The following is a 110,734-nucleotide window of genomic DNA, read 5'->3' as shown; positions in this document are numbered from 1 at the left end:
GTGTCGACGACGAACCTCTGGGCACCGAGATCGACATCGGCACGGTGATGGTCGAGGCGCTGGCGCTCGCCCTGCCCGCCTTTCCCCGCGCCGAGGGGGCGGAGCTGGACGAGACGGTGTTCACCGAACCGGGCAAGGCGGCGATGACCGATGAGGATGCGCGCCCCTTCGCGGGCCTGGCCGCCCTGCGCGACAAGCTCGCCGGCGAGGGCGAGGACTGAGCCCGCCGCGCAGGGGATTACCCCTTGCAAAACTCAAGAATCGCCGTATGTTCCGCCCCTCTTTCGAAAGATGGGTTGGACAGCGGGCGCGTTTGCGCATATGAGGCGGTCAGACTCAGGAAACACCGGGCTCCGGCAGCGGCCGTCGCCCCCGAATATCGAGGTTTGGACATGGCTGTCCCTCAGAATAAAGTCACGCGGTCGCGCCGCAACATGCGCCGCAGCCACGACTCGCTGGTCGGTGCGAACCCGAACGAATGCCCGTCCTGCGGCGAGTTGAAGCGCCCGCACCACGTCTGCCCCTCCTGTGGCTCGTATAACGACCGCGAAGTGGTGGCGATGGTCGACGAAGCGGTGTTCGACGACGAGGACGCGGCGTAAGCCGCGCCTTCGTGCCCTTGGCCAACAGATGGCGTCACTGACGGAACATCCGCAGGGCACCGCTGAGGCGGCGGGCCAGAAAAAAATTGTGATTTCGGTCGATGCCATGGGCGGAGACCGTGGGCCGGCGACCGTTGTTGCCGGCCTTGCCAAATCCGCCAAGCGCAATCCCGATATCGCCTTTATCCTGCATGGCGACAAGCCGAAGCTGGAGCCGCTCGTCGCCAAGCGCGACGTGCTCAGGGGGCGCTGTGAAATCCGCCACGCCGATGACGTTGTGTCGATGGAAGACAAGCCCGCGCAGGTGCTGCGCAACGGCAAGAATTCGTCGATGTGGTCAACCATCGAGGCGGTGCGCGAGCACGAGGCCGAGGTGGCCGTGTCCTGCGGCAATACCGGCGCGCTGATGGTGCTGTCGACGATGCGGCTGCGCAAGATGGAGGGCGTGAACCGCCCCGCCATCGCCTGCTACTGGCCCTCGCGCAACAAGCACGGCTTCAACGTGATGCTCGATGTGGGCGCCGATGTGCGCGCCGATGAGAGCGACCTGCTGCAATACGCGCTGATGGGCACCTCCTACGCGCGCAACTCGCTGGGCCTCGCCCGCCCCCGTGTCGGGCTGCTGAACGTGGGCACCGAAGAGCACAAGGGCCGGCCCGAGATCAAGGCCGCCGCCGAACTCATCGCCGCCGCGGCGCCGGTGGGCGAATTCGAATTCGTCGGCAATGTCGAAGGCTCCGATATCCCGTCCGACAAGGTCGATGTGATCGTCACCGACGGCTTTACCGGCAATGTGGCGCTGAAAACCGCCGAGGGCACTGTCGGGCTGGTCAAGCGGATCTTCAAGGAAGCCTTCGTCGCCACCCTGCCCGCCCGCATCGGCGCGCTGTTCGCCTCGCGCCAGATCAAGATCATGACCCAGCGCACCGATCCGCGCCAGGTGAATGGCGGCGTGTTTCTCGGCCTCAACGGCACCGTGGTCAAAAGCCATGGCGCCGCCGACGCCACCGGCATCGCCGCCGCCGTCGATCTGGCCTATGCGCTGGCGGAACACGATTTCAATCACAAGCTCGCGGCGCGGGTTGCATCCGTCCCGGCGCCCGGTCACGATGGGCAACCAGACGCAAGCGAGCAGAACGGCAGCAACACATGACCATACGCGCGGTTGTCCGGGGGGTGGGCCACTACCTGCCCGAGCGCATCATCCCCAATTCATGGTTCGAATCCCGGATCGACACGTCGGATGAGTGGATTCGCACCCGCTCCGGCATCGAACGGCGCCATTTTGCCGCCGAGGGCGAGACCACCTCGCAGATGGCCACCGCCGCCGCCCGCGCCGCGCTGGCCGATGCCGGGATGAAGCCCGACGATATCGACACGGTGATCGTGGCCACCACCACGCCCGATCTCACCTTTCCCTCCACCGCGACGATGGTGCAGGCGGCGCTGGGGATGACCGGGGGATTCGCCTTTGACGTGCAGGCGGTCTGTGCCGGCTTCGTCTATGCGCTGACCAATGCCAATGCGCTGATCGTCTCCGGGCAGGCCAGCCGGGTGCTGGTGATCGGCGCCGAGACCTTCAGCCGGATCCTCGACATGGAAGACCGCGCCACCTGCGTTCTGTTCGGCGACGGCGCCGGCGCTCTGGTGCTGGAAGCCGCCGAGGGCGCGGGCACCTCCGCCGACCGCGGCATCCTCGCCTCCGACCTCAACTCCGACGGCACGATGCGGGATATGCTCTATGTCGATGGCGGCGTTTCCTCGACGGGCACGGCCGGCGTGGTGAAGATGCAGGGCAATGCGCTGTTCCGGCAAGCCGTTGAAAAACTGGCGCAAACCGCCGATGCGGCGCTGAAAAAGGCCGGCCTTGGCCATGACGATCTGGACTGGATCGTGCCGCATCAGGCCAATATCCGGATCATCGCGGGCACGGCGAAGAAGCTCGGTGTGCCGATGGACAAGGTCGTCGTCACCGTCCAGGATCACGGCAACACCTCCGCCGCCTCGATCCCGCTGGCGCTGTCGGTCGGCAAGCAGCGTGGCCAGATCAGGGAAGGCGACCTGATCGTCACCGAGGCGATCGGCGGCGGCCTCGCCTGGGGTGCGGTGGTGCTGCGCTGGTAGCACCGCAGGCGGCGGGCCGCCGCATCAACCGGCTGGCCCAAACCATTGATCTTGACTTGAAAACCATGTGCGCTCATGCTGCCGGCAAACCATAACCGGGGGGACGACGCATGACTGGAAAGACCTTGACCCGTATGGACCTGAGCGAATCCGTGTTCCGCGAGGTCGGGCTGTCGCGCAACGAAAGCGCGCAGCTGGTCGAAACCGTGCTCGGGCATATCTCCGATGCGCTGGTCGGGGGCGAGACGGTAAAGATCTCGTCCTTCGGCACCTTCTCGGTGCGCGACAAGGCCGCGCGGGTCGGCCGCAACCCGAAAACCGGCGAAGAGGTGCCGATCCTGCCGCGGCGGGTGCTCACCTTCCGCCCCTCGCATCTGATGAAAGACCGGGTCGCAGCGGGGAACAAAGGCTGACACCCGCCCGGGCAGCACAGCAACGATAAACAGGCAAACACATGGATCAGAAATCCCCTGAGGCCTTCCGCACCATCAGCGAAGTCGCCGACTGGCTGGGGGTGCCGACCCATGTTCTGCGGTTCTGGGAAAGCCGTTTTGCTCAGGTGAAGCCGGTCAAACGCGCCGGCGGGCGGCGCTATTACCGCCCCGCCGACATGGAGCTGCTCGGCGGCATCCGCAAACTCCTTCATGAAGACGGGATGACCATTCGCGGGGTGCAGAAGCTCCTGCGCGAACAGGGCGTGAAGCATGTCGCCGCGATGTCGCCCGCGCTCGATACCAGCGCCGATACGCGCGATGTCACCCCCGACAATGTGGTCGATCTGTCCGACCGGCGCGGCGACCGGGCGCCGGAGGATCTGAGCGCGGTGGAAGACGCGGAGATCGTGCAAGATTCCGCCGCAGAACCCGCCGCCGCGAGCGATGACAGCGACGAGCGCCGCTTCCCCTTCGACGACGAGCCGCAGCCCGTGGCCGAGGCGCCGGAGGCCGAACCCGCCGCCCCGGCAGACGAACCGGACGCCGAAACCACGCTTGCCACGCCCGAACCCGATACCGGGGAGCCTGTGCAGGCCGCCACAGATGAACCCGAACCCGCCGGGGAGCCGCAGGCGGCGGAAGACGCCGACGCCGACACGACCCCGGATATCGCCGATCCGCTGCCCGAGCCGGAGACGATGGAGTTTTTCGCCCACGACGCGGCACCGGATATGGCCGAAGAGACCGCTGCGGAACCGCAGCACGAACCGGCCCCGGCTGAGCCGGTGGAAACCGACGCGGCCGACCCGATGTCGAGCCCCGATGCGCTCGATTTCGCCGCCCATGACGCCACCCCGGAACTGGCCGAAGAACCGGCGGCCCCGGCCCTCGTGATGCCGGGGATCGGGCCGGACCCGGAGGACGATGCCATCGAGGTGCCGGAGCCCCTCACCCTCGCCCTGCGCGCGGCGCGGCAGGCCCGCACCCGGCTGCCCGCCGCCCATCTGCAGGCGCTGGCGGACCGGCTTGACGAGCTTGCCCGGCACAATCGGGGCGGGAGCGATCAGCGCGGCGGCCTGTGAGGCAAAACATGCGCATTCCTGCTTGCCCCTGCCGGCAAAACCGGTATGTAGAGCGTCACGTCGGGCTATGGCGCAGTCTGGTAGCGCGTCCGTCTGGGGGACGGAAGGTCGCAGGTTCAAGTCCTGCTAGCCCGACCAACTTCACCTCCGCTCTCAGCCAATACGCGCACCCCAGCGGAGTGTATGCATGACCAGCGGTATCGGCGTTCTGCCCTCACAACGGATCGAACAGATGATCGGGGCGGGCACGCTCGCGGGCACGCCTGCGATTCTGACCGATCAGATCCAGCCCGCCTCGCTCGATCTGCGCCTGGGCGACACCGCCTACCGCGTGCGCGCCTCCTTCCTCGCGGGCGAGGGCCGCACCGTGGCCGGGCGGCTGGACGAATTCGAGATGCACCGCATCCGGCTCGATGGCGGCGCGGTGCTGGAAAAGGGCGCGGTCTATGTCGTGCCGCTGATGGAGCGGCTGGCCCTGCCCGAAGGCATCCAGGCGGTGGCGAATGCAAAAAGCTCGACCGGGCGGCTCGATCTGCTCACCCGGCTGATCACCGACGAGGGCGTGGAATTCGACCGGATCGCGCCGGGCTATACCGGGCCGCTCTATGCCGAGATCTGCCCGCAAAGCTTTTCGGTGCTGGTCCGTCCCGGCATGAGGCTCAACCAGATCCGCTTTCGCGACGGTCAGGCGGTGCTCACCGATGACGAATTGCAGGAGCGCCACGCCCGCCACAAGCTGGTGGACGGGGTGGCGCAGATCGACCACGGCCTTGCCTTCTCGGTCGACCTGAAGCCGCGCGCGGGCGATCTCGTCGGCTACCGCGCCAAGCCCCATACCGGGGTGATCGACCTCGACAGGATCGGCCATTACGACCCGGCGGAATACTGGGAGCCGATCCACACCGATGAGGGCCGCATCATCCTCGATCCTGGCGCGTTCTATATTCTGGTGAGTCGCGAGGCGGTGCATATCCCGCCCGATTGCGCCGCCGAGATGGCCCCCTATCTGGCGATGGCGGGCGAGTTCCGGGTGCATTACGCGGGCTTTTTCGATCCCGGCTTCGGCCATGACGCGGCGGGCGGCGCGGGCTCGCGCGGGGTGCTCGAAGTGCGCTGCCACGAAGCGCCCTTCGTGCTCGAACACGGCCAGGTGGTGGGCAGGCTCGTCTACGAGCGCATGGCGGCGGTGCCCGACACGCTCTACGGCGCCGGAATCAAGTCCAACTATCAGGGTCAGGGCCTGAAACTATCCAAGCATTTCAAGGCTGTGAGCGGCTGACCGCCCAGGGCTTCTAGCGCAGACGGCGGGCCACTTTCGCCGCCTGCCTGGCCCGGCGTGCGGCCTGTTTCGCGGCCTGAGCGCGCTTGCGCTCCTCCGGGCTCATCGCCTCGCCCTCAGCCACCTCACCCGCGCCCTTGCCGCCACGGCGCGCGGCCATGTCGATCCCGGCATCCACGCCCTTGTTCACCAGCTTACGGGTCACCTGGCGGACGATCATGTTGATGATACGGTCGATGTTCATGCCTGCCTCGCTTGTTTTCACACAATCTAACACGGGCGGCCCCACTTCCCAAGACGCACCCCGGATGCCGCTCCTATAGCGTGCGAAAATGGCACGAATAAGCCGGCTATTCCTCGAACATCTCCGATTGCCCGTCTTCGCCCGCCTCGTCCTCGTCGTCGGGCAGGCCGATACCGGGCGGCGGGCGGTTGTCGAGCAGCCCGGCCGCGCGCAGCTCCTTCAGGCCCGGCAGATCGCGCGCGCTTTCCAGCCCGAAATGATCGAGGAAGCTCTGGGTGACGACAAAGGTCACCGGCCGCCCCGGCGTCATCTTGCGCCGCCCGAAGCGGATCCATTCAAGTTCCAGAAGCTGATCGACCGTCCCGCGCGACACGCTGACGCCACGGATCTCCTCGATCTCGGCGCGGGTCACCGGCTGGTGATAGGAGATGATCGCCAGCGTCTCGATCGCGGCGCGGCTGAGCTTGCGGGTCTCCACCACTTCCTTGTGCATCAGAAAGCCAAGGTCATGCGCCGTGCGCATCGCCCAGCTGTCGCCGACCCTGACAAGGTTCACCCCGCGCCCCTCGTAGCGCTTGCGCAGATGCACCAGCGCCTCGGCGGGGTCGGAGCCATGCGGCATCCGCGCCGCCAGTTCGGCCACCGTCACCGGCGCCGCGGAGGCGAAGAGCACGGCTTCCACCATGCGCTCCTGCTCGCCCATCGGCGGCGCTTCGAACAGGCTTTCCTCTTGTTCAAACTCGGTATCGTCAGACATTGGGTTTCTTCCGTATCTGGATCGGGGCGAAAACCTCGCCCTGCCGGATTTCAACTTGCCCTTCCTTGGCGAGCTGGAGCGAAGCCGCGAAATTGGCGGCGGTGGCCGAGCGGCGGCGGCCCGGATCCATCTCCCAGCCCTCGGGGATATAGCTCATGATATCGGTCCAGTCGCCGGCGAAGCCGATCAGGCCGCGCATCCGGTCGAGCGCCTCTTCCATCGTCATCACCGCATCGCGGTCCATCACGAAGGGGCGGAATTCGTCCTTGGTGCGGATGCGGGCATAGGCCTGCATCAGATCGAGCAGCGTCGCCGTATAGGTCACGCGCCGCACCCGGCTTACCTCTTCGGGGATGCCGCGCGCGAAAAAGTCGCGCCCCATCTGGTCGCGCGCCATCAGCTTGGCGGCGGCATCGCGCATCGCCTGCAGCCGTTCGAGCTGGAAGGCCAGATGCGCGGCCAGATCTTCGCCCGACGGCCCCTGTTCGCCGGGTTCCGGCGGCAGCAGCAGCCGCGATTTGAGAAAGGCGAGCCAGGCGGCCATGACGAGGTAATCGGCGGCCAGCTCGATGCGCAGATGCCGGGCCTGCTCGACAAAGGCCAGGTATTGCTCGGCCAGTTGCAGCACCGAGACCTTGCGCAGATCGACCTTCTGGGTGCGCGCCATCGTCAGCAGCAGATCGAGCGGCCCTTCATAGCCGTCGACATCAATGATCAGCGCCTCGGCGGCCATCCGCTCCGAAACGCTCAGCACGTCTTCCTGGAAGTCATCGTCAGCCAAAGGGCCCGCCTCACACCTGGCCGGTCATCAGGCTCCGAAACTCGTCTTCGAGCGCGGCGATGTCAATGGCGTCGGGCGTGCGGCGCCAGCCAAGCGCGGCCTCCGCCCGCCGCGCGGCCTCTTCGCCCATCCGGCCCGCGGCGGTGGCCAGCGCTTCCATTTCGGCCAGATCGCCATTGCAGTGCAAAACCACATCGCAGCCCGCCGCGAGCGCCGCGCTGGCCCGGTCCGGCACCGGGCCGGAAAGCGCCTGCATCGAGATATCGTCGGTCACCAGCAGCCCGCCAAAGCCGATGCGCTCGCGGATCAGCGCGATCACGTCGGGCGAGAGCGTGGCGGGCCGGTCGGGATCAATCGCGTCATAGACCACATGCGCCGTCATCGCGATCGGCAGGCCCGACACCGCCTCGAAGGCAAGAAAGTCCGACACCCGCAGCACCTTGGCCCGGGCATCGACATGCGGCAGATCGAGGTGGCTGTCGGCGGTGGCGCGGCCATGGCCGGGGATATGCTTGATCACCGGCAGCACGCCGCCCTTCACCAGCCCCTCGGCGGCGGAGCCTGCGATATCGGCCACATGCACCACATCCTCGCCAAAGCAGCGATTGCGCAGGATCGGGTGCGTGTCGGGCTGGGCAATGTCCACCACCGGGGCGCAATTGCCGTCGATCCCGACCGCGCTGAGCTCATGCGCGATGATGCGGTAACGCAGATACATCGCCCGCGCGGCGTGCCGGCGGTTCTGCGCCACCTGTTCGAGCGGTGGCAGCCAGCTGCGCCAATGCGGCGGCCCCAGCCGCGCCACCCGGCCACCCTCCTGGTCGATGAAAACCGGCGCGTGCCAGCCCACCGCCTCGCGCAGTTCGGTGGTCAGCCACAAAAGCTGCTCGGGGTCTTCGACATTGCGCGCAAACAGGATGAAGCCGAACGGATCGGATTCGGCGAAAAAATCGCGTTCCCGGGCGGTGAGGCGTGGACCTGCGAGGCCGAAAATATAGGCCCCGGTTCCCCTCACCTGGTGACGACCGGAATACAGGCCGCCTGCCCCGCCATCAGCGCGGCGCAGAAACGGCGGGCATCCGACAGATCGTCAAAGCCCATCGCGCGCAGCCGGTAGAACGTCTTGCCACCCGATTGCGCCTGCTGGATCACGCGGTCTTTGCCTTCCAGCATCTCGGGAAAGCGCAGCGCGAGCTTGTCCCACTCGCCGCGCGCGATCTCTTCGCTGTCGAACGCGCCAAGCTGCACGAGCCGGGTGCCGGTGGCAATCGCGCTGGCGGCCACGTCGCGCACCGAGGCGGGCGCGGCGGCGGCTGCCGAAGCAATCGCGAGGTCAACCGGTGAGGCGGCGGCGCGCGTCACCAGCGCGGCCGGACGCGGCTGCGGGCGCGGCGAGCGCGCCACACCGGGCACCGAGGCCGCCACACGGACGCTGGCCAGCACGGGCTCCACCTCTTCCGGGATCGACAGATCGGCCTCTTCGCCGCTCAGTGGTTCGGCGGCGGCGGCCACCGCATTGGCGATGGCCAGCCCGGCGGCGGTTTCGCCGGTTTCGTCATCCACCAGCGCCACGGTTTCCGGCTCGGCCTCGACCCTGGCAACCGGATCGGCAAGCGGCGCATCGCCGGCCTCCACCATCGACACCGCCGAAACCTCTTCGTCCGGCATCGCCGGCATATCGTCTTCGCTGAGGCCCATCGCAGCCGGGGCAAGCGCCACCTGCTCGGCGGGGCCCTCGGCCTGCCCCTCGGCGGCCACGCTGTTCACCGCAAGGCCCTGATGCGCGGCGGCGACGCCGCCCGGATCTTCCGGCTGAATGCGCATCGGCCCTTCCAGCGCCCGCACCACCGGCACGCCGGTGACATCGCGCATGGCGAGCTTGTAGCCCCAGACGGCAAGACCGGCGATCAGCGCCACCGACAGCAGCGCCCCGGCGCCATGCAGCGCCCGGCTGAACGCCCCCGGGCCGCGCGGCGCGGGCGGAAGATCCGGCTCGCCCGGTTCCGGGGCGGGGTCAGCGTAGCCATAGGGCTGGGCCTGGCCTGCATATCCGCCCTGCGCCGGGTACTGGCCGCCATAGGGCTGCGCCGGATCGTATTGCGAATAGCGGATCGCCGGATTGGCAGCGTAGGGGCTGCCCCAGTTTGCGTCTGACATGTACCTGCTCCGTCCGACGTTCGGGCAGATGCCCTCGCCGGTTCTTCTGTTTGCCTCGCACCCCGGAGCGCATGGTGCGCGTTTTGTCAGCGCATCTCTTCCGCCGGAGTCACGCCAAGAATACCCAAACCGGCTGAAATCACAATGGAAACGGCCCAGGCCAGAGGGATTTTCGCCGATGTTGCATCCCGGTCACCCTCCTGCACGAAGCGCAGGCCGGAGTTCTCATTGCCCTTGTTCCACAACGTGTGGAAGGCGCTGGCGAGATCGTAGAGATAGAAGGCGATGCGGTGCGGCTCATGGGTGCGCGCGGCGATCTCGACGAGGCGCGGCCATTCGGCGAGCTTCTTCGCCACGTCGAATTCGGCCTCGTCGTCGAGGCGCGGCGCCCCCACGGGCGTCACCCCCGCATCGGCGGCCTTGCGCAGCACCGAATGCACCCGGGCATTGGCGTATTGCACGTAGAAAACCGGGTTTTCGCGGCTCTGCTCCAGCACCTTGTCGAAATCGAAATCGAGGGGTGCGTCGTTCTTGCGGGTGAGCATGTGGAAGCGGGTCACGTCCTTGCCCACGGCATCCACCACGTCGCGGAGCGTGACGAAATTGCCCGCCCGTTTCGACATCTTGAACGGCTCGCCGTTCTTGTAGAGCTTCACCAGCTGGGTGAGCTTGATATCGAGCGGCACCTTGCCATCGCTGAGCGCGGCGACAGCGGCCTTCATCCGCTTCACATAGCCGCCATGGTCGGCGCCGAACACGTCGATCAGCGCGTCGAAGCCACGGGAAACCTTATCATAATGATAGGCGATATCGGGGGCGAAATAGGTCCAGCTCCCGTCCGACTTCATGATCGGGCGGTCCACATCGTCGCCATGCGCGGTGGAGCGGAACAGGGTCTGCTCGCGCGGCTCCCAATCCTCGGGCATCTTGCCCTTCGGCGGCTCCAGAACGCCCTTGTAGATCAGCCCCTTGGCGCGCAGATCCTCGATCGCCGCCTCGATCCGGCCGGTGCCATAGAGCGACTTCTCGGAGAAGAACACATCCATCTCCACCCCGAGCGCGGCCAGATCTTCGCGGATCATCTGCAGCATCTTCGCCACGGCGAAATCGCGCACCTCCGCCAGCCAGACCGCCTCGGGCTGGTCGAGCCACTTGTCGCCGACTTCCGCCGCCAGCGCTTCGCCCACCGGAACGAGGTAATCGCCGGGATAGAGCCCTTCTTCGATCTGCGGCATATGGCCGAGCGCCTCGCGGTAGCGCTCATAGGCCGAGCGGGCCAGCACATCCACCTGCGCACCGCCATCGTTGATGTAATATTCCCGCGTCACCTCGTGGCCGGAAAATTCGAGCAGCGCCGCCAGCGCATCGCCGAACACCGCACCACGGGTATGGCCCACATGGAGCGGCCCGGTCGGGTTGGCCGACACGTATTCGACATTGACCTTCTGCCCCCGCCCCATACCGGAGCGGCCATAGCCCTCGGCGCTCAGGATCGCCTCGACCAGCCCGGCCCAGACGCCCGGATCGAGCCGCAGGTTGAGAAAGCCCGGCCCCGCCACCTCGGCAGAGGCGATCCGGTCGTCGGCGGCGAGCTTGCCGGCCAGCGCCTCGGCGATGTCGCGCGGCTTCAGCCCGGCGGGCTTGGCCAGCACCATCGCGGCATTGGTCGCCATATCGCCATGGCCCGCATCGCGCGGCGGCTCGACCGTCACGTTATCGTAACTCAGCCCCGCCGGCAGCGCGCCCTCGGCCACCATCTCGCCAAGGGCGGCGATCACCAATGCCCGGATATCGGAAAACAGGTTCATCTCGTGTCCTTTCGGATTTGGCGCGGGTCTAGCATATGGCGGTGGAAGGTCAACGGTCGCGCGCGGGCCGCGGGCCCGGCGCTTTCCGCCCAGCCCCGGCGATGCGACCGCAAAGACCTTGCCACCCGGCGCGCGCCGTCCTAGGACTTGGTCCAAGCCACAGAGAGAGGGAGCACCCCATGTCCGACGGCGCGCATCAGCACGACATCATCATCATCGGCGCAGGCCCGGCGGGCCTGAGCTTCGCGCGGACGCTGTCCGATACCGGGCTGCGCATGGTGCTGGTCGAGCGACAGCCGCTCAAGGTGCTCAAGAACCCGCCCGAAGACGGGCGCGACATCGCCCTCACCCACACCTCCGAGACGCTGATGAAGAACCTCGGCATCTGGGCGCATATCCCGCAGGACAAGATCGGCACGATCCGCGACGCCAAGGTGGTCGACGGCACCGATCCCTATGCGCTGCACTTCGCCGCCGGCGAGAGCGGCGCCGATTACCTCGGGCGCATCGTGCCCAACCATCTGATCCGCAAGGCCGCCTATGACGCGGTGAAAAGTTCCGACACCATCACCATCCTCACCGAAAAATCGGTGACCGGGGTGGAGACCGACGCGAAGGAAGGCCGCGTCTCGCTCAGTGACGGCACCGTGCTCACCGCGCCGCTGGTGGTCGCCGCCGACAGCCGGATGAGCGAAAACCGCCGCCGCATGGGCATTTCGGCGCAGATGACCGATTTCGGCCGGGTGGTGATCGTCTGCGAACTCACCCACGAGCTGCCGCATGACAATATCGCCACCGAATGCTTCCATTACGACCGGACGCTGGCGATCCTGCCGATGGCGGGCAACAAATCCTCCGCCGTGGTCACCCTGCCCGCCGATCAGGCCGAGGCGGTGCTGGCGATGAGCCCGGAAGAGTTCGCCGACGACATCGCCGCGCGTTTCGATCACCGGCTGGGCAGGATGGAGCTGGCAACGGCGCTGCACCCCTATCCGCTGATGGGCGTGATCGCCAACCGCTTCGTGGCCAACCGCTTCGCGCTGGTCGGCGACGCGGCGGTGGGGATGCACCCGGTGACGGCGCATGGCTACAACCTTGGCCTGTCCGGCGCGGCGATCCTCGCGGGCGAAATCCGGGGCGCGAAGATGCGCGGCGAGGATATCGGCTCGATGGCCGGGCTTCTGGCCTATGAGCGCCAGCACCGCCGCAAGGTGCTGCCGCTCTACCACGGCACCAACGCCATCGTGCGGCTGTTCACCGACACCTCCGCCCCCGCGAAGTTCCTGCGCTCGGCGGCGCTGAGGCTCGGCAACGTGCTGACGCCGGCGAAAAAGCTGATCGAGAAACAGTTGACCGAGATCGAGGCATAGACAGCGGCTTTGTGACGTGGCGCGGAGAGCGACCGCCGCGCCTCCTTCGAACGACACGCTCGCGGCCGCGCAGCGGCCCGGGCATCGCACGGTCGACCCTATGGCCGCGCGATTTGGTGTCACAACTGCTCCGATCTGGGACAACCGCGCGCCCAACCGCTGCTCAGATTCCAATCCCGACCCCTCGCACTGCCGCCCATTTGGTCACTTCGGGCGGAGACCGGACGTTCGCCGCAGGTGCGAACCGCTGTTTCTACACTTTGATTCCGGCCGTTCGCTTCGGTGCAATATCTTGACCAGTTACGACAATAGCCTGAGTTCGTGCATGTCGCGTAGCGGAGATTCTTCAAGCTCTCTTTCGGTGAGTATCAGCGGATCAAGCGTGATACCTAATTTTCTAGATGTGTCGAATATCAGGGACCGAATTTCCTTAGAGGCGACCAATAGCGACACGTTATCGCCGCGGAGTACAAAAAGAAGATCAATGTCGTTGAACGACTGGTTTCTAAAAAAGGATCCAAAGCCATAAACTTCTTGGATTTCAGGACGCTTTTGTAGGATAGACCGGATTTCCACTTTCACCTTTCCGAGAATAAAGCCAATAGTCGTCATGACAGAGTGCCCCATTTATTTCGCTCGCGTTGAAAAGACCAAGCTGTGCTTCAATGCAGTATTCCTTGGCTTGCATGGTATAACCATTCCAAGCTCCACCTACGTAGATGATATTTGTCCCGGGAAAGTCTTCTAAGACCTCTAGAACCTTTGCAAGTCCACAGGTGTACTCGTTTACACAGATGAGCCGTAAGTCCACCCCCCGAGAAGTCATTAAGTCAAACTGAATGTCGTTTGTCCTAGTAACCTGCTCAACATTTCTGTGCGCGTGAAGCAGCTTCGAAATGAAGCGGATCTGAGGTAAAGTCACGCCGTAACCATTTGAGCCGTTAGTCACTCCAAAATTTCCTCTATCGCCTCAGCAAACTCGCTTGGAAACAAAGGGTATTTTTCAACCCTTTCGTACTGATTTCCCTCAAATGCCTCGGCATGCATTTTGAATTTTGGAAAACTAGAAATTGCGGCGTCTGGCATCATTTTGGAATATTTTTCCATCAGCGATACGATCCTTCGGTTGTTCGGCAGAAGAGTGTCCAACTTTCGCGCGGCCCAAATCGCTTGAGCAGTGGAAGCGGGGTTTTCCGCAGCCGCATCAGACTTTGGGCCATATTCCTCAAAGTGTGTGCGGTTTTCAATCAAGAGGCGCTGAATCTCCTTCGCCACCTCGGCCGATGTTTTGTATGTCCCCTCCGTTGCCCAACTATCAACCCAATCTTCGTGTATCTTCTTCCATTCCTTCAGTAGCTCTACAGGAAATGTGCCTTCAGGCGCCTTGTCGATAGTTCGATGGCAAGTTGGGCAAAGAAGGATCAGGTTATCATAAGTATCATCTCCTCCGCCGTCCGCCCCACGTGGTCCGTCAGGACTTTGCGCGATTTGGTGTGCCATCTCCCCAGTCAGAAAACTCTTTCCATCAGCGCCCGTCGCGGTGAGTTTCTTGCGACATTCTGGGTTGCTACAAATACCCGCGGCCCGTCCCCATAGAAGCTTTGTATCTTTAGGTGCAAACGCCATTTGATCCCCTAAGTTTTGCCCGTCGTCGCCGCACAACGGACCTTTGCTTCCCTGCGCAACTTTGACTGCATAACAAAAACAAATCGGTAGCGAGCGAAATTCCTCAAGCAAATGCCATAAATGACTGCTTCGGGAAAGCCAGGTTGCATCGGTTCCTGAATGGTGAAAGTCAACTATGGGCCGGTTTTGCCGGTCCGGGCTTGCCAATTAATAGTCCGCAAAGGCTTTGCCCCCTACCCAATCAGCCGCTTATGCGTCTCCAGCGCGAAGCGGTCCGTCATCCCGGCGATGTAATCGCCCACGATCCGCGCCAGTTCCGTCTCGCTCTGCGCCCGCGCCACATCCTCGCGCCAATCCTCCGGCAGCAGCGCGGTGTCGTTCATGAACAGCGGAAACAGCTCCTCGACCACCCGCGTCACCTGTTCGCGCATCGCCACCACCGAGGGGGCGCGATACATCCGTTTGAACAGGAAGGCGCGGATCTCTTTCAGATCGTTGAACAAATGGTCCGAGAAGCGGATCACCGGGCGGCCCGCCATGCGGATATCGCCCGCCGAGCCGGGATTGACCTCCTGCAACAGACGGCGCGAGGTGATCAGCACGTCTTCCACCATCACCCCGAACACCCGGCGCAGCGCCTCGTGGCGGCGGCGTTCGGCGCCGAGGCCGGGATATTTCCGGTCCACCTCGGCAAAGGCCCGCCCGACAATGGGCAGATCGCAGATCTCGGCGACGGTGAACAGCCCGGCGCGCAGCCCGTCATGCAGATCGTGGTTGTTATAGGCGATATCGTCGGAGATTGCCGCCACCTGCGCCTCGCCGCTGGCATGGGTGTGCAATTCAAGGTCGTGCCTTGCGTTGTAATCGGCCAGCGCGAAGGGCAGATCGCCGGTGACGGGGCCGTCGCCCCGCAGCAGCGTCACCGGGCCATTGTGTTTGGCAATGCCTTCAAGGCTTTCCCAGGTCAGGTTGAGCCCGTCCCACTCGGCGTAATGGCGCTCCAGCGAGGTGACGATCTTCAGCGCCTGGGCGTTGTGGTCGAAGCCGCCATAGGGCTTCATCAGCGCGTTCAGCGCATCCTCGCCGGTATGGCCGAAGGGGGTGTGGCCCAGATCATGCGCCAGCGCCACGCCCTCGGTGAGATATTCGTTGAACCCCAGCGCCCCGGCGATGGTGCGCGCCACCTGCGCCACCTCGATCGAATGGGTCAGCCGGGTGCGGTAATAATCGCCCTCATGCTCGACGAAGACCTGCGTCTTGTGCTTGAGCCGGCGGAAGGCCGAGGAATGGATGATCCGGTCGCGGTCGCGCTGGAACGGCGAGCGGAAGGCGCTCTCGTTTTCATCGTAGAGCCGCCCGCGCGTTTCGGCGGGGGTGCAGGCATAACTGGCGAGCATGGTGCCTCTGTGATCGCGGCGGTCCTTGCCGCCCTGTCCCGCCGCCCATATATTCACAAAACGCGAACAGACGAAACCCGAGGTTGTCATGGAACTGACCCTGCCCCCGAAAGTGACCGAACGCGCCTATAGCCGTCTGCACGAGATCGGCGCGGGCGAAAGCGGCAAGGCGCTGCGCATCGCCGTTGAAGGTGGCGGCTGCTCCGGCTTTCAGTACGATATCAGCCTCGACGATCCCGCCGAGGGCGATCTGGTGCTTGACGGGCCCGATGGCGTCGAGCGGGTGGTGATCGACGAAGTGTCGCTGCCCTTCCTTGCCAATGCGGTGATCGACTTCACCGAAGAGCTGATCGGCGCACGCTTCGTGATCGACAACCCCAACGCCACCTCGTCCTGCGGCTGCGGCACCTCGTTCTCGATGTAACCCGCTGGCCTCACAGGAGGCCAAGAACATGCCACCAGACCAGGTCGAGCGGCGTGAGCACCAGCAGCGTGAGCGCGAAAAGCGAGAGCGTCATCCGCAGCAGGGCGCCCGAGGGCAGCTTTGCCACCTGCGTCGCCATCACCAGCGGCGGCGCCTGATGCGGCAGGAGCACGTTGGAGAAGGCCAGCACCTGCGTCATCAGCACCGTGGCGAGCGGCAGGCCGGTGGCCACGGCCAGCTCGCCCGCCAGCGGCGTCATGATCGCGGGCACGCTGGGCAGGTTGGTGACCGTGGCGACCAGCGTCGAAATCAGGGCGAGCCCCACCACATTGCCCACCGGACGGTCGGTCGCAAAGCCCGCCTGCTCGCTCATCATCGCCACCAGCGTTTCGCCCAGCCCGGTGGCCGAACTGACCGCGCCCAGCCCCATGATCGCGGCGATGAAAAAGAGCGGGCCATAGCTGATATCTTCGTTCAGCACCGTCTTCGAGGTCAGCCCCGATCCGGGCCAGAGCGCATAAAGCGCGGCGCCGAGCCCGACCCAGGCGGGCGACATGCCGTGCAGCGCGTCGGTGAACCACAACAGCAGCGCCAGCGCCAGCAGTGCGATCAGCCGCCGCTCGCTGGCATTCATCGGCGTCGCGGCGCGGTCGTCCGCCGGAACCGGGGCCGGATCGCGGTCGGGAAAGAGCCACAGGATCAGCCCGACCACCACGCCCGCCTTCAGCGCCCCGAGCACCGGAAAATGCAGCAGCATATAGGTGAAGTATGAAAGATGCTGGCCATATTGCGCCTCGGCCATGCCGGTGAGGATCATGTTGGGCACATTGGCGGGCAGGATGGTGAAGGCGGGCGCGAAGGTGCCGAAGGCGCCGGCCATCAGCATGCCGATGCGCCCCTTGTCGTCGGGGCCATAGCCCATGTGATCGGCCAGCGCGATGATGATCGGCACCAGCATCACCACCCGCCCCATCGACGAGGGCATGATGAAGGCCAGCCCCACCCCGAACAGGACGATGCCCGCAATCACCTGCCAGTAGCGCCGCCCCAGCATCCGCGCCAGCAGCGCCGCCGAGCGCTTGCCGAGCCCGGTATGCTTGATCGCCGCACCGAGGACGAGGCCCGAGAACAGCAGCCAGAAGGTCGAGGAATGGAAGCCGGAAAACACCACCTCGGCGGGGGCGAGATGCAGCAGCATCGCGGCGAGGAAAAAGGCGAAGCCGGTCCAGTATTCCGGCACCAGCGCGGTGGCCCAGAGGCCGATACAGACCACCGTGAGCACCGCCGTGGCCGCCATGCGCGGCTCCATCGCGGTGAAGGCGGCGAGCGCCGTGGCCCCGGTTACCAGCGCCAGCCCCGCGATCTTTGCGAGGCGGCGGCGGTCGTGGCTGCGGGTGGCGGGGCTGGATGGCGCGGTCATGTCGGTGTTGTGGCCGAACCCGGCGCAAATGGCCAGATGCCACCGCCCCGCCCCTGCTCTGCTGAGCGCGAGCGCTTGCACCGCCCCGCCCGCACGCTACAAAGGCCCAATCGGAGACCCGCATGGCAGACCAAGACCCCCTCGTGATCTTCACCCCCTCGGGCAAGCGCGGCCGCGTGGCGCCGGGCACCAGGGTGCTGGACGCCGCCCGCGCGCTCGGCGTCGATCTCGATTCGGTCTGCGGCCGGCGCGGGGTCTGCTCCAAATGCCAGGTCGCGCCCAGCTTCGGCCAGCACGCCAAGCATGGCATCACCGTGGGCGAGGATGCGCTCTCGCCCGTCAACGCCGTCGAAGAGCGCTATGACCGGGTGCGCGGGCTGAAACCGGGCCGCCGGCTTGGCTGCCAGGCCGAGATTCTCGCCGATGTGGTGATCGACGTGCCGCCCGAAAGCCAGGTGCATAAGCAGGTGGTGCGCAAGCGCGCCGAAGTGCGCGACATCGTGCTCGATCCGGCGGTACGGCTGCATTACGTCGAGGTCGCCGAGCCCGACATGCACAAGCCCGAGGGCGATCTGGAGCGGCTGCTGTCGGCGCTCAAGGCCGAAATGGGGCTCGACGCGCTCGATTTCGATTTCGCCCTGCTTCCCGATCTGCAGAAGACGCTGCGCAAGGAAAAATGGGCCGTGACCGCCGCGATCCATACCGATGGGCCAGCCACGGTGATCGCGCTCTGGCCCGGGTTTCACGAGGGGGCCTATGGCCTTGCCGTCGATATCGGCTCCACCACCATCGCGGGCCATCTCACCAACCTCACCACCGGCGAGGTGGTCGCCTCTTCCGGGCTGATGAACCCGCAGATCCGCTATGGCGAAGACGTGATGAGCCGCGTCTCCCACGCGATGATGAACGAGGGCGGCGCGGCGGAGCTCACCGGAGCCGTGCGCGAGGGGCTGAACGGGCTGATCGCCACGCTGGTGGCGGAAGCCGGGATCTCGGCGGGCGAGATCCTCGACAGCGCCTTCGTGATGAACCCGGTGATGCATCACCTGTTCCTCGGGCTCGACCCCTACGAGCTTGGTCAGGCCCCCTTCGCGCTGGCCACCGGCGCGGCGCAGCGGCTCAGCGCCGCCGATCTCGGGCTGACCGCCCTCGCCCCGGCCAGCCGCGCCTATGTGCTGCCGCTGATCGCGGGCCATGTCGGGGCCGATGCCGCCGCTGTGGCGCTCTCGGAAGCGCCGCACAAATCCGACGATCTGGTTCTGGTGGTCGATGTCGGCACCAATGCCGAGATCCTGCTGGGCGACAAGTCGGGCGTGCTGGCCTGTTCCTCGCCCACCGGCCCCGCCTTCGAGGGGGCGCAGATCAGCGCCGGCCAGCGCGCCGCGCCCGGCGCCATCGAGCGGGTCGAGATCGACCCGGCGACGAAAGAGCCGCGCTTTCGGGTGATCGGCTCCGATCTGTGGTCCGACGCGCCGGGCTTTGCCGCCGCCATCGCGGGCACCGGCCTTACCGGCATCTGCGGATCGGGCATCATCGAGGTCATGGCCGAGATGCGCATGGCCGGGATCGTCGACGCCAAGGGCCTGATCGGCACGGCGGAAGAAACCGGCACGCCCCGCTGCATCGCCGACGGGCGCACCCAGTCTTACGTGCTCTGGCAGGGCGACGAGACCACCCCGCGCATCACCGTCACCAATGCCGATATCCGCGCGATCCAGATGGCCAAGGCCGCGCTCTACGCGGGCGCGCGGCTGCTGATGGACAAGCGCGGCGTCGATCATGTGGACCGGGTGGTGCTGGCCGGGGCGTTCGGCGCGCATATCAGCGCCAAACACGCGATGGTGCTGGGGATGATCCCGGATGTGCCGCTCGACAAGGTGGCCTCCGCGGGCAATGCGGCGGGCACCGGTGCGCGGATCGCGCTGCTCAACACCGGCGCGCGCGCCGAGATCGAGCGCGTGGTCCACGAGGTCGAGAAGGTCGAAACCGCCATCGAGCCGCGCTTTCAGGAGCATTTCGTCGCCGCTACCGCGCTGCCCAACGCCGCCGATCCGTTCACCGGCCTGCGCGCCGTGGTGCCGCTGCCCGAGCCGGTCTTCACCGGGGCCGGCGGCGAGGACGGGGCGCGGCGGCGCAGGCGGCGGCGCTGAGCCTCGGGCGGGCTTGAGTTTCACGCCCCCCGCGCTACCCTCGGTTGCATCAGGGAGGCGCGTTCATGGCCCGCAAGATCATCGTCTGCATCGACGGCACCAATAACGAGATCGGCGACCGCGACACGAATATCCTCAAGCTCTACAAGGGGCTGGACAAGAACACCCAGGCCGTGCGCTACATCATGGGTGTGGGCACCAATGACAGCTCGCAGCTTCTCGGCCCGACCCGGCAGGCGATCCTCGGGCTGATCGGGCAGGCTTTCGGCTATGGGCTGGAAGACGATGTGCTCGACGCCTACCGCTATATCTGCCGCGAATACGGCCATGCGGGCGAACGCGACACCAGGCAGGATTACGAGAAAGACCGGATCTATATCGCCGGTTTCTCGCGCGGGGCCTATGGCGCGCGCATCCTTGCCGGATTCATCCACAATTTCGGCCTGCTCACGCCCGACAAGCTGCACCTCGTGGCGCCGGTGTTCCGCGCCTACCGGCGGATCACCGATTCCGATCCCGGCGACGATCCCGCCACGGTCTTCCGTGCCATGCGCGCCTATGCGCAGGCGCTGCGGCCCCAGCCTGCACCGATCCGCGCGCTCCTGCTCTTCGATACGGTCAATTCGATGATCCGCTTCCGCCGGATCGGGCGCAATCTGCTCCGGCACGGCTCGCTGGCCGAGTTCGGCACCCATGCCAGCGTGAACGCCAATGTCTCGGTGCGGATCGTGCTCCATGCGCTGGCCATCGACGAGCGCCGCTCGCTGTTTCGCGCCCAGCTCTGGGACGAGACCGGGCCGGACGCCCACGCCTATTACGGCAACAATTACCGCCACGCGAGCCGGCGGCGCAGCCAGTTCGTCCGCCAGCGCTGGTTTCCCGGCTACCATTCCGATATCGGCGGCAGCGCCCGCGAGGACGAGAGCGGCATTGGCAAGATCACCCTGGTGTGGATGCTCGACGAGCTGGAACGGATGGAGGCGCTGGCCGATGCCGAGGACGAGGCCCATCATGCCCGGCTGATCGCCGGGATCGACGCGCGCGAGGCCAAACGCGCCGCCGAGGGCAAGACAACGCCCCTGCCCCGGCCCGGCTGGATCACCCATGCGCCGGGGCTGAAGATCAAGCAGGGCCACCGGCGCGGCTACTGGGAGGGCCATACCAGCCACCGCACCCCCGGCGGCCATGCCTATGCCGGGCCGGACCCGCTCGCACCGATCCACGATTCGCACTGGCCGCGCGGGCTGCTTGCGCCGCTGCTGTGGCACCTGCTGGAGATCTTCCCGAAATCGCGCGCGCGGCGCGAGCCGGGGCGGCCACGCTGGTATCGCCGCAGCCTTGCCTGGTGGTATCTGCCCCTCAAGGAGCCGCGCCGGATTCCGCGAAACCCCGACAGGCCGGAGTTTCACCGGGTGGATGAGAGCGCCCGCACGCGGTGGGAATATATGCCGCGCTATTGCCCGCCCAACCTGCCGCCCCGGCGCTGAGGCTCAGCCGCGGGCGTAAACGTCTTCGTACCGGACGATATCGTCTTCCCCGAGATAGGCGCCGGTCTGCACCTCGATCAGCACCATCGGCACCTTGCCGGGGTTCTCCATCCGGTGACGCGCGCCGAGCGGGATGAATACGGATTCGTTCTCGCTCACCAGTTTCACATTCTCGTCGATCGTCACCTGCGCCGTGCCCTGCACCACGATCCAGTGCTCCGCCCGGTGGTGGTGCGATTGCAGGCTCAGCGCCGCGCCGGGATGCACGACGATACGCTTGACCTGAAAGCGGTCGCCGAGCGCGAGGCAATCGAACCAGCCCCAGGGCCGGTGATCGCGCGGGAAGGTCTCGGCCTGACCCGCGCCCTTGGCCTTGAGCGCACTCACCACCTGTTTGACATCCTGCGCCCGCGAGGCATCGGCCACCAGCACCGCGTCGGGCATCGCCACGGCGATGATGTTCTCAAGCCCGAGGCCGACGAGTTGCAGCCCCTCGTCTTCCGAGCGCAACAGCGTGTTGGTGCAGTCGATGGCGGTGGTCGGGCCAGAGGTGGCCACGCCGTTTTCGTCCGGCCCCGAAGCGCGCCAGACCGCGTCCCAGCCGCCGAGGTCCGACCAGCCGGCGCCATAGGGCACCACGGCGAGGTTGCCGGCCCGTTCCATCACCGCATAGTCGATAGAGATGCTCTCGGCCCCGGCCCAGGCGCCCGGATCGAGCCGCAGGAAGCCAAGGTCGGGCCTGCCCGCCTCCACCGCCGCGCTGACCGGGGCGATGAGGTCGGGGGCATGGGCGCGGAAGGCATCGAGGATCGCCCGCACCGAGAACAGGAAGATGCCCGCATTCCACAGATGCCGGCCAGAGGCGACGTAATCCTCCGCCGTCGCCGCATCGGGCTTTTCGACGAAGCGCAACAGGTCCATCGCTGCCGGAGCGCTCATGTCGGGCGCCTCGGCCAGTTCGAGATAGCCATAGCCCGTTTCGGCATGGTCGGGGGTGATCCCGAAGGTCACCAGCTTGCCGGCCCGCGCCGCCTCTGCTCCGGTTTCCACTGCCGCACGGAAGGCGGGCGCATCGGGCACCACGTGATCGGAGGGCGCGACGAGCATCAGCCCGTCGGGATCGGTCTTCTCCACCCAGAGGGCGGCGGCGAGCACGGCGGGCGCGGTGTTGCGCCCCTCCGGCTCGATCAGGATCGCACCCGGATCAATGCCGATTCCGGCCAGTTGTTCGGTGACGATGAAACGAAAATCGGAATTGGTCAGCACCAGCGGCGCGGCGTAATCCGGCGCGACGACCCGGCGGGCCGAGGCCTGAAACAGCGTCTCCTCACCCACCAGCGGCACGAATTGCTTCGGGTAGGACTTGCGCGACAAGGGCCATAGCCGGGTGCCGGAGCCGCCGCACAACAAGACAGGGGTAATCATCGGGTGTCTCCCATTCCTTTTGCCCGGGCTATCTCCGGGCCAATTCGTCAAACCAATCCCGGCGCCGTCACGCGCCCCGGAGCCAGCCGCAAACGCACCGGCGCCATCCCTTGCCCCGATTGTGGCCTTCCTGCCCATGCGGTCAAGCCGGCTCACATGGCTCAACTGGCCTGCTACCCCACCTCGCATTGAAATATAAGGAAAATTTCGACCAACAGAACCAATCGCACCGAATTGTTTCCGCCTGCGCGCGGATCGCGGTGCTCCATCTAGGGCGCAAGGCGATAGATACGCAGTCCATTCCCGTCCGAAACCGGGATCTGCCGGTCGAGCGTATAGCCGTTCGGCAGCAGGCAGGCCGCCCAGTCGCAATAGCGCTCCACGCCGGCGAAAACCTGTTCGACGATGACCGGGCGGTGCTGGCTCAGCAACAGGCGGCAATACTCCGGCTCGGTCGGCGGCAGCGGGAAAGAGGCGACGGGGTCGACATGCTGCCACCAGCCAATGCAGATATGTTCGGTATTGGCCACATGGGGCAGCACGCCGATCGGGCTGTGCAACCGCCACTGGAAATACATGCTGGTTGGGGCGAGCACGTCTTCATTGCGCAGGCCGGTCTCGTCCAGGTAGGTCCGCAGCGCGGCAAGCGCCGCTTCCTCCTCGTGCGGGTGACCGAAATCGAGCGCCAGGATGACCGCCGACCAGATCGCGCCGATGGCAGCGAACCCCACAAGAACGGCGCCCGTGGCCCGCGCCCCGCGCTCGGAGGATGGCGCGATCATCCAGCCGGCCACGGCAAGCGTGGCCGCCAGGGCAAGGTAGCCACTGAAAAAATGGAAGTAATGCGCCCAGAACCTGTTGACCGACAGGAAGGCGAACAGCGCGATCACCTGAGCCACCAGCAGGATCAGCAGAAGGCCCGCGCGCCGGTCGGAGCGGAAATAGCGCGGCTGCAACAGCACCAGCGCCAGCACCGCCGCCCAGGCCAGCAGAGTGATGACAGCGCGCGGTTTCAGCGCCGCAATGGCAAGGCTTTTCACGAAGGAGCGCGAACTGAGATCGCTCGCGAGGGTCGCAAGCCCGTCACGAAACGCCTGCACCTGCCCCGTCAGGACGTAACCCAGCAGATTCATCCCAAAGCCGAATGCCGCAATCGCCAGCACCCACAGGAGCGGCACCGCAATCGCCCGGCGGGGCCGGTCACGAAACGGCCCGCCGGCAGCGGCGAAGAGAAAGCCCACCGCCAGCGGCGCGATAAAATAGGGCCGCAGCGATATGCTCGCCGCTGCAAACACGCTGCCGGCAAGCAGCGCCAGCGCCAGAGCAGGCCCCGACAGGCCCGGCCGCCACATCGTCCACAGCATCAACAGCGTCGCGATCAGCGCGAAACTCGCCGCGTCGGGGTTGACCGAAGTAAGGCCCGAGATCTGCAGCACGCCAAGGCAGGCAAAGAGCAAGGCTCCGAAGGCCAATGCCCATCCGCGCCGTGCGACCGGGAGCGCCGACAGATCGGCGATCTTCGGCAGGATCACCACAATCGACAGCGCGCCCAGCACAACGCTCACGAGCGACAGCAGCCGAACCACGGTAATGCTGTCGTCAAACCGGGCCGGGATGGAAAAGGCGATCTGCGCGAAGGGCAGCTTGTCGTGAAAGCCCTGTGTCCAGATCAGCTCACCCGCGAGGAAGCGTTGGCCGAAATAGATCTCGTGGTCGATATCCCAGTCATAGCTGCCATCGCCAAAGGTCACGGCCATGCCGAACACGAAAGCCAGCGCGAGCAGCAGAACCGCGAGACGAAGAGGCAACGGCGCGCGCGCGCCGGGAGGATCGGCCTTCATGCCCCACCCCGCGCTCGCGCCATCCATACGAACCGCGCCGCGATTGCCGCGACGATACAACAGCCGTCCGGACGCATGATCCGCGCCTGCGCGGCGATCGGAGTGGTGGTCAGAAACACGCTTCGTCTGCCGTCCCGTCGCGCCCGGGCACTCGCTCTCACCGCACTCGCTACGTCGTGAAAATGGGCCTTTGCGAGAGTATTCCGCAATAAACCGCGATTGTCACCCACCGTGCGCACCCGGCCCCCGGCAGGCCCCGATATCCGCCTTGACGCAGGCCACGGCCTGACTTATCTGAGGGCCTGCTTCGGCGGGTATGATGTAATGGTAGCCTGTCAGCTTCCCAAGCTGAACGCGCGGGTTCGATTCCCGCTACCCGCTCCAGGTCTTTTCACGACATGAATGGCACGAAAATTGCGCGAAGATCGTGCGGCACCATTCTGTTTCCACGCGATAATTTCGACTAGCCGCCATTCTCGCGAATGAAGGCGACCAGTGCCGCCGTCGAGCCGTCCTTGCCCTCGGTGCCCTCATCACCGGCCACGATCGGCTCGAGCGCGCGGGCCAGCGCCTTGCCCAGCTCCACCCCCCATTGATCGAAGGAGTTGATGCCAAGCACCACCCCCTCGACGAAGACCCGGTGTTCGTAGAGCGCGACGATCTGGCCGAGCACAAAGGGGGTGAGCCGGGGATAGACCAGCGTGGTCGAAGGCCGGTTGCCCGGGAAAACGCGGTGGCGGGCCTGGCGTTCCAGCTCGTCGCCCGCCAGCCCCGTCGCCGCCATCATCTCGCGCGCGGCATCGAGCGGGCGGCCTTTCATCAGCGCCTCGGACTGGGCCAGGCAATTGGCCACCAGCAGGCGGTGCTGATGCGCCAGGTCCGGCTCCTGCCCCTCGGCGCCGACCATGAATTCGCAAGGGACCACCATCGTGCCCTGGTGGATAAGCTGGTAGAAGGCGTGCTGGCCATTGGTGCCCGGCTCGCCCCAGACCACCGGACCGGAGGCGATTTCCAGCGGTGCGCCGTCCATCGCCACGCGCTTGCCGTTGCTCTCCATTTCAAGCTGCTGGAGATAGGCGGGCAGCCGCGCCAGACGCTGCTCGTAAGGCAGCACGGCGCGGGTCGGGTAGCCGCAGATCTGGTGATGCCAGATGCCGGTGAGCGCCAGCATCAGCGGCATGTTCGCCGCACCCTCGGCAGTGCGGAAATGCCGGTCCATCGCATAGCCGCCGGCCAGGAAATCGCGGAAGTTCTTCACCCCGACGGCAATCATCACCCCCAGCCCGATCGGCCCCCAGATCGAGTAGCGTCCGCCCACCCAATCCTCGAAGCCAAACACCCGGCTCGGGTCGATGCCCCAGGCGGCGGTCTTGTCGAGCGCCGAAGAGAGCGCGGCGAAATGGCGCCCCACATTGTCGGTGCCGACGCGGCCCGCCAGCCAGTCGCGGGCGGTGGCGGCGTTGGTCATCGTCTCGATGGTGGTGAAGGTCTTGGAGGCGACGATCACCAGCGTGGTGGCCGGGTCGAGCCCGTCCAGCGTGTCGTGGATATGGGCGCCGTCGACGTTGGAGACGTAATGCAGCCGCGGCCCGTCATGGTAGGGCGCGAGCGCCAGCGTCGCCATCGCCGGGCCGAGATCGGAGCCGCCGATACCGATATTCACCACATCGGTGAAACGCCCGCCGCCGGGCGGACGAATCCGGCCCGAGCGCAGACCCTCGGCAAAATCCTCCATCCGCTTCAGCGTGGCATGGACCTCGGGCAGCACGTCCTGCCCGTCCACCTCCACCGGGTCCGGCCCGGGATTGCGCAAGGCGGTGTGCAGCACCGCCCGGCCCTCGGTTTCGTTGATCTTCTGGCCGGTGAACATCGCCTCGCGCCGCGCCGTCACGCCCGCCTCATCGGCCAGCGCCAGCAGCAGATCGCGCGCGGTGGCGTCGATGCAGGTCTTGGAATAGTCGAACAGCAGCCCGTCGGCACGCAGCGAAAACGCCGCCGCCCGCCCCGGATCGTCGAACAGCGTCTCGATCCTCAGGCCACCCTGCTCATCGCGGTGGTCCTTCAATGCATCCCAGGACATACCCCTACCCCGTCAATCGCCTTCGTTGGTCAGATCAGTCTTTCGCCCAATGCACCGTCAGCCCGTCGAGCACCGCCGCCACCGGGGCGCGCATCGGATCGCCGATATTCTCCGCCTCCAGCAGCGCCGCGCGCTTCTCGTCGCCAAGGATGACGAGGTGCTTGTTCATCGCCCCGTTGATCACCTCGGCCGACAGCGTGACGCGCGGCTCGTCCACCCCCGGCGCGCGCATCGCCACCAGCGCCGGGGCGGTGTCGGAGAGCGCCCTGGCGAGATTGTCGGCGCCGGGAAACAGGCTCGCCGTGTGCATGTCGGCCCCCATGCCGAGCAAAACCATGGTGAGCGGGGTCAGGTTCTGCACCTCGCCGGCGACATCCATCATATCAATCTTCGAGGCGTCGCCGCCGGTGTAATATGGGATGAAATGCGCCGCCGCGGCCTTGTCGACCAGCAGCCGCTCGCGCAGCAGCCGGGCATTGGAGCGCGGATCGTCTTCCGGCACCCAGCGTTCGTCGGTCAGGATCACGTCGACCCGGCTCCAGTCGAGATCGACCGCCGAGAGCACATCGTAGATCGGGCCGGGCGTGGTGCCGCCGGGCACGGCGAGCGAGGCCCGCTCGTGTTGCATCAGCGCCCGGTTCAGCTCGCCCGCGATCAGATCGGTGAGCCGCAGCCACATGATATCGCTGTCTGTGTATTCCTTGAGCTTCATGACGAGAGTTCCCTCCAGCGCCGGCCATCCCTGTGCATCAGGATAAGCGCCTCCTCCGGCCCCGTCGAGCCGGCATCGTAGCGCAGCGGACGGTCTTCGCGCTCCGTCCATTCGCCGATGATCGGATCGGTCCAGGCCCAGGCGGCCTCGACCTCGTCGCCGCGCATGAACAGGGTCTGGTTGCCGCGGATCACGTCCATGATCAGCCGTTCATAGGCGTCGGGCACGTCGCTCGCCTCTTCGCCGAGCGCATCGGCGAAGGTCATGTCAAGCGGCACGTCGATCAGGCGCATCCCGCCCGGCCCCGGCTCCTTGATCGTCACCGTCAGGTCCATCCCCTCGTTCGGCTGCAGGCGGATGCGCAGCTCGTTGGCGCTCTGGCCGGTATCCTCCTCGAAGATCGAATGCGGCGGCTCCTTGAAGCGCACGACGATCTCGGAATGGCGCGCCTTCATCCGCTTGCCGGTGCGCAGGTAGAAGGGCGTGCCGTTCCAGCGCCAGTTGGCCAGGTGCACCTTCATCGCGATGAAGCTCTCGGTGAGGCTGTCGGGGTTTTCCGCATCCTCGACATAAGACGGCGTGCCGTCGCCGGCGCGATACTGGCCGCGCACGATATGCTCGTGCTCCACCGGCTTCAGCGCGCGGATCACCTTGAGCTTTTCGTCGCGCACCGCGTCGGGGTCGAATTTCGAGGGCGGCTCCATCGCGATCAGGCACAGAAGCTGCATCAGATGGTTCTGCACCATATCGCGCATCGCGCCGGACTTGTCGTAATAGGCGCCGCGCCCGCCCACGCCCACCGTTTCGGCCACGGTGATCTGGACATGGTCGATATACTGGTTCTTCCACAAGGGCTCGAACAGCATGTTGCCGAAGCGCACGGCCATGAGGTTCTGCACCGTTTCCTTGCCGAGATAATGGTCGATCCGGTAAATCTGGGTTTCGTGGAAATGCTTCGCCAGCGTCGCGTTCAGCGCCTTCGCGCTTTCGAGATCGTGGCCGAAGGGCTTTTCCACCACGATCCGCGCATCCGCCCCGGCGATCTTGTGCTTGTGCAGCCGCTCGGCCAGCGCGCCGAACAGACTCGGCCCGACCGAGAAGTAGAACGCCTGCACCACGCCCTTGCGCATCCGCCCGGCAAGTTCCGCCCAGCCATCCTTGCCGGTCGCGTCCACCGCGATATAGCCCAGAAGATCGAGGAACCCCTTCACCGCCTTCGGCTCAAGCTTGGCTTTCGGCAGAAATTCCGCCAGCGCCTCGGCCACGAAGGCGCGGTAGCCGTCATCGTCGAATTCGCTGCGCGCCGCGCCGACGATGCTCACGCCCTCGGGCATCTGGCCATCGCGGAAGCGGCGGTAGAGGCCGGGCAGGATCTTGCGCCGGGCAAGGTCTCCGGTGCCTCCGAAAATCACCAGATCGAAGGGATCAACCGGGATGACGCGCGAAACCATATTGGACCTCCATGCCGTGACATTTAGCGCTAACACAACCGTTCGCGCCCGCCTGTTACGCCACGCAACCGGGCAAGTCTAGCATCCACTGGCATCATCACAACCACGCGCGCCTCCACTTGCCCTGTTTTTCTTTGCGCCCGGATGGGTTAGCTCGTTTGTGTAACACATTCATGGATCGCGCGACGATGGACAGGATGATCGAACAGGCCAATGCGGGCAAATTCATCGACCCCGCACGCACCGCCGATGGCGCGCCGCGCGCCACCGTGGCGCTCACCCATCCGAAAACCCTGTGGTTCAACACCGGCACGCTGTGCAACATCACCTGCCTCGGCTGCTATATCGAAAGCTCGCCCAGCAACGACCGGCTCGAATATATCACACTGGACGACATCGCGCCCTATCTCGACGAACTCGCCGCGCTCGGCTGGCCGGTGGACGAGATCGGCTTCACCGGCGGCGAGCCGTTCATGAACCCGCAGATCATCGCGATGATGGAAGCGGCACTCGACCGCGGCTACCGGGTGCTGGTGCTCACCAACGCGATGAAGCTGATGATGCGCCCCCGGCTGCAACAGGGGCTGAAACGGCTGGTGGCGCGATATGGCGACCGGCTGACGCTGCGTGTCTCGCTCGATCATTGGCAGCCGGAGCCGCATGACGAGATTCGCGGGGCCGGCAGCTATGCCGAAACGATCAGGGGCCTGCACTGGCTGCGCGATGAGGGGCTGCGCATCACCATAGCGGGCCGGGCGCTCTGGGGCCTGTCCGATGCCGAGGCGCGGGCGGGCTACGGCGCGTTCTTCGCCCGTCACGGCCTCGCCATCGACGCGAACGACCCCGCCGCCACGGTGATCTTTCCCGAGATGGACGAAAACGCCGAAGTGCCCGAGATCACCACCGCCTGCTGGGGCATCCTCGGCAAGCACCCCGACAGCGTGATGTGCGCCTCCTCGCGCATGGTGGTGAAGCGCAAGGGCCAGCCGGCCTCGGTGCTCGCCTGCACTCTCCTGCCCTATGACGATCAGTTCGAGCTGGGCCGCACGCTGGCCGAAGCCGACCGCCCCGTCGCCCTCAACCACCCCCATTGCGCCAAATTCTGCGTGCTTGGCGGGGCCTCCTGTTCGATCTGAGCCGATGCATCATCACCGCACCATCATTCTCGGCGCCGGAGCCGCCGGGCTGTTCTGCGCCGCCCATGCCGGGCCGGATACGCTGGTCATCGACCATGCCAGGCGGCCGGCCGAAAAGGTGCGCATTTCCGGCGGCGGGCGGTGCAATTTCACCAATCTCGACGTGAGCGCGGAGAATTACCTCAGCGAGAACCCGCATTTCGCCAAATCGGCGCTGGCGCGCTATACGCAATGGGATTTCATCGAACTTGTCTCGCGCCACGGCATCGCCTGGCATGAGAAAACGCTGGGCCAGCTCTTCTGCGACGGCAAGTCCGGCGAGATCATCGACATGCTGCTCGCCGGCATGCGCGCCGCCGGGGCCGGGCTGCGGCTTGAGACCAGCGTTGCCGCCGTCAGCCATGATGGCGCGCGGTTCCGGCTCGACAGCAACCGCGGCCCGCTCTCCTGCGAGCATCTGGTGCTTGCCACCGGCGGCAAGTCGATCCCGAAGATGGGGGCGACCGGCCTGACCTACGATATCGCCCGCCAGTTCGGCCACCGGATCACCGAAACGCGCCCCGCCCTCGTGCCGCTCACCTTCGGCGACCGCTTCGCGCCGCTCGCGGGCGTCTCGCTGCCGGTAATGGCCTCGACCGCGCGGGCGCGCTTTGCCGAGCAGATGCTGTTCACCCATCGCGGCCTCTCCGGCCCGGCGATCCTGCAAATCTCGTCCTACTGGCGCGAGGGCGAGACGATCGGGATCGACCTGCTGCCCGGCTGCGACCTTGCCGCCGAGCTGCGCGCCCGCCGCCAGATCAGCGGCAGGCGGGCGCTCACCACCGAACTGGCCGAGTTGCTCCCGGCCCGGCTGGTGGAGTTTCTCGCCCCCGATCTCGGCCTTGCGGGCAACCTCGCCGACCAGTCCGATGCCCGGCTCGCAGAGATTGCCGGGGCGCTGGCAAACTGGCAGCTTACCCCCACCGGCTCCGAGGGCTACCGCACGGCGGAGGTCACCCTGGGCGGCGTGGCCACGGAGGGGCTTTCGTCGCAGACGATGGAATCGCGCCACCGCCCCGGCCTTTACGTGATCGGCGAGGCGGTGGACGTGACGGGCTGGCTGGGCGGCTACAATTTCCAATGGGCCTGGGCCTCGGCCCATGCCGCCGGGCTGGCCATTGCCGCCCGCAGCGCCGCCCGCTAGTGTCGGCCCGATACAGCGCGGGGGTCGGCCATGAAAATCGCCAGTTTTAACATCAACGGAATCAAGGCCCGCCTGCCGGTGGTGCTCGACTGGCTGAAAGAGGCCGAGCCGGATGTGGCGATCCTGCAGGAGATCAAGACGGTCGACGAAGGCTTCCCCCGCGAGCCCTTTGAAGACCTCGGCTACAACGTTGAAACGCATGGGCAAAAGTCGTTCAACGGGGTGGCGCTGCTGTCGAGGCTGCCGCTGGAAGACGTGGTGCGCGGCCTGCCCGGCGCCGAGGGCGCGGGGCGCGAGGGCGTGGACGATGAAGAGGCGCGCTATATCGAGGCCACGGTGGTGGGCGAGAAGGCCGTGCGGATCTGCGGCCTCTATCTGCCCAACGGCAACCCGGCCCCGGGCGAGAAATACGACTACAAGCTCAAATGGATCGAGCGCCTGAGCGCCCGCGCCGAGGAATTGCTGCGCCTCGAAGAGCCGTTTCTGATGGCCGGCGACTACAACGTGATTCCCCAGGCCGAAGACGCCGCCCGGCCGCAGGACTGGGTGACAGACGCGCTGTTCCTGCCCGAAACCCGCGCCGCCTTCCGCCGCCTCGTCCATCTCGGCCTCACCGAAGCCCTGCGCGCCCGCACCCGGGCGCATGAGCTCTACACCTTCTGGGATTTCCAGCGCGGCGCCTGGCAGCGCAATGACGGCATCCGGATCGACCATTTCCTGCTCTCGCCGCAATGCGCCGATCTGCTGGAAGATTGCCAGATCGACAAGGATCTGCGCGCCCGCGACAAGCCTTCGGACCATGTGCCGATCTGGGTCAAACTCGCAGCGTAGGGCATTCATATGGCGCGTAAAATCATCATAGACACCGACCCCGGACAGGATGATGCCGTGGCGATCCTGCTGGCGCTGGCCAGCCCCGAGATCGAGGTGCTGGGCCTTACCGCCGTGGCCGGCAACGTGCCGCTTGCCCGCACCCAGACCAATGCCCGCATCGTCTGCGAACTGGCGGGGCGGGCGGATATGCGCGTGTTTGCCGGCTGCGATGCGCCGATGCAGCGCCCCCTCGTCACCGCCGAACATGTCCACGGCAAGACCGGCCTCGACGGGCCGGATCTGTGGGAGCCGACCATGCCGCTCCAGCCGCAGCACGGCGTCGATTTCATCATCGACACGCTGCGCGCCGAGCCGCCAGGCACCGTCACCCTCACGCCTCTGGGGCCGCTCACCAATATCGGCACCGCCTTCGCCCGCGCGCCCGACATCGTGGACCGGGTGCAGGAGATCGTGCTGATGGGCGGGGCCTATTTCGAGGTGGGCAACTACACACCCGCCGCCGAGTTCAACATCTATGTCGACCCGGAAGCCGCTGATATCGTGTTCAGATCCGGTGCACCGCTTACCGTGATGCCGCTCGACGTGACGCATAAGGCGCTCGTCACCCGGCCCCGGCTCGATGCCTTCGCCGCGCTCGGCACCCGCACCGGGCGCTTCACCGCCGAGATGCTGGATTTCTTCGAGCGCTTCGACATCGCCAAATACGGCTCCAAGGGCGGGCCACTGCATGACCCGACCACCATCGCCTATCTGCTGCGGCCCGATCTGTTCTCGGGCCGGCATGTAAACGTTGAAATCGAAACCGGCTCCGACCTCACGCGCGGCATGACGGTCGCCGATTGGTGGGGCGTGACGGACCGCGCGCCCAACGCCACCTTCATGGGCGATATCGACGCCGACGGGTTCTTCGCCCTGCTCACCGAGCGGCTCGGGCGGTTGCCGTGACCGCGCTGCATCTCGCCCGGCCCGACGATCTCGAAAAGCTGCTGCCGCTGGTCGCCGCCTATCACGCGACCGAGGGCATCGTGCAGGACGAGGCCAGCCGCCGCGCCGCGCTCATGCCCCTGCTCGACGGCGTGCCGCAGGGCGCGGTCTGGCTCATCGGCCCGCGCGCCGCGCCGCTGGGCTATATCGCCATCGGCACCGGCTGGTCGATCGAGCTGGGCGGGATGGATGCATTCATCGACGAATTCTTCATCCGTGAAAACCTGCGCGGGCGCGGCATCGGCACCGAGGCGCTGAGCGCGCTGGCCCAGGCGCTGAAGGCGCAGGGCGTGGTGGCACTCCACCTCGAAGTGGGCCGCGACAACGCCGCCGCGCGCAGCATCTACCAGCGCCTTGGATTTGCCCCGCGCGACGGGTTCAGCCTGATGACCTGCCGGCTTTGAGGGCCGCGCTCTCTTAACCCGCCCCCGGCTGGACAAACGCCCACGCGATCCCCACCTGTGCTTCATGCGCGCAGATTTCGACAATTCCTATGCCCGGCTGCCTGAGCATTTCTATGCCCGGCTCGATCCCACCCCTGTGGCCAGCCCGGCGCTCGTGGCGCTGAACGAGCCGCTGGCGCGCGAGCTGCGGATCGACCCCGGCAGCCTGAGCGCCGAAGTGATCGCGGGCAATGTGGTGCCCGAGGGCGCCGAGCCGCTGGCGCAGCTTTATGCCGGGCACCAGTTCGGCAATTGGGCGGGCCAGCTTGGCGATGGCCGCGCGATCCTTCTCGGCGAGGTGATCGACGCGCAAGGCAACCGGCGCGATATCCAGCTCAAGGGCGCGGGCCGCACGCCGTTTTCGCGCGGCGGCGACGGGCGGGCCTGGCTCGGCCCGGTGCTGCGCGAATACGTGGTTTCGGAAGCGATGCACGCGCTCGGCCTGCCCACCACACGGGCGCTGGCCGCCGCCGCCACCGGCGAGACGGTGATGCGCGAACGCCCCCTGCCCGGCGCTGTTCTCGCCCGCGTCGCCGCCAGCCATATCCGCGTGGGCACCTTCCAGGCTTTCGTGGCGCGCGACGATATCGAGGCGCTGCAGACCCTGACCGCCCACGCTCTTGCCCGCCATTACCCCGAGGCCCAGGGCGCGCTCGGGCTGCTCACCTCGGTGATCGCGGCGCAGGCGCGGCTCGTTGCCGGCTGGATGAGCGTGGGCTTCATCCACGGCGTGATGAACACCGACAATATGACGATCTCGGGCGAGACCATTGATTACGGCCCCTGCGCCTTCATGGATGCCTATCACGGCGCCACGGTGTTTTCGTCGATCGACCGGATGGGCCGCTACGCCTACCAGAACCAGCCCGATATGGCGATCTGGAACCTTGCCCAGCTCGCCTCGGCGCTGGTGCCGCTGATCGACCCGGATCAGGACCGCGCGGTCGAGATCGCCACCGAGGCGCTGAACGGCTTCGGCGATGCGTTCCGCGCCGAATGGCTGCGCCGCTTCCGCGCCAAGATCGGGCTTGTGCGCGAAGAAGAGGGCGACGAAGCGCTGATCGTCGGGCTGTTGCAGCGGATGTCGACCAGCCGGGCCGATTTTACCAACACCTTCCGGGCGCTGGCCAATACCGGCTATGCCGGACATCTGGTCGACGATGCCGGCGCCTGGGAAAGCTGGACGCCGGACTGGCAGGCGCGGCTCGCCCGCGAACCGGGCGATACCGGGGCGACGATGCGCGCCGCCAACCCCGCCATCATCCCGCGCAACCACCGGGTGGAAGAGATGATCGAGGCCGCCGTAGCCGGCGATTACGCACCGTTCCACCGGCTGCTGGCGGCGCTGGCAACGCCCTACGACGATGGCCCCGACACCGCCGATTATGCCCGCGCGCCGCGCCCCGAAGAGCGGGTGCAGCAAACATTTTGCGGGACATGACCCTGCAATCGGGGCTTAACCTTGCGCCGATGCGGCCCCATATTCGGGGCGGAGCAGGCGGAAACAGATGAAACTGGCAAGCTACAATATCCGCAAGGCCGTGGGCCTCGACCGCCGCCGCGATCCGGCGCGTATCCTCGATGTGGTCAACCATATCGGGGCCGATGTGATCGTGCTGCAGGAGGCCGACCGGCGGCTCGGCCCCCGCCACGCCGCCCTGCCGCGCCAGCTTATCGCCGACCATACCGATTACGAGCCGGTGGCGCTCGCGGTGAATGAGGTGTCGATCGGCTGGCATGGCAATGCGATCCTGGTGAAAAAGGGCACCGAGGTGAGCGATCCGCAGCGGATCACCCTGCCCGGGCTTGAGCCGCGCGGCGCGGTCTCGGCGGTGATCGAGGGGCGGCTCAGGGTTGTCGGCGTGCATCTTGGGCTGCTGCGCCGCAACCGCCACGGCCAGATGCGCTCGATCCGCAAGGCGCTGGAGAGCTGCACCCGGCCCACGGCGGTGCTCGGCGATTTCAACGAATGGTCGCCGCGGGTGGGGTTCGAGGAGTTTCAGGACCATTTCTCGATCCTCGCGCCGGGCAAGAGCTTTCACGCCTCGCGGCCGATGGCGGCGCTCGACCGGGTCGGGCTCAGCCCCGGCCTCGAAGCCCGCACCGGCGGCGTGATCGAAACCCGGCTGTCGCGGGTGGCCTCCGATCACCTGCCCGTCTGGGTGGAACTGGACCTGCCGAAAACGCCGGGCTGAACGCGGGGCCCGCCAGCTAGGCCCGCCGGTTGATCAGCACGATCCCCAGCGTCACCAGCGCCAGTTTGGCGATCAGCGCCGGCGTCACCGTTTCGCCGAGCCAGAGCCAGCCCATGACCACGCCGAAAACCGGCGACAGAAAGGCGAAAGCGGCGATCTGGCTCGCCTTGTAGCGGCTGAGCAGCCAGAACCAGGCAAGAAACGTTCCCGAGGCCACCACCACGATCTGAAACAGCATCATCCATGCCGTCACCGGCACGAAATCGCGCAGAAACGGCCCGAAAGCGAAGGAAACGGCGATCAGCAGCGGCGCCGAGACCAGCAATTGCCAGAACATCTGCATTTCCGGCGTCACCTCGCGGATCCGGGTCAGACGGGGCACGAGCGAGACGCCCATCCAGCCCAGGGCCCCCACCAGCGCCGCAAGATCGCCCAGCAGCGAGGCATCGCCGCCCAGCCCGGTGCGGTCGACGATGGCCCAGACCACGCCGGCAAAGGCGAGCGCCAGGCCGAGGCTGCGCAGCGGGGTCAGCCGTTCGCCGGGCAGCAGAAAATGCGCCGCCACCGCCATCCAGACCGGCATCGAATAGAAGATCACGCTCACCCGCGTCACCGTGGTGAGATCGAGCGCGATGAACAGCGCCAGGAACTCGACCGCAAAGATCAGCCCGATCAGCAGCCCCGCCGGCAGCGTGCCGGGGCGGAAATCGAGCCGCTGGCCGCGCAACCGCATCCAGCCCCAGATCACCACGACCGCGCCCGCCGAACGCAGCCCGGCGGCGAAGACCGGCTGCAACCCGTCATTGGTGAGCTTGATCACCACCTGATTCAGCGCCAGCACCACCATGATGGCGATGAGCGCGGCGGTGCCGAAACGGTCCATGTCGTCGCGGTGGTTCATGCTGCGACAGGAGAGGCGCGGGCACCGCGTGTCAAGCCATTCCCCGATTTCCCCGCCCATGCTACCACTTCGGCAAAACATGGAGACCGGGACAGTGAACATCCTCCAGATCGCCTCGCTCATGATCGTGCTCGCCGCCACCTTCGGCGCGATCAACTACCTTTTTCTGCGCCTGCCCTCGGCCATCGGCATCCTCGTGGTCGCCTTCGTGGTCTCGCTCGCCATCCTCGGGCTCGACGCGATGATTCCCACGCTCACCATCGCCGAAGAGGTGCGCGCGGTCGTCCAGAGCCTCGATTTTTCCGATGCGCTGCTCGAAGGGATGCTGGGCCTTCTGCTCTTCGCCGGTGCCCTGCATGTCAAAACCTCCGATCTGCGGGCGCAATGGATGCCGGTGCTGCTGATGGCCACGCTGGGCGTGGCGCTGTCGACCACAATCGTCGGGGTCGGGTTCAGCTGGATCACCGGCATGCCGCTGCTCGTGGCGCTCGTCTTCGGCGCGCTGATCTCGCCCACCGACCCGGTGGCGGTGCTGGGCGTGCTGCGCGAGGCGAAGCTGCCGAAAGCGCTGGAAACCAAGATCGCGGGCGAATCCCTGTTCAACGACGGGGTCGGCTACGTGGTCTACCTGATCCTGGTGGGCCTCGCCTTTTCCGCCGGCGCCGGACATGGCGAGGCGGAGGCTCACGGCGCGGGCGGCGGGTTGGCCGATGCGGCGCAGCTCTTCTTTCAGGAGGCCGTGGGCGGCGCGGTGCTGGGCCTCGCCCTCGGCTGGCTGGTGTTCCGGGTGATGCGGCGGATCGACGATTACCCGCTGGAAGTGCTGATCACGCTGGCGCTGGCCTTTGGCGGCTACGAATTGGCGGTGGCGCTGCATGTGTCGGCGCCGATCATGGCGGTGACCGCCGGGCTGCTGATCGGCGATGTCGGCACCAAGCACGGCATGAGCGAGGAAACCCGCAAATACGTCGAAGCCTTCTGGAAGCTGGTCGACGAGATCCTGAACGCGGTGCTCTTCCTGATGATCGGCATCGAGGTTTTCGCCGTCGCCTTCACGATGGACACCTTCACCTCCGGCGTGCTCGCCATCGGGCTGGCGCTCGTCGCGCGCCTCGCCGCCGTGGCGATCCCGGTGCTGATGCTGAAACCCTTCACCGGGTTTTCACGCGGCACGATCCCGATCATGACATGGGGCGGCCTCAAGGGCGGGATCTCGGTCGCGCTGGCGCTGAGCCTGCCCGAGAGCGAGTGGAAGGCCACGATCCTCGCCGCGACCTATGTGGTGGTGCTGTTCTCGATCATCGTCCAGGGCCTCACCGTGGCGAAACTCGCCGCCAGGGTGGGCCGCGAGCCGGAACTTATGTGATGGGCTGCAAACGGGCTTGATCGGGGCGGCAAGCTGACCAAAACTGGCCGCGCGACAGGAGCGGACCGGCACGGCCGGCATCGGAGGATCAATGACCGGCTACCTCGTCTATGACGTGTTCACCGACCGCCGCTATGGCGGCAACCAGCTTGCCATCCTGCCCGACGCCCGCGATCTGCCGGAAGCCGAACTTCAGCTCATCGCGCAGGAATTCAACTTTTCCGAAACGGTCTTTCTCTACCCGCCCGACAAGCCCGGCCACGATGCGCGGATACGCATCTTCACGCCGACGATGGAGCTGCCCTTCGCCGGGCATCCGACCATCGGCACGGCGGTGATGCTGGGCGATGCCGGGCTTGGCCCCGACCTCGTGCTCGAACTCGGCATCGGCCCGCTCAACGCCCGGGTCGAGGGATCGCGCGCCTCCTTCACCACCGGGATGGCGCTGAAGCGGCTGGCCGCGCCGGAGACGGCGCTGGTGGCCGATGCGCTGGGGATCGCGGCGGGCGAGATCGCCGCCCGCCCGGTGATGGCCACGCTCGGCCTCGGCTTCACCTTCACGCCGCTGGTCAGCCGCGCGGCGCTGGCCGCCTGCAGCCCCGACATCGCCGCCTTCCGCCGTGGCGCCGAGGCCCATCCCGAGGGGATGGACTTCGCGCAATACGCCTATGTCGAGGACGGCAATACGATCCATGCCCGGATGTTCGCCCCGCTCGACAACATCCCCGAAGACCCGGCCACCGGCTCGGCCGCGGCGACACTCGCCGCCCTCCTCGCCGAGATGCGCGGCGCCCCGGTCGCGCTGACCATCCGCCAGGGCGAGGATATGGGCCGCCCGAGCCTGATCGAGGCCAGCGCCACCCCCGGCGGGCCGGTCACCGTTTCGGGCGAGGCGGTGCCGGTGACGCGCGGGGAACTCCTGCGATGAATGCCTGGGTTCTGCTGCTCAGGGGGATCAATGTGGGCGGCAATCACGCGCTGCGGATGAGCGATCTGCGCGCCCTGCTCGCCACCCTCGGCGTGCGCAACGTGGCCAGCTACATCCAGTCGGGCAACCTGGTGTTCACCGGGGTGATCGACGCCCGGAATTTCGGCGAGATCGTCGAGGACGAGATCGAGGCGCAGCGCGGCTTTCGCCCGCGCGCGATGGTCTTTTCCCGCGAGAATTTCGGCGAGATCGTCGCCGCCTATCCCTGGCCCGACGCTTTCGGCGATCCCACCTCGGGCCATATCTGGTTTCTTGCCGCCCGCCCCACGGCCCCGGATATGGACGAGCTGGGCAAGCTTGCCGCATCCAGCGAGCGGTTTCGGCTTACCGACTCTGCCTTCTATCTGCACGCGCCCGACGGGATCGGCCGTTCGAAGCTCGCCGAAAAGGTCGAGCGCCATGTCGGCGTGGCCGCCACCGCCCGCAACCTCAACACATCGCTGAAGCTGCGCGAGATGCTGGAGGGGCTGGGCGAGGTGTGACGCCGCCCGTTGCGCCCGGCGGCGGCGCGTCCTATCCAGTCGGAACCAGACAGGAGGCACAGCATGGACGTTCGGGTAAAATGGGTCGAGGACCGCACTTTCGTGGGCGAGGCCGAAAGCGGCCACAAGATCGTGTTCGGCGCGGCCAGCGAGAACGGGCCGAAACCGGGGCCGAGCCCGATGGAACTGGTGCTGATCGGCACGGGCGGCTGTTCGGCCTATGACGTGGTGTCGATCCTCGAAAAAAGCCGCGAGCCGGTGGAGGACGTCACCGTGGAACTCGACGCCGACCGCGCCGAAACCGACCCGAAGGTGTTCACCCGCGTGCATATGCATTTCATCGTCACCGGCCGCGGGCTGAACCCGGCGCGGGTGGAGCGGGCGATTGCGCTCTCGGTGGAAAAATATTGCTCGGCCTCGGCGATGATCCAGAAAACCGCCGATCTCAGCCACGATTACGAAATCGTCGATCCCTCGGCCTGAGCGCTCAGCCCTGCGCCCCGCCCTCGCCCGCGCGCAGCTCGGCGGCGAGCCGGTCGAACGGGTCGTGCTTCATCTTTTCGGGCATCTCGGCGGCGGGTTCGAAATCCGGCAGGTAGAGCCCCGAGGTCCAGCGTTCCGGCAAGCGGTCGGCCAGCGCCATCGCGGCACGGCTGACCCGGGCGGCCCGCAAGCGGATCGCCTCGGCGCGCTGCGGGTCACGTTGGGCAAGCCGGTCGTGCCAGTCGGCGATCAGTTCGTGCACCCGGTCCGGCCCGAGCGAGACATACCCCACCCCCGCCATCAGGACGGCAAGGATGGCGAGGAAGGCCAGCTTGCCCGGCGCGAAGATCGCCGCGAGCACAAGCAAGGCCAGGGCCAGCCGGCGCGGCGCATCGGGCCGTTTGAGGAAACGGCGGACATGCCCGCTGGCGTGCGCGGTGAACGCCCGCCAGCGGCTGGCCTGCGGCGTCTGCAGCGGCTCGGGTGAGCTGACCGGGGCAGCCGCGACGGGCCGTTCCACCGGCACGGTGCGCGGCGACGCCGACACGGGTTGCACAGGCACAGGGCGTGGCGCCGGGGCGGACACAGGGCGTGGCGCAGGGGCGGGCACGGGGCGTGGCTCCGGCGCAGGCGCGGGCTCGGGCGCGCGCGCCGGCGCAACCGCCGCCTCTTCAATCAGCCGGCGGACAACATCGAGGGTCTCATCGCCCCCGGATGCCGGCGGCGCAGGTCTGGGGCGCTCCCCGGATGTCGCCATCGCTCACCTCTCAGCACGATTACCCCGCCTGGCGCGGGGCCGGCCGCAAGGATGCCCGGAGATTCGGGCGACAACATGGCACGCCCGCCCAACGCCCCTTCCCTCTCCCCCGGCAAGGGCGTATCGGGGGCCGGCCACTTCCCCCGGAGCACCCAGATGGACAACCTGCGCGGCGCGCTTCTGATGATCCTCGCCATGGCCGGCTTCGCCGCCGAGGACGCCTTTGTGAAAACCGTCACCCAGACGGTGCCGATGGGCCAGGTGCTGATCTATATCGGCGCGGGCGGCGGGCTGGCCTTTGCCGCGCTCGCCACCCGCTCGGGCTATTGCGCGCTGTCGCGCAGCTTCTGGCACCCGATGGTGCTGATGCGCAACGCGGGCGAGATCGTCGGCACCGCCGCCTTCGTCACCGCGCTCACGCTGATCCCGCTCTCACTCGCCTCGGCGCTGCTGCAGGCCAACCCGCTCTTCGTGACGCTGGGCGCGATCCTGTTCTTCGGCGAACGGGTCGGCTGGCGGCGCTGGCTCGCCATCGGCATCGGGCTGGCGGGCGTGCTGGTGATCCTGCGCCCGGGGATGGAGGGGTTCCGCCCCGAAGCGCTGTTTGGCCTCGTCGCCGCGCTGGCGCTGGCGCTGCGCGATCTCGTCACCCGCCATGCGCCCGGCCATGTGCATCCGCTGCAAACCTCGTCCTGGGGCTTTTTCATGCTGGTGCCGGTGGGTGCGGCAATGCTGTGGGCCTCGGGCGGGCCGGTGCGGCTGGGGGCCGGCGATGGCGGGATGATCCTCGCCGCCATCGCGCTGGGGATGGGCGCCTATTATGCCCTGACGCTGGCAGTGCGGCTGGGCGAGATCGGCTTCGTCACCCCGTTTCGCTACACCCGGCTGCTGTTCGGCATGGGCATCGGCTGGGCGGTTTTCAACGAACGGCTCGACGCGCTCACCCTGATCGGCGCGGCCATCGTGGTCGGGTCCGGCCTCTACACGCTGCTGCGCGAACGCGCGCTCATGCGCCGGCACGCGGCCTGATCTGTCGCAAGGCGGCTGCGGCAGAAAACACTTATCATGCACTCACGTTTTGCTCTTGCGTGAGGTCTCCCATGAAACTGCAAAAACTGTTGAGCGCCGCCCTGATCGCGGCGCTGCCGCTTGCCGCTCTTGCCCAGGGCGAAACGCCCGTCGACCGGCTGTGGTCGGTCCGGATCATGCAGCAGATGGTGAAACAGGTGGTCAAAAACACCCATCCCAGCATCCTGGGGGCCGGCGCCACCGGCCAGTTGCTCGCACGCGACGTGCCGGTGATGACCGCCCGCCTGCGCGAAACCCGCGCCGCCATCGAGGCGATCGGCCAGCCAGATGTGCCGGAACCGGAAGACCCCAATGCCCTGCGCCCACAGGATGCGCGGGTGATCGCCCGCGAGATGGGCGATATCGAATACCTGCTGGGGCTGATGGCCGAGACCGGCGATCCCGACCAGTTGGCCGGGATCCGTGCCGCGCTCGAAGCCAAACAGGCGCGGATCGACGCGGTGCTGGCCTATTACCCCGCCCCGCGCCGCCCGGCGCAGATGCGCGCCTATGCCATCGAAGTGCCCGCCACCTTCGCCACCGGCGTGGGCCGCTGGCTCGACACTGGCATCGCGCTGGCGGCGGGCGATTACGTGACTCTCACCGCCAGCGGCCAGTGGCGCCTCGGCCCCGGCCCGCGGCTGTGTGACGGCAGCGGGCTGACCAACTTCCCGGATTATCAAGGCCATCTCTACGGCACCCTGCTGGCCCGGGTCGGCGATGGCGAGGTGATTGCCGTGGGCACCGCCACCTCCTTCGTCGCCACCGCGCCGGGGCATCTGTTTCTCGGCAATAACGACGCCAATACCGAGGACAATTCGCTCGCCCTGTCGGTGGCGATCGACGTCGACTGACCGCGCTGCACCGCAGCGGGGCCTTTTCATGCCGCACGGCAGGCGGTATGACCGGGCCACGCGATTTTTGACCCCAATCCAGAGGGACCAGCCATGAGCATCATCATCGACATTTTCGCCCGCGAGATCCTCGACAGCCGGGGCAACCCGACCGTCGAGGTCGACGTGATCCTGGAAGACGGCACGATGGGCCGCGCGGCGGTGCCCTCGGGGGCCTCGACCGGGGCGCATGAAGCCCATGAAAAGCGTGACGGCGACAAGAGCCGCTATGGCGGCAAGGGCGTGCTGGAGGCGGTGGCCGCGGTGAACGGCGAGATCGCCGAAGCGCTGGTGGGCTTCGACGCGACCGAGCAGGAAGCCATCGACGCAGCGATGATCGAGCTTGACGGCACCCCCAACAAGGCCCGCCTCGGCGCCAACGCCATTCTCGGCGTGTCGCTCGCCGTGGCCAAGGCGGCGGCGGATTATTCCTCGCTGCCGCTCTACCGCTACGTGGGCGGCTCGGCGGCGCGGGTGCTGCCGGTGCCGATGATGAACATCATCAATGGCGGCGAACATGCCGACAACCCGATCGACATCCAGGAATTCATGATCATGCCGGTCGCCGCCACCTCGGTGCGCGACGCGATCCGGATGGGTGCCGAGACCTTCCACGCGCTGAAGAAGGAACTGGCGGAAGCGGGCTACAATACCGGCATCGGCGATGAGGGCGGCTTTGCCCCGAACCTGTCCTCGACCCGCGAGGCGCTCGATTTCATCCTGCGGTCGATCGAAAAGGCGGGCTACAAGCCGGGCGAAGACATCTACCTCGCCATGGATGCCGCCTCGACCGAGTATTACAAGGGCGGCAAATACGAGATGAAGGGCGAGGGCCTGTCGCTCAGCTCCGCCGAGAACGTGGACTATCTCGCCGGTCTGGTGGACGACTATCCGATCATCTCGATCGAGGATGGCTGCGCCGAGGACGACTGGGAGGGCTGGAAGCTGCTCACCGAAAAGCTGGGCGACAAGATCCAGCTCGTCGGCGACGACCTCTTCGTGACCAACCCCGACCGCCTCGCGCGCGGCATCGCCGATGGCGTGGCCAACTCGATGCTGGTCAAGGTCAACCAGATCGGCTCGCTGTCGGAAACGCTGAAAGCCGTCGATATGGCCCACCGCGCCCGCTATACCAACGTGATGAGCCACCGCTCGGGCGAAACCGAAGACGCCACCATCGCCGATCTGGCGGTGGCGACGAATTGCGGCCAGATCAAAACCGGCTCGCTCTCGCGCTCCGACCGGCTGGCGAAATACAACCAGCTCATCCGCATCGAGGAGCAACTCGGCGAGACGGCGGTTTACGCCGGGCGGTCGATTTTGAAGTGAATATCGCGCGGTGCATGCCACCGAAGGGTTGAACATGGCGGTTTACGTGATTGGCGGGTCCAACTCGCTCAAGAGCGACGGGTGGACCAGCCGATTTCGAGCGGTTGAGCCCGATTTCGTGAACCTTTCGGTTGGCGCCACCACGTCGATCACCGGACTATACCGCATCCTGACCCATCCCGGCATTACGCGAGGCGACGTGCTGATCTGGGAATATGCGCTGAACGAAGCCAATCGTGTCAGCAATGGGCAATCAATGCGCACCTACCTGGCGCATTTGGAGCATCTGCTTCGCCTGGCACGGGACCGGGGTCTGCTTGTTGCACCTTTGATATTCACGCCGCGTCATCTGGAAAAGCGCGCTCAACGCTCGCGCTACTATGATCGCTTGTTCGCGCTTCTTGCGCATTACGCGCTAGTGCCGTTCGATGTTTCGGCCGAACTACGCCGTTCCCTCGGCGTGCCCCGACTGCCTGAGTCCAGTTTCAGGGACAAACTCCATTACGCTCATGATGACGAGATGCTGGACTTCATTTGCCAGGGCGCCCAACGCGCGGTGCGACAAGCCAGTGTCCCGGCGCCAGCCAAACCAAGATACGTGCGCGGAGAGCGGCTTCGTCTGATCACCGATTTCGCCAATGACAGCTTTGCAAACAGCATCATGCAACTGCCCGTCGCACGCCCGCCATTCACCTTCACCTACCCCGCGCGCGGCGAAATAACGGCAATCACCTATGTGTCAGAAACTCGTCCCATGACCTTCCAGGTGGGCATTCACGGCCGCCGTGAGAGAAGTCCGATTTCCGTGGCCGCCAGCCACAAAAGCAAGAAAAATAAAAAGCCCCTCCTACGGACGGCGGTCCTCCCACTTGGCGCTGCACGAAGGCTGTCGGGTGAAACGGGAACCGTCGGGTCGGTCCGAATGCGGCTCAGAAAGGGTCGCTCGCACCAGGCGGCGCCCCTTCACGATGCCGACGCAGCCACGCAGATTGCAGGTATTTTTGTCACCAGCCGGGCCTGGTGGCATCTTGCCGGGTTACGCAACCTTGCCGCGCGGGCCAGGCGGCGAATATCAACACGGAAGTGGACAAATCCAGCGCGCCAGAAGTAGCGCGCCCGCCGATCGAGTGCTCTGCTTGGCGGCTCAAGTCCTTCCCGCCACGCAGAAAACCTGCCATCTTCGCCGCAACGCATCAAAAACAGCAGGCGCCCATGTCATTCCTTGCCAGTATCAAACCCGCCGAAAAACTCGTTGCGGGATTCGTCATCCTCTATCTCGCCCTGTTCTCCGCCTGGTTCTTCTCCATCGGCAATAACGAGTTCATCATCTACATCGTCACCATGCTGGTTCTGATGGCCCTGATCGGGGCCACGCTGCGGGTGGGCGAATATCCCGCGCCGATGCTCTGGGCGCTGGCGCTCTGGGGGCTGCTGCATTGCGCCGGCGGCGGCGTGCCGGTGGGCGATCAGGTGCTTTATGCGGTTCAGATCCTGCCCATTCTCGGCAATGGCGACAGCGAGATGACGCTGCTGAAATACGACCAGATCGTTCACGCGCTTGGCTTCGGCATCACCGCCTGGGTGCTCTGGCACGTGCTCACCCGCCATTATCCCGAAACCCGCCGGAGCTGGACGGCCTATGCCTTCCCCGCCCTCGCCTCGATGGGGCTCGGCGCGGTGAACGAGATCATCGAGTTTTCCGCCGTGGTGATCGTGCAGGATACCGGCGTGGGCGGCTACCTCAACACCGCGCTCGATCTGTGCTTCAACGGCGCCGGCGCGCTGATCGCGGTGATGATCATCGCACGGACGGAGCGAATAAGAGGATGAACTGGAAACGACCCTGGTCGCGGCGGCCCGCGCACAGCGATGCGCAAAGGCCAGAGCGCCCGACATCGACATCGCGGTCCGACCATCCCGCGCTCTTCCCCGCCGGTTACGGGCCGATGCCTGCCGAACATATGACAATTCAGCGCTCGCAGCCCCTATTCGGCCCTGATATTCCGGGCGCCGCCATTCGGAGCTTTCTGCAACTCACGATTCTGCCGCCATCGCAGCGCTGGATGTTTTTCTCGGCGGGCAAAGCCGCTTCATCTTCCACCCTGAACCTCTTGTTCGAGATGGAATTCGGCCGGCCGCTCTCGGTGCATTTCGACGCGCCGCACGATATCAACCCCTCGGCGGTGGTGCATCAGCTCGCCAATCACGGGGTATTCTCGCGCGCGCTGAAACTCGGGCTTGGCATGCCGGATCTTCTGGCGCTGCCGGCGGAGCGTCTTCTGGTGGTGCGCAATCCCTATGCCCGCGCCGTCTCCGCCTTCCGCTATCTGTGCCGGTCCGACGAGCTGCGCGCCTCATGATTTCTGGAAACCCGGCTGCGCATGAATGCCCGCGTCGGGTTTGACTGGAGCGCGATGCCCCATACCGTGGAGGGGTTTCGCCGCTTCCTGCATTTCATCGAGGCGGAAATCGCCGATTTCGGCCCCTATTGCCTCGATCCGCACTGGGGCATCCAGGCCCGGATCAGCCATCCGACGGTTTTTCGCCCGACGCTCACGGGCCGGGTCGAAGCGATGGGCGATTTCTACCGGGATCTCGCCGACCGGCTCGATCGGCCCCTTCCCGCCGATATCTCACTCGAAAACCGCCAACCAGACCCGGCGCAGAACCTGGCCGGCGATCCCGAGGCACGCGCTCTGGTTGAGCGGATCTATGCCGAGGATTTTGAATCCTTCAGCTATTGACCCTGTTCCCGTCCGCTATGGGCAATCCTGCATTGCCCGACCGCCGCCGCCCGCGTAAACCCATGCCATGACAAACGTTCTCGACAAGATCAAAGCCTACAAGCTGGAAGACGTGGCCGCATGCAAGGCCGCGCGGCCGATGGGCGAGGTGGAGCTGGCCGCGCGCGCCGCCCTGCCGGTGCGCGGCTTTGGCGAGCGGCTCGCCGCCGCCACGCAGACGGGCTATGGCCTGATCGCCGAGGTGAAGAAGGCCTCGCCCTCCAAGGGGCTGATCCGGCCCGATTTCGATCCGCCCGCGATTGCCCGCGCCTATGAGGCCGGCGGCGCCACCTGCCTCTCGGTGCTGACCGATACGCCCAGCTTTCAGGGGGCCGACGAGTTCCTCGTCGCCGCCCGCGCCGCCACCACGCTGCCGGCGCTGCGCAAGGATTTCATCTACGATCCCTATCAGGTGGCGGAAGCGCGCGCGCTCGGGGCCGATTGCATCCTGATCATCATGGCGAGCGTGGAAGACGGGCAGGCGGCGGAGCTTGAAGATGCCGCCTTCGGCTGGGGCATGGATGTGCTGGTGGAGGTGCATGACGCGGACGAACTGGAGCGCGCCACCTTGCTGAAATCGCCCCTGCTCGGCATCAACAACCGCAACCTGAAAACCTTCGAAACCAGCCTCGACACCACGCGGGAGCTGTCGAAGCTGGCGCCGGACGACAGGCTGCTGGTCTGCGAGAGCGGCCTTGTCACGCCCGCCGATCTGGCCGACATGGCCGCCGTGGGCGCGCGCGCCTTCCTGATCGGCGAGAGCCTGATGCGGCAGGGCGATGTGGAAGCCGCCACCCGCGCCCTGCTTGCCGATCCGGTGATGCCATGAGCGGCAAGCTCACCCATTTCGACGGCGCCGGGCAGGCCCATATGGTCGACGTTTCCGGCAAGGCAGTGACCGACCGCACGGCGCAGGCCGAGGCGCTGGTGCTGATGGCGCCCGAAACGCTGGCGCTGGTCGAGGCGGGCGACGCGAAGAAGGGCGACGTGCTCGGCGTGGCGCGGCTCGCGGGCATCATGGGGGCCAAGAAAACCGCCGAGCTTATCCCGCTCTGCCACCCGCTGCCGATCACAAAGGTGGCGCTCGATCTCGTGGCCGAACCCGCCCTGCCCGGCGTTCGGATCACGGCGACCGTCAGGACCTCCGGCCAGACCGGGGTGGAGATGGAGGCGCTCACCGCCGTCACCACCGCCGCGCTCACCGTCTACGACATGCTCAAGGCCGCCGAAAAGGGAATGCGGATCGAGGGCGTGCGGCTGCTGACCAAGACCGGCGGCAAATCGGGCGACTGGGAGGCCGGCACATGATCACCGTTGCCGAAGCCCTCGACGCGCTCTTCGCGCTGGCCCGGCCCACGGGCACCGAAACCGTGCCGCTGGCGCAGGCGGCGGGGCGAGTTCTGGCCGAGCCGGTCATCGCCAGCCGCAACCAGCCGCCTTTCGCCGCCTCGGCGATGGACGGCTATGCGCTCAAGGGCGTCGAGGCCGAGCCGGATGCGATGTTCAAGGTGATCGGCACAAGTGCTGCAGGCGCGCGGTTCGAGGGCAATGTCGGCCCCGGACAGGCGGTGCGTATCTTCACCGGCGCGCCGGTGCCGGTGGGGGCCGACCGGGTGATCATCCAGGAGGATGTGAGCCGCGACGGCAACCTGATCACCCTCGGGCGCGACCTCGACCGGGGGCCATATGTACGCCCCGCCGGCATGGATTTCGCCATTGGCGACAGGGTGGAGGCGCCGCGCGTGCTCGGCCCGCGCGATCTGGCGCTGATCGCGGCGATGAATGCGGGCGACGTCACCGTGGCACGCCGCCCCGACGTGGCGCTGATCGCCACCGGCGACGAGCTGGTGATGCCGGGCGAAGAGCCGGGGCCGGACCAGATCATCGCCTCCAATTCCTTCGGCCTCAAGGCGATGCTGGAGGCGGCGGGCGCGCAGGTGCGGCTGCTGCCGATCGCGCGCGACAATGAAGACAGCCTGCGCACGGTGTTCGATCTTGCCGACGGGGCCGACCTCGTGGTCACCATCGGCGGCGCCTCGGTGGGCGATCACGATCTTGTCGGCCCGGTGGCCGCCGAGCTGGGCATGGAGCAGAGCTTCTACAAGGTCGCCATGCGGCCGGGCAAACCGCTGATGGCGGGCCGGCTCGGACCGGCGGCGATGGTGGGCCTGCCCGGCAACCCGGTCTCGTCGCTGGTCTGCGGCCATATCTTCCTGGTGCCGATGGTCCGCGCCATGCTGGGCCTCGGCCCCGCCCCCGCGCCCCGCCGCCGCGCCGTGCTGGGCGAAGACCTGCCCGAAAACGGCCCGCGCGAGCATTATATGCGCGCCGTGCTGGACGAGAGCGGCGTGCGCCCCCTGCCCCGGCAAGACAGCGCCCTGCTGACCATCCTGCAACGCGCAAACGCGCTTCTGGTGCGCCCCATGGGCGACCCGGCGCGCAAGGCGGGCGATCTCGTCGACATCGTCGAATTGTAGCATTTGTTGACACGAAACGGGAACGCGGGTAGAACATTGCTTGAACAGCCCGTCAAGGGCGCCCCACAACAGCCGCGCTGACTCTCACCGAAAGCGGCGCAATGGAGGTGCGAGCATATGTTGACCCGCAAGCAACTTGATCTTCTCGATTTCATCAACAAGCGCCTGCTGCGCGACGGTGTGCCGCCGTCGTTCGACGAGATGAAGGAAGCGCTGGATCTGCGCTCGAAATCGGGGATTCACCGGCTGATCACAGCGCTGGAAGAGCGCGGCTTCATCCGCCGGTTGCCGCACCGGGCGCGGGCCATCGAGATCGTGAAGCTGCCCGAGGCGCTGGAGCGGTCGGGCCGCGCCGGGTTCGAGCCCCGGGTGATCGACGGCGACCGCCCCGATCACCGCCCCGCCGCCGCGATGGCACTGGGCGACGCACCCGCGTTGGACCTGCCGCTGCTGGGCCGCATCGCCGCCGGCACGCCGATCGAGGCAATCCATGACGGCTCCGCCAGCGTGGCCGTGCCCGGCGCGATGGTGGCGGGCTCCGGCAAGCATTACGCGCTGGAAGTCAAAGGCGAATCCATGATCGACGCCGGGATCAATTCCGGCGATGTGGTGATCATCCGCGAAACCTCGGTGGCCGAGAACGGCGATATCGTGGTGGCGCAGGTGGAAGGCTATGAGGCGACGCTGAAGCGCTATCGCAAATCCGGCGATATGGTGATGCTGGAAGCCGCCAACCCGGCCTTCGAGACCCGGCTGCTGCGCGAAGATCAGGTCGAGGTGCAGGGCAAACTGGTGGGGCTGATCCGCACCTATTGAGCCAGCGCGACAGAACAGCGGACCGCCCTGCCTCGACCGAGCGCGGGGCGTTTTCCTGTCTGGAAACCCCCTTCGCCTTGGCGGCCCCGTTTTCTTTCTAAGAAAACGGGGCGGACTTTTAGAAAAAGTCCGCCTTCCCCCTATCGCGCCACGCCCGTCCAGGGCCGCGCGCCGCTCGTCGCGGCCACGCTCACCACGTGCAACATGCCGTCCTGGAGGATAAGCGCCAACGCCCCGGTTTCCGCCAACCGCGCCGCATCGTAGATCCGGCAACCCTCCGGCGCCGCCTCCACCGTCACCGAGGCAATCACCAGATCGGCCTCGCCGCAGGCTGCCAGCGCACGCGCCGCAGCCCCTTGCCCGGTCAGATGCGCCAGAAGATGCGGCCCGATCCGCGCCCGCCGGTCGCCCCGCGCGCCAGTAAAGCCGCGCCGCGCGGCGGCCACCTCCTGCGCCACCGGGTCGCCGTCGTTTTCCAGCCAGACCGTCGCCGCGAAGCCATCGCCCGAAGGCTTCGACAGCGCCCGCCCCTCCGGCCCGCGCACGCCCACCAGCCCGCCGGACCCGGCCACCAGGGCCAGCGGGCGCTCGACCTCGGCCCAGAGCGCGAAGCCGAAGAGGAGCGGCACCAGCCCCAGCGCCCGCGCCCGCCCGGCGAAAAGCACCGCCATCAGCCCGCCCACCGCGATCAGCGGCAGCACCCACGGGCCGGGCGCGGGCACATGGCCAAGCGCCCCGTCGAGGCCCGAGACCCGATGCGCCACCCAGAGGATCCACTCGATCGGGTAGCGCATCAGCCCGAGCGCGAGGCCCGAAAGTCCCAGCGGCGCCAGCAGCGCCGCCAGCACCGCCAGCGGCATCACCAGCGAGCCCATGACCGGCACCGCCAGCAGATTGGCCAGCAGCCCGTAATGCGAGACCTGGTTGAAATGCGCCGCCGCGAAGGGCGCGGTGGCCAGCCCTGCCACGCTGGACGAGACAAAGAGGCCAACCGGCCCCTGCAGCCAGCGCGGCGGCTGCCAGCCCCGCCAGTCGCGCAAGGCGCCAAAGGCGGCCACCAGCGCGGTGGTGGCGGCGAAGGACATCTGAAAGCCCGGCTCGGTCAGCGCCTCGGGCTGCACCAGCAGGATCGCCAGGGCGGCAATGGCGACGGCGCGCAGGGTGAGCGCCCGCCGGTCGATCAGCACCGCGCCGAACATCACGCTCACCATGATGAAGGCGCGCTCGGTGGCCACGTTGCCACCCGACAGCGCGAGGTAGAAGGCGCCCGCCTGCAACGCCACCACGGCGGCGATCTTGCGGATCGCCACCCGGTCGGCCAGCCCCGGCACCAGCGCCAGCGCATAGCGCAGGGCGGTGAAGACGAAGCCGGTCAGCAGCCCCATATGCAGCCCCGAGATCGCCAGCAGATGCGCGAGGTTCGATCCGCGCAGAGCGGTCAGCGCTTCGGCGCTCATCTGGGCCCGGTCGCCGGTGGTGATCGCGGCGGCAAAGGCCCCCGCCTCGCCGGGGATCGCCCCGCGCACCGCCACCGCGATGCGCTGGCGCAGCCGGTTGACGGCGATGCCGCCAAAGCCGCGCTCGCCCGGTTCCATAAGCAGCGCGGGCGCACGGGTATAGCCCACCGCGCCGATCCGGTCGAACCAGGCCATGCGCCGGAAATCAAAGCCTCCCGGCTCCACCGGCCCTTCGGGGGCGGAGAGGAAGGCCGTCATCGCCACCCGGTTGCCCGGCACCGGGTCGAGATAGCCCTGCGCCCCGTGCAGCGAGACGCGCACCCGCTCCGGCAACGCTCCGGGGGCGACACGCTCCAGCCGCATCCGGTCGAGGGTGAGGCGCACCGCGTCGGAGGCCGAACGGTCGATCCTGATCACCCGGCCCTCGACCGGGCCGTAGTAGCGAAAGCCGAGCACCGGCGCGCGCATGGTCTCGGTGCGCAGCCCCGCCACCAGAAACCCGGCCAGCACGAGCGCCAGCCCCAGTGCGAGAAAGCCCAGCCCGGCATGGCGCCCGCGCGCCAGCCGAAGCCCGAGCAGCGCGGCCAGGGCCGCCGCCAGCAGGATCGCGGCCCAGCCGGTCCAGCCCGGCTCCGCCGGCAGGGCGAAATAGCCGCCCACGCCGCCGCCAAGGCAAACCGGCGCAAACAGCAGGAGCCGCCCCGCGAGCCGCTCCAGCCGGCCCGATATCCGCGCGAGCGGCGTCACCCTTGTTCTCACCCTCCCGAGCGCCTAAACACCCGTGAAAGCTAGCGCGATCATGGTTTCCAAAAGGTTAACGCCGATGTCCGACCCGCAAGTCGTCACCCGTTTCGCCCCCTCGCCCACGGGCTATCTGCATATCGGCGGCGCCCGCACCGCGCTGTTCAACTGGCTCTATGCCCGTGGCCGGGGCGGCAGGTTCCTGCTCCGGATCGAAGATACCGACCGCGCCCGTTCCACCCCGGAAGCGACGGCGGCGATCCTTGAAGGGATGCGCTGGCTCGGGCTCGATTACGATGGCGAGCCGATCAGCCAGTTCGAACGCGCCGGGCGCCATGCCGAGGTGGCCCACGAGATGCTGGCCAGCGGCCATGCCTATAAATGCTTCGCCACGCAGGACGAGATTGCCGCCTTTCGCGACGCGGCGAAGGCGGCGGGCACATCGACGCTGTTTCAATCGCCCTGGCGCGATGCCGATCCTGCCACCCACCCCGACGCGCCCTATGTGATCCGCCTGAAAGCCCCGCGCGACGGGGCGACGGTGATCGACGATCAGGTGCAGGGCCAGGTCACCATCCGTAACGACCAGCTCGACGACATGATTTGTTTACGGTCGGATGGCACACCCACCTACATGCTGGCCGTCGTCGTCGACGACCATGACATGGGGGTGACGCATGTGATCCGGGGCGACGACCACCTCAACAACGCCGCGCGCCAGATGCAGGTTTATGCCGCGATGGGGTGGGATGTGCCGGTCTTCGCGCATATCCCGCTGATCCACGGGCCGGACGGCAAGAAGCTCTCCAAGCGCCATGGCGCGCTCGGGGTCGAGGAATACCGCGCGATGGGCTATCCGGCCTCGGCAATGCGCAATTACCTCGCCCGGCTGGGCTGGAGCCACGGCGATGACGAGGTGTTTACCGACGAACAGGCGCAGGCCTGGTTCGATCTGTCGGGCATCGGCAAGGGGGCCGCGCGGTTCGACTTCAAGAAGCTCGATCACATCTCCGGCCAGCACATCGCGGCGGAGGATGGCGAGGACCTTGTGCTGCAACTGCAGGATTACCTCGATGCGGTTGGCGGCAAACCCCTGACCGCCCCCGAGGCGCGCGCCCTCGCCGCCTCGATGCCGCTGTTCAAAGCCGGCGCGAAAACCTTGCCGCAAATACTTGAAAAAGCGCATTTTCTTCTCACGATGCGCCCGATCGAGCCAGACGAGAAAGCGGCAAAATCGCTCGATGATGTATCCCGTGGTATACTGAGAGAATTGACGCCGCATCTGCAAAATGCTAGCTGGGAGCGCGACACGCTGGAAACCACGCTGAACGCCTTTGCCGAAGCGCAGGACACCAAGTTCGGAAAGCTGGCGGCCCCGTTGCGCGCCGCACTTGCAGGCCGGGCCGTTACCCCCAGCGTTTTCGATATGATGCTGCTTCTCGGGCGCGACGAAACCATCGCGCGTCTTGATGAGGCGGCACGCTGACACGCCCGCCCCGGCGGGCCTTTTGAAAGGGACGTGCATGGTAGATCAGACGGGAACCGCAAAGCTCACATATGGCGACACGGAGCTTGAGCTCCCGATGTACTCCCCGACCGTTGGCCCCGACGTGATCGACATCGGCAAGCTCTATGCCCAGGGTGGCGTGTTCACCCACGATCCGGGCTTCACATCGACCTCGTCCTGCGAAAGCGCCATCACCTATATCGACGGCGACAAGGGCGAGCTTCTCTACCGCGGTTTCCCCATCGAGCAACTGGCCGAAAAAAGCCATTACCTCGAAGTCTGCTTCCTTTTGCTCTACGGCGAGTTGCCGACGGCGGTGCAGCTCGAAGATTTCGAAGGCCGCGTCACCCGCCACACGATGGTGCATGAGCAGCTCACCAAGTTCTTCTCGGGTTACCGCCGCGACGCGCACCCGATGGCGACGATGGTGGGCGTGGTCGGCGCGCTCTCGGCGTTCTATCACGACAGCCTCGACATTTCCGACTACTGGCAACGCGAAATCGCCGCCGTGCGGATGATCGCCAAGATCCCGACGATTGCGGCGATGGCCTACAAATATTCGATCGGCCAGCCCTTCGTGTATCCGAAGAACTCGCTCGATTACGCCTCGAACTTCCTGCATATGTGCTTCTCGGTTCCCGCCGAGGAATATGAGGTGAACCCGATCCTCTCGCGCGCGATGGACCGGATCTTCACCCTCCATGCCGACCACGAGCAGAATGCCTCGACCTCGACGGTGCGTCTGGCCGGCTCTTCGGGGGCCAACCCGTTTGCCTGTATCGCCGCCGGCATTGCCTGCCTCTGGGGTCCGGCCCATGGCGGCGCCAACCAGGCCTGCCTGGAAATGCTGAAAGAGATCGGCACGGTCGACCGTATCCCCGAATATATCGAACGCGCGAAGGACAAGAGCGATCCGTTCCGCCTGATGGGCTTCGGCCACCGGGTCTACAAGAATTTCGACCCGCGCGCGAAGGTGATGAAGGAAAGCGCCGACGAGGTGCTGGAACTGCTCGGCGTCGAAAACAACGAAACGCTGAAAGTCGCCAAGGAACTTGAGCGGATCGCGTTGGAAGATCCTTATTTCGTCGAGAAAAAGCTCTATCCGAACGTCGATTTCTACTCCGGCATCATCCTTGAGGCGATGGGCTTCCCCACCTCGATGTTCACCCCGATCTTCGCGCTTTCGCGCACCGTGGGCTGGATTTCGCAGTGGAAAGAGATGCTGAGCGATCCGAACCAGAAGATCGGCCGCCCGCGCCAGCTTTATACCGGCGAAGCCCGCCGCGATTACGTGGACGTGGAAAAGCGCTGAGCCGCACCTGCCTGAATGCAGAAGGGCCGCCCCTCGGGGCGGCCCTTTGTCTGTGTCAGGCGGCCGGCCCGGCTCAACGGCCCTCGAATTTGGGCGCGCGCTTTTCGAGGAAGGCCATCACCCCTTCCCTGAAATCGCGCGAGCGGCCGCATTGCCCCTGCATCCGGGCCTCCAGCGCGATCTGATCGTCGAAGGAATTGCCGAGCGAGGCACGCATCAGCCTCTTGATGCTCTTGTAGGACAGCGTCGGCCCTTCGGCGAGCTGTCGGGCGCGGGCACGCCAGTGGCTGTCGAAATCATCATCGGGCACCGATTCCCAGATCAGGCCCATCGCGCTGGCCTCGTCGGCGCTGATCTTTTCGGCAAACAGCGCCGCCCCCATCGCCTTGGCGAGCCCCATGGCACGCGGCATCGTGTAGGTGCCGCCGGCATCGGGAATAAGGCCGATGCGCGAGAAGGCTTGCAGAAAATAGGCCGACTGGCTGGCGATCACCACATCCGCCGCAAGGGCGAGGTTGGCCCCTGCCCCCGCCGCCGGGCCGTTCACCGCCGCGATCACCGGAATACCGGCGCCGGTGATCGCGCGCAGCACCGGCTCGTATTCGTCGCGCAGCGTGCGTTCGAGATCGACTTCGCCGGCACTGGCGCGGTCGCCCAGATCCTGCCCTGTGCAAAAAGCGCGGCCCTCGCCGGTGATCGCCAGCACCCGCGCCACCTCGTCGGCATGTCTCACCGCATGGGCCATCTCGGCCCGCATCTGGGTGTTGAGCGCGTTCATCTTTTCGGGCCGGTTCAGCGTCATCAGCGCGAGCCCGTTGTCGATGTCCAGCCGGATCGTCTCGTAATCCATCGAAGCCTCCCTGTTGGTGGCGGCGAGACTAGCGAAGGGGCGCGACCATGGGAAGCAGCAAAACCGACCGAAGGGTCGAGTTTACCTGTGCTCCGCGCTGCCGGACATACAGGCGCGGCGCAGGGTTCAGCCGTTCAGAAGCTCGTCGAGCCGGCTTTTCTCGTCTTCCGTCAGCGCTTCCGCCGGCTCGGCGCTGCGCGAGCGGCGGCGCAGATAGAAGCCCGCCCCGATCGCGGCGGTGAGAAACAGCGCCGGTCCGGCCCACCACAGCAGCACATTGGCCCCGCTCGCGGTGGGCTTCATCAGCACGTATTCGCCGTAACGGTCGACGATGAAGGCGACGGCCTCGTCATTGCTGTCGCCCGCCAGCAGCCGCTCACGCACGAGCAGGCGCAGATCGCGGGCGATGGCGGCATTGCTCTCGTCGATATTCTCGCCACGGCAAACCACGCAGCGCAGCCCCGCCGAAATATCGCGCGCCCGCGCCTCAAGCGCCGGGTCGTCCAGCACCTCGTCGGGGTTCACCGCGAAGGCGGGGCTGGCGATGAGCGCCAGCACGAGCATGAGCTTCTTCATTCCGCCGGCACTCCCTGCGGCGCAATCCGCGCCTTGCTGGCCCCGGCGGCGACGCGGTAGCGCCGGTCGCTGAGGCTCAGAACCCCGCCGAGCGCCATGATGATCGTGCCGCCCCAGATCCAGTTGGCAAAGGGCTTGATGAAGGTGCGCACGGCCCAGCCGCCGCCCGCCTGCGGATCGCCGATGACAAGGTAGAGATCGCGCCAGAAGCCATTGGCGATGGCCGCCTCGGTGGTGGGCATCGCCTGCACCGGGTAGACGCGCTTTTCGGGCTCCAGCGTGGCGATCAGCCGGCCATCCCTGTGCACCTGCATATGGCCGACTGTCGAGACATAGTTTGGCCCCGGCTGGCGGGTCACGTCCGTCAGCACCACCTCATAGCCCGACACCTCGAACGGCTCGCCCACCTGGGCAACGCGGATATCTTCCACCTGCCAGGCCATCAGCCCGGCAATCCCCGCGATCGTGATGCCAAGCCCGGAATGCGCCGTGGCCTTGCCCCAGTCGGCGCGCGGCAGCCGGGTGAGACGGGAAAGCCGCTGGCCCCAGGGCCCGCGCCCGGTGCGCGACATCAGATCGACCACCGCGCCCGAAACGAGCCAGGTGCCGAGCAGGAAGCCGACAGGGCCAAGGATCGTGCGCTGGGTCTGCAGCGTCCAGGCCAGGAGCGCGATCAGCACGGCCAGAATCGCCGCCGGGATCAGCGGCCTGATCGCACGGCCAAGCCGCGCCCGCTTCCACGGCAACATCGCACCCACCGGCAGGACGACGGCGAGCGCCACCATGAACGGCGTGAAGGCCGCCTCGAAGAAGGGCGCGCCGACCGAGAGCTTGCGGTCGAAGAACATCTCGGCCACCAGCGGCCAGATCGTGCCGATGAAGACCACGAAGGACGAGACGGCAAGCAGGATATTGTTGACCACCAGCCCCGATTCCCGGCTGACCATCGCAAACACGCCCTTGGCCTCCATCGCGCTGGCGCGCGCGGCAAAGAGGGTGAGCGCTCCACCGGTGAACAGCGCGAGGATGAGCAGGATGAACACGCCGCGCGTCGGGTCGGAGGCGAAGGTGTGGACCGAGGTGATGATGCCGGAGCGCACGATGAAGGTGCCGATCAGCGAGAAGCCGAAAGCGAGGATGGCCAGCAGAATCGTCCAGCTTTTCAGCGCCTCGCGCTTCTCGACCACGATGGCCGAATGCAACAGTGCTGCGGCGAAGAGCCAGGGCATGAACGAGGCGTTCTCGACCGGATCCCAGAACCAGAAGCCGCCCCAACCAAGCTCGTAATAGGCCCACCAGGAGCCGAGCCCGATACCGATGGTGAGGAAGACCCAGGCCGCCAGCGTCCAGGGCCGCACCCAGCGCGCCCAGGCGGCATCGACCCGGCCCTCGATCAGCGCCGCGACGGCGAAGGAGAAGGCCATCGAGAGGCCGACATAGCCGAGATAGAGGAAGGGCGGGTGGAAGGCGAGGCCCGGATCCTGCAACAGCGGGTTGAGGTCCTGCCCGTCGAAGGGCGGCACGGCGATGCGCAGGAACGGGTTCGAGGTGAAGATGATGAAACCGAGAAAGGCCACGCCGATCGCCGATTGCACCGACAGAACCAGCGCCTTCAGCCTGGGCGGCAGCCCGCCGCCGAACCAGGCCGCGGCGGCGCCGAACAACGCGACGATCAGCACCCAGAGCAGCATCGAGCCTTCATGGTTCCCCCAGACGCCCGAGATCTTGTAGAGCATCGGCTTGGCCGAATGGGAGTTCGCCCAGACCAGATGAAGCGAGAAGTCGGAAGTGACGAAGGCCCATGTCAGCGCCCCGAACGCGATGGCGACGAAGACGAATTGCAGGGTGGCGGCAGGGGCGGCCACGGCCATCCAGCCGGTCCAGCCTTTCTGCGCGCCGACGAACGGCACGATCATCTGCACGATGGCCACGCCAAGCGCCAGGATCAGCGCGAAATGTCCGAGTTCGGTAATCATGCGCGCGACCATATTCACAATCCTGCGCGCCGCCAATCCCATGCGCGCGCATGTCGCGGTTTTGTCATCCGGCCGGGTCCGGGGCGGGCCGGCGGGCGGCAGGAAACAGCCGAGATGCGCCAGCGCAAAGCACCCCGCGCCATTTGGTGCTATACTTCCTATGTTGTCCAATTCTGTATCCAACGGAGGAAGCGATGACACGGATGACAAAAACCCTTCTTCTGAGCGCCGCGCTGGCGCTCGCAGCGCCGGCCGTGATCGCCGCCGACTGGGAAGGCCCCTATGTTGGCGCCTATGGCGCAACGGTGAACGGCAACAGCTTCGCATTCGGCGGACAGGCGGGTTATATGTACGACCTCGGCAACGGCGCCTTTGTCGGCGGCGAGATCGACGTGCTCTTCCCGAACACGGGCGTCGATTACGTGGCCGCCGGCACGCTGCGCTTCGCCTATGAAGTGATGCCCGACGCGCTGATCTACGGCCAGGGCGGCGTGGCCCGCGCCTCGAATTCCACCAACTGGTGGCTCGTGGGCGCCGGCGCGCAATACGCCTTTACCGACGAGCTGTCGCTGCGTGCAGGCGTGGACCGCTACGAGACCTTCGGCGGCGGCACCAGCAACTGGGTGGCGAAAGCCGGCCTGGTTTACGGCTTCTGACGCCGCATGGCGCCGGAGCGATGTGAGAGAAAGCCCCGTCCGACCGGCGGGCCAGAGGAGATGTGCACGCCATGATCGGACGGGGAGTTGCAAGCGCCATGGCGATCATGCTGGCGCTGCCGGGCTGGGCCGATGAGGCCCAGCCCTGTTGGCACTACGGCGCCGCACCGGGATTGTTCGACTGGAACCAGTCCCCGTCCACCGCTTGCCGTGACGGAGCCAGCCCGGCTCCGGCAATACCCGTTCCACCGGCCGCACCACGCCCCGGCCCGGTGGCCGGGAGCGGCGATTCCGCCCCGGCGGCCCCCGACACCAGCTTCACCTTCAGCGGCCAGGCCTATATCGGGGTCGGGGCGCTGTTCTGAGCCGCTACGCGACGAGCCAGGCAAGGCCGGAAAGCGCCAGAGCCAGCGCCACCGGCCAGAGAAAGCTGGCCCCATGCCGCCCGAAAGAACGCTGGATCACCGCGAAATGCAGAAGCGCCCCGGTCAGGGAGATCGCCAGAACCAGATGCAGGCCCGCCTCCGGCGCTGCGCCCTGCCCGATCAGGCTCGCCCGCCACCACCAGCCGGCCAGCACCCCCGCGCCCAGCCAGGCCCATGCCATGCCGAGCGCGAGCGGCGTTGCGCGTTCGCGCCAGAGCCACAGGAAGGTGCCGGCGATCATCAGCGCCATCAACGCAATCGCGCCATAGGCGATCAGCCGCACCGCCCCGTCGCCCACCACCAGCCGGCCCGCTTCGAGCGCCGCCCAGATCAGCGCAGTGAGAAAAACCGATTGCTTCATGCCGACAACACCTCACGCACCGCGCGGTCCAGTTCGTCGGCGGCGCGCTCGAACCGCTCGACCGAGCGGAAGAAGCGCACGCCGCCGAGCCAGCGGCGCAGCCGGGCCGCCGCCCGCGTCATGGCTGCCCCCGCCCATGCGGCAACCGCTCGCGGATGATCGTGGTGATCTCGATCAGGATCGCCGCGTTCTTGTCGAGCACGGCACGGGTGGCCTGATCCTTCTGCAGATCGCGCCACAACAAATAGAAAACGAGCAGCGCCCATGGCCCGTGATCCGACAGCAGGGCGAGGAAAACCTCCGCGCTCATCCATCGGCCCGCCAATCGTCGAGCGCCGGATTGGCATCGCTCCGCGCCGCGCCCGCCTCCAGCGCCTCCAGCGCGCCGAGATTGCGCATCACCGTGCCGGTGCGCAGCATGGTCTCGGCCAGAGACCGTTGGAATTCCTGCCCCTTGAGCTGCTGGCGCGCGCCGAAATAGAAGCTCACCACCGCCCCCATCAGCCACCATAGCGGCTCGGGCACCAGCGCGATGCCCTGCATCCGCGCGGCAAACCAGATCGGGTCCACCATCGCCGCGGTGAACAGCCCCAGCGTTCCGATCGCCAGCGCCGGGCGCGGCAGCCGGTTCAGCCCGTCGACGATCCGGTCGAACAGGCCCCGGCGCGGCAGGGCGAATTCCTGGCCGAACTGCTTCAGCGCCGCCGCGTGGCGCTCGGCCTCGCGCACCGCACCGGCCTCGGTGTTTTCCATGAAGATCCCGGCGGTGTCCTTGATGACATTGCCGCCATTGCCGAACAGGATCGCGGCCAGCCCGTCGATCACCCCCATGCCGCCACCCGGGCGCGGTGCTCGGCCTCCGTCAGATGGAAACGCGGCGAGATAAATGCCTCGGCGCGCAAAATCCAGCCGCCCTTGCCGCCGTCGCGGCGGCGGGCGTATTTGCGGCTGGCGGGGCGGTTGTCGGCCAGGCGGTAATAGTAGTTGCGCCGCTCGATGCCGTAGGCATCGGCCACATGGTCCGGCGCCGCCTGCGCCACGGCCCGTGCCGCCGCCTCGGTCTCGGGCCCGATCGCGCCGTCGACGGTCACCGGCTGGCCCATCTGGCCGAGCAGCCGCTGCAGAATGCGCACCGCCTGCGCCCCGGCATTCACATACATGTCGAAAACCGGGGGCTGCAGCACTTCCGGCAACCGGCCGATCCCCGGCACGTCGAAGTAATGGCGGATGAAGATATCCCGCGCCTGATCGCGCGTCAGCCGGCGCACATCCTCAGCCGTCACCACCCCGTCACCATCGAGATCCAGCCCGAGACGGCGCATGGTGTGGATCGTCACGCCGTGATTGGTCGCCCCGCCGGGATCGTCAGGATCGTTCACATAACCGCCTTCGCGGTCGAGAATCTGATCGGCAATATCGTGCACCGAAAGCATGGCAGGCCCCGTTTATCAATGACGGGGAAAGGCTGTGCCTTAACGGTTAAGATCGCTTAAAGCGCGCGACCGGGCGATATGGGTATCAATATATAGTACTGAAATATATATATTTTCCGGTTTTCCGGTTTTCCGGTTTTCCGGTTTTCCGGTTTTCCGGTGAAGGGCGCCTCACAGCCTCTTGTTTGTCAACGACTTTTTAAGGACAAGCACATACCGCCACCGCGGCCCGCACTGCGCCCAGCGGCGCATCACACCGCCACCCGGCCCGGCGTCAGCGCGCTTTGAAAATCGTGCCGAGGATACCGCGCACGATGCGTCGGCCGGTGGTGCCTTTCAGTTCCTTGATCACCGCAGTGGTCATGGCGCTGCCGAAGGTGTCTTCCGGTTTCGGCCTGCGCGCCCCGCCGCGGCTCGTGCCGCTGCCGCGCTCGCGCGGCGCATAGCGCCGGGCGGAGTTGAATTCGCGCGCGGCGGCGTCTCCCTCCGCTTCGCGCTTTTCGGCAGCCTCCGCCTCGGCGGCGGCCTGTTCCGCCCGCCTGGCGAGAATTTCCTGCGCGCTCTCACGGTCGATCCGGGTATCGTATTTTCCCGCCACCGGCGAGGTAAGCATCGCCGCGCGGCGCACCTCCGGGTCGACCGGGCCGAGATGCGACGCGGGCGGGCGGATCAGCGTCTGCTCGGCCATGCCCGGCGCGCCCTTTGCCTCCAGCATCGAGGTCACCGCCTCGCCCACGCCAACTTCGCGGATCGCGTCTTCGATGTTGAGGCGGGGATTGTCGCGGTAGGTCTCGGCCGCCTGTTTCAGCGCCTTGCGGTCGCGCGCGGTGAAGGCGCGCAGGGCGTGCTGCACCCGGTTGCCGAGCTGGCCGAGAATGTCTTCCGGCACGTCCGCCGGGTTCTGAGTGATGAAATAGACGCCCACCCCCTTCGAGCGAATGAGCCGCGCCACCTGCTCCACCTTGTCGACCAGCGCTTTCGGCGCGTCGTCAAAAAGCAGATGTGCCTCGTCGAAGAAGAAGACGAGCTTCGGCTTGTCGGGGTCGCCCACCTCGGGCAGTTCCTCGAACAGCTCCGAGAGCAGCCAGAGCAGGAAGGTGGCATAGAGCCGGGGCGAGGCCATCAGCTTGTCGGACGACAGGATCGAGATCCGCCCGCGCCCGTCGATATCGGTGCGCATCAGGTCGGCCAGTTCCAGCGCCGGCTCGCCAAACAGGTTCTCCCCGCCCTGGTTTTCCAGCACCAGAAGCGCGCGCTGGATCGCCCCCACCGACGAGGTGGCGACATTGCCGTATTTCAGGCTGAGCTCGTCGGCATTCTGCCCCACCCAGAGCAGCAGCGCTCGCAGATCGGCAAGGTCGAGCAACGGCAGGCCCTGTTCGTCGGCAACCCGGAAGGCGATGTTGAGCACACCCTCCTGCGCCTCGGTAAGCTCCAGCAGGCGCGAGAGCAGCAGCGGCCCCATCTCGGCCACGGTGGTGCGGATCGGGTGGCCCTGGTCGCCGTAAAGATCCCAGAAGGTGACCGGGAAGGCCTCATAGGCATAATCGTCGAACCCGATCTTGCCGGCGCGCTCCATGAAGGCCCCATGCAGCTTGACGCTCTCGCTGCCCGCAGCCGCAAGCCCGGAGAGATCGCCCTTCACATCCGAGAGGAACACCGGCACACCGGCTTTCGAAAAGCCCTCCGCCATGATCTGCAGCGTGACCGACTTGCCGGTGCCGGTGGCGCCGGCCACGAGGCCGTGACGGTTGGCGTATTTCAGAAGCAGCCCCTGTTTGACGCCGTAATCTTCGCCGCCGCCGCCGATGAATACCCGGTCGTCCATAGCCGCTCCCCCTCGATAACTTTGCACCGACAATACAAATTTAACGTTTTGGTGCCAGAGTGAAATGGCCCGGACGGATGTTCCGCTCCGGTCCGGGCAACCCTCCCTGTCAGACTGGCCGCGCCTTCCGGGCGCGGCTTTTTCCGTCATAGCAGGGGCCTGCGCCGGTGAGCCGCAAAAAATGCCGCTACGTCAATCCTGCCCTGTTGACCGCTGCGACCTTCTGTCGTAGCGTCCCGGCCATATGTCGGCTGGTCCGACAGGGAGTGAAAAATTCAACGGGGAAACCCCGGGAAAGGGTCCGCACGGCGGGCCCTTTTTTCATCGCCGGCCACGACCTTACCCGATCGGCGATATTCCCCGGCCCCGCGGCGCGGCGCGCGATTTCGCCCTGACAGCCCCGCCCCTGCATGTTAAGCAGCCGGCAACGGACAACAAACACGGGATACGGATCATGCAAGATCTCCTCAAATCGCTCAGCCTCGCGGCTCTGCTCGCGGTTGCCGGCCCCGCCTTCGCCCAGGACAGCACCGAAGCGCCTGCGGCTGACGCCCCGGCGGCCGAGGCGCCGGCGGCGGAGGCCCCGGCAACGGAAGCGCCGCTCGCCGAAGCGCCGGCATCGGCCACCGGCGCCGAGGTGGAAACCTATATCGACGAGCAGTTCGACGATTGGCAGCGTGAATGCCTGCGTCTTCCCGAAGGCGTCGAGGGCACCGATCCCTGCCGCATGGTCCAGATCGTGACAGACGCCGAGGGCAAGCCGATTGGCAAGATCGCGCTCGGGCTTCAGCCCGCCGGCAGCCCGGCTGTCGCCTCCGCCGAGGTGGCGCTGCCGCTCGATCTCGGCATCCTGCTGTCGCAGGGCCTGTCGGTGGGCGTCGACGAGGGTCTGAGCAAGCAATACGACTTCTATCTCTGCCTGGCCAATGGCTGCACCGCGCGGCTTCTGTTCAACACCGACGACATTCAGGCGTTCAAGGCCGGCACGGTGCTGTCGCTCGGGATGATCGCCTTCCTGCCGCCGGAACGTCAGGCGACGCGGATCGCGATCCCGGTTTCGCTCAAGGGCTTCACCAAAGCCTATGAAAGCCTGACCGCGCCGGAAGCGCCCGCCGAAGCGCCCGCCGCCGCCGAGTAAGGCGCCGGCGCAGAAAGACCACACCGCCGCGCAGGGCCACCTGCGCGGCGGTTTTCTTTTGTGTTACGGGTCAGCTTTGGGGCCACCAACGCGCATGGAAGCGGCGGTCAGGGCGCCTTTTTCAGCGCGATCACCGCGTTCAGCCCGCCGAAGGCGAAGGCATTGGAGAGCACCGCGCTCACCTCGGCCTCGCGCGCCACATTGGGCACCACGTCGAGCGCGCATTCCGGGTCCGGCTCTTCATAGCCGATGGTGGGCGCGATCACGCCCTCGTTCAGCGCCATCAGCGCCGCCACCAGTTCCACCGCGCCGGTGCCGCCGATAATATGGCCGTGCATCGACTTGGTGGACGATATCATCACCCGGTCGGCATGATGGCCGAAGGCGTCGGCCACCGCCGCGCTTTCGACCTTGTCGTTCGCCGCCGTGCCGGTGCCATGGGCGTTGATATAGCCCACATCTTCAGGGTTCAGCCCCGCATCCTTCATCGCGCCGGAAATGGCCCGCGCCGCGCCCTGACGGCTGGGCATGACGATATCCGCCGCATCCGCCGTCATCGAGAACCCGGCGACTTCGGCAAGAATCTCGGCTCCCCGCGCCCTGGCGTGCTCATAATCCTCGAACACATAGACCGCCGCGCCCTCGCCCTGCACCATGCCGTTGCGGTTGGCCGAGAACGGGCGGCAGGCATCTTTCGACATCACCCGCAGCCCTTCCCACGCCTTGATCCCGCCGAAGCACAGCATCGCCTCGGAGCCACCGGTGACCATCACATCGGCAAGCCCCGAGCGGATCATCAGCAGCGCCTGCCCCATCGCGTGGTTCGATGAGGCACAGGCCGAAGCCACCGTGAAGGACGGCCCGCGCAGGTTCCATTCCATCGACACCTGCGAAGCGGCGGCATTGTTCATCAGCTTCGGCACGACGAAGGGGTGAACCCGGTTCTTCCCCTCTTCGTAAACGGTGCGGTAATTGTCGTCGAGCGTGCCCAGCCCGCCGCCGGAATTGCCGAGGATCACCCCCGACCGGTCGGCCAGCGCCCCCGAAAAGCTCAGCCCCGATTGCCCCAGCGCCTCGCGGGCGGACAGCAGGGCGAACTGGGTGAAGCGATCATAGAGCGCGATCTGCTGGCGGTTGAAATGCGCCTCCGGATCGTAGTCGCGGATCTGGGCGCCGATGCGGATGGTGAGGCGGTCGACATCGGGAAAGTCGAGCGGCCCGATGCCGCAGCGCCCCTCCTTCATCGCGGCCATCGTCTCGGCCACACTGGCCCCGAGCGCGTTGACCGTGCCCGCGCCGGTGATCACCACACGCCGCACGTGGCTCACCCTTTCTGCTCGGCGACCAGCCCGGTGACCGCGTCGATGATGGCGCGCACGGACGAGATATCAAACTCGCTTTCGGTGGGGTCGTTGGCGTTGAAAGGCACCGAGATATCAAAGGCTTCTTCGATCGCAAAGATCACTTCGACCAGGCCGAGGCTGTCGATTCCGAGATCCTCCAGCGTCTGGTCGCCCGACACGTCGCCCGGCTCCAGCACCGCCTGTTCGGCAATGATCCCGATAATCCTGGCCTCGATATCCTGCGCCATCCTCGCTCCCCACGCTTATCCACGGGCGAGGCCCGTTTAGTCGTTTTGGCCGCTCAAGGAAACAGAATAATGACGATGGCGGCGCGGGCCGGTCCGCGCTGCCGCCGCTGGGGTCAGCTCTCGTATCCGGGCAGGTGCACGCCCGCGGCTTCCAGCGCCGCCCAGACCTTCGCATCGCGCCCGTAGACGTCGGCGCGGTAGCTCATATGCCCGCGCAGATCCGAGAAGGCGGTGCGGTAGACCAGATGCACCGGCACCGGATCGACAAGGTTCACCTGCGTCTCGCGCCCGGTGACGAGGATGTCCTGGAAGAAGGTCTTCGGGTCGCTCTCCTGCGCGGCCAGCAGCACATAGGCGAAGTCGAAGGGTTTCTGCAGCCGGATGCAGCCGTGCGAATAGGCGCGCGTTTCATGGTCGAACAGATATTTCGTCGGCGTATCATGCAGATAGACGTTGTGCTGGTTGGGGAACATGAACTTGACCAGCCCCAGCGCATTGCCACGCGAGGGCGGCTGTTTGAGGTCGTAGGGGAAGCTCGCAGGCGTGTAGGCTTCCCAGTTCACCGCGCTGCGCGGCACCACCCGTCCGGCGCCGTCGATCAGTTGCAGATGCCCCGAGCCGCTGCCGCCCGAGGCGATCATGCCCGGCAGGTATTCCCCCACCGAGATCGAGCGCGGCACATACCAGCTCGGGTTGATGATCAGGTGCTCCATCACATCGGAAAATTCCGGCGTGCGGGTATCGCTGCGATTCTGCCCCACCACCGAACGGGTCTCGAAGGTGATGCTGCCCGCATCGACCACGCGGGCGGTGAAATCGGTGAGGTTGACCCAGATGTAACGTTTGGAGCGGTCGATCGAGAGCCAGCGTTCGCGCTCCATCGCGACGATGACCGATCTGAGCCGCTCTTCCATCGGCACGTTGATCGCGTCGATGGTCGCGGGGCCGGCCACGCCGTCGGCGTTCAGCCCGGCATCTTCCTGGAACCGCTGCACTGCGCCCTGAATGGCGGCATCATAGGTGATGGTCGCCGACCGGCTGAGATAACCCATTGCGATCAGACGGTTGCGCAGCTGCACCACGGCCAGGCCGCTCTCGCCCGGCTTGAGCGCGCCCGCCTGAACCTGCTGGCCCCAGCCGCCGCGTTCGATCAGGCGTTCAAGCTCGAATTTCTTGTGCATCAGGCGCGCATATTCATCCGAGCCCGGCACCAGCGAATGCATGAAGGCTTCGGGATTTTCCGCCGCCGTGAAGGCGTTGAGGATCTCGGTGCCGTCGCGCCGGTGCGGATCGCGGGTCATGCCCGGGTCGATGTCGCTCGGGGTGAGGATGCCGGTCTGGATCTGGTGGGCATAGGTCAGGAACAGATGCGTCAGCGCCACCTCGACCTCGCCCTGCGCGCGCGGGCTCGAAATGTCGCGCATCATCCGGGTCAGCTCGGTGGTGTCATAGGCCGCCACCGGCAGGCCATGATCGCTGGCCGAAAGGATCGCCTTCAGGAGCGCCTGCAGCCGCGCCCGCTCGGCCTCGGTCGCGCCGGTCCAGATCGGCGCATAGCCGTTGGCGCGGTAATAGGCGGCCACCTCGCTGTCACCCAGCGCCGCCTCGGCGACAGCCTGGGCAAAGGCGGGAAATTTCAGATCGGTGTTCTCCGCCTGGACCGGCTGCGCGAAGGCGAACATGGCCGCGGCGGCAATGGAATAGACAAAAGGTTTACGAATACACGTCAGCGGCAGCATTAGGTTCAGTCCCGTCAATCTATCTGGCTCGAAATAGAGCAAGATTCCCTGTTTTGCGCGATTTTGCCACGGCGGCGGGCGCTGTCCACTCACAAAGACGCCAGACGGCGCCATTCGCGCCCCGCCCGGCATGGCTGCGGCAATCGCGCCACATTTAACCGGGCGTTCAGGATTTTCAGCGAGATTTTGCCGATTTCTCTTGGCCGTGGCCCCTGCGACCAAAACGGACTTGGCCCACGATTCGTTGTATGTAATAACGTCCCTGCGCCTGGGGATGAGGTGCAACACGGCCGCCCTGCGACAGCACCCGCGCGGGACGGATCGGTAAAAACGGGACGAATTGGGACAGATGAACAACTCTAGCTCCAACGGGCTGAGCCGTCGTGCTTTGCTGGGCGCTTTCGCCGCGACCGCCGTCAGTGCCGCCCCAACCTTCGCCAACGCAGCCGGTTTCCTTCGCGGTGGCGGCGACATTCGCCGCATTGCCATGTATTCGGGCCGGACCGGCGAATCCATCGACACGATCTACTGGATCGAAGGCCAGTACATCAAAGAGGCGCTGAAGGAGATCAACTACTTCATGCGCGACTGGCGGGTGGACGAAAGCATCACCGTCGACACCCGCACCATCGACATCATGGCCGCAGCCCATTCGCTGCTCGATGTCAACGAACCCTACATGCTTCTGTCCGGCTACCGCTCGCCCGCGACCAATGCGATGTTGCGGTCCCGCTCCAGCGGCGTGGCGCGTAATTCGCTGCATATGAAGGGTCAGGCCGCCGATCTGCGGCTGAAGAACCGCTCGGTCAGCCAGATGTTCAAGGCCGCCAGCGCCTGCCATGCCGGCGGCGTCGGCAAGTATTCCGGATCGAACTTCGTTCACATGGATTGCGGCGTGGTCCGCACCTGGGGGAGCTGAACCTCAAATCTCCAGCATGTCGCCCCCGGCCCGGTGCCGGGGGTTTTTGTTTGCATCGGACCCGGCGGGTCCGGCCGACATGAAAAGGCCGGCCCCTTGCGGCGCCGGCCCCTCTTTCCGCTCCGTATCTCTCAGCCCTTGAGCCGCCAGGGCTCATTCTGTTCCAGATAGGCTTCCTGCTCCGGCGTCAGATCGACCTCGTCGAAGCCCGACAGCATCGGTTTGACGTGGTGGCGGAAGCCGTGGCCGACCGTCAGCAGATAGACATGGACGATGACGAAGGTCACCACCACATAGGCCGCGATCAGGTGCAGGTTGGCGACGATCGGCAGCCAGAAGCCCGAATTCGGCATCGGTTCCCAGAAATTATAGCTCAGATAGAGCAGCCCGGTGATCCAGACCGCCGGGAACACCGTCCATTTGATGACGAAATAGGTCGCCGCCTGCAGCGGGTTGTGCTTGCGCCAGAACTTCTTCTCGTAAGGGTGCTCCTCACCCTTGAACACGCCGAACGCATAAAAGCGCGCCACCGCGAACATGCCCTCGATGCGCGGGATGAACTGCTTCCAGGTGCCGGTGGTGAACAGCCAGAAGGTGGCGAAGATCCACAAACCGATCAGCACGAGCGCGGCCATCGTGTGCAGCATCACCGTGGCGCCGAACGGCAAGAGCCCGTGCACCCCGTTCATGCCGAAGCCGGTGATGGCGAGCGTGGTGATCAGCACCACCTGCATCCAGTGCCACAGCCGTTCGAACCGCGGATAGACCTTGACTTGCCGCTTACTCATGAGAGCCTCCCTTCCTGCGGGTCACCAGGCGGATGAGCCCGTGCCCGATCACGCCCGCGAGCGCGGCCAGAACCATCAGCCGCCCGAGCATCCCGACCACCGACATCGACTGCGTGCCCGGCATGTAGATCCCGTCGAGCCCGGCCAGACGGCTGTCATCGGCGTGGCATTCGGCACAATCCATCGCATCTTCGGCAGGGGCCACCATGTGGGTGATCGGCCAGTACATATGGGTGTCGACAAAGCCGAATTCGCCGGAATATTCGGCGCCGGCGGCCTTCATCCCCGCCTCGATCGCCTTGGACCAGTCGAAATTGGTCCAGAAAGCGGTGTCGGTGGTCGGACCCCAGACATGGCTGTAGGCCAGCCGGTTGTTGACACTGTCATAAGCCTGGCGGCCTTCCATCCGCTTGAACGGCCAGATCCGGCTTTCCCCATCCCCGGCCTCGCCATGGATGCGGTTCACCTCGACCACCGCGGCCGGGTCGATCGTCTGATCGCCGGTCGTGTATTCGACATGGCCATCGAACCAGGCATAGATCGGCTCGACATTCTCGCCCCATTCGAAATCGCCCTTGGTCGAAAGATAGGTGTGCAGCGCCGCGCCGTCGGACTGGATGAAATTCTCTTCGTGGATCTGCTTGCCATCGGCGTCGAGGCGCCCGGCGGTCGACCAGTCCCACACCGTCTTGGTCGCCACGCCGCCGCGCGCGAATTCGGGGATGTGGCAGGTCTGGCAGGCGACCACGTCGACATGGTCGTTGATCTTCATCCCCATCAGCGTGTTGGGATGCGGCGTTTCGCTGTGGCAGCTCTCGCAGCTCGCCGTATCGCGCCCCGCGCCAGGTTTGATGTCCGGATGATCGGTCGCCGCCACATCGTAGCGCGACCCGGCCCATTGGTGCTGATCGGAGACATGGCAGGTCGAGCAGGTAAAGTTCTCGCCTTCGGGCGACATGTGCACGTCAACCGCGAGCGGCGGGTTGAACAGCACCGACGACAGATCGCCATGCTTCACGTTATCGCCGCCACCGCCATAGAAGTGGCAATTGCCGCAATTCTCGCGGCCCGGCATTCCGACGCTCTGCGCCGCACTGGTGAGGTCCACCGCCCAGGCGGGGGCGCCGGTGATGGTCTGCGTCCCCGGCTTCACCGGGTCCAGCGGCGGATGGCCCGCGCCGGTGGCGGATTTGGTATATTGCCCCGACCGGTCATGGCAGGCGAGGCAATCCACCGCCGTCGATTGCTGCGGCGGCGGAGAGGACATGTCGTCCCAGCCATAGCCCGCGTGGCAGGAGGTGCAGCGCGGCTCGTTGCCCGCCACGTTGCCGCAGAAGGCGTTGATCACGTTGCTTTTGCCCAGAAGCTGGCCGGACTCGCTCTCATATTCCCACTGGAAGTGGATCGAGTGCATCACCTGATCGTCCGCCTCGGTATGGCAGCTCAGGCAGGCCGCCGTCACCTCGGGGCCGGAGGCGAATTGCTGCTGGAGGATTTCGAATTTCGAGTGGTCCGCCGTGGTCGTATTCGCCGCGCTCACCGGCGCAGGCGGCGGCGTCGGGGTGGACGGGGCTTCGTCCTGGGCCAGACCGGCGCCGCCAAACCCGAGCCAGAGACCCAGGCCGAGCGCCATTGCGGCCCAACGCAGCGTGTTTTTCATCGTTTCTCCTCCGCACCCGGATCGGCCGGTTAATATTCCGAATTCTGTATGTGACTTTTCGGGGAGTCGAATCGAGAGCACGAATTGCCGCAGGGACAATCGGACCGCCCCCATGCTTGACCGAACCGGGCCAAGACTGTAGCGCATCGGCATGAAGCCCTTCCTGATCCTTCAGCTCCGCCCCGAAACCGAAGCCGCCGACAATGAATACGAGGCGTTTCTCGCCAAGGGCGGGCTCGACGAGGCGCAGGTGCGCCGGATCCGGCTCGATCTCGAAGACCTGCCGGCCGATCTCGATCTCGACGATCATGCCGGGGTGATCGTCGGCGGCGGTCCCGGCTGCGTCTCCGACGATCCGGCCACGAAAGACCCGCTGGAAAAGAAGATCGAAGACGAGATCATGGGGCTGATGCCCGAGATCTGCGCGCGCGACATACCCTATCTCGGCTGCTGCTACGGCATCGGCATTCTCGGCCACCACCTCGCACCGGGGATCGTCTCGAAAGAGAAATACGGCGAGCCGGTGAGCGCGGTGGATTGCGCGCTCACCGAGGCGGGCCGGGCCGATCCGCTGCTTGCAGGCATGCCGGGGCGGTTCCACGCCTTTGTCGGCCACAAGGAGGCCGTGCAGGCCCTGCCGCCCGGCACGGTCAACCTCGTCAGCTCCGGCCCCACCCCGTTTCAGATGCTGCGCTTCGGGCAGAACGTCTACGCAACGCAGTTTCACCCCGAGGCCGATGCGGACGGGTTTGAAACCCGCATTCGCATCTACAGGCACAAGGGCTATTTTCCGCCCGAAACGGCGGAGGCGCTGATCGAGATGGTGCGCGGCGAAGACGTGCGCTTTCCCGAGCTTGTGCTGCGCAATTTCGTGGCTCGCTACGGCGGCTGACCCGCCGGACACTGGCGTTTGCGCCCGCGACGTGAGACAACACGCGCGGGACCAGATTGGGGGACATGCATGTCGATCGACAGCACATTGCGCAAGGCGGCGAAGCTCGCCAGATCCGGCAACCGCGCCGGGGCGGCGAAGCTCTATCGCGAGATTCTCGCGCAGTTTCCGAACAACGCGACCGCGCGCAAGGGGCTGGCCTCGCTCGGGGCGCCCGCAGGCGGCCCGCGACCGGCGGCCATGCCCGGCGGCGGCGCGCTCGGCGCGGGCCTGATCCCCGGCGCCCGGCCTGTGGCACCACCGGCGGGCCTGGCCGGCGGCCCCGCCCCGGCTCAACCCCGCCGCCCTGCCCCCGCGCCCGCCGCCAAATCCGGCTCCGGCGGCGCACGGCCGGCAAAGGGCGGCCCCGCGCCCGCGCCGCAACAGATGGCCGCGCTGGAGCGGATGCTCAACCGGGGCGATCCGCGCGCGGCGGTGACCGAGGGCAAGCGCCTTGCCCTGCTCTTCCCCCGCTCGCCCGCCTTGCTCAACCTGCTCGGCATGGCCCAGGCCCGCGCCGGACAGCTCGATGAGGCGCTGGCGAGTTACGAGCGTGTGCTTGAGATCGACCCCGGTTTCGCCGGGGCGCATGTGAACAAGGCCAATGCCTACGCGCTGATGGGCAAGTTCGACGCGGTCGAAGCCTCGGCGCGCGCCGCCCTCGCGCTGGATGCGAAGCTCGCACAGGCGCATATGCTGCTCGGCTACGGGCTGGTGAATACCGGGCGCGCCGAAGACGGGATCGGCCCGTTCAGGACCTCGGTGAAGCTCGCGCCGAAAATGGTCCAGACCCATATCGGCCTCGGCAATGCCTATGCCGCCGCCGGACAGCACCAGGACGCGCTCGATACGTTCCACACAGCGCTTGCGCTCGATCCGCAGAACCCGGGCGTGCTCAACAATATCGGCAATGCACTGGTCACGCTGCACCGGATCGACGAAGCGGTGGAGTATCTCGCCCGCGCCGCCCGGATCGACAGGCGCAACGTCGTGCTGCTCAACAATTACGCCCGGTCGCTGCGCGATATCGGCCGTTCGCGCGAAGCGATCGAGGTCTGCGATCAGGTGATTGCGCTCGATCCCAACAGCGCCGAGGCCTGGGGCCTGCTTGGAAGCTGCCGGCGCGAGCTGGGCGACAAGGCCGGCGCCATCGCGGCCATCGACAAGGCGGTGGAGATCAACCCCTCAAACCTGCAGGCTCTTGGCATTCGCTGGCAGATGGAAACCCTGCCCATCGACCATCCCGAACTGGCCCATCTCAAGGCCCTCGCCGCCGATGACACCCTGCCCGGCGGCGACCGCTCGCTGATCGAACTCGCGCTGTTCAACGCCTTCGACAAGGCGGACGATCTGGAAGAGGCGATGGCGCATCTGCACCGCGCCAACCGCCTGCGCCGCGCGTCGGAACCCTATGAGATCGAAGAGCACCGCGCGATGCTGAACAGGCTGAAGGAAGCATTCGATGCCGGCGTGGACCCGCTCGACGCCGAAGCGATGGCCGAGATTCCGGCGCCTGCCCGCCCCGTCTTCATCGTCGGGATGCCGCGCTCGGGCACCTCGCTGGTCGAGCAGATCCTCGCCAGCCACAGCCAGGTGCATGGCGCGGGCGAGCTCAACGCGCTGGCGACGGAGGTGCGCGGCAAGCTCGGCTGGTATCCCGGCGACACGCCCAAGCCCTTCACCCGCGAAAATCTGATGCTGCTCCGGCGCAGCTATTTCGACAGCGTGGTGCGCTACGGCATCGACAAGCCGGTGGTCACCGACAAGACGCCGCTCAACTTCCGCCATATCGGCCCCGCCCTCGCGGCGATGCCGGAGGCGCGGGTGTTGTTCATGCGGCGCGACAGCCGGGCGACCTGCTGGTCGAACTATTCCAACAGCTTCCTCGGGCGGGCCAACAATTTCGGCCATGACATGATCGACACCGCCGAGATGTACCGCATCCATCTCGACCTGATGGCGTTCTGGAAAAAGCACTTCCCCGACCGGGTGACCATCGTGCCCTACGAACGGCTGACCGAACATCAGGAGGAAGAAAGCCGCAAGCTGGTGGCAGCCGCCGGGCTGGACTGGGAAGATGCCTGCCTCGACTTCCACAAGACCAAGCGGGCCGTGCGCACGGTTTCGGCCACGCAGGTGCGTCAGAAGATGTATACCGGCTCGTCGGAGGCGTGGCGGCGCTATGCCGATTACATCCAGCCGATGCTGGAACGGCTCGAAGGGCTCGACCCCGACTGATTTCAGGCCCGCGTGCGCGACAAAAACCGCCGCAACCCCTTGCGCGAGCGGTCGGGGCGCGGGCCGACAAGATCGTCGAGCATCGCTTCCACCTGCGCGCCCGGCACCACCGGGCGGCCCGCTTCCACCTCGCCGTACAGGAATTCCGCCAGCGGCAGGATCGCATCGCGAATGCGCTGGTCGGCAAACACCCGTTCGGCCACGTCTTCCAGCTCGAACCAGATTTCTTCCGCGCTCCGGTCGCCCTCGATCCCGGCGATCAGGCGGGTCAGTTCGTCGATCCGCGCCACGTCGCCGGTGCAGCAGGAGGCCGAAGCACAGGCATGCTGCTCGGCAATCTGGCCGCCAAACAACTCGATGCAGCGGTTTTCCAGCACCGAGGCGAGCGCCGTCAGACTGTTGCCGTGCAGCACCTTGTCGCTCTCCAGCACCGGCGGGCGCGGCAACATCGTCACCGACAGGATCTCAAACCCCATCGCCCGCGCGGTCAGCGCATGGCCCGCCTCATAGACTGCCAGCCGGTAGCCGAGATCGGCGCAGCGGCCCTCGGGGATCGGGCAATTCTCTTCATACATCCTTGGCAGGCTCCTCGTTACCCTGCGCCACCGGCTCGGGCGGGCGCGACTTGACCGACGGGTCGGCATAGCGGTCGTTCAGATTCTGGATATGCCCGGCCACCGTGTCGCGGATCGCGTGCAGCCGGGCCGCCGCGCGCCGGCCCCAGCCCACCGGGCGCGCGCGCAGGATCGGGCGCCAGATCTCGGTGCCCTTGAGGAAGGCGGCGCGCAGGTTCAGCTCAAGCTCGCCATCGGCCTCGGGCAGCGAGCGCGCCACCCGGCGCGCCACCACCGCGCGCGCCCAGACATGCACCGCCGCCGCCATCACCAGCGCCGCCACGCCGATCGCCACCGCCTCGATCCGGTGCCCGGCCAGCCAGTCGAGCGTGAGAATGTCGGCAAGCGGCCAGCCGAAGGCATAGGCCAGCCCGCCGGTGGCCGCGATCACCGCGACGAGGGCGGCAAGGTCGATCAGCCCCACCCCACGCCGCCAGCGATCGCGCGCCGTTTCCAGCCGGGGCAGCACGTCATGCTCCAGTTCCTTGGCCATCGTTTCGAGAAAGCTCACGATCCGGTAATTGCGGTGCAACTCCACCTCGTCGATCCGGGCGCGGATGCGGGCCATGTCGGTATCGCGCTTCTCGCGGAAACGCTTTTCGCGGGCGTGATCCTTGATCGTCACTGCCGCGTTCTCGTCGTAGATGGTGAAGAACTGGCCCGCCGACAGCCCGGCATGGGCCAGCGCCCGCTGCCAGGCGCCGGTGATGTCTTCGGGGTTGTCCTCCGCCGCCGCCGTGTCGATCTGGTTCAGCACATAGAGGAATTTCGAGGCATCGGTGCGCTTCGCGATGCGGCTGACCAGATGTTCCAGCGTATCCTGCATCGCGCCCGGCTCGGGATGGCGGGCATCGAAGAAGACCAGCACCAGATCGGAGAGATCAATGATGTGATCGGTGATGCGCAGCGTCGAGCGGCGCTGGTCGTCGGCATCGAAGCCGGGGCTGTCGATGATGATCTTGTTCTCGATCGCCGGCGTCTGCGTGGTGCGCAATTGCAGATAGCTCTCGATATGCTTGCCCTCGCCCTTCGCCACCTTCTCGATCTCGCCGGAGATACGGAAGAAGGGAAAGCGCGGATCGGCGTCCAGCGCGGTGCCCGGCAGGGTGCGGTTGCCCGCCTGATCGCCGGAGCGATGGCAGATCACGGTAAACTTGTCATCCACTGCCTGGTTGCCGGTATCCTGCACCTTTTCGCCCACGAAGGAGTTGATGAAGGTGGATTTGCCGGAGGAAAACGTGCCCATCACCGCGATCAGCGGCCACCACGAGATGCGGCTGGCAAGCGAGGTCTGCTTGTCGATCAGCCCCATCCGGCGCAGCAGCTTGTCGGCCTTGTAATAGGTCGGCAGCACCTCCAGCAGCACCGGATTTTCCGCCTTCAGATGGGTTTCGAGCCGGCCGAGTCGGGTGGAGAGCGATTGGTTCATGGCCGATCCTACCGCCCCTGCAACCGCGCGGCGAGATCCGCCGCCTTGTCCGGGTCAATCGACCGCAGCCCCGGCAGCAGGCTCATCAGCCGCGGCCCCTGCCCGGCCCCGATCATCAACAGCCCGGCGCGGTGCCAGGCCTCGGCGGCGGCGGGGTAATCCTGCAGCGCGAAGTGCAGGTTGCCCAATTCGCCCGCGATCTCGATACTCTCGGGATGGGCGGCGGCGAGCGCCTGCATCTGCGCCCGCGCGCCCTCGATATCGCCCGACCAATAGGCTTGCCGGGCGGCGTTGATCGCGCCGGCCACGGCGGCATCGGTGGCGGGCGCGGCGGGCGCTTGCATTGGCGACGGCTCAGCCGCCGCTTGCGGTGCAGCGGCCTGCGGCGCGGGCGCGGCGCTCGGCATCTGCAGATCGGAGCCGTAGACCGGCTCTTGCGGCACAGGTGCTTGCGCCGGGGCCTCGGTCACCGGCGCGGGCTGGGCCGGCTCTGGCGCCGGCGCGGGGGCTGTCGGGGCGACGGCGACCGGCGGCGCGTCATCGCCGCCGAACACAGCCCCCAGCCTGTCGCGGTTGAACACCGCCACCACGGCGGCGATCAGCACGAGGTAGGTCACAACAAGGCGCAGGATCGGACCAATCACGGCAACACTCCTTCCCCGACCGGGGTTACGTAAAGATCGCGCGGGCGAGCGCGTCGAGTTCCTTCGCCGCCTTGCCGCCCGGCTCCAGCTCGAACGCCGCCAGACCCTCGGAAAACGAACGGCGGAAGGCGAGCCGCTGGACAAGGCGCGGCTTCAGCGCCGTCACGCCCGGCAGCAGTTTGAAGGCGGCATAGGTCTCGGCGTTTTCGCGCGAGCGCGGATGCGGGTCGGCGCGGTTGACGAAGGCGAGCACCTCGGGTTTGCGCTTGCCCTTGCGCTCCTCGCCGATGATTTCGAGAAAATGCTGGGTGGCCCAGATATCGGCCTGCGAGGGAGATACCGGGATCACGATCCGCCCCGCCGCGCGCACGGCGGCGCGCATCGCCCCGGTATCGGACAGGCCGACATCAATCAGCCCTTCGCCGCGCGGGGCACGGGCGGGCAGCTCATGCGCCACGCCAAAGCCCGGCTCATAGCCCATCTCGGCGCGGATATCGGCGGTATCGGTCACCGTGCGCTGCGGATCGAGATCGTAGACCTGCACCTCGCGCCCGTTCATCAGGCACCAGACGGCGAGGTTGAACACCACCGTGCTCTTGCCGGTGCCGCCCTTGAAATTGGCAATCAGCGTCAGCATCCCCCACCCCTTTCGTCAGTTGCCCGAGGGCGCGGCCTGCGGCGGGGCGATCTGAGACCAGCCCGCCGGCACAGTGAACAGCGCCGGATCGACAGCGCCGACGGCGATATGCTCAAGGCTGCGCAGCTCGCCCGAGGGCAGCTCTTCACGCAGTTCGACGCGCAATTCGGGATCGTAATACCAATGGCCGCCCATCGGGGCCTGCCCCGCGCCGGTAACGGTGATCGACCAATGCTCGACCTGACGCCCGGCGATCTCCTCCATCGCCTCGAAGCGCATCGCCATGACCGATCCGTCGGGAAATTCCTGCCGGAGCGCCCGTTTGCGCGCGCCATCCCAGAGGATGCGGATCGCCTGCCCGGGCTGGCCCATCTCCCAGATTTCGGCGGTGATGCCGGAGGTGGTCTCGGTGCCGATGAAGCTGCAGGCCCCGGCCTGCGCGGCCTGATCGCAGGGCGGCGCATAGGCGGTTTCGTTCACGTCGGGTTCGGGCGTGCCGCGCATCTCGTAATAGCTCTGGCTCGCCGGATCGAGCACATACATCACGCCCACGGCGCGGCGGATGATCTGCACCACCGGGCGGTCGCCCTGGATGAATTCCAGCCGCATGTCGGGCCCGGATTTGATGACGCGGCCGGTGCTCTGGCTGCCATCCGGCGCGCGGTAGACCGCATCGGCGGAATAGGCCGGCGGCGCGGATTGCGCGAGGGCAAGGGCGGGCAACATGACCGCCGCCAGCCCGGCCAGCGCGCGCCTTCGCCAGCGGCGTGCAGATACGCGCGCAATGGCGGGGCGGGCAGTCGGATTGCGGCGCAGGCGCATGGGGGGCCTCCGTTTGCAGAAAATCTGTCAGGGGGCGGCCTGCCCCCGCATGTCGCGGGAACAGGCCGGTATACTGGCTCCGGCGATCAGTTGCCGTCGCCCTCGGCGGTCGGGGCCTGCGGCTCGCCACCGGCATCGCCCGGCGCCGCCGGCATCGTGCCATCGGGGTTCGGCATCATGCCCGGCGGCATCATGCCGGGCGCACCGTAGTTGGGGTAGTAGCCATAGGGGGCGTTGTAGCCGCTGCCATAGCCGCTGCCGTAGCCCTGGCCGCGCCCGGCGCCCTCGGCATTGCCGGAGAAGCCGAAGTTGAACGAGCCGTTACCGGAACCGTCGCTGTTGAACGGGCCCCAGTTGTTGCCCCAGCCGTTGTTCCAACCATTGTTCCAGGGCATCCAGTTATTGCCCCAGCCGGGGCCACCCCAGCCCGGACCACCCCAGTTGTTGCCCCAGCCGGGCCCCCAACCGCCATAGCCCGGCCCGTAACCGGGCGCGCCATAACCATAGCCGGGATAACCCCAGCCCTGAGCTTCGGCCGAAGCCGCGAGCCCACCCGCCAGACCGGCGGCGAGGGCAACCGTAACAAGTGCTTTACGCATAATAATAGTCTCCCAAGTTCTGTCCCGTCCTCCTCGCGGATCCCGGGCGCCGGGACGTGCACCCATTCACCGTATGTCCTCTTCCGTCGGAAGAGGGTCTCCACCCCGTTTTCACCAGAATCCGAAGGGCGAAAATCCTGTCATCGGCCAGCCGCCGCCCCAGCCGGAGCCGGGCCAGCCGCCGCCATATCCCGCGCCGGGCCAGCCGCCCGCGCCATAATAGGGCAGTCCTGCGCCATAGCCCGGCCAGGCCCCGATCCCCGCGCCATAGGGCAGCGCGCCGGGATAGGTCGCGACGCCCGGCACCACCGGGGTGACCGGCGCATAGCCCAGAACCCCGGCCTGCCCCGGCAGCGCGGTGTAGGGCAGTGCCGCCTGCGGCATCATCACCTGCGGCGCCACGGCCTGCGGCACCGCGCTCGGCGCCTGCAATTGCCCCGGCACATAGCCGGGTGCCGCAGGCGCGGGCGGCACTGGCGCGGCCCGCACCGCGCCCGAAAGCCGCGCATCGAGATCGGCGGGCGCGTAGCGGCTGGCCGCGGGGGCCTGCCCTGCCCATGTGGGCTGGGCACCAGCCGCCGCGCCGGGATATTGCGCCTCGGGCGCTGCGCCCGGAGGTGTCCACGGATTGGCGGTCTGCGCTCCGGCGGCGCCGGAAAGGCACAGCACCGTGGCACAGGCCAGCGCCGGGCCACGCCCCCGTCCTGCCGGCATCCGCCAATCCGATATCCGTCGCATCGCGCCTCTCCTCCTCAGTTCCGGCCCGGGCCGCCGGGCTGCACGCCGCCCCAGCCGCCGCCCCAGCCCGGTTGCGGCACATAGGGTGCATTGTTCCAACCCGGCGGTGCGCCAAAGACCCAGCCCTGCGGCGGCGCCATGCCGGGCGGCGCCGGGGCTGCCGCGCCGTAACCGGGCGCGGCCGGCTGCGCCGGATAGGTCGGCAAGGCGCCCGACGCCGTGGCCTGGCCAAAGCCGGTGGCCACGCTCTCGCCGGTCGCGCCACCCATACCCTCGGGCACCGCCACCGGCTGCCCTCCCGGAGCCTGCTGCATCCAATAGGGCAGCCGCATCGCATTTGCCGGCGGCTGGAACATCGGGCGCACCGGCGCGGCGGCATAGCCCGGCGCGCCGAATGGCACCGGCCCCATGCCCGGCGCACCGGGGGCGGGCATGAACGGCCCCGGGATCGGCGGAAAGCCCGCCTGCCCCTGCCCCGCCGCCGGCGCGGTCAGACCGAGCGCCAGCGCCAATGCGATTGCCGGATACGCCCTATTCATCGCCGCCATCCTCCATGCCCTTGAGCCGGATGCCCCGCCGCGCGCCCGGCGTCGCGGGCCTGGCCCGTTTCGGCTTTGCCGGCGCGGCGGGTTTCGTGCTGGTTTTCGGTTTCGCGGGCGCTTTCGGTTTGGCGGCCGCCTTCGGCTTGGCCGCCGGTTTCGGCTTGGCCGCCGCTTGCGCCTTTGCCGGTTTGGCCGCCGCCTTGGGTTTCGCCGCGCGCTTGGGCTTGGCCTCCTGCGCCGGGGCGGTGTCGGACGGCGCAGTCACCGTAGCATTGGGCACCGCCGCCGCTTTCGCCGGCTCAGCCGGTGCCGGGGTGACCGGAGCCGGCGCGGCCTGCGCCACTGTCCCGGAGGTATCCCCATGCCGGTCCGCCATCCTGCCCAGCCCGGAGGCCAGCCGCGACAGGCCCCGCGCCGTGGCCGAGGCCGCCGCCGAAGCCGTGCGCGCAATGCCGCCGCCGGCACGCCGTTCGGCCCGCGCCGCCGCCACCGCCGCATCCGGACCAGCAGCCGGTGACATCACACCATAGCCCGGCCCCTCATCGGTGACGCTCGCGGGCAGCGGCATATCGCAGGCGGCGAGCAGGGATTTGCGGAAGCTCACGCAACCGAGCGGGATCACCACCAGCGTGAGCAGCGTCGAGACCAGCCCGCCGAACATCAGCGAAATGGCCATGCCCTGAAAGATCGGGTCCGACAGGATCACCGAGGAGCCTGCGATCAGCGCCAGCGCGGTGATGATGATGGGCCGCGTCCGGGTCTGGCAGGAATAGATCACCGCATCCTGCACCCGCATTCCGCCCTCGACCGCGTGGAGCGAGAAATCGACGAGCAGGATCGAGTTGCGCACGATGATCCCCGCCAATGCGATGAACCCGATCATCGAGGTGGCGGTGAACGAGGCGCCGAACAGCCAGTGCCCCGGCACGATGCCGATCAGCGTCAGCGGGATCGGCGCCATGACGATGGCGGGCAGCGTGAAATTGCCGAATTCCCAGACCACGAGGATATAGATCAGGATCAGCGCGACGCCGAAGGCCAGCCCCATATCGCGGAAGGTCTCGTAGGTAACGGTCCATTCCCCGGTCCATTCGAGACCGGACGACAGGCTGTCTTCCGGCGGGCCGATATAGTTGGTGTCGACCCGCACGCCATCGGGCGCGACATAGCTGTCGAGCATGTCTTCCAGCTCGAAGATCGCGTAGATCGGCGCGCCCAGCTTGCCCGCGACCTCGCCGGTCACGTATTCCACCGCCCGCAGATCCTTGTGGTAAACCGGATCGTCAAGCTGGAACTGCTCGAAATGGCCAAGCTCGGTGAGCGGGATCATCGCGCCCGTGGTCGAGGGCACCGGCAATTGCCCGAGCCGCCCGAACTGGCCGCGCAGCGCCAGCGGCATCTGCAGGTAGATGAACATCGGCTCGACGGCGCGCTCGTTCTTCACATCGCCCAGCCGGAAGCCGCCCATCACCATTTCAAGCTGGCGGTTGATCGTCTCGACCGACACGCCGCGGCGGCTTGCCTTCTCGCGGTCGACCACGAAGCGCCACGAGGTGTACGGGTCCTGCAAATAGCTGTCGACATCGACGGTGATCTCGGCCTGCTCGAACAGCGCGCGGATATCGGCGGCGGCCTGGCGGCGGGTGGTGTCATCGGGGCCGTAGATTTCGGCCACCATCGTCTGCATCACCGGCGGCCCCGGCGGCATCTCGACCACTTCGATGCGCGCGCCCAGCTCGCGCGCCACCGGCGTGAGCATCTCGCGGGTCATCGCCGCCAGCTCTTCCGACGAGCGGTCGCGGTGGTGCTTGGGCAGAAGCTGGATCTGGATATCGGCCTGCCAGGGTTTGTCCCGCATGTAGGAATGGCGCACCAGGCCGTTGAAATTGAAGGGCGACGCGGTGCCGACATAGCTTTGCAGCGCCGTCACTTCGGGGATCGTCAGAAGCCTCTCCGACAGCGCGCCGACCACATTGGCGGTCACCGGCAGGGGCGTGCCCTCGGGCATGTTGAGCGTGACGTTGTATTCCGGCTTGTTGTCCTTGGGCAGCATCTTCACCGTCACCGCCTGGGCCGAGAACAGGAAGAGCGACAGGAAGAACACCGCCACGAGGCCGATGGCGAAGCCCCAGCCCACCGGCCTGCGGGTGATCAGCGGCACCAGCAGGCGCACGTAGAAGCGGTTGAGCGCGAGGCTCTGCCTGTGCTCCTTGGCCTGCGACTTCTCCAGCAGATGCATCGGCGGGCGGATGCGCTGCGCCAGCCAGGGCGTGAAGATGAAGGCGGCGAAAAGCGAGAACAGCATCGCCACCGAGCCGAGCGCCGGGATCGGCTCCATATAGGGGCCCATCATCCCACGCACGAAGCCCATCGGCAGCAGCGCGGCGATCACCGTGAGGGTGGCGAGGATCGTCGGGTTGCCCACTTCGCGCACCGCGTCGACCGAACAGCCCTCGGTGCATTGCCCCTCTTCGAGCCAGCGCCGGTAGATGTTTTCCACCACGACGATGGCATCGTCCACGAGGATGCCGATGGAGAAGATCAGCGCAAACAGCGACACCCGGTCGATCGTGTAGCCCAGCAGCCAGGCCGAGAAGACGGTGACGAGGATCACGATCGGGATCACCACCAGCACCACGCCTGCCGCGCGCATCCCCAGCGCGAACCAGATCAGCAGGGTGACGGCCCCGGTGACGACGAAGAGCTTGAAGATCAGCTCGTTGACCTTTTCATTGGCCGTTTCGCCGTAATTGCGGGTGATTTCCACATGCACATTGTCGGGGATCAGGTTGCCCTGCAGCCGATCCACATAGGCCAGCACCGCATTGGCCACGGTCACACCGTTGGCGCCCGATTTCTTGGCCACGGCGATGGTCACGGCGGGGGCGCCGAGCGGGGCGACCGGCCCGGCATGGGCGGCCTCGCCCTCGGCGTGATCGCCATAGGCGGGGCCGGTATAGTAGCTCACCATCGACGAGGCATCGTCGGTTCCCTGGGTCACCAGCGCCACGTCGCGGATATAGGTGGGCTGGCCCTGGCTCACGCCGATCATCAGGTTTTCGATGTCTCGGGCGCTGCGCAGGAACGAGCCGGTATAGAGCGCGAAGGAGCTTTGCCCGGCCTCGACCATGCCGACCCCGCGCTCGGAATTGGCCGCCCGGATGGTCTGGGCAATCTCGTCGAGGCCGATGCCGAAGCCTGCAAGCCGCTCGGGGAACACTTCCACCTTGATCGCGTCGGACCGGCCGCCGACCACGAAGCTCTGCGCGGTATTGGGCACTTCCTTCAGCCGTTGCATCACATCGAGGCCGAGCGCCCGCAGCGCGCCCTCGTCGACATCGTGGCTCCACAGGGTGAGCGTCACCACCGGCACATCGTCAACGCCCTTGGGCTTGATCAGCGGCTGGCTCACGCCGGGCGGGATACGGTCGAGATTGGACTGGATCTTGTCGTTGAGCTTGACGAGGCTGTCGCCCATCTCCTCGCCCACCTCGAACTGCACGGTCACCATCGCGCCGTTGCGTTCGGAGATGGAATAGACGTGTTCGACGCCGGGGATCTCGCTCATCAGCCGCTCAAGCGGATCGGTCGCCAGCGCCGCCACCTGTTCGGCGGAAATGCCGGGATAGGAGAAGAACACATCGACCATCGGCACCGAGATCTGCGGGTCTTCCTGCCGGGGGGTGAGGATCAGCCCCATGATGCCGAGGCCAAGGCAGGCCAGCAGCAAGAGCGGCGAGAGCGGCGAATTGATGAACGCCTTCGCCAGACGCCCCGCAAGGCCGAGCCCTTCGCCCGGCGCCGTGGTTCCGAATTCCTCCCGCTCTGTCGTCATCGTCTCTCCCCAGACCTCCGACCGGCGCTCAGTGACCTGAGACCAGCGATGACGGCGGCGACAGGATCACCGTTTCGCCGCCGGACAGGCCGGAGACGACCGAGATCGAGCCATCCGCCAGCGGGTAGCCCACCCGGACCACGCGCAGCGACGGCGCCCCGTTTTCGAGCACGAAGACCGATGGCAGGCTGCCGCGCCAGACCAGCGCTTCCGCCGGCACGCTGGTTTGCGCCTGCGTCGGCACCGAGGCGTCGGGCACCGTCACTTCGGCATACATGCCGGGGCCGCCCCTCGTGCCGAGCGGCAGGTCGAACTTGACCGTCACCGTGTGGCGCTTCGGATCGGCCACCGGGTAGATCTGCGCCACCCGCGCCTCGACCGGCCCGCCACCGGAATCGAGCCGCGCGGGCACCAGCATCCCTTCCGACAGCCCCGCCGCAAGCCGCACCGGCACATCGGCCTCGATCCGCAGATAGTCGATGAAGGCGAAGTCGATCAGCGGCATGCCGGGCTGCACGGTATCGCCCACCTCCACATGCTTGCGCATGACGATGCCGTCGAAGGCGGCGGAGGCGCGGAAATCGTTCAGCGTCGCGTCGATGCTTTCGAGATTGGCCTGCGCCTGGGTCAGCCCGCTCGATGCCTGATCGACACCGACACCCTGCGCATACAGATCCGCCTGCCGCTCAAGCCCCGGGCTGGACTGGCCCATCGCCGATGAGAAGCCGCGGGTGAAGAACTGGTCGAAGGTGGCCGGAATGCCCATGCCGGGGAAGCCGCTGATCGAATTGACCCGCGGCGAATAGAGCTCGCGGTTGTACTGCATGTAGGAATTCCGCAACGCTGCCTCGGCCTGGTAGACCTGGCTCACCGCCGCCCGGCGGCGGGCCTGAAGATCGGCATCGTCGATCTGCACCAGCACCTCGCCCTCAGCCGCGCGGTGCCCCTCGGCCCCGGCCAGAAAGATCACCCGCCCGGGCACCTGCGCCGACAGCGTGACTTCCTTGAACGGGATCACCGTGCCGCCAACGATCGCCGAGCCGCCAAGCTGCGTGATCATGACCGGCGCGGTCTGATAGCCGCCCGAACTGGCCGGCGCGTGGGATTGCGCAAGCGCGGCACCGGAAAAAGCGCCCAGCAGAGATGCGGCAAACAGGCCGACAGCGATTCGCACGTGGTTTCCCATGCCTCCTCCCTGATTTTGTTGGCAAATGTCAGTCGTCCCGCCAACACATCGAGACATCGTAATATTTAGTTATTATAAGATGTGTTTTTGAAATTTCATTACGTTCTTTGCGACTCATGCAAAATATTGTATTCGTCTGGAAGAATGCGTGAGATAACAAGCAGATGCGGACAGCCTTTGCTTCCGCCACGGAAACAATAGCCCCAGTTACAGCCCTTTGCGCCACAGAAGCGCACCAATCATGGATGACTTGCGGGCCCCTGCCCCGGCCCGGTCAGAACGGGAAGCCGCCGAACATGTAGGACATCGGGTTCGAGAAGGCATAGGAGGCGCGGCCGAGGTCGAGCGACATCCGGCTGACATTGGCATTCATCGCCTGAACCGTGCCGGCCATCAGCCCCACCGCCTCGTCCATCGTCGAGATTTCGCCGGCCATCGTCGCCATCGTCACGTCCATCTCGCCGATATGGCCGGTCATCTCGTCCATCGCCGCCGTCATGGTGACGATATTGCCGTTCATCGCGTGCACGTCCTCGGCCATCCCGTGCATATCGACCACCATCGCCTTGAAGCTCTCGTTCACCTCAAGCATCACATCGGTCATGGTGTAGACCTGCCGCGCCATGCCCCACATCACCCAGGTGAACAGCGCCATCACGACGACGATGAGGAAGGTGGTGATGACGATAAAACCGCCGCTCGTGGCCCTGCGATACATGGCGCCTCCCAACGCGAAAACGCCCCCGGCGTAACCGAAAAGCCCCATCCGCGCTAGAAATTTGTGCAGTCAAACCTGGCCGGAATTGGCCGATCCGGCATAGAAATCTGCGAAATTCCACGCTGCATCATAGACTTAAACAATCTGAAAAATTCGCAAGTGAGAATGGGTTTGCCCGGGGATTCAGCCGCTCCGGGGCTGGTCCATCAGCAGCGTATCGGCGGAGAGGCCGCGCTTTTCGCTGCTCGCGCGCACCGCATCGCGCAAGGTTTCGCTGCGCTGGAGCAGCCGGCGGAATCGGGCCTCGTCAAGCACCAGGAGCGTGCTGGGCACGATGGCGCGGGCCTCGAACCGGCGGGGCTTATGGGTGAGGATGGCCATCTGACCAAACATCTCGCCCCGCCCCAGCCGCCAGGTCTGGCCGGCATTCTGCAATTCGACGGCACCGGAGGCGATGAAATAGACGCTCTTCGGCGCGCTGTCGCGGCGCATCACCACCTCACCGGCATTGACATAGCGCGTCGAAAGCCCCCGCGCGAGGCGCTTCAGCCCGTCCTCGTCGAGATCCTCGAACAGAGCGAACTGCCGCACCAGCTCGGTGCGCTGCAAGGCGAGATCGAGCGGCGGGCGGCGCTCGGCGGCGGCGCGGCGGGCAGCCAGATCCTGCATCAGCGCCGTCAGCAACTCCTCGCCGATCAGCCCGTCCTCGCGCATCGTCGCGTATTCGCGCTCTTCGAGGCGCAGCGCTGTACGGCGGATGAACCGGCGTTCCAGCTCTTCGGCATAGCCCGGATATTGCAGCCGCAGCCCGTCCAGCGCCGTCTCCACCGCCTCGACCCGCCGCCCCAGCAGATCGTGCAGCAAATCCGAGACCCGGCGGCCGTGGATCCGGCGGATGCGGCCATGAATGAACCCGTCCAGATCGCGCAGGATCAGCCGTTGCGACAGCAGCCGCTCGAACCGGTCGGCGGTGAGCCGCGCGAGCAGGTAGGAGATGCCCAGCCGGTTATGCAGGATCACCGCGAACCGAAAGCCCCAGCCATAGCCAAGGCTCTTGCGCGCGGCGGTGCGGTAGCCGGTACGCCCGCCCGAACGGGCCGCCTCGATCAGCCGGTCGGCATCGGAGAGCACCTGTTCGGCCAGCCGCGGCGAGATCGTGTGTTCGCGCACGCGGGCGATGATCGTGTCGCGCTCCGCCCCCGCCAGGGCGATCAGCCCCAGCGTGATCCGGTCGCGGTCGAGGATTTCGGTGCTGTCTTCGGCCTGTTTCACGGCCTGGTCGAGCCGGTCGCCAAAACGCTTGGCCTCGGTGCGCACGGTATCGTGGCCAAGATCGTAATTCGCCGTGGTCTTCGCCAGATCCTCGCGCACCGTCTGCAGCGCGACGGCGATCACCTGTTTCGACAATGCCTGATCGACGGGGGCAAGCTGGTCGAGCCCGAGCCGGCGGATCACCCAGCGCAGGGTCGTGCCCTGCACGATCAGGGTGAACAGCGTGTAGCCGGTGGCGAGGATAGCGACGAGGCGCTTGATTTCCACCGGCACGCGGAAGCTCTCGGTCACCGCCAGCGCCAGCGCCAGCGTGACCGCACCGCGCAGCCCACCCCAGAGGATCGCCACCCGGTAGGGCCGCTCGACCGGCGGCGAGAGCCGCAGCCGCGTCAGCAGCGGCAGCACACCGAACAGGATCACCACCCGCGCGGCGGTGGCGGCCAGAACCACCACGCCGATCAGGGCAAAATCGGAAAACCGCACCTCTTCCAGCAGCCGCGGGATCAGGAGCGCGGCGAGGATGAAGATCAGCGCCCCGGCCCAATGCGCCAGCAGGTCCCAGATATCGCGCAGATTGCCCCAGGCCTGCGGCGGCAGGCGCCCCGGCCCGACCATGCTGAGCGTGAGCCCCGCCACCACCACCGCGATCACCCCCGAAGCGCCGACAAGCTGCTCGGCGGCGATATAGGCGAGATAGGGCAGCGCCACCGAGATCGACAGCGGCGCAAGCTCGTGCCGCGCGAAGGCGGCCATCAGCCAGACAGCGGCGCGCGCCACGATCCAGCCGGTCAGCACGCCGCCGCCGATCAGCAGCGGCACCCGCGACAGCGTGTCGTCCAGCGTCGGGTTGGGCAGGCCGAGCATGACGAAGGCGGCGAAGAAGCTGAACAGGGCGATGGCAACAGCGTCGTTCAGCAGGCTCTCGCCCTCGATGATCCGCGCCAGCCGGCGCGGCGCCGAGAGCGAGCGGAAAATCGAGATCACCGCCGAGGGATCGGTGGTCGACACGATCGCGCCCACCAGCAGCGCCGCCACCAGCGGCAACGGGCTGACCAGCGCCAGCGCATAGCCCACCGACAGGGTCGCCACCACCACGGCCACCACGGCGAGCACCAGAACCGGCACCCAGTCGTCGAGCATCCGGCGCGCATCCATCCCCAGCGTGGCCTGAAAAAGCAACGTTGGCAGAAAGACATAGAGGAAGACGTTCGAGCGGATCGGGAGCGACAGGATCGCCTCGGCCACCGGGTTCAGCGCATCGGTCAGCTCGGTGCGCAGGAAGAAGGTGGCCGCCACCGCGATCAGGATACCGAGCACGGCCAGGATCACGCTATAGGGCAACCGCAACCGCGCCGCCAACGGCTCCGCCGCGCCGATCACAAGGAACAGCGAGGCGATGATTGTGGTGACGATAACGATGTCCATAAGCCCGAAATATCGCCAAGACGGGGCGAAGCAAAGGGCCACACCGGCAAAGTGTCGCCGTCCCCGGACAATAGAATGCGCCGATGCGGTGCAGGCAGAAAAACGCGCCGGGCGCTGTCACGGTCTTATGTCAGCGAAGTGCACTGTCCGGGCCGGGCACGGGCGCTGTTGAAACCTGGCAGGACGGCGATCCTTTCAGCCCCCGCCGGTTGCACCCGTGTCGTCGTCCACCACATGCAACACCCTGAGCTGCCGCGTTTCACCGCTGCGTGTCCGCCAGGGCAGACATGCGCCCTCGGCCAGTCCGATCAGCGCAACGCCGATCGGTGTGAGAACGGAGATCCGCCCGCGGGCGATGTCGGCCTGTTCCGGGTAGACCGGGATCACCGTCGCCTCTTCGCCGGTCGTCTCGTCGCGATAGGTCACGCGCCGCCCGATCGTGACGACATCCGCCGGCAGCTTTCCGGCCGGCACGATCCGGGCACGCCCCAATTCTTCGAGCAAACGCTCCGCAAGGTCCGGATTGCGCTGATAGGCCCCTTGCGCCAGCGCTTCGAGGTGGTCCAGGCAATCATCGCTGATAACGACTTTGGGGCGACGCCGGCTGGCGGTGCGGGTGGCGATTTGCATCGTGGTCATCGTAAAATCTCCTTCGGCCCGCCTGATGCGGGCGCCTGTGCGGGTGTGGGCGGTGCGCGGCTTGCCGGCTTACGGCGTCAGGCCGCATCGTGCTCCGGTGGCGGGGTCACATCGAGCACCACGACGATGTCGGTCTGCCCGGTCTCTCTCAGCAGCGGAGCCTTCTGCATGCGCCGCATTCCGATCAGCGTGGCCCCCAGCAACGAGGCCACGAGAATGTGCCCGGGCACGGGGGTCGGCCCCATGCTGAGCGTCCCCGAGCGAGACCCTTCGCCGCTGATCATGTAGGTGACATGGCTCCCCGCCACGACGAGATCCGGCGGCGTTGGAACAGGCGCATCGTGCGAGGCGCGGAGCTTCTGCCTCAGAAGACCGTTCAGGAGCGGCGGATTGGGCGCGTGCCGCGTGCTTCGGTTTTGCAGCAATCGCTCGATGCCGCGGCGATCCTCCGCGATCAGACAGCAGTCTGCCCCGGAAACATGGTGCTCGATGGTCGAATTTGTTTCCCCGCCCGGCAGGCGGGCCAGCTTGGTGATGGACATGTCATAACTCCCCCGGGCAGGTTGCCCGCAAATCTCAGGTCAAGGATGTGAGAAAGCCCCAGGTGGCCGTAGACGCAATTATGCGCGGACCGCCCGGGGATGAGGGCGGTTCAGAAGCAGGAACCGGTAATGATTCTGATAGCTGACCATGCCTGATAGCTATACTCTTTGCCCCCGTTGTCAACGACCGCGCCTGCGGCCCCTGCCGGGTGAGGCATTTTACGGATGACCCAGCCTGCACATCACCGGCGCGGCGGGGTGCAATCGCTCATGTCGCATCCCACCAATAATCATTCGCCGCGGCCACGGTGGCGAAATGTGTCGCGACCACCTGGCTGACAGCGATCAGCGCCTCGGCATTCTCGGCGTATTCCGGCCGCATCCGGTCGCGCTGCCCGGCATCGGGCTGGGTCAGCTTCACGGCGACCCGTGCCAGTTTGACGGCAAGGTCATAGCCCTCTTCGGGCGTTGCGGTCTTGAGCGTGGGGAGCCAGCTTGTCATCGTTCTTTCCTTCCGTTTCAGATGGGTCATCAGGGAGAATGACGCGCCACGCGGCGCCATCGGGGTCGTCGAACTGTCCGTTGCGGAGCGCCCAGAAGAAGGCACACAGACCCAGCAGACCGAGCCCGATCGAGAGGGGCATGAGCAGCAGCAGATTCATTGCCGGTCACCGGCGATCGCCTGACCGGCATGCCAGGTGCCGTGGCCGAGAACCGGAAAGAGAACGATCAGGCCAACAAGGCCGGTGGCGACCGACACACCCAGCGCGACAGCGACGATCATGCCCCAGAGCAGCATCGGGCGCAGGTTCCGCACCGTCATGATGAAGCTCAGCCCCAGGGCGGTCAGCGCATCGGTCTTGCGCGAGACCAGCATCGGAATGGAGAAGACGCTGATCGCAAAGGCGAAGGCCGCGAACAGCCCGCCCACCAGCGTGCCGGTTGCGATCAGCGCCCATCCCCGGGGCGTCGTCACCACATTGGTCAACGCCTCCTCCGCGCCGGGGAACGGAATAAGGCCGAAAAACAGCGCATAGAGCAGATCCGCCGCCCTGAGCCAGAACAGGACGAGCAGTCCGAGCAGCAATCCCGCATAGGCCAGTTGCCCGCCGGCCGCTGGCCGAAACACCAGCATGTCGGAAAACGCCACCCGTTCTCCCCGCGCCTGTCTGTGGCTCTTCTCGTAAAGCCCGACCGCCAGGAACGGGCCGACAATCAGGAACCCGGAGATGGCGGGAAGCGCGAGATACAGCAGATGGCTCGCATGCAGCGCCCACAAGACGGCGTAGGATACCAGTGTCAGGAACAGCCCATAGGCCAGGCTGGACCAGGGCGCCGTTCGCACATCCTGCCAGCCAGCCTGCAGCCAGTCGAACGCCGAAGACGCCGGCAGATGACGCGCATAGGGTGAGATCGGGCGGTCCGGATGGCGAAGGGTCGGTAGCGGTTCCAGCATCCCGTTCTCCTTTTCAGCAGGCCCGCTTGGCCGGCATCACGCCAGCGGCCTCGCGGCATTCCGGCTGCGATTGCAGGGCGACACTCAGCAGATGCGCATTCGCGCCGAGGACCAGCAGGACAGCGGTCAGGGCACCGCCGATGGCCAGATGCTTCTGAGCACGCGGCGTCATTGTGCACCCCCGGCAGGCCGGTCAAGCTCGGCCACATAAAGGGCAAGCAGGTTGACCTCGGGGGCTGACAGGCGGGCCGACCATGCGGGCATCACGCCGGAACGGCCATGCCGCAGGGTCTCCATCACGGTTGCCGGATCCTGTCCGTAGATCACCGCCCTGTCGGTGAGCGACGGCGCGCCGATTTCGAGGCCGCCTGCGCCGGTTTCGCCATGGCAGGCGCTGCAGTTCTCGGCGAAGAGAACCCCGGCAGGGCTTTCGGGATCGGCGGAGCCCAGCGGCAGATCGGCAACGAATTGCGCGAGCGCGGTTCGCTCCGAGCGCTCCATCCAGTCGAAGGCGGGCATTTCGGCATAGCGGGTGTCGGGGTCGTCGGCATTGATGCCATGGCGAATGGTCAGGGCAATCTCGGCCGGGTCGCCGCTCCACAGCCATGTGCCATCTGACAGCACCGGAAAGCCCGGCCCGCCCTGCCCGCTCGTGCCATGACAGGCGGCGCAATTGTCCGCAAACAGACGCGCGGCGGCGGGCATCGCGGCGGCCATCAGCGCCGCGTCGGACCGCAAGGCATCGAAATCTCCATCCTCAAAGCGCGACAACCAGCCCTGCCGCCCGTCCGACAGATCGCGAAACCCGTCGACCGCCTGCTCCCCCTGATCCAGCCGCAGGAGGCCGCGTGTATAGTCGCCGCCCGTCGGCCAGGCCGGCAGCAGCACCCAGGCGACCACGGAATAAAGAAACGTCAGCGCCAGCGCCCAGATCACGATCTTCGGGAAGGCGGTATTCAACTCGGTGATGCCGCCCCAGTCGTGGCCTGTCGTGTCGTAGCCGGTGGCCGGGTCGATCTTGCGGTTGCCGGTATGCGGATCGGCGCCTGCGAGCTGTCTGGGATCGGTCTGGCTAGGCATCTCGGTCCGGCCCCCGTGGCAGAATGGACCGGGCAGCCGCCTCATGCGCCTCGCGGCGCGAGGGGCTGTAGGCGCGGATCACGACGATCAGGAAAAACCCCATCAGCCAGATCAGGCCGACGGTCTTGGAAAGATAGACGAGGATGTCATGCGTCATCGGTTGCCCTCCGCCAGAATCCGATGGGGCGCGTCGGTCAGCGTTCCGAGCGACTGGAGATAGGCAACCAGCGCATCCAGCTCCGTCAGGCGCGACGGGTCGCCATCGAAGGCGCGCGCCGCGGGCCGCTCGCCGTAGCGCTCCAGAAATCCCTCCATCGCGTCGCTGTCGGGGCGGCTTTGCGCCAGCGCATCGGCCGCCGCCGCCGCAATCATGGCATCGTCATAAGGCACGCCCAGCCGTGCCAGAGCAGCCAGCGCATCGGACAACAGCCCGGTATCGAGCGGACGCGCCAGCCAGGGATAGGCTGGCATGATCGAGGCCGGCACCACGCTGCGCGGGTCGGTCAGGTGCGCCACATGCCAGTCATCGGAATACTTTTCGCCCAAACGGGCCAGATCCGGCCCCGTCCGCTTCGACCCCCAGAGCATCGGGTGATCGTAGGCGCTTTCCGACGCTAGGGAATAAGGGCCGTAGCGGTCCAGCTCATCGGCGAGGCTGCGCACCATCTGGCTGTGGCAGGCATAGCATCCTTCACGAATGTAAATCTCGCGGCCCGCCAGCTCCAGCGGGGTATGCGGGCGCAGGTCGTCGGGCAGTTCCACGGTTTCGTCGATGGTGAAGAGCGGTGCGATTTCGACGAGGCCGCCGACCGAGGCCGCCACGATGATCGCCGCAACCAGCCCCATCGAGATCTTTTCAAGATTGTAGTGCAGTCTCAGCATGGCTTCACTCCGCCGGCTGCGCGGCAAGCGGCCGGTCGGTGGCCTCGCCGGTGGCCCCGCGCATCGTGGCGCGGCAGTTCCAGGCGCAGACAACCGCTCCGGTCAGAAACAGCCCGCCGCCGATGGTGCGCAGCAGGTAATACGGCGCCATCGCCTCAACCGACTGAACGAAGCTGTAGGACAGCGCGCCGTTCTCGTCATAGGCCCGCCACATCAGCCCTTGCGTGATGCCCGCGTTCCACATCGACACGACGTAGATCAGCGTTCCCGCAACCGCGAGCCAGAAGTGCCATTCGACCGCGCGGGGCGAGGCCATCTCGGCCTTGCCGCCAAGCTGCGGCACCAGCGTATAGATCGCGCCGAAGACGATCATCGCCACCCAGCCGAGCGTGCCGGAATGCACATGGCCCACGGTCCAGTCGGTGTAATGCGACAGCGAATTGACCGGGCGGATCGCGAGGAACGAGCCCTCGAAGGTGGACAGCCCGTAGAATACGGCGGCCACGAACATGAAGCGCAGCGTCGCATCGTCACGCACCTTGTGCCAGGCGCCGTTCAGCGTGGCGATGGCGTTGCCCGCCGAGGCCCAGCTTGGCACCAGAAGCATCACCGAAAAGGTCATGCCCAGCGTCTGCGCCCAATAGGGCAGCGCGGTGTAATGCAGGTGGTGCGAACCCACCCAGATATAGAAGAAGGTGATGCCCCAGAAGCTGACGATGGACAGACGATATGACCAGATCGGCCGCCCGGACCGCACCGGCAGAAAATAGTAGAGCATCCCCAGGAACCCGGCGGTCAGGAAGAAGGCCACGGCGTTGTGGCCGTACCACCATTGCACCATCGCGTCCTGCACCCCGGACCAGACCGGAAAGCTCTCGGCCACGGTGAGCCGGACCGGCAGCGCGAGGTTGTTGACGATATGCAGCATCGCCACGACCAGAATGAAGGCCAGATAATACCAGTTGGCGACGTAGATATGCGGCTCGTTGCGGCGTGCAAGCGTGCGCAGGTAGAGCGCGAAATACGTCACCCAGATCACCACCAGCCACAGGTCTGCATACCATTCGGCCTCGGCATATTCCTTGGATTGGGTCGCCCCCATCAGATAGCCGGTCACCGCCCAGGCGCAGAACAGATTATAGCCGACGAGCACCACCCAGGGGCTGACGGAATCCGCCAGACGGGCACGAGAGGTGCGCTGCAGGACGTGAAAAGACGTGGCGATCAGCGCGTTGCCGCCGAAGCCGAAGATGATGCCGGTCGTGTGCACGGGGCGAAGCCGGCCAAAGCTGGTGGCGGGCCAGAGCGGCGTTGCCTCCGGCCAGTACAGGAGCGCCGCCACCCAGACACCGACACCCATGCCGATCATCGCCCAGACCAGCGTCATGACGATGCCGAACCGGGTCGGCGCGTCGTAATAATGGCGCAGCCGATCGGCCGGCGGGGCGGGATCGTAGAGCGCGCCGCCAAACCGGAACGCCAGAACAAGTCCGAGCCCGACCGCCATGACCCCATGCACGGACATGGCGCCGTGACGCGCGACCGCCGCCATGACAAGGCCCATCAGCGCCAGCAGCACCGACAGCAGCAAGCCAATCTGGCGTTCGGAAACGGTCAGCGTCGCGGTCATCTTGCCCGGCCTTTCCTCATCATGCCGCCGCCTGTCGCGGAAGGGCGATATCGGCGAGCGTGGATCGGTTCAGATCGTCGATGAACCGGCTCTCCGCCTGCCTGAGCCGCGACTTCAGGCGGCAACAGCCCTCGATCGTGCACTCCCCGCCCTCCGGCCCGAAACACTCGACCAGAGCCTGCCCCTGCTCAAGCAGCCGCACGACCTCTCCAAGCCGGATTTCGGCCGGGTCGCGATGCAGCACCGCCCCGCCATTCACCCCGCGCCGGGTCTCGACGATGCCGCCCTGTGCGAGCCTCTGCATGATCTTGGTCAGGTGGTTGCGCGACAGGCCGAATTCCTCGGCCAGATCGGCGGTCGAGAAAGCCCGACCGGGGGCGCTGGACATCCGCATGAGCATCCGAAGTCCGTAATCGGTGAAGGAGGTGAGGTTCATGTTGCCCCGCATTTTTCAAATCGGTATTTACAATACCTATTTAGCAGATATAGCATGAGACTCAAGCTCAAATCCATGAGGATCCCATGTCACCCACCGAAGCCGAGATCGTATCCGCCCGCCCGCGAATGACCGCCGAGCTCATGGCGCGAACCGGGCTGGACGAGGACAAGCTGACCGAACTGGTGCACCGCTTCTATGACAAGGTGCGCGCCGACCCTGTCCTTGGCCCGGTCTTCGCCGCCCGGATTGCGGATTGGGGCCCGCATCTTGAACGCATGGTGGATTTCTGGTCCTCGGTCGCCCTGATGACCGGCCGCTATCACGGCGCGCCGATGCCGGCCCATGTAACCCTGCCGGTCGACTGGGCGCATTTCGAACGCTGGCTGATGCTGTTTCGCGAAACCGCCGCCGAGACCTGCCCGCCCGAGGGCGCCGCGCATGTCATCGAGCGCGCCGAACGGATCGCGCGCTCGCTGCATATGGCAATCGAGGATGCGAAGCCCCGCACCGTTCCGTCTCTGCTCTGACCGAAGGATATTCACATGACCAGACCGACACCTCCGCAAGACCCCGCAAGCCTCACCCGCTACATCGAGGCGGAGTATCACGCCAAACACCGCGCCCAGCTGCCCGAACTGGCCGCGCTGTCGGAAAAGGTGGAAACCGTCCATGCCGGGCAGGCGGATGTTCCTGCCGGGCTGGCCGAATTGCTGCGCCGGCTGATCGGCGAACTGGAGGTGCATATGAAGAAGGAGGAGCTGATCCTCTTTCCCGCCATCCGCAACGCCGTATCCGGCCTCGACGCGCCAATCGCGGCGATGCGCGCGGATCACGACGACCATGAGGCCGAGGTCGAACAGATCCGTCACCTGACCGGCGGCCTGGCCTTGCCGGACGGCGCCTGCGGAAGCTGGACGCGGCTCTATGCCGGGGTCGGCGAATTCCTTGATGAACTCGCGGCCCATATCCGGCTGGAAAACGAGGTGTTGTTCCCACAATTCGAAACGCATAGCGCGGGTCATGTCTGAGCTGCATCTTCCCAGGCCGACCGGGCACCTCGTCGAGCGGGGTCATGCCCATGCGCTGAAGGCCGTGGAGGTGATCGGCGGCGCGGACAGGCGCGACAGTTGATGCCGCCGGCAAGACCGCCCGTTCCCGACGCGCCCGCCGAGCGCATCCGCGTCAAACGGATCTATCGCGCGCCGCGGATGTCGGATGGCAAGCGGATATTGATCGACCGTCTCTGGCCGCGCGGCGTGGCGCAGGACCGCGCCCGGCTGTTTCGCTGGTGCCGGGAGATCGCGCCGAGCGACGAATTGCGGCACTGGTTCCACGGCCACCCCGACCGGTGGCAGGAGTTCGGCACGCGCTATCGGGCAGAGCTTGCCGCCCATGACGATCTGGCTCGTGAGCTTGCCGGATATGCGCGCGACGGCGTCGTCACACTGCTTTATGCCTCGAAAGACGAGGCGCATAACAACGCCATCGTGTTGCGCGATTACCTGCGCGGGTGGCTGGAACGGGAGAGCCCGACATGACGGACCGGCGCGAGACCTCGCTGCGCACCCCGCTTTGCGCGCTGCTGGGATGCGACCACCCGGTGCTGCTCGCTGGCATGGGCGGCGTGTCTCGCTGGGAACTGGCCGCCGCCGTGGCCAATGCCGGGGGCTACGGAATTCTGGGCATGGTGCGCGAGAGCCCTGCCCTGATCGCCGCCGAGGTGGCCGCCCTGCGCGCAGCGACCGACCGGCCCTTTGCCGTCAACCTGATCCCGGCGGCGACCGAGCCTGGGCTGCTTGACGCGCAGATCGCCTGCTGCCTCGATCTCGGCGTGCCGGCCTTCAGCTTTTTCTGGGACGTGATGCCGGATGTGGTGGCCCGCGTGAAACGCGCCGGCTGCCTCGTCCTGCACCAGGTCGGCACGGTCGAGGCGGCGCGGATCGCCGAAGAGGCCGGGGCGGATGTAATCATCGCGCAGGGCGTCGAGGCAGGCGGCCATGTTCACGGTCGTAGCCCGGCATTCAGGCTGGCCGGGCAGATCCTTCAGCAGACCGACCTGCCGGTCGTTGTCTCGGGCGGGATCGCGACGGGCGAAGGTCTTGCCGCCGCGCTGGCGCTCGGTGCTGACGGGGTGCAATGCGGAACGGCCTTTCTGGCGACCGAAGAATCCTTTGCCCACCCCTATCACAAATCCCGCATTGTCGAGGCCACCGGCGACGACACGGTGCTGACCGATATCTTCGTTCTGAACTGGCCAAAGGGCGCGGCGGTGCGGGTGATCGCCAACAGCGTGACCGGGGAACTGGGAGGGGAGTATCTGGGCCATGATCCCGACAGCCTGCCGCACGTAACCATCGCCTTCGACGGCGATCAGCCGCGCCTGCGGTTCAGCACCGATTCTCCGCTGCGGACCACAACCGGCGACCTTGAGGCGATGGCGCTCTATGCCGGCCAGGGCGCGGGCGCCATCACCGATATCCCGCCCGCCGCCGCACGGCTGGCCGATATGGTCGCGCAGGCCCGACGCATCCGGGAAAGCGCGGCCCGACGCGATTTCGGGGCGCTGCCATGAGCGACGATATCCTGAACGGCCGCGGCGGCTTTGCCTCGCCGCCCTGCTACGCCGCCGAGGTCGCGCCGGAATATGTCGATCCACTGGCGGTCGATCCGCAACAGGCGCGCGATGTCGCCCGCTGGCGCAAGGCCGAACGCAGCCGCCTGCGCGCCGCGCGGCTGGCGCTGTCGGTCGCCGAGCGCCAGAAGATCGGCGAGGCGCTGGCCGGGCATCTGCAACAGGTGCTGAACGAGCGCTTCGGTGGCGCGCGGGGCATGGTCTTTTCCGCCTACTGGCCGATCAAGGGCGAGCCCGACCTGCGCCCTGTGATGGCCGCGCTTCACGAGGCCGGCGTAACCGTCGCCCTGCCGCTGGTCGAAACCAGGGCCGCCCCGCTCATCTTCCGCCGCTGGACACCCGAAACCCGCTTGGTGCGCGGCGACTGGAACATTCCCGTCCCGCCGCCGGACGCGCCCGTCCTCACCCCCGCCATCGCGCTGGCCCCCCTCGTCGGCTGGACGGCGGATGGCTATCGCCTGGGCTATGGCGGTGGCTATTTCGACCGCACGCTGGCGAAGCTGACCCCGAAACCCTTTGTCATCGGCATCGGCTTCGAGGCGGCGCAGCTCGCAACCATCTACCCGCAACCCCATGACATTCCACTCGATCTCATCCTGACCGAGAACGGCTTGCGCAATGGCTGAGGATCAAATAACTGCTTCAATATTGGGCATGAGGCAACATATCCGCCCATATATTCACCAACCGACCAACTCCTTCCCCAAAACGTGACGGGTACATGAACAACATCGACGAAAAGCTGCAACCGATCCTTGCCGAAGTGATGCGGCGCAATGCCGGCGAGCCGGAATTCCATCAGGCCGTGCACGAGGTGATGGAAAGCCTCGGGCGCGTCGTGGCGAAGAATCCCGATTATCTCGAACAGGCTCTGATCGAACGCATCTGCGAACCCGAGCGCCAGATCATCTTTCGCGTCCCCTGGGTGGACGATCAGGGCAAGGTCCAGATCAATCGCGGCTTTCGTGTTCAGTTCAACTCGGCCCTCGGCCCCTACAAGGGCGGGATGCGGTTCCATCCGTCGGTCAATCTCGGGATCATCAAGTTTCTGGGCTTCGAGCAGATCTTCAAGAACGCGCTGACCGGCCTTCCGATCGGCGGCGGCAAGGGCGGAACGGATTTCGACCCCAAGGGCAAATCCGATGGCGAGATCATGCGTTTCTGCCAGTCGCTCATGACCGAGCTTCACCGCCATCTGGGCGAACAGACCGATGTGCCGGCAGGCGATATCGGCGTCGGCGGGCGCGAGATAGGATACATGTTCGGCCAATACAAACGACTGACAAATCGCTACGAATCCGGCGTGTTGACCGGCAAAGCCATCGCCCATGGCGGATCGCGCGCCCGGACCGAGGCCACGGGTTTCGGCAACACCTATTTCACTAAGGCGATGCTGAAGACCCGCCAGACCGATTTTGATGGTAAGCGTGTCGTGGTGTCTGGCGCGGGCAACGTGGCAATCCATACGATCGAAAAGGTGCAGTCTTTTGGCGGCACAGTCATCGCCTGTTCGGATTCCAGCGGATATGTCATCGACGAGAACGGGATCGACCTGGCTCTGCTCCAGGAGATCAAAACCGTTCGCCGCAAGCGCATTTCGGAATATGCAAAGCTTCGGGGCGAAGACGTGCATTTCGTGCCGGCCGGCAAAGGGTCGGTCTGGGATCTGCCCTGCGACGTGGCGATGCCCTCGGCCACCCAGAACGAACTGTCGGGCAAGGACGCCCGGACACTGGTCAGGAACGGCGTGCAGGCCGTGGGCGAAGGCGCGAACATGCCCTGCACCCCCGAGGCCATCCGCGTCCTGCGCGACGCCGGCATCCTGTTCGGACCGGGCAAGGCGGCGAATGCCGGAGGCGTGGCCACCTCGGCGCTGGAAATGCAGCAGAACGCCAGCCGCGACCGCTGGAGCTTCGAGCAGACCGAGCAACGCCTGGAACAGATCATGCAGAGCATCCATGACCGTTGCGCCGAAACCGCCGACGAATACGGCGCGCCCGGCGATTACGTGCTGGGCGCAAATATCGCCGGGTTCGTGCGGGTCGCGGAAGCGATGCAGATGCTGGGGGTGATCTGAGCACCGACTTGGTCGCTGCCGGATGCCGGAGCAGCGGCCATCCGGCCCAGATCAGCCCGGCCTGTCCAGCCTTGGCCGCCAGTCTTCCACCCTGCCCCGCCTGAGCCGGTTCGCGGCCATTCGCCGCCAATTGTCCGGCAAGCCCGCAAGCGCCGCGAAAGCCGCCAGCGCCTCACGATCGAGCGTCTCGCGGTAGAGCAGACGCCAGACCCGGTCCAGCGGCCAGCCAGGCTGCGGCCGGGCGATCAGCTCGGCGGTGTCGCCAGAGGCGATTTCGCCTTCGGTGACCACACGGAAATACCACCCGGTCCGCCCGCTATCCTGCACGCGGCGCGCCATATCCGGCAGATCGAAGCGCAGATCGAGCTTCCAGCAGGGCTGGCGGAGCTGGCTGACCTCCACCACCGCGCCGCCCAGACGGTATATGTCGAAGAGGCACAGATCCGCCTCGGTCGCACCGCCAATCACCAGATTCTCGCCGAAAGCGCCGGGCCGGAAACGCGCCGCGCGCAGGGGCAGTTCCTCTGCCCAGAGCCGGTAATGCCTCACCGGATAGGCATGCAGCGCCTTGTCCGGCCCACCGTGGCGCGTGGTATCGCCCTGTTCGTCCCCGTCAAGACCGGATTGCCGGGCCATGACGCGACCGGTCCGACAGTGCTTGTCGATCCCCGACAGTACCTGCCCGGACCCAAGCGGCGCGATCCGGCCCGTCCGCACCCCGGCCACGACAAACCGCGTCATGACGGGGGGTCTTCCCGGATCAGGCTCATGATCTCCGCCCCGAGCGCTAGGTCAGGCACCTGACCGAAATGCCGCGCGCGCATCTCCCCCTGCCGATCGAACAGCACGAGGCTCGGCGTGCCTTGCAGCGCCCAGGCCTCCATCGTGCGCGGCATCGCCCCCTCGCCCGGCGCGTCGATGGCAACCGGAAAGCGGATGCGCCATTCGTGCAGAAAAGCGGCCAGGCTCTCGCGGCTGTTGGCGTCGTGATGCTCAAAAACGCTGTGCAGGCCGATCACAGCGAAGTCCCCCGACATGAAGGTCTGCGCCAGCCGCTGCGCCTGCGGCAGCCCGTGCAGCACGCAGCCCGGACAGAGCATCTGGAACACCTCGACCGCAAGCACCCGGCCCCGGAAACCGGCAAGCGTCGGCGCGCTGTCGGTATTCAGCCACTCTGTCGCGAACAGGAAATGATCCATCGCTCTCATCCATCCAGGAGGGCGCGGCAGATAGCCGCCGCGCCCTGTTTGTTATTCGCCGACACGCCCCGGCAGGCTCAGATCGCCAGAGGCGAGATCGAACAGATCCGTCACGCAAAGCAAGGGCGCATGCACATTGGCATTGACCCGCAACCCCGCCGTAACCCCGTCGAAACCCATCGCCTCGACCGCGCCGATATCGGCAAAGGGCACGCGGATCTCGACCGTCTCGTCGGTCAGGATCGGCTGCCATCCGGGGCTGTCGATCAGCAGCGGCAGGCCCGGCCAGGTCGGCGGCAGGCGCGGCGTGGCGCCTTCGGGTATGTCGATCACCTTCAGCGCACCCGGCCCGCAGGCGTCGTCGGGGCCAAGCACCACCCAGTGGCTGTGCCAGAGATCGCCGTCATTGCCCCGGTCGCCATCGCCGTTCTCGTCGAACAATGGGGTATCGTCGAAATCGGGATGCGCGGTTGCCGTCATGGCAAGGATGCCCGCACCCGGATCGAAGCCCACGGTTGCGGCGTCGAGGCTCGTCGGCCAGACATAGGCAAAGACCTCGGACCCGGCCAGAGCGCCACTGGGCGCAGGCCGCGCCGCGCCCGCCACCCCCGACAACGCCATGTGGAAAACGGCGACATTGCCTTCGGTGGCGATCTTCGTATGCACGATGTCGAACGGCGCCAGCGCAACCGCGCCGGCCTCGGAGCGGATGCCCCCCGCATGATCGTGTTCGCCATCGGCGAGGGTCGCGCCCGGCAGGAAAGCCGGGATTGTCAGTGCCAGAAAAAATTTGCGCATCAGCCATCTCCCCGCACATCGGCGAGCGAGGCGCCGAAATTGATGTGAAGCGGCGTGCCGGCGATAACCATCGCAGGCACCGAGATCACGCCTGCGGCTTCGGCTTCGGCGATACGGGCCCTGTCACTCCCGAGATCGACAATCTCGACCTCGAAGCGCGCGGGATCGAGCGCATGGGCGATCTGCCGTTCCGCGTCGAGGCAAACGGCGCAGCCGGCATGGTAGAATGTGGCTTTCTGTGTCATTGTGGTCTTGTCTCCTGTCTTGTTGCAGAGGTGGTTGACATCAAGGACGTCCCGCCCGTTGCCGCGGGCGGGGCGTCCGGCTTTCCGGCTCAGGCCGTCTCGAACCGCCGCCAGATGGCGGCAGCCTCCCCGGCAGGAGCCGCTTCGTGATCGTCGCAGTCGAGGCGCAGGCTCGCATCCCCGAATGCGGCGTCCACAAATTCGCAATGGTGCGGCCGCGCGGCGTCGGCATGTGCGAATGGGCGAAAGTGGCGGCAGCTCACGCACATCCGCTGAACCGGGATCGCATCGGCCTCCTGCAGGGCGCGGATGATCCCGACCAGTGACCGCGCCAGAGCAGCGCGGTCCGTATCGCTCATTTCTTCAAGCGCGCGTTCCAGCGCCGCCGGCGCCTGCGGCAGATCCGCGGCTACACGGCGCCCGGCCGCCGTTGCCTCGATCCGGCGAACGCGCCCGTCCTCGGGATCGGGCCGGCGCTCCGCCAGCCCTCTCGCCTCAAGCGACGAGACCGTATCGCTCAGACTGGCCTGGGAAATGCCGAGCATGGCAGCAAGCTCTCCCAGACGGGCGGATCGTCGGGAAATACGCTGCAGCACCTCGCCCTGGGTCGGGTTGAGCCCCGCCCCCCCGGCGGCCTGCCACTGGCTCGCCCGCCAGAACAGCGCAAGTTTCTGAAAGGCCGTGGTGATTTGCCGTGTTTCATTGGACATTACACATCTCCTTCCAGAAACTATATAGGATTCCTAACTATAATCAAGGCCGGAACCGTGCCGACAGGGCGAGACGCCGCCGCCCCGGATGGGTGACCCCAATTGCCACATCTCGCCGCACATGATCCGGGAGAGCGCCTGCCAGGTTGAGGGCTGAGCGCAAGATCAGCGACGGCGCCGTGCGCACGTTGCCGTCGAATGCCGCGCGCCGAAATCGGTCAATGTCTTCTGAGCCGTCCCGAAAGCCCTTGCCGCGCCGGACCACCGACGCCCGGATTTTCGAGGAAGCTGATTGCGGCGGTCGACGGCTTCATAAATAGTGACCTCCGCTCGTCCACTGGGAATTGGAGAAACGGATGCTTTTGCGGGGAATAGCTGTATGGGCGCTGATCGCAGCGGCCGCCTCCATATATCTGGCCAGCCAATCGGACGAACCGATGAATTTCACGCCTGCGGCAATCCAAGGGATAGTTGCCTTCGCCGTACTTATGGCCTTAGCCAGGATCGTTGATGCCTTGGAGACCATCGCCGAGAATACCAAGCGGTAGATATGCCGCGTGGGGCGCAGCGCGAATCGCCGCATATTTCCGGTCCGGGCGGTGGCTGCGATATCTCACCAAGCAACCCTCGCAACCAAGGGCGCACCGCTATTCTGCGGGCGTCCTGCGGACAGAGCCCACGTGACCTGCTCCCCTGAGAGTCCGCGTTTGTCAGTTAGCTCTGTTCAGGGTTTGGTCCTCTCTTGACCGTTGCTGATACTCCCACGGGGTGAGCCCGTCGAGGCTCGAGTGGGGGCGGTGATGGTTGTAGTCGTAACGGCTTGCCCAACCTAATGGCGGGCAAGGCGCGGGTTGGCAAATACTGCTCCTTCTCGCATCTCCTTGAGCGTCATCGTCTGAGTTAAAAAACCGATCAGTTGGCCGGTCCCATACCAAGCAATTGCGTGATCCTACGAACCGTCACACGGCGGTTCGCGCGCTCATCTGTTTCAACCGGCACCTTCAGATACCGCTCACCGTAGCCCTGGACGACAAGGTTCTCCGATGGGATGCCGTAGTACTCCGTCAACGCCAAGGCCAGGGATTCAGCGCGTCGATCGGAAAGCGTCAGGTTCGCGACGGCGCTGCCCACGGCATCGGTGTGCCCTTCAATCAGAAAAACCTCCCAGGGCCTTTCATCGATGACGGAGTTCATGGCAGACCCCAGGCGATCCAGCTTGCGGGCCTCTGAGGCTCTGATCGCTGCGGAGTTCGTATCGAACGTGATTGCCTCGAGATCAATGACAGATACCAGTTCCCTGACCGCCCGAATGTTCCGGATCTGGCTAAGTGAGAAACGACGCCCGACGTCGGCCATCAAGTCTGCAGACAATGCGTCGGTGAGTGTTGCGTCCGCTTCCGCGTAGTCGAGACTGGACGAACGCCTCAGAGGAAGCTCTTCAACTACGACGGGGTCGAACGCAGCCGTATCATCGAACAACATGATTTCAAGGCCCGAGGGGAGAACCCGGGTTCGTTGCAGGACCCGACCGCGTGGATCTCTCATCGTGCGAACGATCGATCCGTCTGACTTGGTGATCTCACTCAAGGTGGACCCATCCGAATAGGTCCGGGTAGCAACTTCATAGCCAGGGCGGCGAAGAAGCACGTCGTCGTCGCGCAACACATAAAGCGAGCCGTCGTCGCGCTGAAGGACAACCCGGTCACCCGTGTTTTGAACGATCCGATTGTTTTCAATCAATCCGCCAACAACTGCGGCCCCGACGCCCACGATCAGCAGTTTCTCGAGAGTCGAAAGCCCGTCGGCTTCTTCAGACTTCGCTGAGAACTCTTGCTCGCTGGTGCGGGTGCTTTCCTCTGTAACCGTGGTGACATCGACTTCAGGCTCGGCCCCCGCTTGAGATGCTTCCTGTCCACCCGCTGCTGCGGCCACGGGGGCAGTTCCGGTGAGTTCTTCTGCTGCGGCCGCTTCTGCAGCAGCCGCTTCCTCTGTCAGTCCGGTGTCCTCAGACAGGACTGTCTCTGGCTCTTCGATCGGAAGCGTATCTTCGGCAGGTTCCGTGGGCTCGGAAACCTCGGGAGTGTCGACCGTTTCCAATTCGGTGCTGGTCGCATCCGGCTCGGGCGTCTGGGGTTCTGCCTCATTTGCAGCTTCTGCCTCAGTCTCGCTGGTCTCCGCTTCCGGTATGCCAGATGTGTCATCTTCGGTCGCCGGTTCCGACACCTCGGGCTCAACCGGGTCCGGCACCTCTTCGGCGCTCTCTGATGTTGCCTCCTCAGCGGATTGGGTTTCTGGGGGAGCCTCCTCGTCAGAGGTCTCCGCGGTCGGTTCCGCACCGGTCTCTGGCACGATGCACTCAGGGTCGGTAGCCGGATCGCAGTCGACGACGATGTCTTGCGAGAACGCTGCACCCGGCGTGGCCAGGGCTATGATGAGCGGTATTGCAACGCTGCTTTTCAGGTTCTTTCGCATCATTGATCTCCAAATCTGGTTTCGCGGTAAAAGTTTGAGTGCTTCTCCGGCTAATTTCTCCCCGATAACTGGATTCTAGGCTGGTCAATTCGTCTCTGCTATCCGATTTCAGAGCAATCAAAGTCCACTTTGCGAAATATTCAACGCGCCGACTTCGTTATCGTGTTCGTTCAGAATTAAGGACAATATACTCCCGCTCCCAGTGGGTTCCGACCGCTAGGTTTTTGACGCTGCTAGAAAGTCCGGTGAAGATCCGTCAACGATCGGGGCCTCAGGACCGCCTCGGCGCATGGTGTATTGGCACACGCGACGCGGAAGCAGACCTCATCGACGTCCACGGTTTCTTCGTAGGTGTCGGTCGACACAACAACCAAGCGGGTCAGTTGCCGCATGGGGCTGACCTCTTGGATGCGGTGGTTCCGGGGGCTGGGCCTTCCAAAGTTCGTTCGAAAGGCTGTCTTGGACAGAAAGCGAGCGTCGATCAGATTCTGGTTGAAGGCTGGCCGGCTATCACCGTTCTTTCGCTCTGCAATCCCATTCGATTGAGGCCATTTCGCAATTCGGACAACAGCATTCGGGTCGCGGATAGATTGCCGGCTATCGCGTGGTTATCCTCGATCCGGTGAATTGTCGGAAAAGCGGGGGGCCGAAATGACGCTTGCTTCAATGTACCGATCGCTGTTGCTGGTGATTTTCATCCTGGTTCCGGGTACGGGCCAGGCGCAAAATGCGCCACTTTGGTTGCGCTATCCTGCTATTTCCCCTGACGGCAACAAGGTAGCGTTCAGCTATCAGGGACAGATTTGGGTCGTTCCGTCCGAAGGTGGCGAAGCGGTGCCTCTGACGGCGACAACGGCGTATGCCTTTGCGCCGGTGTGGTCACCGGATGGATCGCGCATCGCCTTCGCCTCGACAAAACACGGCAATTCGGATGTGTTTGTGATGCCTGCCGAGGGTGGCGAAGCAACGCGGCTGACGTATCACTCCGACACCGACACGCCGATGGCGTTCTCGCCGGACGGTGCAGAGGTCTATTTCTCCTCGACGCGCATCGGCGATCCGGTTGCATCCGGCGACGACAGCATCCGGAGCCTTCTGCCAAAGATAGCTGTTCCGCATTCGGTGCCGGTCGGTGGTGGGCGCGTGCACCGCCTCTGGCCAACTGCTGCAATCGAGATTTCGCCGAACGCGGATGGAAAGCAATTCCTTTATGCCGACGATCCGGCCCCGTTCGAGGACCCAAGGCGTAAGCATCAGACGTCTTCGGCCGCGCAGAATGTCTGGCTGTTCGATAACGAAACGGGCCGTCACACGAAGCTTACGGAATGGCGCGAAGAGGATCATGATCCATCCTGGATGCCAGATGGCAGCATGGTCTGGCTCTCTGAACACAGCGGGTCTTTCAATGTCTGGCACCGCGATGTCGCGGGCGGAGAGGCGGTGCAACTCACCCATCATGAGACGTGGCCCGTGCGCTTCCTCAGCGCGGCCGATAACGGAACGCTGGCCTACACCTATGACGGTGGTCTGTGGCGCCTACTTCCTGGCGGCGAACCCGAACGCATCGACGTCAGGATCCGCCAGGCCAGCCTCGTCGGCGGCCGCTCGGTCGTGAACGTGAAAGACCAGGTCAGCGAGATGGCCGTCTCGCCCGACGGCAGCGAGATTGCCCTGATCGCACGCGGCGAGGTGTTCGTCGCCTCCGCGTCTTCGGGCGCGACCCGACGTATCACCGACACGCCGGCGGCCGAGAGGTTCGTGACCTGGGGGCCGGACGGACGTCGGCTTGCCTATGCGTCCGAGCGCGACGGCACCTGGGATGTCGTCGAAGCGCAGCTGACGCGCGATGAAGACACCGGCTTCGCCGGCGCCGCGCCGTTCAAGGAGCATGTGCTGATCGGCACCGGCGATGACGACTTCCAGCCGGCCTATTCGCCTGACGGCACCCACTTGGCTTATATTCGCCATCGCACTGAGCTGCGTGTCCTGGACATCGCGACCGGCACTTCGGCCGTGGTTCTTCCCGCAGACGCGTCCTACTCATACTACGATGGCGACCATCCCTATGCCTGGGGCCCGGACGGGAAATGGCTGGCGGTCATGCTCGGCTATGGTTCGAGCGCCGAGATCGGCCTGGTCGACGCCGAAGGGAAGGCCGGGCCCGTCAATATCAGCCAAAATGGTTTCTCCGACTTTGACCCCATGGTCAGCGCCGACGGAAACATTGTGCTCTGGACGACGGACCGGTTCGGGTTGCGGTCGGAAACCCGCCGGATCGAAGCGGGGGATATCTTCGCCGCTTTTCTGACCCCCGAAGCCTTCGCCGATTTCAACGGGTTGACCGATGGCGCGGTGGCGCAGTCGGAAGATCAGGACGCGGCTGCGGTGGACGCAACCGAGGCCGGCACGGCAAGCCCATATCCCGATCTCTCCGGACTTGAATACCGCAGCACCCGCCTGACGCCGTTCTCGGCCAAGATCGCTTACGCGCATTTGGGCGCCGACAACCGGTCGCTGACGTTCGTCGTCGATCAGCCCAACGGCACCAGCGTCGGCTACGCGCTGACCGCCGGTTCGGGATCGGCAAGCACCATTTTCACCCGACCGACCCTTCCCGGGACGATCTACGCGATGAGCGGCATTTCGGATTTTGTTTACGTCTATGCCGCCGGCAGCATTACAAAATACGACGTTGCGAGCGGAACGCCGAGCCCACTCGCATTCAAGGCCGAGATGACCCGGGATTCGCGCGCTGAGATAGCGGCTCTTTTCGAACATATCCATCGCATGACCGGCGAGACGTTTTACGATGCAAACATGCAGGGTCATGACTGGGAGGCGATTGGCGCACACTATCGCAAGTTCTTGCCGCAGATCATATGGTGGGAAGACGTTGTTGAGCTGGTCGCCGAGGCCGTCGGTGAACTGAACGCATCTCATCAAAGCGTCATCTTCTTTGAAAACAACCCCAATTCTGACAATACGGGTTCGCTCGCGCTCTACTACGACGACGACTGGCGCGGCGCTGGAATGAAGATTTCTGAGGTGATACCGGGTGGCCCGGCGGATCATCCGGGAAGCGCGCTGAAAGCAGGTGCCGTAATCGTCTCAGTCGACGGCGCCGAAATCACCCCCGAAATCGACATCCATCGCTTGCTCAACCGCAAAGCGGGCCAGGAGGTTCTGCTCGGCGTTCAGCCCATGGAAGGCGACATCCCGGTGTTCGAAACAATCTTCCCGATCACCCAGATCGAAGAAAACCATTTTGCTTACCTCCAATGGGTTTCACAGCGCCGCGCCATTGTCGAAAGGCTTTCGGGCGGGCGCCTGGGCTACATCCACCTCAAGATGATGAACCTCAGCAGCTACCAGGCGGCCTTCGGCGATACGTTCGGCCGCTATGCCGAGGCCGAGGGCCTGATAGTCGACGTTCGTGCGAATGGGGGCGGAAACCTGCACGACCAACTCATTGCCATGCTGACCGGGAACCATACCAGCGACGCGGTCAGCCGCGAGGGCAATATCGTCTACACCAACCCAAAAGGACGGTGGACCAAGCCCAGTGCTGTGCTTGGCAACGCCCAGAGCTATTCTGACGGAAGTGTTTTCCCGACTCTCTATCAAGCTGAGGGCATTGGCCCGATCATCGGGGCACCGATCCCGGGCACCGGCACGGCTGTCGTGCAGCCACCGCTGATTGACCCGCGCTTCCACTACGGCATCCCGGAAATGGGCTTTCGTCTACTTGACGGACGATTCCTTGAGAACCTGGAGGTGGAGCCCGACGTTTTGGTTTACAATGATCCGGAGAGCATCGCTGCCGGGCGGGATCTCCAGCTTGAGGCGGCCGTCGATACACTTCTGAGCGTCATCGGTGAAGGCGGGAACTAGCACACCAGGCCAATGCGCTTCCGTCCGGGTGAGTGGCGCATCGTCCTGTCCAAGTCATGAAAGTGCGTGATACTCCCCACTGGGCCGTGGACCGCTTTCGTGCTATTCTCGACCGCACCGCTGCTCTCGCCGAGTTATGCGCTCTTCTCACGGTATGAGGGACAGTGCCGCGGACCATGCAGAGGCTGGTTCGAATTTGTGTGACATATTCGCCATTTACCGCCATCGCAGCCAGGCTTTCCTGCTGCTGGCGACCGGAATATGGCCGCGACGCAGCAGTATTGTCTGCGACACGTGGTGGCCGGAATGCAGCTTTTCCTGGCGCGGATTTCTCTGGCTTGCCTTGATACGGGGTTTGTAGTTATTCTTCGACAACATTTTTTGCATTCCCAGTTTCCACGTATTCGGCGAAACGCGAGGGAATAAATGCCTGCCCTGGTCGAAGAGAGCTATTCGAACAAGAAACCGCTGCGGGTGCCCCGGCTGTATTCGGTGACGCGCGATTTCGAGTTTCTGAACCAGCGCGGAAAACTGGTGCACAATACGATACCAAGCGGCCCGATGGGGTACAGCGTCGTTTCCGTCGATACCACGGGCCACCGGATCGAGATCGAAGAAACGGCCCGCGTTGCGCTTTCGATGCCTCTGTATGGGCTGGCGGAGGTTGCGGTCGGCAAAGAGAGCTTCCGGCTGCATCCCGGAACGGCTGTGGCGATCCGGCCGAGTGTGCGGTGCAGTAAGCTTATTCCGAGCAGCGACCGGCATCGCTACCAGAGCGTTGCGGTGATTGCGCCGCCGGGGCAGGAGCATCTGTCCTTGGTGGAGCGGTCGTGGGTGATGGTGCAAAACACCAATGCGTTGCAGGATCTCAGGGAACTCCTCCGGTTCGTGTTTTCCGTGGCAGCGCGGCGCGAAGACCTGCCGATCAACATGGCGGCGCATGTGGAAAACCTGGTCCACGAGATCTACTGGCAAATCCTGTCGAACGATGTGGATGTTTCGCACTCTGCGATCGTATCGACTTCGAGCCAACGTCTGGTGCGGCTCGCTCAGGAATACATCCGTGCCAACTTCAGCGAGCCGATTTCGGTTCAGATGGTGGCAGATGCCATGGGGGTATGTCCGCGGACTCTCCAATACGCGTTTGCCGGTTGTCTGGGTCGGTCGCCGCGGCAATACATCACCGATGTTCGCATCGACGAGATGCACAGGCTGCTCTCATCTCCGCTTTGCGACTACTCCGTCATTTCCGCTGCTATGTCGGTCGGCTTGGTGCATATCGGCCGCGCCAGCCAGTCCTATCGGCTGCGGTTTGGCGAGTTGCCATCGGAGACGCTGAAACGGACCCGCGCCCCACGCCATTAGGGTTGTCGGTTTTCTCAGTTCTCTCAATGACTCGGGCTGAATTGCGCCCCTGAGTTCACTTGTCGGTCCGCGACATCGCTTGATTCAGCAACCGGACGATCTGCCTTTCGCGTTTCGGACTCCGAATCTTCGCAACGCGGATAGCTGCACTTCCGACCGTGACCTAGCATGAAGGTTCTAGGGGAGGTTGAACGTCGTGACCCCAGAACAGATCTTCGCCGTTGTTGCCGCAATGGTGGCCGGCCAGCCCAACGCCGATTTCGACCAGTTGCACGCAGGCGGCTACGATGCGCGATATCCGGTCACGGTCGAAGCCTGCGA

Annotated in this window: 111 protein-coding genes, 2 tRNA genes and 1 pseudogene (1 of these 114 cut by a window edge); 51 read left to right on the top strand and 63 right to left on the bottom strand. The window is 66.1% G+C overall.

The window, feature by feature from the left end:
- The 8 genes from QMG28_RS07295 to QMG28_RS07260 all read left to right on the top strand — a co-directional run.
- Positions 1-221: the end of a YceD family protein gene (locus QMG28_RS07295; protein WP_281841560.1), read on the top strand. Its footprint begins 343 nt before the window's first position; only the last 221 of its 564 coding nucleotides appear in the window; the start codon falls outside the window, past its left edge; its stop codon occupies positions 219-221.
- Between the two features lie 171 nt (positions 222-392).
- Positions 393-602, top strand: coding sequence for a 50S ribosomal protein L32 (rpmF, locus tag QMG28_RS07290; protein WP_281841559.1), 210 nt, complete (start codon positions 393-395; stop codon positions 600-602).
- Between the two features lie 28 nt (positions 603-630).
- On the top strand, positions 631-1,755 hold the full coding sequence (gene plsX / locus QMG28_RS07285; protein WP_281841558.1) for a phosphate acyltransferase PlsX: 1,125 nt from the start codon (positions 631-633) through the stop codon (positions 1,753-1,755).
- On the top strand, positions 1,752-2,726 hold the full coding sequence (locus QMG28_RS07280) for a beta-ketoacyl-ACP synthase III (RefSeq protein ID WP_281841557.1): 975 nt from the start codon (positions 1,752-1,754) through the stop codon (positions 2,724-2,726). The genes plsX and QMG28_RS07280 overlap by 4 nt, the downstream gene beginning before the upstream one ends.
- 110 nt (positions 2,727-2,836) lie before the next feature.
- A complete protein-coding gene (gene ihfA / locus QMG28_RS07275; RefSeq protein WP_281841556.1) occupies positions 2,837-3,139 on the top strand; it encodes an integration host factor subunit alpha in 303 nt (100 codons plus the stop codon).
- 41 nt (positions 3,140-3,180) lie between these two features.
- Entirely contained in the window at positions 3,181-4,242 is a 1,062-nt protein-coding gene (locus tag QMG28_RS07270; protein WP_281841555.1) for a MerR family transcriptional regulator, read from the top strand.
- A 61-nt stretch (positions 4,243-4,303) separates the two neighbouring features.
- Positions 4,304-4,380 (top strand) — tRNA-Pro (locus QMG28_RS07265).
- Between the two features lie 49 nt (positions 4,381-4,429).
- Positions 4,430-5,521, top strand: a complete 1,092-nt coding sequence (locus QMG28_RS07260) for a 2'-deoxycytidine 5'-triphosphate deaminase (RefSeq protein ID WP_281841554.1) — start codon at positions 4,430-4,432, stop codon at positions 5,519-5,521.
- A gap of 13 nt (positions 5,522-5,534) precedes the next feature.
- Here the strand turns inward: QMG28_RS07260 and QMG28_RS07255 are convergent, their stop codons facing one another.
- The 6 genes from QMG28_RS07255 to argS form a co-directional block, all read right to left on the bottom strand.
- Complete coding sequence (locus QMG28_RS07255; protein ID WP_281841553.1) at positions 5,535-5,765, bottom strand: hypothetical protein; 231 nt, start codon at positions 5,763-5,765, stop codon at positions 5,535-5,537.
- 106 nt (positions 5,766-5,871) lie between these two features.
- Positions 5,872-6,522 carry an SMC-Scp complex subunit ScpB gene (gene scpB / locus QMG28_RS07250; protein WP_281841552.1) on the bottom strand — a complete coding sequence of 217 codons (651 nt, stop codon included), beginning with the start codon at positions 6,520-6,522 and terminating at the stop codon, positions 5,872-5,874.
- The gene (locus QMG28_RS07245; protein WP_281841551.1) at positions 6,515-7,303 is read right to left on the bottom strand and encodes a segregation and condensation protein A; all 789 of its coding nucleotides are present in this window, start codon (positions 7,301-7,303) and stop codon (positions 6,515-6,517) included. Before QMG28_RS07245 ends, scpB begins: the two co-directional genes overlap by 8 nt.
- Positions 7,304-7,313: 10 nt before the next feature.
- A complete protein-coding gene (locus QMG28_RS07240; protein ID WP_281841550.1) occupies positions 7,314-8,318 on the bottom strand; it encodes a glycoside hydrolase family 3 N-terminal domain-containing protein in 1,005 nt (334 codons plus the stop codon).
- Positions 8,315-9,460 carry an SPOR domain-containing protein gene (locus QMG28_RS07235; RefSeq protein WP_281841549.1) on the bottom strand — a complete coding sequence of 382 codons (1,146 nt, stop codon included), beginning with the start codon at positions 9,458-9,460 and terminating at the stop codon, positions 8,315-8,317. Before QMG28_RS07235 ends, QMG28_RS07240 begins: the two co-directional genes overlap by 4 nt.
- An 86-nt stretch (positions 9,461-9,546) precedes the next feature.
- The gene (gene argS, locus QMG28_RS07230) at positions 9,547-11,268 is read right to left on the bottom strand and encodes an arginine--tRNA ligase (RefSeq protein ID WP_281841548.1); all 1,722 of its coding nucleotides are present in this window, start codon (positions 11,266-11,268) and stop codon (positions 9,547-9,549) included.
- 179 nt (positions 11,269-11,447) lie between these two features.
- Here argS and ubiM point away from each other — a divergent pair, with 179 nt between their 5' ends.
- On the top strand, positions 11,448-12,638 hold the full coding sequence (gene ubiM, locus QMG28_RS07225; protein ID WP_281841547.1) for a 5-demethoxyubiquinol-8 5-hydroxylase UbiM: 1,191 nt from the start codon (positions 11,448-11,450) through the stop codon (positions 12,636-12,638).
- Positions 12,639-12,938: 300 nt separating this feature from the next.
- Here ubiM and QMG28_RS07220 read toward each other — a convergent pair whose 3' ends face one another.
- The 3 genes from QMG28_RS07220 to QMG28_RS07210 form a co-directional block, all read right to left on the bottom strand.
- Positions 12,939-13,250 carry a hypothetical protein gene (locus QMG28_RS07220; RefSeq protein WP_281841546.1) on the bottom strand — a complete coding sequence of 104 codons (312 nt, stop codon included), beginning with the start codon at positions 13,248-13,250 and terminating at the stop codon, positions 12,939-12,941.
- A gap of 333 nt (positions 13,251-13,583) precedes the next feature.
- On the bottom strand, positions 13,584-14,471 hold the full coding sequence (locus tag QMG28_RS07215; protein WP_281841545.1) for an HNH endonuclease: 888 nt from the start codon (positions 14,469-14,471) through the stop codon (positions 13,584-13,586).
- A 26-nt stretch (positions 14,472-14,497) separates the two neighbouring features.
- Complete coding sequence (locus QMG28_RS07210; protein WP_281841544.1) at positions 14,498-15,661, bottom strand: deoxyguanosinetriphosphate triphosphohydrolase; 1,164 nt, start codon at positions 15,659-15,661, stop codon at positions 14,498-14,500.
- 94 nt (positions 15,662-15,755) lie between these two features.
- Between QMG28_RS07210 and QMG28_RS07205 the strand changes: the two genes are divergently transcribed.
- Positions 15,756-16,085 (top strand): HesB/IscA family protein, encoded by a 330-nt coding sequence (locus tag QMG28_RS07205; RefSeq protein WP_491850072.1) that lies wholly within the window; start codon positions 15,756-15,758, stop codon positions 16,083-16,085.
- Positions 16,086-16,095: 10 nt separating this feature from the next.
- On the opposite strand, the gene QMG28_RS07200 is transcribed toward QMG28_RS07205, so the two are convergent.
- Positions 16,096-17,505 (bottom strand): SLC13 family permease, encoded by a 1,410-nt coding sequence (locus QMG28_RS07200; protein WP_281841542.1) that lies wholly within the window; start codon positions 17,503-17,505, stop codon positions 16,096-16,098.
- 122 nt (positions 17,506-17,627) lie between these two features.
- Between QMG28_RS07200 and QMG28_RS07195 the strand changes: the two genes are divergently transcribed.
- The gene (locus tag QMG28_RS07195) at positions 17,628-19,655 is read left to right on the top strand and encodes an ASKHA domain-containing protein (RefSeq protein WP_281841541.1); all 2,028 of its coding nucleotides are present in this window, start codon (positions 17,628-17,630) and stop codon (positions 19,653-19,655) included.
- A gap of 65 nt (positions 19,656-19,720) precedes the next feature.
- Positions 19,721-21,142, top strand: a complete 1,422-nt coding sequence (locus QMG28_RS07190; protein ID WP_281841540.1) for a T6SS phospholipase effector Tle1-like catalytic domain-containing protein — start codon at positions 19,721-19,723, stop codon at positions 21,140-21,142.
- A 3-nt stretch (positions 21,143-21,145) separates the two neighbouring features.
- Here QMG28_RS07190 and QMG28_RS07185 read toward each other — a convergent pair whose 3' ends face one another.
- Both QMG28_RS07185 and QMG28_RS07180 read right to left on the bottom strand, forming a co-directional pair.
- Complete coding sequence (locus QMG28_RS07185) at positions 21,146-22,567, bottom strand: mannose-1-phosphate guanylyltransferase/mannose-6-phosphate isomerase (RefSeq protein ID WP_281841539.1); 1,422 nt, start codon at positions 22,565-22,567, stop codon at positions 21,146-21,148.
- A gap of 269 nt (positions 22,568-22,836) precedes the next feature.
- A complete protein-coding gene (locus QMG28_RS07180) occupies positions 22,837-24,408 on the bottom strand; it encodes a hypothetical protein (protein ID WP_281841538.1) in 1,572 nt (523 codons plus the stop codon).
- A 310-nt stretch (positions 24,409-24,718) separates the two neighbouring features.
- Between QMG28_RS07180 and QMG28_RS07175 the strand changes: the two genes are divergently transcribed.
- A tRNA-Gly gene (locus QMG28_RS07175) sits at positions 24,719-24,792 on the top strand.
- Between the two features lie 79 nt (positions 24,793-24,871).
- Here QMG28_RS07175 and pgi read toward each other — a convergent pair.
- Genes pgi through zwf form a run of 3 tightly spaced genes read right to left on the bottom strand, consistent with a single transcriptional unit; the run spans position 24,872 to position 28,651 of the window.
- Positions 24,872-26,488, bottom strand: coding sequence for a glucose-6-phosphate isomerase (gene pgi, locus QMG28_RS07170; RefSeq protein WP_281841537.1), 1,617 nt, complete (start codon positions 26,486-26,488; stop codon positions 24,872-24,874).
- A gap of 34 nt (positions 26,489-26,522) precedes the next feature.
- Positions 26,523-27,200, bottom strand: coding sequence for a 6-phosphogluconolactonase (gene pgl, locus QMG28_RS07165; protein ID WP_281841536.1), 678 nt, complete (start codon positions 27,198-27,200; stop codon positions 26,523-26,525).
- Complete coding sequence (gene zwf / locus QMG28_RS07160) at positions 27,197-28,651, bottom strand: glucose-6-phosphate dehydrogenase (RefSeq protein ID WP_281841535.1); 1,455 nt, start codon at positions 28,649-28,651, stop codon at positions 27,197-27,199. Before zwf ends, pgl begins: the two co-directional genes overlap by 4 nt.
- Before the next feature lie 173 nt (positions 28,652-28,824).
- Here zwf and QMG28_RS07155 point away from each other — a divergent pair, with 173 nt between their 5' ends.
- The 7 genes from QMG28_RS07155 to QMG28_RS07125 all read left to right on the top strand — a co-directional run bounded on the left by QMG28_RS07155 (position 28,825) and on the right by QMG28_RS07125 (position 35,426).
- The gene (locus QMG28_RS07155; protein ID WP_281841534.1) at positions 28,825-29,787 is read left to right on the top strand and encodes a radical SAM protein; all 963 of its coding nucleotides are present in this window, start codon (positions 28,825-28,827) and stop codon (positions 29,785-29,787) included.
- A gap of 4 nt (positions 29,788-29,791) precedes the next feature.
- Positions 29,792-30,970, top strand: coding sequence for a BaiN/RdsA family NAD(P)/FAD-dependent oxidoreductase (locus tag QMG28_RS07150; RefSeq protein WP_281841533.1), 1,179 nt, complete (start codon positions 29,792-29,794; stop codon positions 30,968-30,970).
- A gap of 30 nt (positions 30,971-31,000) precedes the next feature.
- Positions 31,001-31,801, top strand: a complete 801-nt coding sequence (gene xth, locus QMG28_RS07145; protein ID WP_281841532.1) for an exodeoxyribonuclease III — start codon at positions 31,001-31,003, stop codon at positions 31,799-31,801.
- Positions 31,802-31,810: 9 nt separating this feature from the next.
- Positions 31,811-32,749: a nucleoside hydrolase gene (locus QMG28_RS07140; RefSeq protein ID WP_281841531.1), complete on the top strand. Its 939-nt coding sequence runs from the start codon at positions 31,811-31,813 to the stop codon at positions 32,747-32,749.
- Entirely contained in the window at positions 32,746-33,192 is a 447-nt protein-coding gene (locus QMG28_RS07135) for a GNAT family N-acetyltransferase (protein ID WP_281841530.1), read from the top strand. Before QMG28_RS07140 ends, QMG28_RS07135 begins: the two co-directional genes overlap by 4 nt.
- A 64-nt stretch (positions 33,193-33,256) precedes the next feature.
- Positions 33,257-34,672, top strand: a complete 1,416-nt coding sequence (locus QMG28_RS07130) for a protein adenylyltransferase SelO (RefSeq protein WP_281841529.1) — start codon at positions 33,257-33,259, stop codon at positions 34,670-34,672.
- 67 nt (positions 34,673-34,739) lie between these two features.
- A complete protein-coding gene (locus tag QMG28_RS07125) occupies positions 34,740-35,426 on the top strand; it encodes an endonuclease/exonuclease/phosphatase family protein (protein ID WP_281841528.1) in 687 nt (228 codons plus the stop codon).
- A gap of 16 nt (positions 35,427-35,442) precedes the next feature.
- Here QMG28_RS07125 and QMG28_RS07120 read toward each other — a convergent pair whose 3' ends face one another.
- Positions 35,443-36,327, bottom strand: coding sequence for a DMT family transporter (locus tag QMG28_RS07120; protein WP_281841527.1), 885 nt, complete (start codon positions 36,325-36,327; stop codon positions 35,443-35,445).
- 94 nt (positions 36,328-36,421) lie between these two features.
- Between QMG28_RS07120 and QMG28_RS07115 the strand changes: the two genes are divergently transcribed.
- The 4 genes from QMG28_RS07115 to QMG28_RS07100 all read left to right on the top strand — a co-directional run bounded on the left by QMG28_RS07115 (position 36,422) and on the right by QMG28_RS07100 (position 39,646).
- Positions 36,422-37,693 carry a cation:proton antiporter gene (locus QMG28_RS07115; RefSeq protein WP_281841747.1) on the top strand — a complete coding sequence of 424 codons (1,272 nt, stop codon included), beginning with the start codon at positions 36,422-36,424 and terminating at the stop codon, positions 37,691-37,693.
- A gap of 91 nt (positions 37,694-37,784) precedes the next feature.
- Positions 37,785-38,621, top strand: coding sequence for a PhzF family phenazine biosynthesis protein (locus QMG28_RS07110; RefSeq protein WP_281841526.1), 837 nt, complete (start codon positions 37,785-37,787; stop codon positions 38,619-38,621).
- On the top strand, positions 38,618-39,163 hold the full coding sequence (locus QMG28_RS07105; protein WP_281841525.1) for a DUF1697 domain-containing protein: 546 nt from the start codon (positions 38,618-38,620) through the stop codon (positions 39,161-39,163). The genes QMG28_RS07110 and QMG28_RS07105 overlap by 4 nt, the downstream gene beginning before the upstream one ends.
- Before the next feature lie 63 nt (positions 39,164-39,226).
- A complete protein-coding gene (locus QMG28_RS07100; protein WP_281841524.1) occupies positions 39,227-39,646 on the top strand; it encodes an OsmC family protein in 420 nt (139 codons plus the stop codon).
- A 4-nt stretch (positions 39,647-39,650) separates the two neighbouring features.
- Here the strand turns inward: QMG28_RS07100 and QMG28_RS07095 are convergent, their stop codons facing one another.
- Positions 39,651-40,193, bottom strand: a complete 543-nt coding sequence (locus QMG28_RS07095; protein ID WP_281841523.1) for a hypothetical protein — start codon at positions 40,191-40,193, stop codon at positions 39,651-39,653.
- A 366-nt stretch (positions 40,194-40,559) separates the two neighbouring features.
- Between QMG28_RS07095 and QMG28_RS07090 the strand changes: the two genes are divergently transcribed.
- The 11 genes from QMG28_RS07090 to lexA all read left to right on the top strand — a co-directional run bounded on the left by QMG28_RS07090 (position 40,560) and on the right by lexA (position 49,769).
- Positions 40,560-41,432 carry a DMT family transporter gene (locus tag QMG28_RS07090; RefSeq protein ID WP_281841522.1) on the top strand — a complete coding sequence of 291 codons (873 nt, stop codon included), beginning with the start codon at positions 40,560-40,562 and terminating at the stop codon, positions 41,430-41,432.
- Between the two features lie 71 nt (positions 41,433-41,503).
- On the top strand, positions 41,504-42,325 hold the full coding sequence (locus tag QMG28_RS07085) for a hypothetical protein (RefSeq protein ID WP_281841521.1): 822 nt from the start codon (positions 41,504-41,506) through the stop codon (positions 42,323-42,325).
- A 93-nt stretch (positions 42,326-42,418) separates the two neighbouring features.
- Positions 42,419-43,693, top strand: coding sequence for a phosphopyruvate hydratase (gene eno / locus QMG28_RS07080; protein WP_281841520.1), 1,275 nt, complete (start codon positions 42,419-42,421; stop codon positions 43,691-43,693).
- Between the two features lie 34 nt (positions 43,694-43,727).
- Positions 43,728-44,804, top strand: coding sequence for a hypothetical protein (locus tag QMG28_RS07075; protein ID WP_281841519.1), 1,077 nt, complete (start codon positions 43,728-43,730; stop codon positions 44,802-44,804).
- Between the two features lie 101 nt (positions 44,805-44,905).
- Positions 44,906-45,523 (top strand): DUF2238 domain-containing protein, encoded by a 618-nt coding sequence (locus tag QMG28_RS07070; protein WP_281841518.1) that lies wholly within the window; start codon positions 44,906-44,908, stop codon positions 45,521-45,523.
- Between the two features lie 131 nt (positions 45,524-45,654).
- The gene (locus QMG28_RS07065; RefSeq protein ID WP_281841517.1) at positions 45,655-46,053 is read left to right on the top strand and encodes a sulfotransferase family protein; all 399 of its coding nucleotides are present in this window, start codon (positions 45,655-45,657) and stop codon (positions 46,051-46,053) included.
- A 21-nt stretch (positions 46,054-46,074) separates the two neighbouring features.
- Positions 46,075-46,437, top strand: coding sequence for a hypothetical protein (locus QMG28_RS07060; protein ID WP_281841516.1), 363 nt, complete (start codon positions 46,075-46,077; stop codon positions 46,435-46,437).
- 67 nt (positions 46,438-46,504) lie between these two features.
- Entirely contained in the window at positions 46,505-47,305 is an 801-nt protein-coding gene (gene trpC, locus QMG28_RS07055; protein WP_281841515.1) for an indole-3-glycerol phosphate synthase TrpC, read from the top strand.
- Positions 47,302-47,784 (top strand): cyclic pyranopterin monophosphate synthase MoaC, encoded by a 483-nt coding sequence (gene moaC / locus QMG28_RS07050; RefSeq protein ID WP_281841514.1) that lies wholly within the window; start codon positions 47,302-47,304, stop codon positions 47,782-47,784. Before trpC ends, moaC begins: the two co-directional genes overlap by 4 nt.
- Positions 47,781-48,953 (top strand): molybdopterin molybdotransferase MoeA, encoded by a 1,173-nt coding sequence (locus tag QMG28_RS07045; protein WP_281841513.1) that lies wholly within the window; start codon positions 47,781-47,783, stop codon positions 48,951-48,953. The genes moaC and QMG28_RS07045 overlap by 4 nt, the downstream gene beginning before the upstream one ends.
- Positions 48,954-49,070: 117 nt before the next feature.
- Positions 49,071-49,769: a transcriptional repressor LexA gene (gene lexA / locus QMG28_RS07040; protein WP_281841512.1), complete on the top strand. Its 699-nt coding sequence runs from the start codon at positions 49,071-49,073 to the stop codon at positions 49,767-49,769.
- A gap of 140 nt (positions 49,770-49,909) precedes the next feature.
- On the opposite strand, the gene QMG28_RS07035 is transcribed toward lexA, so the two are convergent.
- Positions 49,910-51,973, bottom strand: a complete 2,064-nt coding sequence (locus QMG28_RS07035) for a ComEC/Rec2 family competence protein (RefSeq protein ID WP_281841511.1) — start codon at positions 51,971-51,973, stop codon at positions 49,910-49,912.
- 76 nt (positions 51,974-52,049) lie between these two features.
- Here QMG28_RS07035 and gltX point away from each other — a divergent pair, with 76 nt between their 5' ends.
- Positions 52,050-53,453, top strand: coding sequence for a glutamate--tRNA ligase (gltX, locus tag QMG28_RS07030; protein ID WP_281841510.1), 1,404 nt, complete (start codon positions 52,050-52,052; stop codon positions 53,451-53,453).
- A 37-nt stretch (positions 53,454-53,490) separates the two neighbouring features.
- Positions 53,491-54,786 carry a citrate synthase gene (gltA, locus tag QMG28_RS07025; RefSeq protein WP_281841509.1) on the top strand — a complete coding sequence of 432 codons (1,296 nt, stop codon included), beginning with the start codon at positions 53,491-53,493 and terminating at the stop codon, positions 54,784-54,786.
- Positions 54,787-54,859: 73 nt separating this feature from the next.
- Here the strand turns inward: gltA and QMG28_RS07020 are convergent, their stop codons facing one another.
- The 3 genes from QMG28_RS07020 to QMG28_RS07010 form a co-directional block, all read right to left on the bottom strand.
- Positions 54,860-55,636, bottom strand: a complete 777-nt coding sequence (locus QMG28_RS07020) for an enoyl-CoA hydratase-related protein (RefSeq protein WP_281841508.1) — start codon at positions 55,634-55,636, stop codon at positions 54,860-54,862.
- Between the two features lie 126 nt (positions 55,637-55,762).
- On the bottom strand, positions 55,763-56,212 hold the full coding sequence (locus QMG28_RS07015; protein ID WP_281841507.1) for a cytochrome c-type biogenesis protein: 450 nt from the start codon (positions 56,210-56,212) through the stop codon (positions 55,763-55,765).
- A complete protein-coding gene (locus tag QMG28_RS07010) occupies positions 56,209-58,188 on the bottom strand; it encodes a heme lyase CcmF/NrfE family subunit (protein WP_281841506.1) in 1,980 nt (659 codons plus the stop codon). The genes QMG28_RS07015 and QMG28_RS07010 overlap by 4 nt, the downstream gene beginning before the upstream one ends.
- A gap of 194 nt (positions 58,189-58,382) precedes the next feature.
- On the opposite strand from QMG28_RS07010, the gene QMG28_RS07005 reads away from it, so the two are divergent.
- Entirely contained in the window at positions 58,383-58,844 is a 462-nt protein-coding gene (locus QMG28_RS07005; protein ID WP_281841505.1) for an outer membrane protein, read from the top strand.
- Positions 58,845-58,915: 71 nt separating this feature from the next.
- Positions 58,916-59,209 carry a hypothetical protein gene (locus tag QMG28_RS07000; protein ID WP_281841504.1) on the top strand — a complete coding sequence of 98 codons (294 nt, stop codon included), beginning with the start codon at positions 58,916-58,918 and terminating at the stop codon, positions 59,207-59,209.
- Positions 59,210-59,213: 4 nt separating this feature from the next.
- Here the strand turns inward: QMG28_RS07000 and QMG28_RS06995 are convergent, their stop codons facing one another.
- From QMG28_RS06995 to QMG28_RS06970, 6 genes are all read right to left on the bottom strand, one after another.
- Entirely contained in the window at positions 59,214-59,630 is a 417-nt protein-coding gene (locus QMG28_RS06995; protein ID WP_281841503.1) for a hypothetical protein, read from the bottom strand.
- Positions 59,627-59,752 carry a hypothetical protein gene (locus tag QMG28_RS06990; RefSeq protein ID WP_281841502.1) on the bottom strand — a complete coding sequence of 42 codons (126 nt, stop codon included), beginning with the start codon at positions 59,750-59,752 and terminating at the stop codon, positions 59,627-59,629. The genes QMG28_RS06995 and QMG28_RS06990 overlap by 4 nt, the downstream gene beginning before the upstream one ends.
- Positions 59,749-59,940: a hypothetical protein gene (locus QMG28_RS06985; protein WP_281841501.1), complete on the bottom strand. Its 192-nt coding sequence runs from the start codon at positions 59,938-59,940 to the stop codon at positions 59,749-59,751. The genes QMG28_RS06990 and QMG28_RS06985 overlap by 4 nt, the downstream gene beginning before the upstream one ends.
- Positions 59,937-60,461: a holin family protein gene (locus QMG28_RS06980; RefSeq protein WP_281841500.1), complete on the bottom strand. Its 525-nt coding sequence runs from the start codon at positions 60,459-60,461 to the stop codon at positions 59,937-59,939. Before QMG28_RS06980 ends, QMG28_RS06985 begins: the two co-directional genes overlap by 4 nt.
- Positions 60,452-61,063, bottom strand: a complete 612-nt coding sequence (locus QMG28_RS06975; protein ID WP_281841499.1) for a holin-associated N-acetylmuramidase — start codon at positions 61,061-61,063, stop codon at positions 60,452-60,454. Before QMG28_RS06975 ends, QMG28_RS06980 begins: the two co-directional genes overlap by 10 nt.
- A 274-nt stretch (positions 61,064-61,337) precedes the next feature.
- On the bottom strand, positions 61,338-62,891 hold the full coding sequence (locus QMG28_RS06970) for a helicase HerA-like domain-containing protein (RefSeq protein WP_281841498.1): 1,554 nt from the start codon (positions 62,889-62,891) through the stop codon (positions 61,338-61,340).
- Positions 62,892-63,345: 454 nt separating this feature from the next.
- Between QMG28_RS06970 and QMG28_RS06965 the strand changes: the two genes are divergently transcribed.
- The gene (locus QMG28_RS06965; RefSeq protein WP_281841497.1) at positions 63,346-64,029 is read left to right on the top strand and encodes an invasion associated locus B family protein; all 684 of its coding nucleotides are present in this window, start codon (positions 63,346-63,348) and stop codon (positions 64,027-64,029) included.
- Positions 64,030-64,136: 107 nt separating this feature from the next.
- On the opposite strand, the gene QMG28_RS06960 is transcribed toward QMG28_RS06965, so the two are convergent.
- The 3 genes from QMG28_RS06960 to QMG28_RS06950 all read right to left on the bottom strand — a co-directional run bounded on the left by QMG28_RS06960 (position 64,137) and on the right by QMG28_RS06950 (position 67,302).
- A complete protein-coding gene (locus QMG28_RS06960) occupies positions 64,137-65,348 on the bottom strand; it encodes a beta-ketoacyl-[acyl-carrier-protein] synthase family protein (RefSeq protein WP_281841746.1) in 1,212 nt (403 codons plus the stop codon).
- Positions 65,349-65,353: 5 nt separating this feature from the next.
- Positions 65,354-65,620: an acyl carrier protein gene (locus tag QMG28_RS06955; RefSeq protein ID WP_281841496.1), complete on the bottom strand. Its 267-nt coding sequence runs from the start codon at positions 65,618-65,620 to the stop codon at positions 65,354-65,356.
- A 113-nt stretch (positions 65,621-65,733) separates the two neighbouring features.
- On the bottom strand, positions 65,734-67,302 hold the full coding sequence (locus QMG28_RS06950) for a L,D-transpeptidase family protein (RefSeq protein ID WP_281841495.1): 1,569 nt from the start codon (positions 67,300-67,302) through the stop codon (positions 65,734-65,736).
- 406 nt (positions 67,303-67,708) lie between these two features.
- Between QMG28_RS06950 and mepK the strand changes: the two genes are divergently transcribed.
- Positions 67,709-68,278, top strand: coding sequence for a peptidoglycan L,D-endopeptidase MepK (gene mepK / locus QMG28_RS06945; protein ID WP_281841494.1), 570 nt, complete (start codon positions 67,709-67,711; stop codon positions 68,276-68,278).
- Between the two features lie 131 nt (positions 68,279-68,409).
- On the opposite strand, the gene QMG28_RS06940 is transcribed toward mepK, so the two are convergent.
- Both QMG28_RS06940 and QMG28_RS06935 read right to left on the bottom strand, forming a co-directional pair.
- Complete coding sequence (locus QMG28_RS06940) at positions 68,410-69,066, bottom strand: cytochrome b/b6 domain-containing protein (RefSeq protein WP_281841493.1); 657 nt, start codon at positions 69,064-69,066, stop codon at positions 68,410-68,412.
- Positions 69,059-70,726: a tetrathionate reductase family octaheme c-type cytochrome gene (locus QMG28_RS06935; protein ID WP_281841492.1), complete on the bottom strand. Its 1,668-nt coding sequence runs from the start codon at positions 70,724-70,726 to the stop codon at positions 69,059-69,061. The genes QMG28_RS06940 and QMG28_RS06935 overlap by 8 nt, the downstream gene beginning before the upstream one ends.
- A gap of 151 nt (positions 70,727-70,877) precedes the next feature.
- Here QMG28_RS06935 and QMG28_RS06930 point away from each other — a divergent pair, with 151 nt between their 5' ends.
- Together QMG28_RS06930 and QMG28_RS06925 are read left to right on the top strand one after the other, a co-directional pair.
- On the top strand, positions 70,878-71,618 hold the full coding sequence (locus tag QMG28_RS06930) for a glutamine amidotransferase (RefSeq protein WP_281841491.1): 741 nt from the start codon (positions 70,878-70,880) through the stop codon (positions 71,616-71,618).
- Between the two features lie 69 nt (positions 71,619-71,687).
- Positions 71,688-73,895, top strand: coding sequence for a tetratricopeptide repeat-containing sulfotransferase family protein (locus tag QMG28_RS06925; protein ID WP_281841490.1), 2,208 nt, complete (start codon positions 71,688-71,690; stop codon positions 73,893-73,895).
- Positions 73,896-73,897: 2 nt separating this feature from the next.
- Here the strand turns inward: QMG28_RS06925 and QMG28_RS06920 are convergent, their stop codons facing one another.
- From QMG28_RS06920 to QMG28_RS06810, 23 genes are all read right to left on the bottom strand, one after another.
- On the bottom strand, positions 73,898-74,470 hold the full coding sequence (locus QMG28_RS06920) for a hypothetical protein (RefSeq protein ID WP_281841489.1): 573 nt from the start codon (positions 74,468-74,470) through the stop codon (positions 73,898-73,900).
- Positions 74,463-75,938, bottom strand: a complete 1,476-nt coding sequence (locus QMG28_RS06915) for a dynamin family protein (RefSeq protein ID WP_281841488.1) — start codon at positions 75,936-75,938, stop codon at positions 74,463-74,465. The genes QMG28_RS06920 and QMG28_RS06915 overlap by 8 nt, the downstream gene beginning before the upstream one ends.
- Before the next feature lie 8 nt (positions 75,939-75,946).
- Positions 75,947-76,582, bottom strand: coding sequence for a hypothetical protein (locus QMG28_RS06910; protein WP_281841487.1), 636 nt, complete (start codon positions 76,580-76,582; stop codon positions 75,947-75,949).
- 25 nt (positions 76,583-76,607) lie between these two features.
- Positions 76,608-77,219 carry a nucleotide-binding protein gene (locus QMG28_RS06905; RefSeq protein ID WP_281841486.1) on the bottom strand — a complete coding sequence of 204 codons (612 nt, stop codon included), beginning with the start codon at positions 77,217-77,219 and terminating at the stop codon, positions 76,608-76,610.
- Positions 77,220-77,234: 15 nt separating this feature from the next.
- On the bottom strand, positions 77,235-78,041 hold the full coding sequence (locus tag QMG28_RS06900) for a hypothetical protein (RefSeq protein WP_281841485.1): 807 nt from the start codon (positions 78,039-78,041) through the stop codon (positions 77,235-77,237).
- Between the two features lie 86 nt (positions 78,042-78,127).
- On the bottom strand, positions 78,128-78,640 hold the full coding sequence (locus tag QMG28_RS06895; protein ID WP_281841484.1) for a hypothetical protein: 513 nt from the start codon (positions 78,638-78,640) through the stop codon (positions 78,128-78,130).
- A 111-nt stretch (positions 78,641-78,751) separates the two neighbouring features.
- Positions 78,752-79,378 carry a hypothetical protein gene (locus QMG28_RS06890; protein WP_281841483.1) on the bottom strand — a complete coding sequence of 209 codons (627 nt, stop codon included), beginning with the start codon at positions 79,376-79,378 and terminating at the stop codon, positions 78,752-78,754.
- A gap of 14 nt (positions 79,379-79,392) precedes the next feature.
- Positions 79,393-79,917: a hypothetical protein gene (locus QMG28_RS06885; RefSeq protein WP_281841482.1), complete on the bottom strand. Its 525-nt coding sequence runs from the start codon at positions 79,915-79,917 to the stop codon at positions 79,393-79,395.
- The gene (locus QMG28_RS06880) at positions 79,910-83,755 is read right to left on the bottom strand and encodes an efflux RND transporter permease subunit (RefSeq protein ID WP_281841481.1); all 3,846 of its coding nucleotides are present in this window, start codon (positions 83,753-83,755) and stop codon (positions 79,910-79,912) included. The genes QMG28_RS06885 and QMG28_RS06880 overlap by 8 nt, the downstream gene beginning before the upstream one ends.
- 28 nt (positions 83,756-83,783) lie before the next feature.
- Complete coding sequence (locus QMG28_RS06875; RefSeq protein WP_281841480.1) at positions 83,784-84,941, bottom strand: efflux RND transporter periplasmic adaptor subunit; 1,158 nt, start codon at positions 84,939-84,941, stop codon at positions 83,784-83,786.
- 274 nt (positions 84,942-85,215) lie between these two features.
- Positions 85,216-85,659 (bottom strand): hypothetical protein, encoded by a 444-nt coding sequence (locus QMG28_RS06870; RefSeq protein WP_281841479.1) that lies wholly within the window; start codon positions 85,657-85,659, stop codon positions 85,216-85,218.
- 183 nt (positions 85,660-85,842) lie between these two features.
- Positions 85,843-88,356, bottom strand: a complete 2,514-nt coding sequence (locus QMG28_RS06865; protein WP_281841478.1) for a cation:proton antiporter — start codon at positions 88,354-88,356, stop codon at positions 85,843-85,845.
- A gap of 195 nt (positions 88,357-88,551) precedes the next feature.
- Entirely contained in the window at positions 88,552-88,995 is a 444-nt protein-coding gene (rnk, locus tag QMG28_RS06860) for a nucleoside diphosphate kinase regulator (protein ID WP_281841477.1), read from the bottom strand.
- 77 nt (positions 88,996-89,072) lie between these two features.
- Positions 89,073-89,537, bottom strand: a complete 465-nt coding sequence (locus QMG28_RS06855; protein WP_281841476.1) for a hypothetical protein — start codon at positions 89,535-89,537, stop codon at positions 89,073-89,075.
- 268 nt (positions 89,538-89,805) lie between these two features.
- On the bottom strand, positions 89,806-90,039 hold the full coding sequence (locus QMG28_RS06850) for a hexameric tyrosine-coordinated heme protein (protein WP_281841475.1): 234 nt from the start codon (positions 90,037-90,039) through the stop codon (positions 89,806-89,808).
- Entirely contained in the window at positions 89,987-90,199 is a 213-nt protein-coding gene (gene ccoS, locus QMG28_RS06845; protein WP_281841474.1) for a cbb3-type cytochrome oxidase assembly protein CcoS, read from the bottom strand. The genes QMG28_RS06850 and ccoS overlap by 53 nt, the downstream gene beginning before the upstream one ends.
- The gene (locus tag QMG28_RS06840) at positions 90,196-90,993 is read right to left on the bottom strand and encodes a DUF2189 domain-containing protein (protein WP_281841473.1); all 798 of its coding nucleotides are present in this window, start codon (positions 90,991-90,993) and stop codon (positions 90,196-90,198) included. The genes ccoS and QMG28_RS06840 overlap by 4 nt, the downstream gene beginning before the upstream one ends.
- Before the next feature lie 13 nt (positions 90,994-91,006).
- The gene (locus tag QMG28_RS06835) at positions 91,007-91,165 is read right to left on the bottom strand and encodes a hypothetical protein (protein ID WP_281841472.1); all 159 of its coding nucleotides are present in this window, start codon (positions 91,163-91,165) and stop codon (positions 91,007-91,009) included.
- Positions 91,162-92,073 (bottom strand): cytochrome-c oxidase, cbb3-type subunit III, encoded by a 912-nt coding sequence (gene ccoP / locus QMG28_RS06830; protein ID WP_281841471.1) that lies wholly within the window; start codon positions 92,071-92,073, stop codon positions 91,162-91,164. The genes QMG28_RS06835 and ccoP overlap by 4 nt, the downstream gene beginning before the upstream one ends.
- Entirely contained in the window at positions 92,066-92,230 is a 165-nt protein-coding gene (locus tag QMG28_RS06825; protein ID WP_281841470.1) for a cbb3-type cytochrome oxidase subunit 3, read from the bottom strand. The genes ccoP and QMG28_RS06825 overlap by 8 nt, the downstream gene beginning before the upstream one ends.
- Positions 92,227-92,955: a cytochrome-c oxidase, cbb3-type subunit II gene (gene ccoO / locus QMG28_RS06820; RefSeq protein WP_281841469.1), complete on the bottom strand. Its 729-nt coding sequence runs from the start codon at positions 92,953-92,955 to the stop codon at positions 92,227-92,229. The genes QMG28_RS06825 and ccoO overlap by 4 nt, the downstream gene beginning before the upstream one ends.
- A 4-nt stretch (positions 92,956-92,959) precedes the next feature.
- Positions 92,960-94,585, bottom strand: a complete 1,626-nt coding sequence (gene ccoN, locus QMG28_RS06815; RefSeq protein WP_281841468.1) for a cytochrome-c oxidase, cbb3-type subunit I — start codon at positions 94,583-94,585, stop codon at positions 92,960-92,962.
- A 19-nt stretch (positions 94,586-94,604) separates the two neighbouring features.
- Entirely contained in the window at positions 94,605-95,021 is a 417-nt protein-coding gene (locus QMG28_RS06810; RefSeq protein WP_281841467.1) for an RrF2 family transcriptional regulator, read from the bottom strand.
- 86 nt (positions 95,022-95,107) lie between these two features.
- Between QMG28_RS06810 and QMG28_RS06805 the strand changes: the two genes are divergently transcribed.
- The 6 genes from QMG28_RS06805 to gdhA all read left to right on the top strand — a co-directional run bounded on the left by QMG28_RS06805 (position 95,108) and on the right by gdhA (position 99,733).
- A complete protein-coding gene (locus tag QMG28_RS06805) occupies positions 95,108-95,551 on the top strand; it encodes a group III truncated hemoglobin (RefSeq protein WP_281841466.1) in 444 nt (147 codons plus the stop codon).
- A 15-nt stretch (positions 95,552-95,566) separates the two neighbouring features.
- The gene (locus QMG28_RS06800; RefSeq protein ID WP_281841465.1) at positions 95,567-96,052 is read left to right on the top strand and encodes a hemerythrin domain-containing protein; all 486 of its coding nucleotides are present in this window, start codon (positions 95,567-95,569) and stop codon (positions 96,050-96,052) included.
- 102 nt (positions 96,053-96,154) lie between these two features.
- Positions 96,155-96,562: a DUF488 domain-containing protein gene (locus tag QMG28_RS06795; RefSeq protein ID WP_281841464.1), complete on the top strand. Its 408-nt coding sequence runs from the start codon at positions 96,155-96,157 to the stop codon at positions 96,560-96,562.
- Positions 96,559-97,596 (top strand): NAD(P)H-dependent flavin oxidoreductase, encoded by a 1,038-nt coding sequence (locus QMG28_RS06790; protein ID WP_281841463.1) that lies wholly within the window; start codon positions 96,559-96,561, stop codon positions 97,594-97,596. Before QMG28_RS06795 ends, QMG28_RS06790 begins: the two co-directional genes overlap by 4 nt.
- The gene (locus QMG28_RS06785) at positions 97,593-98,282 is read left to right on the top strand and encodes a 5-formyltetrahydrofolate cyclo-ligase (RefSeq protein WP_281841462.1); all 690 of its coding nucleotides are present in this window, start codon (positions 97,593-97,595) and stop codon (positions 98,280-98,282) included. Before QMG28_RS06790 ends, QMG28_RS06785 begins: the two co-directional genes overlap by 4 nt.
- 95 nt (positions 98,283-98,377) lie before the next feature.
- Positions 98,378-99,733 (top strand): NADP-specific glutamate dehydrogenase, encoded by a 1,356-nt coding sequence (gdhA, locus tag QMG28_RS06780; protein WP_281841461.1) that lies wholly within the window; start codon positions 98,378-98,380, stop codon positions 99,731-99,733.
- A gap of 51 nt (positions 99,734-99,784) precedes the next feature.
- Here gdhA and QMG28_RS06775 read toward each other — a convergent pair whose 3' ends face one another.
- The 8 genes and pseudogenes from QMG28_RS06775 to QMG28_RS06745 form a co-directional block, all read right to left on the bottom strand.
- Positions 99,785-100,474, bottom strand: coding sequence for an MOSC domain-containing protein (locus QMG28_RS06775; RefSeq protein WP_281841460.1), 690 nt, complete (start codon positions 100,472-100,474; stop codon positions 99,785-99,787).
- Positions 100,471-100,932, bottom strand: a complete 462-nt coding sequence (locus tag QMG28_RS06770; protein WP_281841459.1) for a TlpA disulfide reductase family protein — start codon at positions 100,930-100,932, stop codon at positions 100,471-100,473. Before QMG28_RS06770 ends, QMG28_RS06775 begins: the two co-directional genes overlap by 4 nt.
- Positions 100,933-100,983: 51 nt before the next feature.
- The gene (locus tag QMG28_RS06765; RefSeq protein ID WP_281841458.1) at positions 100,984-101,730 is read right to left on the bottom strand and encodes a hypothetical protein; all 747 of its coding nucleotides are present in this window, start codon (positions 101,728-101,730) and stop codon (positions 100,984-100,986) included.
- Positions 101,730-101,975, bottom strand: a complete 246-nt coding sequence (locus tag QMG28_RS06760) for a hypothetical protein (RefSeq protein ID WP_281841457.1) — start codon at positions 101,973-101,975, stop codon at positions 101,730-101,732. The genes QMG28_RS06765 and QMG28_RS06760 overlap by 1 nt, the downstream gene beginning before the upstream one ends.
- Positions 101,976-102,064: 89 nt before the next feature.
- A complete protein-coding gene (locus QMG28_RS06755; RefSeq protein WP_281841456.1) occupies positions 102,065-102,685 on the bottom strand; it encodes a MarR family winged helix-turn-helix transcriptional regulator in 621 nt (206 codons plus the stop codon).
- Positions 102,686-102,995: 310 nt separating this feature from the next.
- On the bottom strand, positions 102,996-103,268 hold the full coding sequence (locus QMG28_RS06750; protein ID WP_281841455.1) for a hypothetical protein: 273 nt from the start codon (positions 103,266-103,268) through the stop codon (positions 102,996-102,998).
- A 127-nt stretch (positions 103,269-103,395) separates the two neighbouring features.
- Positions 103,396-103,509: pseudogene (locus QMG28_RS21025) on the bottom strand (IS3 family transposase); the annotation flags it as partial.
- A gap of 88 nt (positions 103,510-103,597) precedes the next feature.
- Positions 103,598-105,157, bottom strand: a complete 1,560-nt coding sequence (locus QMG28_RS06745) for an OmpA family protein (RefSeq protein ID WP_281841454.1) — start codon at positions 105,155-105,157, stop codon at positions 103,598-103,600.
- Between the two features lie 666 nt (positions 105,158-105,823).
- Between QMG28_RS06745 and QMG28_RS06740 the strand changes: the two genes are divergently transcribed.
- Together QMG28_RS06740 and QMG28_RS06735 are read left to right on the top strand one after the other, a co-directional pair.
- Entirely contained in the window at positions 105,824-109,048 is a 3,225-nt protein-coding gene (locus QMG28_RS06740; RefSeq protein WP_281841453.1) for a S41 family peptidase, read from the top strand.
- A gap of 426 nt (positions 109,049-109,474) precedes the next feature.
- Positions 109,475-110,413, top strand: a complete 939-nt coding sequence (locus QMG28_RS06735) for a helix-turn-helix transcriptional regulator (protein WP_281841452.1) — start codon at positions 109,475-109,477, stop codon at positions 110,411-110,413.
- The last annotated feature ends 321 nt before the right edge of the window (positions 110,414-110,734 follow it).

Source organism: Sinisalibacter aestuarii, from assembly GCF_027923545.1.
GTDB classification, from domain to species: domain Bacteria; phylum Pseudomonadota; class Alphaproteobacteria; order Rhodobacterales; family Rhodobacteraceae; genus Sinisalibacter; species Sinisalibacter aestuarii.
This window is presented reverse-complemented; position numbering and strand designations above follow the sequence as displayed.

Excerpts from the sequence above, each read along its gene's own strand:
- QMG28_RS07185 (WP_281841539.1), bottom strand. The coding sequence starts at position 22,567 with ATGATTACCCCTGTCTTGTTGTGCGGCGGCTCCGGCACCCGGCTATGG.
- xth (WP_281841532.1), top strand. The coding sequence starts at position 31,001 with ATGAAAATCGCCAGTTTTAACATCAACGGAATCAAGGCCCGCCTGCCG.
- QMG28_RS06970 (WP_281841498.1), bottom strand. The coding sequence starts at position 62,891 with ATGGACGACCGGGTATTCATCGGCGGCGGCGGCGAAGATTACGGCGTC.
- QMG28_RS07110 (WP_281841526.1), top strand. The coding sequence starts at position 37,785 with ATGACCGGCTACCTCGTCTATGACGTGTTCACCGACCGCCGCTATGGC.
- QMG28_RS06980 (WP_281841500.1), bottom strand. The coding sequence starts at position 60,461 with ATGGGGGTGATCGACGGGCTGGCCGCGATCCTGTTCGGCAATGGCGGC.
- QMG28_RS07150 (WP_281841533.1), top strand. The coding sequence starts at position 29,792 with ATGCATCATCACCGCACCATCATTCTCGGCGCCGGAGCCGCCGGGCTG.
- QMG28_RS06915 (WP_281841488.1), bottom strand. The coding sequence starts at position 75,938 with ATGAACCAATCGCTCTCCACCCGACTCGGCCGGCTCGAAACCCATCTG.
- ccoS (WP_281841474.1), bottom strand. The coding sequence starts at position 90,199 with ATGAATCTGCTGCTGCTCATGCCCCTCTCGATCGGGCTCGGTCTGCTG.
- QMG28_RS06930 (WP_281841491.1), top strand. The coding sequence starts at position 70,878 with ATGAAGCCCTTCCTGATCCTTCAGCTCCGCCCCGAAACCGAAGCCGCC.
- QMG28_RS07000 (WP_281841504.1), top strand. The coding sequence starts at position 58,916 with ATGATCGGACGGGGAGTTGCAAGCGCCATGGCGATCATGCTGGCGCTG.
- QMG28_RS07130 (WP_281841529.1), top strand. The coding sequence starts at position 33,257 with ATGCGCGCAGATTTCGACAATTCCTATGCCCGGCTGCCTGAGCATTTC.
- QMG28_RS07060 (WP_281841516.1), top strand. The coding sequence starts at position 46,075 with ATGAATGCCCGCGTCGGGTTTGACTGGAGCGCGATGCCCCATACCGTG.
- QMG28_RS07105 (WP_281841525.1), top strand. The coding sequence starts at position 38,618 with ATGAATGCCTGGGTTCTGCTGCTCAGGGGGATCAATGTGGGCGGCAAT.
- rpmF (WP_281841559.1), top strand. The coding sequence starts at position 393 with ATGGCTGTCCCTCAGAATAAAGTCACGCGGTCGCGCCGCAACATGCGC.
- gltA (WP_281841509.1), top strand. The coding sequence starts at position 53,491 with ATGGTAGATCAGACGGGAACCGCAAAGCTCACATATGGCGACACGGAG.
- QMG28_RS07180 (WP_281841538.1), bottom strand. The coding sequence starts at position 24,408 with ATGAAGGCCGATCCTCCCGGCGCGCGCGCGCCGTTGCCTCTTCGTCTC.
- QMG28_RS06765 (WP_281841458.1), bottom strand. The coding sequence starts at position 101,730 with ATGCGCAAATTTTTTCTGGCACTGACAATCCCGGCTTTCCTGCCGGGC.
- moaC (WP_281841514.1), top strand. The coding sequence starts at position 47,302 with ATGAGCGGCAAGCTCACCCATTTCGACGGCGCCGGGCAGGCCCATATG.
- QMG28_RS06850 (WP_281841475.1), bottom strand. The coding sequence starts at position 90,039 with ATGACAAGCTGGCTCCCCACGCTCAAGACCGCAACGCCCGAAGAGGGC.
- QMG28_RS07020 (WP_281841508.1), bottom strand. The coding sequence starts at position 55,636 with ATGGATTACGAGACGATCCGGCTGGACATCGACAACGGGCTCGCGCTG.
- QMG28_RS07140 (WP_281841531.1), top strand. The coding sequence starts at position 31,811 with ATGGCGCGTAAAATCATCATAGACACCGACCCCGGACAGGATGATGCC.
- QMG28_RS06990 (WP_281841502.1), bottom strand. The coding sequence starts at position 59,752 with ATGACGCGGGCGGCGGCCCGGCTGCGCCGCTGGCTCGGCGGCGTGCGC.
- pgl (WP_281841536.1), bottom strand. The coding sequence starts at position 27,200 with ATGAAGCTCAAGGAATACACAGACAGCGATATCATGTGGCTGCGGCTC.
- QMG28_RS07260 (WP_281841554.1), top strand. The coding sequence starts at position 4,430 with ATGACCAGCGGTATCGGCGTTCTGCCCTCACAACGGATCGAACAGATG.
- lexA (WP_281841512.1), top strand. The coding sequence starts at position 49,071 with ATGTTGACCCGCAAGCAACTTGATCTTCTCGATTTCATCAACAAGCGC.
- QMG28_RS06920 (WP_281841489.1), bottom strand. The coding sequence starts at position 74,470 with ATGTATGAAGAGAATTGCCCGATCCCCGAGGGCCGCTGCGCCGATCTC.
- eno (WP_281841520.1), top strand. The coding sequence starts at position 42,419 with ATGAGCATCATCATCGACATTTTCGCCCGCGAGATCCTCGACAGCCGG.
- QMG28_RS06800 (WP_281841465.1), top strand. The coding sequence starts at position 95,567 with ATGACCAGACCGACACCTCCGCAAGACCCCGCAAGCCTCACCCGCTAC.
- rnk (WP_281841477.1), bottom strand. The coding sequence starts at position 88,995 with ATGACCACGATGCAAATCGCCACCCGCACCGCCAGCCGGCGTCGCCCC.
- QMG28_RS06740 (WP_281841453.1), top strand. The coding sequence starts at position 105,824 with ATGTACCGATCGCTGTTGCTGGTGATTTTCATCCTGGTTCCGGGTACG.
- QMG28_RS06985 (WP_281841501.1), bottom strand. The coding sequence starts at position 59,940 with ATGAGCGCGGAGGTTTTCCTCGCCCTGCTGTCGGATCACGGGCCATGG.
- QMG28_RS07235 (WP_281841549.1), bottom strand. The coding sequence starts at position 9,460 with ATGTCAGACGCAAACTGGGGCAGCCCCTACGCTGCCAATCCGGCGATC.
- QMG28_RS06955 (WP_281841496.1), bottom strand. The coding sequence starts at position 65,620 with ATGGCGCAGGATATCGAGGCCAGGATTATCGGGATCATTGCCGAACAG.
- QMG28_RS06775 (WP_281841460.1), bottom strand. The coding sequence starts at position 100,474 with ATGACGCGGTTTGTCGTGGCCGGGGTGCGGACGGGCCGGATCGCGCCG.
- ubiM (WP_281841547.1), top strand. The coding sequence starts at position 11,448 with ATGTCCGACGGCGCGCATCAGCACGACATCATCATCATCGGCGCAGGC.
- QMG28_RS06865 (WP_281841478.1), bottom strand. The coding sequence starts at position 88,356 with ATGGACATCGTTATCGTCACCACAATCATCGCCTCGCTGTTCCTTGTG.
- plsX (WP_281841558.1), top strand. The coding sequence starts at position 631 with ATGGCGTCACTGACGGAACATCCGCAGGGCACCGCTGAGGCGGCGGGC.
- QMG28_RS06835 (WP_281841472.1), bottom strand. The coding sequence starts at position 91,165 with ATGACGCCGCGTGCTCAGAAGCATCTGGCCATCGGCGGTGCCCTGACC.
- QMG28_RS07190 (WP_281841540.1), top strand. The coding sequence starts at position 19,721 with ATGGCCCGCAAGATCATCGTCTGCATCGACGGCACCAATAACGAGATC.
- QMG28_RS07270 (WP_281841555.1), top strand. The coding sequence starts at position 3,181 with ATGGATCAGAAATCCCCTGAGGCCTTCCGCACCATCAGCGAAGTCGCC.
- QMG28_RS06770 (WP_281841459.1), bottom strand. The coding sequence starts at position 100,932 with ATGGATCATTTCCTGTTCGCGACAGAGTGGCTGAATACCGACAGCGCG.
- QMG28_RS06940 (WP_281841493.1), bottom strand. The coding sequence starts at position 69,066 with ATGAGTAAGCGGCAAGTCAAGGTCTATCCGCGGTTCGAACGGCTGTGG.
- QMG28_RS07090 (WP_281841522.1), top strand. The coding sequence starts at position 40,560 with ATGGACAACCTGCGCGGCGCGCTTCTGATGATCCTCGCCATGGCCGGC.
- QMG28_RS06760 (WP_281841457.1), bottom strand. The coding sequence starts at position 101,975 with ATGACACAGAAAGCCACATTCTACCATGCCGGCTGCGCCGTTTGCCTC.
- QMG28_RS06880 (WP_281841481.1), bottom strand. The coding sequence starts at position 83,755 with ATGACGACAGAGCGGGAGGAATTCGGAACCACGGCGCCGGGCGAAGGG.
- QMG28_RS06935 (WP_281841492.1), bottom strand. The coding sequence starts at position 70,726 with ATGAAAAACACGCTGCGTTGGGCCGCAATGGCGCTCGGCCTGGGTCTC.
- QMG28_RS06875 (WP_281841480.1), bottom strand. The coding sequence starts at position 84,941 with ATGGGAAACCACGTGCGAATCGCTGTCGGCCTGTTTGCCGCATCTCTG.
- QMG28_RS07075 (WP_281841519.1), top strand. The coding sequence starts at position 43,728 with ATGGCGGTTTACGTGATTGGCGGGTCCAACTCGCTCAAGAGCGACGGG.
- QMG28_RS06855 (WP_281841476.1), bottom strand. The coding sequence starts at position 89,537 with ATGTCCATCACCAAGCTGGCCCGCCTGCCGGGCGGGGAAACAAATTCG.
- QMG28_RS06840 (WP_281841473.1), bottom strand. The coding sequence starts at position 90,993 with ATGCTGGAACCGCTACCGACCCTTCGCCATCCGGACCGCCCGATCTCA.
- QMG28_RS06890 (WP_281841483.1), bottom strand. The coding sequence starts at position 79,378 with ATGCGACGGATATCGGATTGGCGGATGCCGGCAGGACGGGGGCGTGGC.
- argS (WP_281841548.1), bottom strand. The coding sequence starts at position 11,268 with ATGAACCTGTTTTCCGATATCCGGGCATTGGTGATCGCCGCCCTTGGC.
- QMG28_RS06995 (WP_281841503.1), bottom strand. The coding sequence starts at position 59,630 with ATGAAGCAATCGGTTTTTCTCACTGCGCTGATCTGGGCGGCGCTCGAA.
- QMG28_RS06925 (WP_281841490.1), top strand. The coding sequence starts at position 71,688 with ATGTCGATCGACAGCACATTGCGCAAGGCGGCGAAGCTCGCCAGATCC.
- QMG28_RS06795 (WP_281841464.1), top strand. The coding sequence starts at position 96,155 with ATGCCGCCGGCAAGACCGCCCGTTCCCGACGCGCCCGCCGAGCGCATC.
- QMG28_RS06755 (WP_281841456.1), bottom strand. The coding sequence starts at position 102,685 with ATGTCCAATGAAACACGGCAAATCACCACGGCCTTTCAGAAACTTGCG.
- QMG28_RS06885 (WP_281841482.1), bottom strand. The coding sequence starts at position 79,917 with ATGAATAGGGCGTATCCGGCAATCGCATTGGCGCTGGCGCTCGGTCTG.
- QMG28_RS07065 (WP_281841517.1), top strand. The coding sequence starts at position 45,655 with ATGACAATTCAGCGCTCGCAGCCCCTATTCGGCCCTGATATTCCGGGC.
- QMG28_RS07005 (WP_281841505.1), top strand. The coding sequence starts at position 58,383 with ATGACACGGATGACAAAAACCCTTCTTCTGAGCGCCGCGCTGGCGCTC.
- QMG28_RS06805 (WP_281841466.1), top strand. The coding sequence starts at position 95,108 with ATGTCACCCACCGAAGCCGAGATCGTATCCGCCCGCCCGCGAATGACC.
- QMG28_RS07155 (WP_281841534.1), top strand. The coding sequence starts at position 28,825 with ATGGATCGCGCGACGATGGACAGGATGATCGAACAGGCCAATGCGGGC.
- QMG28_RS06905 (WP_281841486.1), bottom strand. The coding sequence starts at position 77,219 with ATGCTGACGCTGATTGCCAATTTCAAGGGCGGCACCGGCAAGAGCACG.
- QMG28_RS07195 (WP_281841541.1), top strand. The coding sequence starts at position 17,628 with ATGGCAGACCAAGACCCCCTCGTGATCTTCACCCCCTCGGGCAAGCGC.
- QMG28_RS07125 (WP_281841528.1), top strand. The coding sequence starts at position 34,740 with ATGAAACTGGCAAGCTACAATATCCGCAAGGCCGTGGGCCTCGACCGC.
- QMG28_RS07085 (WP_281841521.1), top strand. The coding sequence starts at position 41,504 with ATGAAACTGCAAAAACTGTTGAGCGCCGCCCTGATCGCGGCGCTGCCG.
- QMG28_RS07045 (WP_281841513.1), top strand. The coding sequence starts at position 47,781 with ATGATCACCGTTGCCGAAGCCCTCGACGCGCTCTTCGCGCTGGCCCGG.
- QMG28_RS06825 (WP_281841470.1), bottom strand. The coding sequence starts at position 92,230 with ATGACGCATGACATCCTCGTCTATCTTTCCAAGACCGTCGGCCTGATC.
- QMG28_RS07100 (WP_281841524.1), top strand. The coding sequence starts at position 39,227 with ATGGACGTTCGGGTAAAATGGGTCGAGGACCGCACTTTCGTGGGCGAG.
- QMG28_RS06735 (WP_281841452.1), top strand. The coding sequence starts at position 109,475 with ATGCCTGCCCTGGTCGAAGAGAGCTATTCGAACAAGAAACCGCTGCGG.
- QMG28_RS06785 (WP_281841462.1), top strand. The coding sequence starts at position 97,593 with ATGAGCGACGATATCCTGAACGGCCGCGGCGGCTTTGCCTCGCCGCCC.
- trpC (WP_281841515.1), top strand. The coding sequence starts at position 46,505 with ATGACAAACGTTCTCGACAAGATCAAAGCCTACAAGCTGGAAGACGTG.
- ccoO (WP_281841469.1), bottom strand. The coding sequence starts at position 92,955 with ATGCTGAGACTGCACTACAATCTTGAAAAGATCTCGATGGGGCTGGTT.
- zwf (WP_281841535.1), bottom strand. The coding sequence starts at position 28,651 with ATGGTTTCGCGCGTCATCCCGGTTGATCCCTTCGATCTGGTGATTTTC.
- QMG28_RS07070 (WP_281841518.1), top strand. The coding sequence starts at position 44,906 with ATGTCATTCCTTGCCAGTATCAAACCCGCCGAAAAACTCGTTGCGGGA.
- QMG28_RS06950 (WP_281841495.1), bottom strand. The coding sequence starts at position 67,302 with ATGTTCGCCTTCGCGCAGCCGGTCCAGGCGGAGAACACCGATCTGAAA.
- mepK (WP_281841494.1), top strand. The coding sequence starts at position 67,709 with ATGAACAACTCTAGCTCCAACGGGCTGAGCCGTCGTGCTTTGCTGGGC.
- ccoN (WP_281841468.1), bottom strand. The coding sequence starts at position 94,585 with ATGACCGCGACGCTGACCGTTTCCGAACGCCAGATTGGCTTGCTGCTG.
- QMG28_RS07255 (WP_281841553.1), bottom strand. The coding sequence starts at position 5,765 with ATGAACATCGACCGTATCATCAACATGATCGTCCGCCAGGTGACCCGT.
- ihfA (WP_281841556.1), top strand. The coding sequence starts at position 2,837 with ATGACTGGAAAGACCTTGACCCGTATGGACCTGAGCGAATCCGTGTTC.
- QMG28_RS06975 (WP_281841499.1), bottom strand. The coding sequence starts at position 61,063 with ATGCTTTCGGTGCACGATATTGCCGATCAGATTCTCGACCGCGAAGGC.
- QMG28_RS07120 (WP_281841527.1), bottom strand. The coding sequence starts at position 36,327 with ATGAACCACCGCGACGACATGGACCGTTTCGGCACCGCCGCGCTCATC.
- gdhA (WP_281841461.1), top strand. The coding sequence starts at position 98,378 with ATGAACAACATCGACGAAAAGCTGCAACCGATCCTTGCCGAAGTGATG.
- QMG28_RS07280 (WP_281841557.1), top strand. The coding sequence starts at position 1,752 with ATGACCATACGCGCGGTTGTCCGGGGGGTGGGCCACTACCTGCCCGAG.
- QMG28_RS06790 (WP_281841463.1), top strand. The coding sequence starts at position 96,559 with ATGACGGACCGGCGCGAGACCTCGCTGCGCACCCCGCTTTGCGCGCTG.
- QMG28_RS06965 (WP_281841497.1), top strand. The coding sequence starts at position 63,346 with ATGCAAGATCTCCTCAAATCGCTCAGCCTCGCGGCTCTGCTCGCGGTT.
- QMG28_RS06745 (WP_281841454.1), bottom strand. The coding sequence starts at position 105,157 with ATGCGAAAGAACCTGAAAAGCAGCGTTGCAATACCGCTCATCATAGCC.
- gltX (WP_281841510.1), top strand. The coding sequence starts at position 52,050 with ATGTCCGACCCGCAAGTCGTCACCCGTTTCGCCCCCTCGCCCACGGGC.
- ccoP (WP_281841471.1), bottom strand. The coding sequence starts at position 92,073 with ATGCCTAGCCAGACCGATCCCAGACAGCTCGCAGGCGCCGATCCGCAT.
- pgi (WP_281841537.1), bottom strand. The coding sequence starts at position 26,488 with ATGTCCTGGGATGCATTGAAGGACCACCGCGATGAGCAGGGTGGCCTG.
- QMG28_RS06900 (WP_281841485.1), bottom strand. The coding sequence starts at position 78,041 with ATGCGCCTGCGCCGCAATCCGACTGCCCGCCCCGCCATTGCGCGCGTA.
- QMG28_RS06750 (WP_281841455.1), bottom strand. The coding sequence starts at position 103,268 with ATGCGGCGATTCGCGCTGCGCCCCACGCGGCATATCTACCGCTTGGTA.
- QMG28_RS07015 (WP_281841507.1), bottom strand. The coding sequence starts at position 56,212 with ATGAAGAAGCTCATGCTCGTGCTGGCGCTCATCGCCAGCCCCGCCTTC.
- QMG28_RS07010 (WP_281841506.1), bottom strand. The coding sequence starts at position 58,188 with ATGATTACCGAACTCGGACATTTCGCGCTGATCCTGGCGCTTGGCGTG.
- QMG28_RS06870 (WP_281841479.1), bottom strand. The coding sequence starts at position 85,659 with ATGTATCGCAGGGCCACGAGCGGCGGTTTTATCGTCATCACCACCTTC.
- QMG28_RS07210 (WP_281841544.1), bottom strand. The coding sequence starts at position 15,661 with ATGCTCGCCAGTTATGCCTGCACCCCCGCCGAAACGCGCGGGCGGCTC.
- QMG28_RS06895 (WP_281841484.1), bottom strand. The coding sequence starts at position 78,640 with ATGCGTAAAGCACTTGTTACGGTTGCCCTCGCCGCCGGTCTGGCGGGT.
- QMG28_RS06810 (WP_281841467.1), bottom strand. The coding sequence starts at position 95,021 with ATGAACCTCACCTCCTTCACCGATTACGGACTTCGGATGCTCATGCGG.
- QMG28_RS07200 (WP_281841542.1), bottom strand. The coding sequence starts at position 17,505 with ATGACCGCGCCATCCAGCCCCGCCACCCGCAGCCACGACCGCCGCCGC.
- QMG28_RS07220 (WP_281841546.1), bottom strand. The coding sequence starts at position 13,250 with ATGACGACTATTGGCTTTATTCTCGGAAAGGTGAAAGTGGAAATCCGG.
- scpB (WP_281841552.1), bottom strand. The coding sequence starts at position 6,522 with ATGTCTGACGATACCGAGTTTGAACAAGAGGAAAGCCTGTTCGAAGCG.